This is a genomic window from Roseinatronobacter sp. (assembly GCF_051859525.1).
In the GTDB taxonomy this organism is placed as follows: Bacteria; Pseudomonadota; Alphaproteobacteria; order Rhodobacterales; family Rhodobacteraceae; genus Roseinatronobacter.
In genome coordinates this window covers 60,812-174,048 of the sequence record NZ_JBHYFM010000001.1, presented here as the reverse complement: position 1 = coordinate 174,048, position 113,237 = coordinate 60,812, and the positions used below count along the sequence as shown (strand labels likewise).

109 protein-coding genes, 1 other RNA gene and 1 pseudogene (2 of these 111 running past the window's edge) are annotated in these 113,237 nt (G+C 60.1%); 39 read left to right on the top strand and 72 right to left on the bottom strand.

Annotated elements, in window-relative coordinates; genetic code table 11:
- The 4 genes from ACTIE1_RS00860 to folK all read right to left on the bottom strand — a co-directional run.
- Positions 1 to 519, bottom strand: partial view of a DUF2062 domain-containing protein gene (locus ACTIE1_RS00860; RefSeq protein ID WP_439560266.1) — the 5' portion only. The gene continues 108 nt to the left of window position 1, outside the view; the window shows 519 of its 627 coding nt (coding positions 1-519); the start codon lies at positions 517 to 519; its stop codon lies off the left edge, out of view.
- A gap of 40 nt (positions 520 to 559) precedes the next feature.
- The gene (locus ACTIE1_RS00855; RefSeq protein WP_439560267.1) at positions 560 to 2,677 is read right to left on the bottom strand and encodes a RelA/SpoT family protein; all 2,118 of its coding nucleotides are present in this window, start codon (positions 2,675 to 2,677) and stop codon (positions 560 to 562) included.
- An 80-nt stretch (positions 2,678 to 2,757) separates the two neighbouring features.
- The gene (gene rpoZ / locus ACTIE1_RS00850; protein WP_274350399.1) at positions 2,758 to 3,117 is read right to left on the bottom strand and encodes a DNA-directed RNA polymerase subunit omega; all 360 of its coding nucleotides are present in this window, start codon (positions 3,115 to 3,117) and stop codon (positions 2,758 to 2,760) included.
- A 97-nt stretch (positions 3,118 to 3,214) separates the two neighbouring features.
- Complete coding sequence (gene folK / locus ACTIE1_RS00845; RefSeq protein WP_439563223.1) at positions 3,215 to 3,805, bottom strand: 2-amino-4-hydroxy-6-hydroxymethyldihydropteridine diphosphokinase; 591 nt, start codon at positions 3,803 to 3,805, stop codon at positions 3,215 to 3,217.
- Between the two features lie 101 nt (positions 3,806 to 3,906).
- Here folK and ACTIE1_RS00840 point away from each other — a divergent pair, with 101 nt between their 5' ends.
- Complete coding sequence (locus ACTIE1_RS00840; protein ID WP_439560269.1) at positions 3,907 to 4,479, top strand: LabA-like NYN domain-containing protein; 573 nt, start codon at positions 3,907 to 3,909, stop codon at positions 4,477 to 4,479.
- A 61-nt stretch (positions 4,480 to 4,540) separates the two neighbouring features.
- Here ACTIE1_RS00840 and ACTIE1_RS00835 read toward each other — a convergent pair whose 3' ends face one another.
- From ACTIE1_RS00835 to ACTIE1_RS00810, 6 genes are read right to left on the bottom strand one after another with little or no spacing between them, the layout of a single operon-like run.
- A complete protein-coding gene (locus tag ACTIE1_RS00835; protein ID WP_439560270.1) occupies positions 4,541 to 4,810 on the bottom strand; it encodes an HPr family phosphocarrier protein in 270 nt (89 codons plus the stop codon).
- Between the two features lie 37 nt (positions 4,811 to 4,847).
- Complete coding sequence (locus ACTIE1_RS00830; protein ID WP_439560271.1) at positions 4,848 to 5,252, bottom strand: PTS sugar transporter subunit IIA; 405 nt, start codon at positions 5,250 to 5,252, stop codon at positions 4,848 to 4,850.
- Positions 5,253 to 5,261: 9 nt separating this feature from the next.
- Positions 5,262 to 6,164, bottom strand: a complete 903-nt coding sequence (rapZ, locus tag ACTIE1_RS00825; protein ID WP_439560272.1) for an RNase adapter RapZ — start codon at positions 6,162 to 6,164, stop codon at positions 5,262 to 5,264.
- A 23-nt stretch (positions 6,165 to 6,187) separates the two neighbouring features.
- A complete protein-coding gene (locus tag ACTIE1_RS00820; protein ID WP_439560273.1) occupies positions 6,188 to 6,646 on the bottom strand; it encodes an HPr kinase/phosphorylase in 459 nt (152 codons plus the stop codon).
- Positions 6,643 to 8,304: a sensor histidine kinase gene (locus ACTIE1_RS00815; RefSeq protein WP_439560274.1), complete on the bottom strand. Its 1,662-nt coding sequence runs from the start codon at positions 8,302 to 8,304 to the stop codon at positions 6,643 to 6,645. Before ACTIE1_RS00815 ends, ACTIE1_RS00820 begins: the two co-directional genes overlap by 4 nt.
- A 42-nt stretch (positions 8,305 to 8,346) precedes the next feature.
- Positions 8,347 to 9,045, bottom strand: coding sequence for a response regulator transcription factor (locus ACTIE1_RS00810; protein ID WP_439563222.1), 699 nt, complete (start codon positions 9,043 to 9,045; stop codon positions 8,347 to 8,349).
- 346 nt (positions 9,046 to 9,391) lie between these two features.
- On the opposite strand from ACTIE1_RS00810, the gene ACTIE1_RS00805 reads away from it, so the two are divergent.
- Positions 9,392 to 10,990 (top strand): phosphoenolpyruvate carboxykinase, encoded by a 1,599-nt coding sequence (locus ACTIE1_RS00805; RefSeq protein WP_439560276.1) that lies wholly within the window; start codon positions 9,392 to 9,394, stop codon positions 10,988 to 10,990.
- A 147-nt stretch (positions 10,991 to 11,137) separates the two neighbouring features.
- Here the strand turns inward: ACTIE1_RS00805 and ACTIE1_RS00800 are convergent, their stop codons facing one another.
- Positions 11,138 to 12,367, bottom strand: a complete 1,230-nt coding sequence (locus tag ACTIE1_RS00800) for a urate hydroxylase PuuD (RefSeq protein WP_439560277.1) — start codon at positions 12,365 to 12,367, stop codon at positions 11,138 to 11,140.
- A 105-nt stretch (positions 12,368 to 12,472) separates the two neighbouring features.
- Here ACTIE1_RS00800 and ACTIE1_RS00795 point away from each other — a divergent pair, with 105 nt between their 5' ends.
- The gene (locus tag ACTIE1_RS00795) at positions 12,473 to 13,390 is read left to right on the top strand and encodes a LysR substrate-binding domain-containing protein (RefSeq protein WP_439560278.1); all 918 of its coding nucleotides are present in this window, start codon (positions 12,473 to 12,475) and stop codon (positions 13,388 to 13,390) included.
- Positions 13,391 to 13,395: 5 nt separating this feature from the next.
- Here ACTIE1_RS00795 and ACTIE1_RS00790 read toward each other — a convergent pair whose 3' ends face one another.
- Entirely contained in the window at positions 13,396 to 13,776 is a 381-nt protein-coding gene (locus tag ACTIE1_RS00790) for a DUF1294 domain-containing protein (protein WP_439560279.1), read from the bottom strand.
- A gap of 67 nt (positions 13,777 to 13,843) precedes the next feature.
- Entirely contained in the window at positions 13,844 to 14,200 is a 357-nt protein-coding gene (uraH, locus tag ACTIE1_RS00785; RefSeq protein ID WP_439560280.1) for a hydroxyisourate hydrolase, read from the bottom strand.
- A gap of 167 nt (positions 14,201 to 14,367) precedes the next feature.
- Here uraH and puuE point away from each other — a divergent pair, with 167 nt between their 5' ends.
- Both puuE and ACTIE1_RS00775 read left to right on the top strand, forming a co-directional pair.
- Complete coding sequence (gene puuE, locus ACTIE1_RS00780; protein WP_439560281.1) at positions 14,368 to 15,792, top strand: allantoinase PuuE; 1,425 nt, start codon at positions 14,368 to 14,370, stop codon at positions 15,790 to 15,792.
- 43 nt (positions 15,793 to 15,835) lie between these two features.
- Positions 15,836 to 16,330 carry an ureidoglycolate lyase gene (locus ACTIE1_RS00775; RefSeq protein WP_439560282.1) on the top strand — a complete coding sequence of 165 codons (495 nt, stop codon included), beginning with the start codon at positions 15,836 to 15,838 and terminating at the stop codon, positions 16,328 to 16,330.
- A gap of 66 nt (positions 16,331 to 16,396) precedes the next feature.
- Here the strand turns inward: ACTIE1_RS00775 and ACTIE1_RS00770 are convergent, their stop codons facing one another.
- On the bottom strand, positions 16,397 to 17,440 hold the full coding sequence (locus ACTIE1_RS00770) for a hypothetical protein (protein ID WP_439563221.1): 1,044 nt from the start codon (positions 17,438 to 17,440) through the stop codon (positions 16,397 to 16,399).
- A 64-nt stretch (positions 17,441 to 17,504) separates the two neighbouring features.
- Positions 17,505 to 19,130 carry an AMP-binding protein gene (locus ACTIE1_RS00765; protein ID WP_439560284.1) on the bottom strand — a complete coding sequence of 542 codons (1,626 nt, stop codon included), beginning with the start codon at positions 19,128 to 19,130 and terminating at the stop codon, positions 17,505 to 17,507.
- 219 nt (positions 19,131 to 19,349) lie between these two features.
- Between ACTIE1_RS00765 and ACTIE1_RS00760 the strand changes: the two genes are divergently transcribed.
- On the top strand, positions 19,350 to 20,072 hold the full coding sequence (locus ACTIE1_RS00760; RefSeq protein ID WP_439560285.1) for a Hint domain-containing protein: 723 nt from the start codon (positions 19,350 to 19,352) through the stop codon (positions 20,070 to 20,072).
- Here ACTIE1_RS00760 and ACTIE1_RS00755 read toward each other — a convergent pair.
- From ACTIE1_RS00755 to ACTIE1_RS00730, 6 genes are all read right to left on the bottom strand, one after another.
- On the bottom strand, positions 20,042 to 22,237 hold the full coding sequence (locus ACTIE1_RS00755) for a 3-hydroxyacyl-CoA dehydrogenase NAD-binding domain-containing protein (RefSeq protein ID WP_439563220.1): 2,196 nt from the start codon (positions 22,235 to 22,237) through the stop codon (positions 20,042 to 20,044). The genes ACTIE1_RS00760 and ACTIE1_RS00755 overlap by 31 nt on opposite strands.
- Positions 22,238 to 22,251: 14 nt before the next feature.
- Entirely contained in the window at positions 22,252 to 23,463 is a 1,212-nt protein-coding gene (locus ACTIE1_RS00750) for an acetyl-CoA C-acetyltransferase (protein ID WP_439560287.1), read from the bottom strand.
- Between the two features lie 331 nt (positions 23,464 to 23,794).
- A complete protein-coding gene (locus ACTIE1_RS00745; RefSeq protein WP_274350255.1) occupies positions 23,795 to 24,007 on the bottom strand; it encodes a hypothetical protein in 213 nt (70 codons plus the stop codon).
- Between the two features lie 57 nt (positions 24,008 to 24,064).
- Entirely contained in the window at positions 24,065 to 25,840 is a 1,776-nt protein-coding gene (locus tag ACTIE1_RS00740) for an acyl-CoA dehydrogenase C-terminal domain-containing protein (protein ID WP_439560288.1), read from the bottom strand.
- A gap of 57 nt (positions 25,841 to 25,897) precedes the next feature.
- Positions 25,898 to 26,296, bottom strand: a complete 399-nt coding sequence (locus tag ACTIE1_RS00735) for a MerR family transcriptional regulator (protein WP_439560289.1) — start codon at positions 26,294 to 26,296, stop codon at positions 25,898 to 25,900.
- A gap of 111 nt (positions 26,297 to 26,407) precedes the next feature.
- Positions 26,408 to 26,788: a MerR family transcriptional regulator gene (locus ACTIE1_RS00730; protein WP_439560290.1), complete on the bottom strand. Its 381-nt coding sequence runs from the start codon at positions 26,786 to 26,788 to the stop codon at positions 26,408 to 26,410.
- A gap of 128 nt (positions 26,789 to 26,916) precedes the next feature.
- Here ACTIE1_RS00730 and ACTIE1_RS00725 point away from each other — a divergent pair, with 128 nt between their 5' ends.
- From ACTIE1_RS00725 to ACTIE1_RS00715, 3 genes are read left to right on the top strand one after another with little or no spacing between them, the layout of a single operon-like run.
- Entirely contained in the window at positions 26,917 to 27,342 is a 426-nt protein-coding gene (locus tag ACTIE1_RS00725) for a PaaI family thioesterase (protein WP_439560291.1), read from the top strand.
- Positions 27,339 to 27,857: a PaaI family thioesterase gene (locus ACTIE1_RS00720; RefSeq protein WP_439560292.1), complete on the top strand. Its 519-nt coding sequence runs from the start codon at positions 27,339 to 27,341 to the stop codon at positions 27,855 to 27,857. The genes ACTIE1_RS00725 and ACTIE1_RS00720 overlap by 4 nt, the downstream gene beginning before the upstream one ends.
- 1 nt (position 27,858) lies before the next feature.
- The gene (locus ACTIE1_RS00715; RefSeq protein WP_439560293.1) at positions 27,859 to 29,193 is read left to right on the top strand and encodes an MATE family efflux transporter; all 1,335 of its coding nucleotides are present in this window, start codon (positions 27,859 to 27,861) and stop codon (positions 29,191 to 29,193) included.
- 20 nt (positions 29,194 to 29,213) lie between these two features.
- On the opposite strand, the gene ACTIE1_RS00710 is transcribed toward ACTIE1_RS00715, so the two are convergent.
- From ACTIE1_RS00710 to ACTIE1_RS00695, 4 genes are all read right to left on the bottom strand, one after another.
- Complete coding sequence (locus ACTIE1_RS00710) at positions 29,214 to 30,272, bottom strand: quinone-dependent dihydroorotate dehydrogenase (RefSeq protein ID WP_439560294.1); 1,059 nt, start codon at positions 30,270 to 30,272, stop codon at positions 29,214 to 29,216.
- Positions 30,269 to 30,607 (bottom strand): DUF952 domain-containing protein, encoded by a 339-nt coding sequence (locus ACTIE1_RS00705; protein ID WP_439560295.1) that lies wholly within the window; start codon positions 30,605 to 30,607, stop codon positions 30,269 to 30,271. Before ACTIE1_RS00705 ends, ACTIE1_RS00710 begins: the two co-directional genes overlap by 4 nt.
- Before the next feature lie 39 nt (positions 30,608 to 30,646).
- On the bottom strand, positions 30,647 to 31,102 hold the full coding sequence (locus ACTIE1_RS00700; RefSeq protein WP_439560296.1) for an Lrp/AsnC family transcriptional regulator: 456 nt from the start codon (positions 31,100 to 31,102) through the stop codon (positions 30,647 to 30,649).
- An 82-nt stretch (positions 31,103 to 31,184) separates the two neighbouring features.
- Positions 31,185 to 31,643 (bottom strand): Lrp/AsnC family transcriptional regulator, encoded by a 459-nt coding sequence (locus ACTIE1_RS00695; RefSeq protein ID WP_439560297.1) that lies wholly within the window; start codon positions 31,641 to 31,643, stop codon positions 31,185 to 31,187.
- A gap of 140 nt (positions 31,644 to 31,783) precedes the next feature.
- On the opposite strand from ACTIE1_RS00695, the gene ilvC reads away from it, so the two are divergent.
- Entirely contained in the window at positions 31,784 to 32,806 is a 1,023-nt protein-coding gene (ilvC, locus tag ACTIE1_RS00690) for a ketol-acid reductoisomerase (RefSeq protein WP_439560298.1), read from the top strand.
- A 56-nt stretch (positions 32,807 to 32,862) separates the two neighbouring features.
- On the opposite strand, the gene ACTIE1_RS00685 is transcribed toward ilvC, so the two are convergent.
- Positions 32,863 to 33,363, bottom strand: coding sequence for a hypothetical protein (locus tag ACTIE1_RS00685; protein ID WP_439560299.1), 501 nt, complete (start codon positions 33,361 to 33,363; stop codon positions 32,863 to 32,865).
- Between the two features lie 197 nt (positions 33,364 to 33,560).
- Here ACTIE1_RS00685 and ACTIE1_RS00680 point away from each other — a divergent pair, with 197 nt between their 5' ends.
- Positions 33,561 to 34,463, top strand: a complete 903-nt coding sequence (locus ACTIE1_RS00680; RefSeq protein WP_439560300.1) for a DMT family transporter — start codon at positions 33,561 to 33,563, stop codon at positions 34,461 to 34,463.
- A 177-nt stretch (positions 34,464 to 34,640) separates the two neighbouring features.
- On the opposite strand, the gene ACTIE1_RS00675 is transcribed toward ACTIE1_RS00680, so the two are convergent.
- From ACTIE1_RS00675 to ACTIE1_RS00655, 5 genes are all read right to left on the bottom strand, one after another.
- A complete protein-coding gene (locus ACTIE1_RS00675; RefSeq protein WP_439560301.1) occupies positions 34,641 to 35,456 on the bottom strand; it encodes an SPOR domain-containing protein in 816 nt (271 codons plus the stop codon).
- Positions 35,457 to 35,532: 76 nt separating this feature from the next.
- Positions 35,533 to 36,168 carry a uracil phosphoribosyltransferase gene (gene upp, locus ACTIE1_RS00670; RefSeq protein WP_439560302.1) on the bottom strand — a complete coding sequence of 212 codons (636 nt, stop codon included), beginning with the start codon at positions 36,166 to 36,168 and terminating at the stop codon, positions 35,533 to 35,535.
- A complete protein-coding gene (locus tag ACTIE1_RS00665; RefSeq protein ID WP_439560303.1) occupies positions 36,150 to 37,163 on the bottom strand; it encodes an adenosine deaminase in 1,014 nt (337 codons plus the stop codon). Before ACTIE1_RS00665 ends, upp begins: the two co-directional genes overlap by 19 nt.
- Positions 37,160 to 38,362: a phosphopentomutase gene (locus ACTIE1_RS00660; protein ID WP_439560304.1), complete on the bottom strand. Its 1,203-nt coding sequence runs from the start codon at positions 38,360 to 38,362 to the stop codon at positions 37,160 to 37,162. Before ACTIE1_RS00660 ends, ACTIE1_RS00665 begins: the two co-directional genes overlap by 4 nt.
- On the bottom strand, positions 38,362 to 38,814 hold the full coding sequence (locus ACTIE1_RS00655; RefSeq protein ID WP_439560305.1) for a cytidine deaminase: 453 nt from the start codon (positions 38,812 to 38,814) through the stop codon (positions 38,362 to 38,364). The genes ACTIE1_RS00660 and ACTIE1_RS00655 overlap by 1 nt, the downstream gene beginning before the upstream one ends.
- 119 nt (positions 38,815 to 38,933) lie before the next feature.
- Between ACTIE1_RS00655 and ACTIE1_RS00650 the strand changes: the two genes are divergently transcribed.
- The 9 genes from ACTIE1_RS00650 to ACTIE1_RS00610 all read left to right on the top strand — a co-directional run bounded on the left by ACTIE1_RS00650 (position 38,934) and on the right by ACTIE1_RS00610 (position 48,939).
- Positions 38,934 to 41,213 (top strand): NADP-dependent malic enzyme, encoded by a 2,280-nt coding sequence (locus ACTIE1_RS00650; RefSeq protein ID WP_439560306.1) that lies wholly within the window; start codon positions 38,934 to 38,936, stop codon positions 41,211 to 41,213.
- Positions 41,214 to 41,414: 201 nt separating this feature from the next.
- Positions 41,415 to 43,307: a propionate-CoA ligase PrpE gene (gene prpE, locus ACTIE1_RS00645; protein ID WP_439560307.1), complete on the top strand. Its 1,893-nt coding sequence runs from the start codon at positions 41,415 to 41,417 to the stop codon at positions 43,305 to 43,307.
- Between the two features lie 341 nt (positions 43,308 to 43,648).
- On the top strand, positions 43,649 to 44,008 hold the full coding sequence (locus ACTIE1_RS00640) for an Hpt domain-containing protein (RefSeq protein ID WP_439560308.1): 360 nt from the start codon (positions 43,649 to 43,651) through the stop codon (positions 44,006 to 44,008).
- 12 nt (positions 44,009 to 44,020) lie between these two features.
- Entirely contained in the window at positions 44,021 to 45,418 is a 1,398-nt protein-coding gene (locus tag ACTIE1_RS00635) for a sigma-54-dependent transcriptional regulator (protein WP_439563219.1), read from the top strand.
- Between the two features lie 31 nt (positions 45,419 to 45,449).
- On the top strand, positions 45,450 to 46,274 hold the full coding sequence (locus tag ACTIE1_RS00630; RefSeq protein ID WP_439560310.1) for an SDR family NAD(P)-dependent oxidoreductase: 825 nt from the start codon (positions 45,450 to 45,452) through the stop codon (positions 46,272 to 46,274).
- Between the two features lie 77 nt (positions 46,275 to 46,351).
- Entirely contained in the window at positions 46,352 to 46,558 is a 207-nt protein-coding gene (locus ACTIE1_RS00625) for a twin transmembrane helix small protein (protein WP_439560562.1), read from the top strand.
- Positions 46,559 to 46,561: 3 nt separating this feature from the next.
- The gene (locus ACTIE1_RS00620; RefSeq protein ID WP_439560311.1) at positions 46,562 to 47,134 is read left to right on the top strand and encodes a cob(I)yrinic acid a,c-diamide adenosyltransferase; all 573 of its coding nucleotides are present in this window, start codon (positions 46,562 to 46,564) and stop codon (positions 47,132 to 47,134) included.
- Positions 47,135 to 47,251: 117 nt separating this feature from the next.
- Complete coding sequence (locus tag ACTIE1_RS00615) at positions 47,252 to 48,013, top strand: electron transfer flavoprotein subunit beta/FixA family protein (protein WP_439560312.1); 762 nt, start codon at positions 47,252 to 47,254, stop codon at positions 48,011 to 48,013.
- Positions 48,013 to 48,939: an electron transfer flavoprotein subunit alpha/FixB family protein gene (locus ACTIE1_RS00610; RefSeq protein WP_439560313.1), complete on the top strand. Its 927-nt coding sequence runs from the start codon at positions 48,013 to 48,015 to the stop codon at positions 48,937 to 48,939. The genes ACTIE1_RS00615 and ACTIE1_RS00610 overlap by 1 nt, the downstream gene beginning before the upstream one ends.
- Positions 48,940 to 49,089: 150 nt before the next feature.
- Here ACTIE1_RS00610 and ACTIE1_RS00605 read toward each other — a convergent pair whose 3' ends face one another.
- The 8 genes from ACTIE1_RS00605 to acs all read right to left on the bottom strand — a co-directional run bounded on the left by ACTIE1_RS00605 (position 49,090) and on the right by acs (position 58,868).
- Positions 49,090 to 51,180, bottom strand: coding sequence for an exonuclease domain-containing protein (locus ACTIE1_RS00605; protein WP_439560314.1), 2,091 nt, complete (start codon positions 51,178 to 51,180; stop codon positions 49,090 to 49,092).
- Positions 51,173 to 51,589 carry a response regulator transcription factor gene (locus ACTIE1_RS00600; protein WP_439560315.1) on the bottom strand — a complete coding sequence of 139 codons (417 nt, stop codon included), beginning with the start codon at positions 51,587 to 51,589 and terminating at the stop codon, positions 51,173 to 51,175. The genes ACTIE1_RS00605 and ACTIE1_RS00600 overlap by 8 nt, the downstream gene beginning before the upstream one ends.
- Positions 51,543 to 52,115: a hypothetical protein gene (locus ACTIE1_RS00595; protein ID WP_439560316.1), complete on the bottom strand. Its 573-nt coding sequence runs from the start codon at positions 52,113 to 52,115 to the stop codon at positions 51,543 to 51,545. Before ACTIE1_RS00595 ends, ACTIE1_RS00600 begins: the two co-directional genes overlap by 47 nt.
- Positions 52,116 to 52,129: 14 nt before the next feature.
- The gene (locus tag ACTIE1_RS00590) at positions 52,130 to 53,962 is read right to left on the bottom strand and encodes a DUF294 nucleotidyltransferase-like domain-containing protein (protein WP_439560317.1); all 1,833 of its coding nucleotides are present in this window, start codon (positions 53,960 to 53,962) and stop codon (positions 52,130 to 52,132) included.
- 84 nt (positions 53,963 to 54,046) lie between these two features.
- A complete protein-coding gene (locus ACTIE1_RS00585; RefSeq protein ID WP_439560318.1) occupies positions 54,047 to 55,813 on the bottom strand; it encodes a sodium:solute symporter family protein in 1,767 nt (588 codons plus the stop codon).
- 13 nt (positions 55,814 to 55,826) lie between these two features.
- On the bottom strand, positions 55,827 to 56,081 hold the full coding sequence (locus tag ACTIE1_RS00580) for a DUF4212 domain-containing protein (protein WP_439560319.1): 255 nt from the start codon (positions 56,079 to 56,081) through the stop codon (positions 55,827 to 55,829).
- A gap of 154 nt (positions 56,082 to 56,235) precedes the next feature.
- Positions 56,236 to 56,916 (bottom strand): adenylate kinase, encoded by a 681-nt coding sequence (locus tag ACTIE1_RS00575; protein ID WP_439563218.1) that lies wholly within the window; start codon positions 56,914 to 56,916, stop codon positions 56,236 to 56,238.
- A gap of 5 nt (positions 56,917 to 56,921) precedes the next feature.
- Positions 56,922 to 58,868, bottom strand: coding sequence for an acetate--CoA ligase (gene acs, locus ACTIE1_RS00570; RefSeq protein WP_439560321.1), 1,947 nt, complete (start codon positions 58,866 to 58,868; stop codon positions 56,922 to 56,924).
- 489 nt (positions 58,869 to 59,357) lie between these two features.
- Here acs and murD point away from each other — a divergent pair, with 489 nt between their 5' ends.
- Genes murD through ACTIE1_RS00550 form a run of 4 tightly spaced genes read left to right on the top strand, consistent with a single transcriptional unit; the run spans position 59,358 to position 63,156 of the window.
- On the top strand, positions 59,358 to 60,779 hold the full coding sequence (murD, locus tag ACTIE1_RS00565) for a UDP-N-acetylmuramoyl-L-alanine--D-glutamate ligase (RefSeq protein WP_439563217.1): 1,422 nt from the start codon (positions 59,358 to 59,360) through the stop codon (positions 60,777 to 60,779).
- On the top strand, positions 60,769 to 61,659 hold the full coding sequence (gene rarD, locus ACTIE1_RS00560) for an EamA family transporter RarD (RefSeq protein WP_439560323.1): 891 nt from the start codon (positions 60,769 to 60,771) through the stop codon (positions 61,657 to 61,659). Before murD ends, rarD begins: the two co-directional genes overlap by 11 nt.
- A gap of 40 nt (positions 61,660 to 61,699) precedes the next feature.
- Positions 61,700 to 62,149 (top strand): gamma-glutamylcyclotransferase family protein, encoded by a 450-nt coding sequence (locus tag ACTIE1_RS00555; RefSeq protein WP_439563216.1) that lies wholly within the window; start codon positions 61,700 to 61,702, stop codon positions 62,147 to 62,149.
- Between the two features lie 32 nt (positions 62,150 to 62,181).
- The gene (locus ACTIE1_RS00550) at positions 62,182 to 63,156 is read left to right on the top strand and encodes an amidoligase family protein (RefSeq protein WP_439560325.1); all 975 of its coding nucleotides are present in this window, start codon (positions 62,182 to 62,184) and stop codon (positions 63,154 to 63,156) included.
- Positions 63,157 to 63,237: 81 nt separating this feature from the next.
- Here the strand turns inward: ACTIE1_RS00550 and mraY are convergent, their stop codons facing one another.
- The 16 genes from mraY to ACTIE1_RS00470 all read right to left on the bottom strand — a co-directional run bounded on the left by mraY (position 63,238) and on the right by ACTIE1_RS00470 (position 79,621).
- Positions 63,238 to 64,323, bottom strand: coding sequence for a phospho-N-acetylmuramoyl-pentapeptide-transferase (mraY, locus tag ACTIE1_RS00545; protein WP_439560326.1), 1,086 nt, complete (start codon positions 64,321 to 64,323; stop codon positions 63,238 to 63,240).
- A 10-nt stretch (positions 64,324 to 64,333) separates the two neighbouring features.
- The gene (locus tag ACTIE1_RS00540; protein WP_439560327.1) at positions 64,334 to 65,773 is read right to left on the bottom strand and encodes a UDP-N-acetylmuramoyl-tripeptide--D-alanyl-D-alanine ligase; all 1,440 of its coding nucleotides are present in this window, start codon (positions 65,771 to 65,773) and stop codon (positions 64,334 to 64,336) included.
- Positions 65,770 to 67,257: a UDP-N-acetylmuramoyl-L-alanyl-D-glutamate--2,6-diaminopimelate ligase gene (locus ACTIE1_RS00535; RefSeq protein WP_439560328.1), complete on the bottom strand. Its 1,488-nt coding sequence runs from the start codon at positions 67,255 to 67,257 to the stop codon at positions 65,770 to 65,772. The genes ACTIE1_RS00540 and ACTIE1_RS00535 overlap by 4 nt, the downstream gene beginning before the upstream one ends.
- 59 nt (positions 67,258 to 67,316) lie before the next feature.
- Positions 67,317 to 69,113, bottom strand: a complete 1,797-nt coding sequence (locus ACTIE1_RS00530) for a peptidoglycan D,D-transpeptidase FtsI family protein (RefSeq protein ID WP_439560329.1) — start codon at positions 69,111 to 69,113, stop codon at positions 67,317 to 67,319.
- Positions 69,110 to 69,481, bottom strand: coding sequence for a cell division protein FtsL (gene ftsL / locus ACTIE1_RS00525; protein WP_439560330.1), 372 nt, complete (start codon positions 69,479 to 69,481; stop codon positions 69,110 to 69,112). Before ftsL ends, ACTIE1_RS00530 begins: the two co-directional genes overlap by 4 nt.
- 6 nt (positions 69,482 to 69,487) lie before the next feature.
- Positions 69,488 to 70,477, bottom strand: a complete 990-nt coding sequence (rsmH, locus tag ACTIE1_RS00520; RefSeq protein WP_439560331.1) for a 16S rRNA (cytosine(1402)-N(4))-methyltransferase RsmH — start codon at positions 70,475 to 70,477, stop codon at positions 69,488 to 69,490.
- Positions 70,474 to 70,986 (bottom strand): division/cell wall cluster transcriptional repressor MraZ, encoded by a 513-nt coding sequence (gene mraZ / locus ACTIE1_RS00515; protein WP_439560332.1) that lies wholly within the window; start codon positions 70,984 to 70,986, stop codon positions 70,474 to 70,476. The genes rsmH and mraZ overlap by 4 nt, the downstream gene beginning before the upstream one ends.
- 680 nt (positions 70,987 to 71,666) lie before the next feature.
- Positions 71,667 to 72,347: a DUF2848 domain-containing protein gene (locus ACTIE1_RS00510; protein WP_439560333.1), complete on the bottom strand. Its 681-nt coding sequence runs from the start codon at positions 72,345 to 72,347 to the stop codon at positions 71,667 to 71,669.
- A gap of 12 nt (positions 72,348 to 72,359) precedes the next feature.
- Positions 72,360 to 73,640 carry a TRAP transporter large permease gene (locus tag ACTIE1_RS00505; RefSeq protein ID WP_439560334.1) on the bottom strand — a complete coding sequence of 427 codons (1,281 nt, stop codon included), beginning with the start codon at positions 73,638 to 73,640 and terminating at the stop codon, positions 72,360 to 72,362.
- Positions 73,637 to 74,197: a TRAP transporter small permease subunit gene (locus ACTIE1_RS00500; protein WP_439560335.1), complete on the bottom strand. Its 561-nt coding sequence runs from the start codon at positions 74,195 to 74,197 to the stop codon at positions 73,637 to 73,639. The genes ACTIE1_RS00505 and ACTIE1_RS00500 overlap by 4 nt, the downstream gene beginning before the upstream one ends.
- A 23-nt stretch (positions 74,198 to 74,220) precedes the next feature.
- The gene (locus ACTIE1_RS00495; RefSeq protein ID WP_439560336.1) at positions 74,221 to 75,261 is read right to left on the bottom strand and encodes a TRAP transporter substrate-binding protein; all 1,041 of its coding nucleotides are present in this window, start codon (positions 75,259 to 75,261) and stop codon (positions 74,221 to 74,223) included.
- A gap of 37 nt (positions 75,262 to 75,298) precedes the next feature.
- Positions 75,299 to 76,132 carry a putative hydro-lyase gene (locus tag ACTIE1_RS00490; protein ID WP_439560337.1) on the bottom strand — a complete coding sequence of 278 codons (834 nt, stop codon included), beginning with the start codon at positions 76,130 to 76,132 and terminating at the stop codon, positions 75,299 to 75,301.
- Positions 76,133 to 76,213: 81 nt separating this feature from the next.
- Positions 76,214 to 77,074 carry a LysR family transcriptional regulator gene (locus tag ACTIE1_RS00485; protein WP_439560338.1) on the bottom strand — a complete coding sequence of 287 codons (861 nt, stop codon included), beginning with the start codon at positions 77,072 to 77,074 and terminating at the stop codon, positions 76,214 to 76,216.
- A complete protein-coding gene (locus ACTIE1_RS00480) occupies positions 77,071 to 77,847 on the bottom strand; it encodes a LamB/YcsF family protein (RefSeq protein ID WP_439560339.1) in 777 nt (258 codons plus the stop codon). The genes ACTIE1_RS00485 and ACTIE1_RS00480 overlap by 4 nt, the downstream gene beginning before the upstream one ends.
- The gene (locus tag ACTIE1_RS00475) at positions 77,847 to 78,863 is read right to left on the bottom strand and encodes a biotin-dependent carboxyltransferase family protein (RefSeq protein ID WP_439560340.1); all 1,017 of its coding nucleotides are present in this window, start codon (positions 78,861 to 78,863) and stop codon (positions 77,847 to 77,849) included. Before ACTIE1_RS00475 ends, ACTIE1_RS00480 begins: the two co-directional genes overlap by 1 nt.
- A complete protein-coding gene (locus tag ACTIE1_RS00470) occupies positions 78,863 to 79,621 on the bottom strand; it encodes a 5-oxoprolinase subunit B family protein (protein ID WP_439560563.1) in 759 nt (252 codons plus the stop codon). Before ACTIE1_RS00470 ends, ACTIE1_RS00475 begins: the two co-directional genes overlap by 1 nt.
- A 109-nt stretch (positions 79,622 to 79,730) precedes the next feature.
- On the opposite strand from ACTIE1_RS00470, the gene ACTIE1_RS00465 reads away from it, so the two are divergent.
- The 4 genes from ACTIE1_RS00465 (at position 79,731) to fumC (ending at position 83,219) form a co-directional block, all read left to right on the top strand.
- The gene (locus ACTIE1_RS00465; protein WP_439560341.1) at positions 79,731 to 80,282 is read left to right on the top strand and encodes a winged helix DNA-binding protein; all 552 of its coding nucleotides are present in this window, start codon (positions 79,731 to 79,733) and stop codon (positions 80,280 to 80,282) included.
- 62 nt (positions 80,283 to 80,344) lie between these two features.
- Positions 80,345 to 80,694, top strand: a transfer-messenger RNA (tmRNA) gene (gene ssrA, locus ACTIE1_RS00460).
- Between the two features lie 186 nt (positions 80,695 to 80,880).
- Complete coding sequence (locus tag ACTIE1_RS00455) at positions 80,881 to 81,348, top strand: SspB family protein (RefSeq protein ID WP_439560564.1); 468 nt, start codon at positions 80,881 to 80,883, stop codon at positions 81,346 to 81,348.
- Positions 81,349 to 81,824: 476 nt separating this feature from the next.
- Positions 81,825 to 83,219 carry a class II fumarate hydratase gene (fumC, locus tag ACTIE1_RS00450; RefSeq protein ID WP_439560342.1) on the top strand — a complete coding sequence of 465 codons (1,395 nt, stop codon included), beginning with the start codon at positions 81,825 to 81,827 and terminating at the stop codon, positions 83,217 to 83,219.
- 55 nt (positions 83,220 to 83,274) lie between these two features.
- Here fumC and ACTIE1_RS00445 read toward each other — a convergent pair whose 3' ends face one another.
- A complete protein-coding gene (locus tag ACTIE1_RS00445; protein ID WP_439560343.1) occupies positions 83,275 to 83,598 on the bottom strand; it encodes a DMT family transporter in 324 nt (107 codons plus the stop codon).
- 162 nt (positions 83,599 to 83,760) lie between these two features.
- Between ACTIE1_RS00445 and ACTIE1_RS00440 the strand changes: the two genes are divergently transcribed.
- The gene (locus ACTIE1_RS00440; RefSeq protein ID WP_439560344.1) at positions 83,761 to 83,943 is read left to right on the top strand and encodes a DUF4169 family protein; all 183 of its coding nucleotides are present in this window, start codon (positions 83,761 to 83,763) and stop codon (positions 83,941 to 83,943) included.
- Positions 83,940 to 84,182 carry a ribbon-helix-helix domain-containing protein gene (locus tag ACTIE1_RS00435; RefSeq protein ID WP_439560345.1) on the top strand — a complete coding sequence of 81 codons (243 nt, stop codon included), beginning with the start codon at positions 83,940 to 83,942 and terminating at the stop codon, positions 84,180 to 84,182. The genes ACTIE1_RS00440 and ACTIE1_RS00435 overlap by 4 nt, the downstream gene beginning before the upstream one ends.
- Positions 84,183 to 84,189: 7 nt before the next feature.
- Here the strand turns inward: ACTIE1_RS00435 and ACTIE1_RS00430 are convergent, their stop codons facing one another.
- From ACTIE1_RS00430 to ACTIE1_RS00405, 6 genes are all read right to left on the bottom strand, one after another.
- Positions 84,190 to 86,070: a bifunctional sugar phosphate isomerase/epimerase/4-hydroxyphenylpyruvate dioxygenase family protein gene (locus ACTIE1_RS00430; RefSeq protein ID WP_439560346.1), complete on the bottom strand. Its 1,881-nt coding sequence runs from the start codon at positions 86,068 to 86,070 to the stop codon at positions 84,190 to 84,192.
- Positions 86,067 to 86,918, bottom strand: coding sequence for a shikimate dehydrogenase family protein (locus ACTIE1_RS00425; protein WP_439560347.1), 852 nt, complete (start codon positions 86,916 to 86,918; stop codon positions 86,067 to 86,069). The genes ACTIE1_RS00430 and ACTIE1_RS00425 overlap by 4 nt, the downstream gene beginning before the upstream one ends.
- A 3-nt stretch (positions 86,919 to 86,921) precedes the next feature.
- Positions 86,922 to 88,436 (bottom strand): tripartite tricarboxylate transporter permease, encoded by a 1,515-nt coding sequence (locus tag ACTIE1_RS00420; RefSeq protein WP_439560348.1) that lies wholly within the window; start codon positions 88,434 to 88,436, stop codon positions 86,922 to 86,924.
- A complete protein-coding gene (locus ACTIE1_RS00415; RefSeq protein ID WP_439560349.1) occupies positions 88,436 to 89,005 on the bottom strand; it encodes a tripartite tricarboxylate transporter TctB family protein in 570 nt (189 codons plus the stop codon). The genes ACTIE1_RS00420 and ACTIE1_RS00415 overlap by 1 nt, the downstream gene beginning before the upstream one ends.
- A 296-nt stretch (positions 89,006 to 89,301) precedes the next feature.
- Positions 89,302 to 90,300: a Bug family tripartite tricarboxylate transporter substrate binding protein gene (locus ACTIE1_RS00410; RefSeq protein WP_439560350.1), complete on the bottom strand. Its 999-nt coding sequence runs from the start codon at positions 90,298 to 90,300 to the stop codon at positions 89,302 to 89,304.
- Between the two features lie 102 nt (positions 90,301 to 90,402).
- Positions 90,403 to 91,332, bottom strand: a complete 930-nt coding sequence (locus ACTIE1_RS00405) for a LysR family transcriptional regulator (RefSeq protein ID WP_439560351.1) — start codon at positions 91,330 to 91,332, stop codon at positions 90,403 to 90,405.
- Positions 91,333 to 91,439: 107 nt separating this feature from the next.
- On the opposite strand from ACTIE1_RS00405, the gene ACTIE1_RS00400 reads away from it, so the two are divergent.
- The 3 genes from ACTIE1_RS00400 (at position 91,440) to ACTIE1_RS00390 (ending at position 94,319) form a co-directional block, all read left to right on the top strand.
- The gene (locus ACTIE1_RS00400; RefSeq protein ID WP_439560352.1) at positions 91,440 to 93,119 is read left to right on the top strand and encodes an FAD-dependent oxidoreductase; all 1,680 of its coding nucleotides are present in this window, start codon (positions 91,440 to 91,442) and stop codon (positions 93,117 to 93,119) included.
- Positions 93,116 to 93,901, top strand: coding sequence for a sugar phosphate isomerase/epimerase family protein (locus ACTIE1_RS00395; protein ID WP_439560353.1), 786 nt, complete (start codon positions 93,116 to 93,118; stop codon positions 93,899 to 93,901). Before ACTIE1_RS00400 ends, ACTIE1_RS00395 begins: the two co-directional genes overlap by 4 nt.
- A gap of 211 nt (positions 93,902 to 94,112) precedes the next feature.
- Entirely contained in the window at positions 94,113 to 94,319 is a 207-nt protein-coding gene (locus ACTIE1_RS00390; protein ID WP_228686443.1) for a cold-shock protein, read from the top strand.
- A gap of 210 nt (positions 94,320 to 94,529) precedes the next feature.
- Here ACTIE1_RS00390 and ACTIE1_RS00385 read toward each other — a convergent pair whose 3' ends face one another.
- The 8 genes from ACTIE1_RS00385 to ACTIE1_RS00350 all read right to left on the bottom strand — a co-directional run bounded on the left by ACTIE1_RS00385 (position 94,530) and on the right by ACTIE1_RS00350 (position 103,096).
- Positions 94,530 to 96,017, bottom strand: coding sequence for a mannitol dehydrogenase family protein (locus ACTIE1_RS00385; protein WP_439560354.1), 1,488 nt, complete (start codon positions 96,015 to 96,017; stop codon positions 94,530 to 94,532).
- Positions 96,005 to 96,778 carry an L-iditol 2-dehydrogenase gene (locus tag ACTIE1_RS00380; protein WP_439560355.1) on the bottom strand — a complete coding sequence of 258 codons (774 nt, stop codon included), beginning with the start codon at positions 96,776 to 96,778 and terminating at the stop codon, positions 96,005 to 96,007. Before ACTIE1_RS00380 ends, ACTIE1_RS00385 begins: the two co-directional genes overlap by 13 nt.
- Positions 96,775 to 97,779, bottom strand: a complete 1,005-nt coding sequence (locus ACTIE1_RS00375) for an ABC transporter ATP-binding protein (protein WP_439560356.1) — start codon at positions 97,777 to 97,779, stop codon at positions 96,775 to 96,777. The genes ACTIE1_RS00380 and ACTIE1_RS00375 overlap by 4 nt, the downstream gene beginning before the upstream one ends.
- A gap of 11 nt (positions 97,780 to 97,790) precedes the next feature.
- Positions 97,791 to 98,621 (bottom strand): carbohydrate ABC transporter permease, encoded by an 831-nt coding sequence (locus tag ACTIE1_RS00370; protein WP_439560357.1) that lies wholly within the window; start codon positions 98,619 to 98,621, stop codon positions 97,791 to 97,793.
- 10 nt (positions 98,622 to 98,631) lie between these two features.
- Positions 98,632 to 99,498 (bottom strand): carbohydrate ABC transporter permease, encoded by an 867-nt coding sequence (locus ACTIE1_RS00365; RefSeq protein ID WP_439560358.1) that lies wholly within the window; start codon positions 99,496 to 99,498, stop codon positions 98,632 to 98,634.
- Positions 99,499 to 99,625: 127 nt separating this feature from the next.
- A complete protein-coding gene (locus ACTIE1_RS00360) occupies positions 99,626 to 100,939 on the bottom strand; it encodes an ABC transporter substrate-binding protein (RefSeq protein ID WP_439560359.1) in 1,314 nt (437 codons plus the stop codon).
- Between the two features lie 91 nt (positions 100,940 to 101,030).
- The gene (locus tag ACTIE1_RS00355) at positions 101,031 to 102,053 is read right to left on the bottom strand and encodes a LacI family DNA-binding transcriptional regulator (RefSeq protein ID WP_439560360.1); all 1,023 of its coding nucleotides are present in this window, start codon (positions 102,051 to 102,053) and stop codon (positions 101,031 to 101,033) included.
- 119 nt (positions 102,054 to 102,172) lie between these two features.
- Positions 102,173 to 103,096, bottom strand: coding sequence for a LysR family transcriptional regulator (locus ACTIE1_RS00350; RefSeq protein ID WP_439563215.1), 924 nt, complete (start codon positions 103,094 to 103,096; stop codon positions 102,173 to 102,175).
- A gap of 100 nt (positions 103,097 to 103,196) precedes the next feature.
- Here ACTIE1_RS00350 and ACTIE1_RS00345 point away from each other — a divergent pair, with 100 nt between their 5' ends.
- The 6 genes and pseudogenes from ACTIE1_RS00345 to ACTIE1_RS00320 all read left to right on the top strand — a co-directional run bounded on the left by ACTIE1_RS00345 (position 103,197) and on the right by ACTIE1_RS00320 (position 111,378).
- Entirely contained in the window at positions 103,197 to 104,762 is a 1,566-nt protein-coding gene (locus tag ACTIE1_RS00345) for a proton-conducting transporter transmembrane domain-containing protein (RefSeq protein WP_439563214.1), read from the top strand.
- Positions 104,763 to 104,795: 33 nt separating this feature from the next.
- Positions 104,796 to 107,165, top strand: a complete 2,370-nt coding sequence (locus tag ACTIE1_RS00340; RefSeq protein ID WP_439560363.1) for a YbcC family protein — start codon at positions 104,796 to 104,798, stop codon at positions 107,163 to 107,165.
- Between the two features lie 71 nt (positions 107,166 to 107,236).
- Entirely contained in the window at positions 107,237 to 109,048 is a 1,812-nt protein-coding gene (locus ACTIE1_RS00335) for an aminopeptidase P family protein (RefSeq protein WP_439560364.1), read from the top strand.
- Positions 109,049 to 109,141: 93 nt separating this feature from the next.
- Complete coding sequence (locus ACTIE1_RS00330; protein WP_439560365.1) at positions 109,142 to 109,483, top strand: DUF427 domain-containing protein; 342 nt, start codon at positions 109,142 to 109,144, stop codon at positions 109,481 to 109,483.
- A gap of 5 nt (positions 109,484 to 109,488) precedes the next feature.
- A pseudogene (locus ACTIE1_RS00325) lies at positions 109,489 to 110,857 on the top strand (FAD-binding oxidoreductase).
- A gap of 65 nt (positions 110,858 to 110,922) precedes the next feature.
- Positions 110,923 to 111,378 carry a YcgN family cysteine cluster protein gene (locus ACTIE1_RS00320; RefSeq protein WP_439560366.1) on the top strand — a complete coding sequence of 152 codons (456 nt, stop codon included), beginning with the start codon at positions 110,923 to 110,925 and terminating at the stop codon, positions 111,376 to 111,378.
- A 316-nt stretch (positions 111,379 to 111,694) separates the two neighbouring features.
- Here the strand turns inward: ACTIE1_RS00320 and ACTIE1_RS00315 are convergent, their stop codons facing one another.
- Entirely contained in the window at positions 111,695 to 112,432 is a 738-nt protein-coding gene (locus tag ACTIE1_RS00315; RefSeq protein WP_439563213.1) for a hypothetical protein, read from the bottom strand.
- A gap of 155 nt (positions 112,433 to 112,587) precedes the next feature.
- Positions 112,588 to 113,237, bottom strand: partial view of a helix-turn-helix transcriptional regulator gene (locus ACTIE1_RS00310; protein WP_439563212.1) — the 3' portion only. The gene runs 301 nt beyond the window's last position; only the last 650 of its 951 coding nucleotides appear in the window; its start codon lies off the right edge, out of view; its stop codon occupies positions 112,588 to 112,590.

Below are 113,237 nucleotides of genomic sequence, written 5' to 3'. Positions count from 1 at the left end.
CACGCCGCATACAATTCCGATCAATGTGCCGCCCAGCATATAGGGGGCAAAAACATCCCAGCCGAAATGCGCCATGTTCTGCCAGCTTACGGGTTCGGACGTGAACACCGAAATGCTGTTGCGCCACAATTCCTGCCACACGGCCCCAAACGCACGGATGGCATGTTTGCCTTTCAATGTGTTTTCCACCCCCAGAAGGAAGCTGCCCAATTCCAGAGCGGACACGGCAATCACCGGAAATGTGAACGGGTTTCCAAAGAAGGTCGCCAGCAGCGACGCGAAAATATTGCCGCGCAACGCCCACGCCACAAGCGCAGACGCAACAAAATGCATTCCGAACAGGGGTGTACAACTGACGGCCACCCCCGCCGCGATTCCCCGTGCAATCCGTTCCGGGCTGTCGGGCAACCTGCGCAACCGATGCATGACATAGCTTGCCGACCGGCCCCATCCCCCGCCGGGGATAAAGAAATTCACCAAGCGCTGGCGAAAGTTTCTTGGATTGCGTCGTTTGAACACCAAGGGCAGACCTTCATTAAACCTGACCCGAACAGGCCAGTCATGGGCGCAGGGACGGGTCGCGCGTGCGGATAATTCGCGCCACCGATGTTTCAGCTTCAAGGGCGGTCATCACCTCATGCAGATGCGAGACACCGCGTATTTCCGCTTCGACCATCAAACGATAGAAATCCGGCTTCCGGTCCACAAAGCGCAAATCCGAGATATTCGCCTTATGCTCGCCAATCAAGCTGCATACGCGCCCCAACACGCCAGAGTCATTTGAAATCGTCAGGTCCAGCGTGACGGCATAGACTGGCGGATGCGTGCCATCTTGCCAACGCAGATCGATCCAGCGATCCGGCTGGTCCTCGAATTCGGCAAGGGCGTCACAATCCATGGCATGGGCCACAACCCCCTTGCCGCGGTAGGTGATGCCCACAATCCGTTCACCCGGCAGGGGCTGGCAGCAGGCCGCGCGGCGGAAGGACTGGTCCGCATTCAAGCCAAGGACGGGGCGCGATGCATCCACCTGCGGCGTGTCGGACACCCCGTCAGGATACAGGACGCCCACAACCCGGCGCGCACTGATCTCGGCGGCACCCACACGCGCGCGCAACTCTGCCGCGTCTGATATGCCCATGATCTTGGCCGCGGTCGCAAGTGCCTTATTGCTCATCTCGCGGCCCGCATTCTCGAAGGCGGCGCGCAGCAATTCGGCACCAAGGCGCATGAACCTTGCGCGGTCCTCATCGCGCAACGACCGGCGAATGGCGGCCTTGGCGCGGCCCGTGGCGGCAATATCGATCCAGCTGGCCTGCGGGCGCTGCCCCTCGGCGGTGATAATTTCAACCGATTGCCCGTTGCGCAGCCGCGTCCACAGGGGCACGCGCAACCCGTCCACCTTCGCGGAAACGCAGCTATTGCCGATACGCGTGTGAATTGCATACGCAAAGTCCAGCGGTGTTGCGCCACGCGGCAACTGGATCACATCCCCTTTCGGCGTGAAACAGAACGCCTGATCGGAATACATTTCCAGCTTCACATGCTCAAGAAACGCATCGTGATCTTCTTCTGATTCAAGCCCTTCGGTCAGGGTCGCAATCCATTTCGCAGGATCAACAGCAAAAGGGTTCACACTGCGCTGGCCATCGCGATAGGCCCAATGCGCCGCAACGCCCGCTTCTGCGACCTCGTGCATTTCGCGGGTGCGTATCTGGATTTCCACGCGCTTGCCGTCACGGCCGGACACGGTGGTATGAATGGACCGGTAGCCGTTTGATTTCGGCTGGCTGATGTAATCCTTGAACCGCCCCGGAACCGCACGCCAGCGGCCATGCATAAGCCCCAGAATGGTATAACATTCCTCAACTGTGTTGGTGATGATGCGGAAGCCGTAAATATCGGACAGACGCGAAAAGGCCAGTTCCTTTTCCTGCATCTTGCGCCAGATCGAATAGGGCTTCTTGGCGCGCCCGAACACCACAGCATCAATACCCGAACGTTCAAGTTCGGTGCGAATATCGCCGCTGATGCGGTGCAGCACATCCCCCGCTTCGCGCTGCAAAGTGATAAAGCGGCGCAGGATGGAATTTCGCGCTTCAGGGTTCAGGACACGAAACGCAAGATCTTCCAGTTCCTCGCGCATCCATTGCATACCCATACGCCCCGCAAGCGGCGCATAGATATCCATGGTTTCGCGGGCTTTCTGCGCCTGCTTTTCGGCCTTCATCGACCGGATTGTGCGCATATTATGCAAACGGTCGGCAAGCTTCACCAAGATGACGCGCAAATCCCGCGACATGGCAATCAGCAGCTTGCGAATATTCTCGGCCTGCTTCGCTTCGGATGACGAAATTTGCAGGTTGGTCAGCTTGGTCACACCATCGACCAGTTCGGCAATTTCTTCACCGAATATTTGCGCAACCTCGGAATAGGTTGATTTGGTGTCCTCGATCGTGTCGTGCAGAAGTGCCGTGATGATTGTTGCATCATCAAGGCGCATTTCTGTCAGCAGCGCCGCAACGGCGACCGGATGCGTGAAATACGGCTCTCCCGAATGGCGGAACTGCCCTTCATGCATCGCCTCGCCATACTCCCAGGCGCGACGAATAAGATCCTCATCCGTTTTGGGGTTATAATTGCGCACCAATGCGATCAGATCAGCGAATGTGATCACGCGCGTAGAACCTTCCCCGAGAAACCTAACATTTCATATTGACCATACTGGCGGCGCTGCGCCAGTTGGCCGGATAAGACTTAGCCAGCCTGACCTTGCGCTTCCATCAGCGCGCGCAACATTTGCTCTTCGCTCATGCTGTCTTCTTCAGGCTTGTCCTGTTCTGCGCGCCCCATAAGCAGGGCCATGTTATCATCTTCCGGCAGGTCAACCTCGATCTGCGTTTGCAGGCTTTCGATCAGCCGCTCGCGCAATTCATCTGCCGACTGTGTTTCATCCGCGATTTCACGCAAGGACACGACAGGGTTTTTGTCATTGTCACGGTCCACCGTAATTGGCGCACCGGCCGCGATTTCACGCGCACGATGTGCAGCAAGGGCGACCAGTTCGAAGCGGTTGGGAACTTTATCAACGCAATCTTCTACTGTTACGCGGGCCATAGGCAGACTCCAATTCAGACATAGGTGGGCCAGAACCTGCTGCATACTGCGCGAATCATCCCAGCGCAAGCGCCAGCAGGTCACAATTCCATGCGTTCTAGCTGGAAATCGGTGTGATTTTTGCCAATTCCTGCGGATCAAGCGCCGCATGCATGGACCGGACAGTTTGACCTGTGACAGGATGAACCCAATCAGGCGCAATGTCCATAAGCGGATGCAGAACAAATGCACGGTCCTGCATGCGGGGATGTGGCAAGATAAGTTCGGGCGGCACTTCACGCATCTGACGTTCCAGCGACAACCCCGCCCAATGGCTGTAGGTGGGCATATCCGGCAAGACACAATCCCCCATTGCCAGCAAGTCAAGATCAAGGACACGCGCCTGCCAGCGCGCATGACGCGTGCGCCCAGCATCCTGTTCGATTTTGTGCAAGATCGTCAGAATTGCATGGGCGGGAAGTTCACAGTCGCACACAATCGCGCTATTAATGAAATCAGGCCCTGCCCCCGCCGGAAAGCAGGGCGTGCGGAAAAACCGGCTTCGCGCGACGACACGTATTGAATTCATTGAAATTTCTTCGATAGCACTATCCAGTTGGGTAGCCGGACTATCCGAATGCCCCGCCAGGTTGGACCCCAACGCAATCAGGATCGGATTGAACTTAGGTGTGTTTGCGATATTTAACATGCATGTATGGTCCTTAATGGACTGCTTTTTATTTGGCATAGCCGTCATACGTATTCCACGAAGTCATGGTGTGATAGGTTAAAACTAAAAAAGGTAAAACCATGTTTTACAAAGATGAGCGCTTGGCGCTCTTCATAGACGGATCAAACCTGTATGCGGCCGGCAAGGCACTTGGGTTTGACATCGACTACAAACTGCTTCGTCAGGAATTCATGCGCCGCGGTAAATTGTTGCGTGCCTTCTACTACACCGCCCTGCTTGAAAATGACGAATACTCGCCCATTCGCCCGCTGGTGGACTGGCTGAACTATAACGGTTACAGCATGGTGACGAAGGCCGCGAAAGAATACACCGACTCCATGGGTCGCCGCAAAGTTAAAGGCAACATGGATATCGAACTGGCGGTGGATGCCATGGAACTTGCGCCGCGTCTGGATCATGCGGTTCTGTTTTCCGGTGATGGCGATTTTCGTCCGCTGGTCGAAAGCCTGCAACGTCAGGGCGTGCGGGTCTCGGTTGTCTCGACAATCCGCAGCCACCCGCCGATGATTGCGGATGAACTGCGGCGGCAGGCTGACAACTTCATCGAACTGGATGAACTGCGCGATGTTGTGGGCCGCCCGCCACGCGAACCGCGCTTTGACCAGCAAGACGCACAAGAGTCGGTAGAATAATACGAAAACAAGCCGGGCATTCAGAAATTGCCCGGCTTAATTTTTTCGGAACGATGAAGGGCTACATACCTTCGCCGAAACGGTCCAGAACAAGGGCGCGCAGCGCATCTGCAAGATCCTGAGCCTGCGATCCACTTGTACGAACAAGGATAGATGTGCCGCGCGATGCAGCCAGCATCAGCAAACCCATGATGGAATCGCCCGGCACACTCATCCCGTCCTTGCTGACCTCGGCAGTGGCATCATGACGTTCCACAACTTCAACGAACTTGGCCGATGCCCTTGCATGCAGGCCTTTTTCGTTGATGATCTCCAATTCCAGTTCAACCATCGTGTCAGGTATTTCCTTGTTTTTGCCCGATTGCGGCTTATACGCCCTGCCCCTGGCCACCGATTTCCAACGAATTAATGTATTTTCTGCCAGCATCCAGTGCGGCAGTCGTTGCATCCTGCATGGGCATGTCGCGGGATTTCGCAAGTTTGATCAACATGGGCAAATTCGCGCCATATAAAATCCGGCGGTTGGGCGATGCGCATGCAGGCAGCGACAGGTTCGAGGGCGAACCGCCAAACATGTCAGTCACGACAATGACGCCCTGCCCGGCATCTACTGCGGCAGCAGCGTTCAGAATCTCAAGCTTCTTGGCATCGCGGTCATGATCATATTCGATCGCGATGGCCCGAATGCCGCTTTGCTTGCCGATCACATGTTCAATTGCCGCAAGGTACTCGCGTGCAAGTCCCCCATGTGCGACGATCACGATTCCGATCACGCCCGAACCTTACTCATCTTTGCCAGTTTTCGGCAGTTCTGCCGAAACACGTTCCAATTCTCTATGACGTATAGACACCCGCCACATTGTCTGCGCAAGAGCCTCGGCCAGTTTTTCTGCAGTTGCAACTGATCTGTGACGCCCGCCCGTGCAGCCGAATGCGATTGTCAGATGGGATTTCCCCTCTTGCGCGAACTCTGGCAGCAAACTTTCAACCAGGTCACGAACACGCCCGAAAAATGCGCCGAACCGCGGATCGCGCGCCACGAATTCCGCAACGCGCGTATCCCGCCCGTCAAACGCTCGCAAGTCTATTTCCCAATGCGGATTGTTCAGAAAGCGACAGTCAAAGACCATATCCACCGACGTCGGCAAGCCCCGCTTGAACGAGAAGGACTGCACTTGCACATGCATCCTGCCCTGCCCGTTGCGGTCAAACAAATCGTGCATCTGCGCACGCAGATCATGCGGCGTCATGGAACTTGTCTCGACCAGCACATCCGCACGCTGGCGCAAGGGGGCCAGCAAACGCTGTTCCAGCGCAATCCCTTCACTGACCGGCGCATCCGGACGCAACGGGTGGCGCCGGCGTGTTTCTGAAAAGCGCCGGTTCAGCGTTTCATCAGAACAATCCAGATACACCAGTTCAAAATCAAGGCTTGGCAATCCAGCCAGCATTTCCACCAATGCCAGAATGGCATTCATGGAAAAGTCGCGGTTGCGGGTGTCAATTCCCAACGCCAGCGGGGCCCGCAAAGGTGACTTCACCAGACGTGGCACCAGTGACGACGGCATGTTGTCAATCGCCTCGAAGCCGACATCTTCCAATGCCTTCAGGGCCGTGCTGCGCCCAGACCCCGCCGGCCCCGTTATCAGGATCAATCGCTCGGTATCTGGCGGAAAGCTAGACATCACTTTTGCCCTTTGTTGTGTCATCACCCCGTTGCATGTGGACTGATCCAGGATTGCCCAAGAACATATTGCCGCAAAGCGGCAGCGAAAGCCCTACTCTCGACCTTGTGTAATGTCGGAACATCCAGTCCCAGAATGCGGGTCGACCGCGCATCGGGCAGACGCGCGCCCTCGGTCTGGTCCAGATCCACCAGCACCGAGACGCGGACCCTCGATAACGGGGCCGCGCCAAGCAAGCCTATACCGCGCATTTCAATCACACCCCGAATGGGGGCTGGCGCATCTGCCAGAAGGGTCGTGCCATCGCGCATGATGCGAGTTTGGTCATCGGCGACCAGCCGCGCGCCAATCGCCATAAGTTCAAGCGCCAGTTCCGACTTTCCCGCGCGCGAGCGACCTTTCAGAACCAGCGCATGCCATCCTCCGGGGGTTTCGAACGCCACTGTGCTGGCATGCAGCAGGGTGTCCCCCCCGCCGGTCACACCGGCAACCCCACAACAAAGCGCGCGCCAAGGGGGGCGCTGCCCGCAGGCGCATCGGGCAGGCGGATATTCTCTGCCCAGATGACGCCCTGATGGGCCTCGACAATCTGTTTCGATATCGCCAGCCCAAGGCCGGAATGGTTGCCGAACTGTTTGACCGGACGTTCGGAATAGAACCGCTTGAATACCTTTTGCAGCGCATTTTCGGGAATCCCGGGGCCAGTATCCTCGACCACGATCAACACACGTTCATTGCGCTTGCGCGCCCATATCCGCACCGCGTCGCCGTCTTCGCAAAATGAAATCGCATTCGTAATCAGATTGACGAATACTTGCGCAAGCCGCCCCTCCAGTCCGGTGACAAGAATGGGATCAGGCGGCAATAGCTTGATAAATTCCACACCTTTGGTCTGGGCTTCCTGACTCAGATGCTCGCACAGGTTGTTCAGCAAATTGATCAGGTCGAATTCTTCTTCTTCTTCCTTGACCAGTTCTGCGTCCAGTCGGGATGCATTCGACGTGTCCGACACCAGCCTGTCCAGCCTGCGCACATCATGTTCGATCACGTCCAGCAAACGCTGGATCTGATCTTCGCGCTTGGCCATGCGCAATGACCCGACCGCCGAGCGAAGCGACGCCAGCGGATTCTTGATTTCATGCGCGACATCAGCCGCAAACTGCTCATTCGCCTCGACCCGGTCATAAAGCGCACTGACCATCCCGCGCATTGCGCGCGACAGATCCCCGATTTCATCGGGCCGCCCTGTCAGGTCGGGAATGCGCACCCGCCCTGCATGTGTGCGCCGACCGTCACGACGTTTGCCAAGTTCCGCCGCCATTGCCAGATCAGCCAGCGGGTTCGCGATTGTCGAGGCGAGCACGAAACTCAGGCCAATGGAAACCAGAAGCGCGATCAGGAAGAACTGCAAGACCTGTTCACGGTCATGGCGCATCAGCGCGGCAGTATCGCGCGCATCACGCCGCAAGATGACGGCCCCCGTGAACACATCATTACTTAGCACCGGCGCGCTTGCCGCGATCCACATATCATCACTGGCACCGCGATGGGTATAACTGTCGCGCAACCCCTGCTGGTTCTGAACGAACAGTTCCTGCGCAATATCAGCGAAATCCGGCGCGCGCTGTTCGACCAGCCTTGCACCTGTTACATAGGTCATGCCCGACCAGATCCGCGTCAGCATATCGCTGATCAGGGTGGTTCGTTCGGGCAGCACCTCCTCATCGGGGCGGGCCACGCCGTTCAACTGCGCGGCGACAGTGCCATCTTGCGCAACAAGGACAATCGCAAAGCGTTCATCCAGCGTCAGGCGACGGGCAAGCACATCTTTTGATGCGTCGATCCCGCCCGCAGCCGCCACGATGTCAGCGACAATTTGGGCAGTCTGGCGCAATGTCTGTTCCTGCTGGCGCAACAAGCTGTCGCGAAACGGGTTTGTAAACAAGACGCTGACGACTAGAATGACCAATGCAACAAGATTGAACAACACAATCTTGCGCGCAAGCGGAGAACTGGAAATACTAAGAAACCCGCGTTTTGCACGGGTTGCACGCACCTCGGATTCGACGGCGTCACCTGGGCCAACCCAGTCATCACCAAGAACAACGTCAGCTCTGGACGCTGTAACCTCTGTTTTCACACCAGCACCTGTTGCAGCACCAAAAGGGCTACCCCTGTTTTATCAGGCTTCGTTATACTTGTACCCAATTCCGTAGAGGGTTTCTATCGATGAAAACTCTTCATCGACGCTGCGCATTTTCTTGCGCAAGCGTTTGATATGGCTGTCAATCGTCCGGTCATCGACATAGACCTGATCATCATAGGCCACATCCATTAGCTGGTCGCGCGACTTCACCACACCGGGCCGTTGCGCCAAGGCCTGAAGCAACAGGAATTCCGTCACCGTCAGCGTGACATCCTTGCCTTTCCACTTCACGGAATGGCGCAGCGGGTCCATTTCCAGATTCCCGCGCACGATGGTCTTGGCTTCCTCGCCGCCTTCCTCGCCGCTTTCAATCGCCTGTTTGCGCCGCAGCAAGGCGCGGATGCGTTCCACCAGCAACCGCTGGGAAAAGGGCTTTTTGACATAGTCGTCCGCGCCCATGCGCAGCCCCAGCACCTCATCAATCTCGTCATCCTTGGAGGTCAGGAAGATGATCGGCATCTGCGTTTTCTGGCGCAACCGCTGCAACAGCTCCATCCCGTCCATGCGCGGCATCTTCATGTCCAGAACAGCCATATCGGGCAGTTTCCTGTTGAACGCCTCCAGCGCGGATTGACCGTCATTATAGGTTTCAACCTCGAAGCCTTCGGCTTCCAGACATATCGAAACGGATGTCAGAATATTCCGATCATCATCGACAAGTGCGATTCTCGACATGTGCCTGTCCTTTTCACTGCTGTACGTGGCGCGGCTGCCTTATTTTTGCCACATATTCACCCAGACGAAGGTGAGACGCAATAAAATACTTGTCAGGCATGGCTGGCAAGTATGCGATTCGTCCCGGATTGTGCTAATTCGCAACACATTCATCCCCTCTCGGTATTAATATTGCGCTAACGCATGGATGGTTGCGCTAACTGCGCCAAACACGCCTATCAATCGCCGTATTGCCGGTGTTATAGCAACCCTCATGGCGGCTTCCGCAACTGCGGTGTCGTTGTCCCCTTGTCGGTCATGACCGGCCTTGACCCGAATTGTTCTAGCGCCAGACGGAGCAGGCATAATGAAAAATTTCCGCGTCAACCCAAACAAACGCTTGGAAGATCAAGGCATTACAGGCGCGTCTGCCGTATATTACAACCTGCTTGAACCAGCACTTGTGGAAGCAGCGGTAAAGCGCAATGAAGGCAAGATCGGCTTGGGCGGGGCGCTGCTGGCCTCGACCGGTACGCATACCGGCCGTTCGCCCAAGGACAAGTTCGTGGTCCGCACACCATCGGTCGAAAACACGATCTGGTGGGACAATAACGCCCCCATGGCGTCCGATGCGTTCGACCGGCTGTATGACGACATGCTGGCGCATATCAAAGGGCGTGAACTGTTCGTACAAGACCTGTATGGCGGCGCGGACCCGACGCACCGGCTGGATGTTCGCGTTGTCACCGAACTGGCATGGCACGGGCTGTTCATTCGCCACATGCTGCGCCGTCCCGAGGCGTCGGAACTGGAACAGTTCATCCCTGAATTCACCATCATCAACTGCCCCAGCTTCAAGGCGGACCCTGCGCGCCACGGCTGCCGGTCCGAAACCGTGATCGCACTGAACTTCGACCGGAAGCTGATCCTGATTGCGAACACGGCCTATGCGGGCGAAAACAAGAAATCCGTGTTCACATTGCTGAACTACCTGCTGCCGGAAAAAGGCATCATGCCGATGCATTGCTCGGCCAATCACGGCATTGACGACCCTGATGACGCAGCGGTTTTCTTCGGGCTGTCGGGCACAGGCAAAACCACCCTGTCGGCAGACCCTTCGCGTATTCTGATCGGCGATGACGAGCATGGCTGGTCCGAGCAAGGCATCTTCAATTTCGAGGGCGGATGCTACGCCAAAACCATCAATCTGGACGCCGAAGCAGAACCCGAGATCTATGCGACCACGCACCGCTTTGCCAGTGTCGTGGAAAACATGGTCTTTGACCCCGACACTCTGGAACTGGATTTCACCGATGACAGCCTGACGGCAAATACCCGTGTCGCCTATCCGCTGGACGCGATTTCAAACGCTTCGGAAACATCACTGGGCGGGGTGCCGAAAAACATCATCATGCTGACCTGCGACGCATTCGGCGTGCTGCCCCCGATTGCACGGCTGACACCGGCGCAGGCCATGTATCACTTCCTGTCGGGCTTCACCTCCAAGGTGGCGGGGACCGAGCAAGGCGTGACAGAGCCACAACCCACATTCTCGACCTGTTTCGGTGCGCCATTCATGCCGCGCAGGCCCGAAGTTTATGGTAAGTTGCTGCAAGAAAAAATCGCACGCTTCGGGTCGGAATGCTGGCTGGTCAACACCGGCTGGACGGGCGGGGCCTATGGCACGGGTTCACGCATGCCGATCAAGGCAACACGCGCCCTTCTGAGTGCGGCACTGGACGGATCATTAAGCACAGCGGAATTCAGACGCGACCCCAATTTCGGTTTTGATGTGCCTGTGTCCGTGCCAGGCGTTGCCGATGTGCTGCTGGACCCGCGCCGGACATGGGAAGACGCGGCGGCCTATGACGCGCAAGCCGCCAAACTGGTGGCAATGTTTGCCGAGAATTTCGCGCAATACGTGCCCTTCATTGATGACGAGATCAGACAAGCCGCGATCGGCTGAATGCCGCTCCGCTTCGGTTGCGCCTGACCAACAGGAAACGCCCGCCGGTCCCCGGCGGGCGTTAACGCATTCTGAAACAAGGGGGCTTTGCCCCCCGCCGTCTGCGACGCCGTCCCCCAGAGTATTTTTGGCAAGATGAAGATCGTATTATGACCCGCTGGCACGGCGATACCACTGTGCAATCTGATTGCGTGCGGTCGCATCCATAAGCACTGTGTTTCCGGGTGGCATGGCATGGCTTATCCCTGATTGCAGGTAAATGCTTTGCGCGGCACGCGCGACTTGTGCTTCGGTTTCAAGCACGACCCCTTTTGGTGCCCAATACAAGCCCGGCCAAACCGGATCCTGCGCATGGCACATCGAGCAATGACCAACGACCGTCCAGTATATATCATCAAAATGCGGATCATCGGCAAAGCGCGCCGCCGCAGGAGGCAGGCCGGCCAATGAGGGGTCGTCGTCACCGGGCTGGCCCAATGTCGACAGCCAGATGATTGCAAGGAACAACACAGTGGTTGCCGCCCATGTCCACCATTTATAGCCGCCGCCCATATGCATGGTGTTGAAGAAATGCCGGATCGTTACCCCCATCAGGAACACCAGCCCTGCAATCAGCCAGTTATACTCGGATGCGAAAGCCAGCGGATAATGATTTGACAGCATCAGGAAAATGACCGGCAACGTCAGATAGTTGTTATGGGTGGAGCGCTGCTTGGCGATCCGGCCATATTTGGCGTCCGGCGTCCGGCCCGCGCGCAGATCGGCGACGACGATTTTCTGGTTGGGGATGATGATCATGAAGACATTCGCACTCATGATCGTGGCGGTAAACGCCCCCAGATGCAGCAAGGCCGCGCGGCCCGTAAAGACCTGCGTATAGCCCCATGCCATGATGACCAGAAGCACGAACAGAAGCGCCATCAGGCGGTCGTTATTGTCGCCCAGGCGGGATTTGCACAACAGGTCATAGATAACCCAGCCAACGGCAAGCGAGGCTATGGAGATTGCGATTGCCTGCCAGACGGCCAGATCCATGACATTGGCATCAATCAGGTAGAATTCAGCCCCGACGTAATACACCAGCGCCAGCAATGCGAAGCCCGACAGCCATGTCACATAGCTTTGCCATTTGTGCCAGATCAGATGGTCGGGCAAGCGGTCCGGCGCCACCAGATATTTCTGGATGTGATAGAACCCGCCACCATGGACCTGCCATTCCTCGCCATAGGCGCCTGCGGGCAAGTCCGGCGATTTGCGCAAACCCAGATCAAGCGCGATGAAATAGAAACTGGACCCGATCCAGGCAATTGCCGTAATCACATGCAGCCAGCGCACCGCAAATTCCGCCCATGCGCCGATGACAGCCAGTTCCAGCATCTCTTGCCCTCCGGTTATCTGGTGTTGCACAGGCTATACCGCCCTGTGGCTTTCTGTTAACCCAATAAAACCACGAACACTTTCAAACGCAGCCTGAAAATACCAATGGCCTATATCAACAACATCAAGATGTTTGTGCGTGTCTATGAATTAGGCAGCATGTCTGCTGCGGCCCGCGACCAGCGCACGTCACCGGCGGTCGCCTCGGCGCGCATCGGCGAATTGGAGAAGCACCTGGGCGTGCGGCTGTTCAATCGTACGACGCGGACATTGAAACCCACATCGAACGGCATGCTGTTTTATGACGGCGCGCTGAAAATTCTTGATGCGATCGCCGAGGCAGAGGCCACCCTGACCCACGCCACCGCGCAACCCCGCGGAACCTTGTTTGTCGCCGCCCCCCTTGGCATTGGCCGGCGGTTGATCGCGCCCCATGTGCCTGCCTTCAAGGATGAGAACCCTGAAATAGAGCTGCGCCTGCGCCTTTCCGACAGGGGTATCGATGTGACGGCCGAGGGGCTGGATCTTGCCTTCCACCTTGGTCCGCTGGAAGATTCTGCCCTGAAAATGCGTGTCATAGCCGAGTGCCCGCGCATTCTGTGTGCTGCACCCGCCTATATTGCAAAACGTGGCATGCCCGTGGACGGTGCGGAACTGCTGTCGCAGCGGCATGATTGCCTGAACTTGCGATTTCCGGGCGCGCTGGAATTCCAGTGGACATTGCAAACACCCAGCGGCCCCCAACGGTTCAAGATAAGCGGGCCGTTTGAATCGGATGACGGCGATGTTCTGACAGGCTGGGCGCTGGACGGGCATGGTATTGTCCTCAAGCCAATCTTCGAGGTTGCGGACCACCTGCGCAGCGGCGCCTTGGTGCCGGTCGCCGAAGCAACGCCGCCCCTGCCTGTTACGCTGGCGGCACTGACCCCCCACAAACGCCTGCGCGACCCCAAAGTGTCGTTATTCACCGATTTCATCGCAGGCAAGATCAGGGCTGAATTAGCGGTCATGACCGCAGCTTGAGGCTGTCAAATACTGGCACGCAATGTGTGCAAAAGCGTGACGACCTGCTTGCCCGTCCAACTGGCAAGCTCCGGTTGTGTCCACAACACAACGAGCGCACAGACAAGAACAATCTGAAACGACACGATACCCTGAAGATGGGTGCAAAACGGTTCCTTGCGTGTCTTATGGCGCAGCGCGCGCCGCGCCCACAGCCCCCCAATCGAACCACCCCAGAACATCACGCCCAGCAACTGCCGTTCCGGTATACGCCAGTCCCCGCTTTGGGCGCGGCGCTTGTCCATCCAGAACAGGAACACAGCCAACAGATTGATACCAACAAAATAAGCGCCACCCAACATCAGCAAGCGCAGTGTTATATCGTTAGAAAAGGCTATGGATTCCATATGGCTGCACCCCGTGTCGCGTCATCCCGCCACGAATTAACCAATCATTCTGACGGAATTTGGGCGCTTAACTGCCGCGATATGTCGAAAACCCGTATGGCGACAGTAACAGCGGCACATGATAATGGCTTTGCGCATCGTTGATCCCGAAACGAATGGGGATTTCGTCCAGAAACAGCGGCTCGCCCCCTGCCTGTCCGGTCGCGCGCAAATACGCGCCTGCTGCAAAAACCAGCTCATACCGGCCAGCGCCAAATTCGGTCTTTGGCAAAATCGGGCTGTCGGTGCGCCCGTCCGCATTCGTGTGCATGCGCGCCAGTTCCAAACGCGATGCCCCTTCCAGCCTGAAAAGCGTGATCTGCAAGCCCTGCGCGGGCAGTCCGCGGGCCGTATCCAGAACATGGGTGGTCAGAAAACCGGACATTGCGTGTCTCCGTTTTGAGCAAAGATAGCGACAAGCCTAGACCACCAGCGCAGTTGCGCGCCAGCCTCTTGCCTTGACGCTGCATTTCAGGTCTTTCAAAAAATGACTGAAAGCGGAAGTGGTAATCTTGTTTTATCACAATACTCGTCTGATAATCGGAGGCCACAGTGCAACGCTATCCCCGCAACCTGACCGGATATGGTGCAACCCCCCCGAATGCCGCGTGGCCGGACGGGGCGAGAATAGCAATCTCTCTGGTCCTGAATTACGAGGAGGGCGGCGAGAATTGCCTGCTGCATGGCGATGCCGCGTCCGAGGGGTTCTTGTCCGACATTCCGGGTGCTGCACCATGGCAGGGGCAACGGCACTGGAACATGGAATCAATCTATGATTACGGCGCGCGCGCCGGTTTCTGGCGGCTGCACCGGCTGTTCACCGCGCGCGGCCTGCCCGTCACGATATATGGCGTGGCCACTGCCCTTGCGCGCAACCCCGAACAAGTGGCGGCCATGAAGGCGGCTGATTGGGAAATTGCCAGCCATGGCCTGAAATGGGTCGAGCACCGCGACATGCCCGAAGATCAGGAACGTGCCGCCATCGAGGACGCGATCCGCCTGCATACCGAAACAGTCGGCACCCCGCCGCGCGGCTGGTATACGGGGCGTTGTTCGGTCAACACGGTGCGGCTGGCGGCGGAAACAGGACAGTTCGACTGGATTTCAGACACCTATGATGATGATTTGCCGCATTGGATGGAATTCGGGGACCACGACCAGCTTATCCTGCCCTACACGCTGGAAGCCAATGACATGCGCTTTGCCACAGCACCGGGCTGGGTGACGGGCAGTGATTTTGAATCCTATCTGAAGGACGCCTTCGATGTCCTGTATGCCGAAGGGGAGTCCGGCGCGCCCAAGATGCTGTCCATCGGACTGCATTGCCGCCTGATCGGGCGGCCGGGCAAGATTGCAGGGCTTATGCGGTTTCTGGATCATGTGCAGGCGCATCAGGGCGTGTGGTTCGCGCGGCGCATGGATATTGCGCAACACTGGGCGGCGGCGCACCCGCACACGCGCAGGACCCGTCCCAGCATGCTGGGCCGCGCGGATTTCGTGGCGCGGTTTGGCGGCATTTATGAACATTCACCCTGGGTTGCCGAACGTGCCCATGCGTTGGAACTGGGGCCTGCCCATGACACCGCGACCGGCCTTGCCAATGCCTTCGCGCGCGCTTTTCGCGCGGCAGGCGATGACGAACGCCTGCAGGTCCTGCGCGCCCATCCCGATCTTGCCGGAAAACTGGCCGCCGCCAAACGCCTGACGGCCGAATCAACGCAGGAACAAACCAGCGCGGGGCTGGACGCCCTGACAGATCACGAACGCGAAACATTCCAGACGCTGAACACCGCCTATGTCGAAAAACACGGCTTTCCCTTCATCATCGCCGTGCGTGACAATACCAAGGCGTCGATTCTTGCAGCCTTCCAGACACGCATTCAGCAGGACACCGCAACCGAATTCGCCACCGCCTGCCAGCAGGTCGAACGCATTGCCGAATTGCGGCTGAACGACCTTCTGGCTTCATCTTGCTAAAAATACTCAAATCCAGCCCCATCACCGGATCACCCTGCCCGATATGACGCACAGCCTGGCGACACACTCCCTAAACCCGCGTGCCTTCGCCCCGTTCGGCGATGTTCTTGAAATTCAGGGCACGCCCGACAAACTTATCAATCAGGGCCTGTGCGGGCGTTTCCATGACCGCGCAAGACTGGATTTCGGCGCTGGCGGGCGGGCCGGAATTTCGTTGTTCGACGCCCAGCCGCGCGCCCTGCCCTACTGTCTGGAGATGATGGAGCGCCACCCCGATGGCAGTCAGGCGTTTATCCCCATGCATTGCGAAGCCTTCCTCGTGATCGTCGCGCAAGATGATGGCGGACGTCCGGCTACCCCGCTGGCCTTCGTGACAAACGGGGCGCAAGGGATAAATTTCCATCGCAATATCTGGCATGGTGTGCTGACGCCGCTGGCCCGGCCCGGCAGGTTTGCCGTCATCGACCGGATCGGGGACACACCGAACCTTCAGGAATACTGGTTTGAAACACCATGGCAGGTGCAGCCCCCTGCCTGAGGGCAGGCGCACCCGATAGCAAGATTGGCAAGACGGGACTGCCAGTTCAACACGGCTGCAAGACCCTTACCCGTCGCAGATATTCAGCAGGCTTACCCATTGACCATCGGTCAAAAGCGCCGCGTGCGGCGGTTGGCTTTGCATGTCCATTTCGGCACGCAAGGCTTCAACCACCCCTGCCGCAGCCGGGTCCAGTGTCACCGGATTTTCGGCAAACGCACGCAGCGACAGTTCCAGACGGTCGAAACGCAGTTGCACCGCGTCCGCGTCGGGTTCGGTCAACGGCGCTGTCAGGACCGAGCGCGCGTATCCGCGTGCAGCGCCTGCGCGCAACTCCCCCGATGTCAGCAGCCGGAACGTGGTAAATACCCCGACATGACGCAAAAGCGGGCGCAAGGGATCATCTGCCGCTGCGCGCACCCCTGCCAGCGCAAACGCCCCTGCCAGGGCTTCGGCACTTTCCGCCTGATCCAGAAGCCGCGCATCCACCACGAACAGTCGCCCCGGGAAATGCTGGATTCGGGGCGCCTGTTGCGGCAGGTTGCGCATAATAACCAGACGCGCGGGCGCATCAAAAAGACGGCGTTGCAGCACCCCCAAAGCGCTGGTTCCAAGACTGCTTTGGCACGTTGCGGCCCCCGTCTGAACCAGATCGGCCAACAGACGGTCCGCGATTTCCACCCGCTTGGCCATTGGCACAACCGACGCTGTATGATCGACCAAGGCGGGCGGCAGCAGGACCGCGCCCGCGCCCAGAACCGCCAGACTAAGCCCCGCCATGATCCGTGTGCGCAGCCGGTCGAACAGACTGCGCGGCGGGGCAAGCGCAACCTGCAATTCTTTCAATGCATCAATCAGCAGGTCTTCATCCAGTTCAAGGACTTCACTGGCATCACCATCAGGGCTGAACAACGCAGGCCGTTTTCCCGGATTCAACCGTTCAATAGCGGCCAGCGACCAATGCGACAACACATGCATGCTGCGGCTGTCCATAATCACAAGCGTCGCATCCCCGAAGGAAACAACCACTTCGCGGCGCTGGTCCTCGACCCCGCCCGACCAAAGGCCCATGCCTTCAAGCTTATGATATTTCTTAAGCGCGGTCGTCATGCCGCTTGCCTGCTCTGTCGTTTTGCGGGCACTTTAGCGTAACTTCGCACGCAAGGCCAGCATGTCACAACGCGCGCACCAACGCACGCAAATCGGCCTTCTGAATCTTGCCGGTCGCCGTTTTCGGCAGTTCCATGAAGACCACCTGCTTGGGCGTCTTGAACCCTGCCAGACGTTCGCGGCAAAATGCGATAAGGTCCTGCTCGCTGACGGTCGCATCCGGCTTGACCTCGATGCAGGCACAGGGAATCTCGCCCCATTTGTCATCGGGCTTGGCGACAACGGCGGCCAGCCCGACCGCGGGGTGTTTCATCAACACGCCCTCCACCTCGACCGAGCTTACATTCTCGCCCCCGGAGATGATGATATCCTTGGCGCGATCCGCAATCTTGATATAGCCGTCATCGTGCCAGAATGCGATGTCACCGGAATGGAAATACCCGTTGCGAAAGGCGTCCGCAGTGGCTTGCGGGTTCTTGTAATACCCTTTCATCACCCCATTGCCACGATGCATGATTTCGCCCAAGGCAACCCCGTCACGCGCCACAGGTGTCATCGTGTCGGGCTGCATGACGGGCACATCCTCCATGAATGGCATAAGAATGCCGGTGCGGGCTTTCACATCGGCGCGGTCGTCACCGCGCAGCGTGTCGAACCCCTCATGCCACAGGCATTCGGTTGCTGGGCCATAGGTTTCGGTCAATCCGTAAACCTGCGTCACATTGAACCCCAGCGGCTCAATCGCGGCCAGAACGGCAGCAGGCGGCGGTGCACCTGCGGTAAACACCTCGACCGTATGATCGAACGGCAGGCGGTCTTCGGGGCGCGCATTGATGATGGTTTGCAATACAATCGGCGCACCGCCGAAATGGGTCGCCCTTTCCACGCTTATGGCGTGATAGACACCTGCGGCGGTCACATCGCGCAGGCAAATGATACAACCGCCCAGCGCCGGAATCATCCAAGGGTGGCACCATGCATTGCAATGGAACATCGGCACAATCGTCAGATACCTTGGGAACAAGGTCATACGCCACGAGATCGGCTGGCTTAGCGTCGACAGATACGCGCCGCGATGGTGATAGACCACGCCTTTGGGGCGTCCGGTTGTGCCGGATGTGTAATTCAGCGCGATGCTCTCCCACTCCTCACGCGGCATGATCCAGTCGAATTGCGAATCCCCTGCATTCAGAAAATCCTCATAGTTGATATGCCGCCCTGTCGGGTGAAACCCTGCTTCCGTGTCTGCAACCTCGATCACATCGGGCGGCTGATCCAGCGTTGCGCAGGCGGCTTCGGCAAGCGGCAGAAACGCGGTGTCCACCAACACGACCTTTGCCCCGCCATGGTCCAGAATATAGGCAACAGTGTCCACATCCAGCCGCGTATTGATGGCATTCAGCACCCCCCCACAGGCCGGCACAGCAAAATGCGCTTCGGCATGGGCAGGTATGTTCGGCAAAAGCGTTGCCACCACGTCACCAGACCGGAGTCCATGTGCCGCAAGACTGGCAGCAAGCCGCGTCACCCTTTGGGCATAGTCGGCATAGCTGCGGCGCGTACTCCCGTACACAAGCGCCTCGCGCCGCGCAAACACATCCGCGGCGCGGCGCAGATGTGACAAGGGCGTCAGGGCAACATAATTCGCAGCGTTTCGTTCCAGTCCGGTTTCATCTGCAAGCCAGCCCATCGCGCCCCCTTTGCCTTGCTATCTGCCAACGCCTGACGCTGCCAAACAGACATCTGCGCGCAATATTATAAAACTAGCCAGTCTTGTATTGAAATGAAACAAAATTCCTTGCCTTGAAAAGGTCCGGTTCTTTCCCTGATTTTGTCCTTAACGCTGGGTTAACCTATAAAGCGGTCACTCTCTCATCAGTGTTCGGGCAGATAAAAAAAGGGTTACAGAATGATGAATTCACAGACCAATGCACATGCACATATTGGCAGCTTGTCAGCCTTCGCCCCCGCAATCGCTGCGGCCATGCATAAGGATGCCGGACTTTATGATGTCGCGCTGCGCGAAGACGGGTTGTTGCCCGGCACATTGATCGGGACGGATTCGGGCTGGCGCGGGGTCGAGACCATTCTTCCCGGCGATCTGGTTCTGACTTTTGACAACGGCATGCAACGGGTTGAGGGCAATCACAGGATCACCATCGCACAAGCAAGCCTGCCCGCACATAAGGCATTCATGATGATCGTTCCCGCCGGAGTGCTGGGCAATCGCAAGCAAATCTCGTTGCTGCCCTGTCAGGAAGTCATCGTCGAATCCGACATGGCCGAAATCGACTTCGGCGAACCGTTCGTGCTGATTCAGGCCCTGATGCTTGAAGGCTATGGCGGCATTCACCGCGCGCCAATCAATGATGATCTGTGCATCCACATGCTGACCTTCGCATCAGAGCAGGTGATACACTGCGCCGGCGCGGCATTGGTCAGTGCCCGTGCCGAAAGCGATTTTTCGCCCCTGCATGCGGCAGCAGCCGTTGGCACGCTTGACACACCGCGCCTAAGCCCGTCGCAACTGCAACGGGTCGCAAATGCGCTGAAACAGGATGCAGCTTGCACGGCACTGACCGCGCAAGCTGCGTGTTTTACTTATGCCGCGGCAGAAGTGCGGCCTGCATAAAAGCTGCGGCCCTTATCTGCCATCTCGCGCAACAAATCAGGTGCCTTGAAGCGCGGCCCAAGGCGCGCCTCAAGGTCGTCGCACACGGATACAGCGAATTCCGCGCCCAGCATGTCCAGCCATGAAAACGGGCCGCCCGACCATGGCGCGAAGCCCCAGCCCAGAATTGCGCCAACATCCCCTTCGCGGATATCTTCCAGCACGCCGTCTTCAAGTGCGCGCACCGCTTCCAGCGCTTGGGCAAACATCAGACGGTGCTGCACCTCGATAACATCGGGTTGGGCGTCCGATGGGGGGAATTGCCCGCCCATCCCCTGCCACAATCCCTGCCGCTTGCCCTTGTCGTCATACTCGTAAAAGCCAGCGGCGGATTTGCGGCCCAAACGGCCCTGTTCCACCATCCAGAACACCACCTCGTCCACATCACCATCGGCGTAAGCATCGCCCATGGCCGCGCGCGTGGCCTTGGCAATCTTCGCCCCCAGATCAAGCGATGTTTCATCAACCAGTTGCAGCGGCCCCAATGGCATGCCCATCAGCTTGGCCGCATTTTCCACCAGCGCAGGTGCTACCCCTTCGCGCACCATGCGCATCCCTTCATTAAGGTAGGGGATGATGCAGCGATTGGCATAGAAGAACCGCGCGTCATTCACGACAATGGGCGTCTTGCGGATCTGGCGGACGAAATCCAGCGCCTTGGCGACTGCGCGGTCCCCCGTCCCTGCGCCCTTGATGATTTCGACCAGCAGCATCTTGTCCACGGGACTGAAGAAATGGATGCCGATGAACTGATCGCGCCGCGCGCTGGCCTTGGCCAGATCAGTGATCGGCAGGGTGGATGTGTTGGTCGCGAAAATCGCGTCATCGGGCAGCACGGCTTCGGCCCTGGCTGTCACCTCGGCCTTGACTTTGGGGTCTTCAAACACCGCCTCGATGACCAGATCGCAGCCCGCAAGCGCGTCATACTCGATCGTGGCAAGAATGCGCGCCAGCACTTCGGCCTTTTTGGCCTCGGTGACCTTGCCGCGCTTCATGCCCTTGTCCAGAATCCCCTCGGCATGGGCCTTGCCTTTGTCTGCTGCCGCCTGCTGCGCATCAATCAAAACCACATCAATACCGGCATTGGCGGCAACATAGGCAATGCCTGCCCCCATCATGCCTGCACCCAGAACCCCCAGTTTGCGAACTTTCTCATCCTCGACCTTGGGGCGGTTCGCGCCTTTTTCCAGCGCTTCCTTGTTGATGAACAGCGACCGGATCATCGCGCTTGAACTGGGGTTCATCAGCACATGCACAAACCAGCGCGCCTCAACCCTCAGGGCGGTGTCAAAGGGCACCTGCGCCCCTTCATACACGGCCGACAAAAGCGCCTTTGCCGCCGGATAGACCCCTTGGGTCTTGCCATTGATCATGGCGGATGCACCCACGAAGGTCATGAACCCCGCCGGATGATAGGGCGCGCCGCCGGGCATTTTATAGCCCTTGGCGTCCCATGGCTTGACCAGATCCGCGTCTTTCGCGCCCAGCACCCATTCCTTCGCGCGGGCCATCAGGTCATCTGCGGGGACAACCTCGTCAATCAAGCCCGCCGACTTGGCTTTCTTCGGGTCCGACAGCTTGCCTTCCAGCAAAAACGGTGCCGCGCCCATTGCGCCCAGTTTCCGCGCCAGCCGCGTTGTGCCGCCTGCGCCGGGGAATATACCCACCATAATTTCAGGCAAGCCGATCTTGGCCTTGGGATTATCCGCCGCGATGATGCGGTGACAGGCCAGCGGGATTTCCAGACCAATGCCCAAAGCCGTGCCCGGCAGGGCCGCCACAACCGGCTTGCCCCCCTTCAGGGTCTTGGGGTCCATGCCCGCGCGTTCAATCTTGCGCAGGCAACGATGCAACGACATGATGCCATCGAACAGGCCCTTTTCTGGCTGGTCGCCCGCCATGTCCTTCATCTTGGCAATAACATTCAGGTCCATCCCGCCCGCAAAATCCGCCTTGGCCGAGGTGATGATAACGCCCTTCACCGCGTCATCCGCAATCGCGGTATCGATCTGCGCTTCCAGTTCGGCCAGCCCCTCAAGCGACAGCACATTCATGGATTTGCCCTGAATGTCCCATGTGATGATCGCAACGCCATCACTGTCTACGCTATAGTTAAAGTCAGTCATGTTCCTTGCCCCCCTTACACGCGTTCGATGATCGTGGCCGCCCCCATGCCGGATGCAACGCACAGCGTTGCAAGGCCCGTGCCCTTGCCTGTGCGTTCCAACTCATCCAGCAGCGTGCCGATGATCATGGCCCCTGTTGCGCCCAACGGGTGGCCCATGGCAATCGCACCCCCGTTAACATTGACGCGGTCACTGCCCACGTCAAAGGCCTGCATGAAGCGCAGTACAACTGCGGCAAAAGCCTCGTTGACCTCGAACAGGTCAATGTCGGAAATCTGCATGCCAGCATCGCGCAGGATTTTTTCGGTCACAGGCACGGGGCCTGTCAGCATGATGGTGGGGTCCGTGCCGATTTTCGCAGTGGCACGAATGCGCGCGCGCGGCTTCAGGCCATATTTTTCACCAAATTCCTTGTTGCCGATCAAAACACCCGCCGCCCCGTCAACAATGCCTGATGAATTGCCAGCATGGTGAACATGCTCGATCCGTTCCAGATGCGGGTATTTCATCAAGGCCACCTTGTCGAAGCCAGGCATCACCTCGCCCATATCCTTGAACGCGGGTTTCAGCGCGGACAGGCTGTCCATGTCCGTTGCGGGGCGCATGTATTCGTCGCGCTCCAGTATGGTCAGGCCGTTGATATCGGTGACAGGGACAACAGATCGGGAAAACCGCCCGTCCTGCCATGCGGTGGCTGCGCGCTTCTGGCTTTCAACGGCCAGTTCATCGGCCATCTGGCGGGTGAAGCCGTATTGCGTGGCGATGATATCTGCCGCAATGCCTTGCGGGACGAAATGCCGCTCCATCGCGACAGACGGGTCCACGGCCACAGCCGCCCCGTCAGACCCCATGGCAACACGGCTCATCATCTCGACCCCGCCTGCAACATAGGCCATACCCGAGCCGCCACGCACCTGATTTGCGGCAATATTCACTGCCTCCATGCCGGATGCACAAAAGCGGTTGATTGCCAGTCCGGGCACTTGTTCGTCGAAATCCGATGCAAGGATTGCCGTGCGCGCCAGACAGCCCCCCTGTTCACCCACTTGCGTAACATTGCCCCAGATCAGATCCTCGATCGCGCGGGTGTCCAGATCATTGCGGGATTTCAGATGGTTCAGAACCAAGGCAGAAAGTCGCACGGCGGTCACTTCGTGCAGGCTGCCATCAGCGCGCCCCTTACCCCTTGGCGTGCGGATGGTGTCATAGATATAAGCGTCGCTCATGTGATCCTCCGTATTCTATTATCGTCACTGTATTTCGTTAAATCTGCCCCTTGAACGCCCTGTCGGTTCTGCACCGGCCTTTCGGGTCCAACCGGCATATCGCGTGGGCAGCGGCGTTTTTGAGTATTTTTTGCAAGATGAAGGCGTGCCGCGCTCAGGCTTTGTTAACCTTAATGATGCATTCTTGGTGTCGCGGTACAGGCTGGAGAGCCGATGACCGCGCAAGGTGAAGCCGCCCCGTTCTGATGATGCCACAAGCGGAGGGACGGGGCGCATCATCCTGTCCGCGCTTTCATCTTGCCCAAAATACTCTCGCCGAAGGCGTCATCACTCATCGTTTGCGCGCCTCCAGTTCCGAATTGAACATCCGCAGCCGGTGGCCCAGATTTTCGGCATGCGTCACCGACTCAAAATTCTCGAACAGGAAAGACAGCGCCTCGCCCTCCTCCAGTCCGGCCTCCTGGGCGAAGCGGCGCAACCGCCGGTAGCCATCTTCGGTCATGGCCATGTTGAACCGGCGTGTCAGACGAAACCGTTTGGGCATGCTACCTCCACATCAAAAACAGGGCACCGTGTGGCAGGCGGTGCCCCCGTGTCTGGTCTAGAACTGATCGGGGTCCAGTGCCATCATGGCGTCAGACCCGCTGCGAATACGTGCCAGATGCAAGGCTGTCGCAGGCAGATGGCGCGTCATGTAATAGCGCCCCGTGACCAGTTTCGCATTCAGGAATGCCTGATCTGTTGCGCCGTTGTCCAGTGCGGCAAACGCGGCTTTTGCCATTTGCGCCCAAGCCAGACCAAGGCAGACATGGCCGAACATATGCATGAAATCATTGGACCCCGCCAAAGCATCATTGGGGTTTTTCATACCGTTTTCCATGAAATACAGCGCCGCCGCCTGCAAATCCTTGGAGGCTGATTTCAACGGGGTCACAAATTCCTCAAGGCGGAATTCCCCTTCGCATTCCTTGATGAAATCCTTGACCAGCGCAAAGAACGCCATGACGTGTTTGCCGCCATCCTGCGCCAGCTTACGGCCGACCAGATCCAGCGCCTGAATGCCGTTCGCGCCTTCATAGATCATCGCGATCCGCGCATCACGGGCATATTGGGACACGCCCCATTCCTCAATATAGCCATGACCGCCATAGACCTGCTGGGCCTGAATGCACATGTCAAAGCCCTTATCGGTCAGGAACCCCTTGATCACGGGTGTCAGCAGCGAAATCAGGCCATCGGCCTGCGGGTCATTCATGCGGTGGGCGCGGTCAATCTGGCCGGCCCCCCAGATGGTGAAGGCGCGCGCGCCTTCAACGAAACTTTTCTGATCCATCAGCATGCGGCGCACATCGGGGTGCACGATCAGGGGGTCGGCAGGACCGTCCGGGTTTTTGGTGCCAGTCACATCACGCCCTTGCAGCCGGTCAATCGCATAGGCGCGCGCGTTCTGATAGGCGATTTCGGCCTGCGCATAGCCTTGCAGCCCCACGCCAAGACGCGCTTCGTTCATCATTGTGAACATGGCGCGCATGCCCTTGTGCAGATCACCCACCAGATAGCCGGTCGCGCCATCGTAATTCATGACGCAGGTTGCATTGCCGTGAATGCCCATCTTCTCTTCGATCTTGCCGACCGAGACCGCGTTGGGGGAACCAAGGCTGCCGTCATCATGGACCATGATCTTGGGGACGATGAACAGTGATATCCCTTTTGTTCCCGCGCCCCCGCCCGGGGCCTTGGCCAGAACCAGATGAATAATGTTTTCCGCCATGTCGTGATCACCGGCCGAGATGAAAATCTTCTGACCGGTAATCTTGTAGCTGCCGTCATCCTGCGGTTCGGCCTTGGTGCGGATCATGCCCAGATCAGTGCCGCAATGCGGTTCTGTCAGGTTCATGGTGCCGGTCCAGTCAAGGCTGATCATCTTCGGCAGAAAGCGCGCTTTCTGCTGGTCCGATCCATGCGCGATGATGGCAGAAATCGCGCCATGTGTCAGACCCTGATACATGTTGAAGGCCATGTTGGCGGCTGAAAACACTTCACCCACTGCGGTTTGCAACACATAAGGCAGGTTCTGTCCGCCATATTCTTCGGGCAGGTCCAGCCCGTTCCAGCCACCCGCCTTGACCTGATCGAATGCGGCCTTGAACCCGTCGGGGGTACGCACCACCCCGTTTTCCAGCCGGCACCCCTGCTGGTCGCCCACCCCGTTCAGGGGGGCCAGCGCACCTTCTGCCAGTTTCGCGGCTTCGTCCAGAATTGCCGAGGTGAATTCGCGGTCCAGATCGGCATAGCCCGGAATTTCCGACCTGCTGATGTTCAGAAAATCGTGCAAGACAAAGTCAATATCCTTGGTCGGCGCAGCGTAGATGGGCATTCACGTCTCTCCCTGATGTCGTCGGTGTTTCAGGCGCATGCACTGAAACCATGTAGATTATTCGGCAGCGGCAGGCTTGTCGGACTGGCGCAGGACAGATTCGCCCCATGCCAGCTCTTTCTTCAAATCAATGATGGCTTCTGTCAGTTCATCGCGCTGGCGCTCCATATCGGCCAGCCGCTCCAGCGCGATTTCATAGGTTTTGCGCAACTGCTTCAATTCGCTGTCGTCGCGTTCATACATATTCAGAAGCTGGCGGATATCTTCCAGACTGAACCCGAACCGCTTGCCACGCAGTATCAGCTTCAGGCGGGCCTGATCGCGGCGCGTGAACAGCCGGTGCTGCCCGTCGCGCCGGGGATATAACAGTTCTTTCGCTTCATAAAAACGAAGTGTGCGCGGTGTTACACCGAACGCATCGCACATCTGTCTGATTGTTTTCACGTCTTCCGACATGATTACCCCCTTTCGAAAACTGCGCGCCTTGCGACCCGCGGCCATACAGGGGAAGATATGCAGGTTGACGTGAAGGTAAAGTTAAACGCAACGTCAGAAAGTCAGGTTACGTCACGTTCCGTCACGTTCCAGCAGTCGGGCGGCATCTGCACGCAGCTTTTGCAAATCGCTGATCGTTTGTTCCAACTCGACCGCTTGATCGTGCAGCGCGACAAGTTGGCGGTCCGCCATTTTCAACCAGGCCAGCAACTGGGTTTCAGTTCCTGATTCTTCATAAATTTCCAGCCATTGGCGAATTTCTTCCAGGCTGAACCCGAACCGCCGCCCGCGCATGATAAGTGTCATTCTGGCGACTTCGCGCGGGGTATAAAACCGGTTGCGCCCTTCTTTTTCCGGGGACAGAAGTTCGATATATTCGTAATATCGCAGGGTGCGCGGTGTGACGTCGAACTTCGCACACATCTGCTTGAACCCCAGTCTGGTCTCGGTCAATTTGCATGCTCCCCCTGAATCAAGCACCATGCTACGCGGAGCCTCGCATTGATGCAATTCCCCACAGCCCCTTGCCATTTATGCAATATAGGGCACAGATAGAATTCCCATAATCGCCAGAGGTTCCCATGTCGTCACCAGATCCGCAAAGTTTTATCTCGGCCCTGCCCTTTGCGCGCGCGCTGGGAATGCAACTGGAAGCCATCGACGCGGGTGAGGCGCAGATATCCATGGGCTGGGATGCCCGTTTCGTGGGCGATCCCGCCACAGGGGTCATTCATGGCGGGGCAGTATCGGCGTTGATGGATACATGCGGGGGGGCCGCGGTCATGTCCTATCCGGGCGCGACCACAACCGCGACCATTGACCTGCGCATTGACTACATGCGCGCGGCAACACCGGGACAACGCATAACGGCGCGCGCCATTTGCTACCATGTGACGCGCAATGTGGCCTTTGTGCGCGCCACCGCCCATGACGAGGACGACCTGAACCCTGTCGCCACAGCCGCAGGCGCATTCACATTCGATCGCGCGCAGAAGGTGCCGGAATGAAGCGCCCCGAACCCGTACAACAGATAAAATACCGCCGTGACACCGCGCTTCAGACCTTGGTGGGGGCGATTCCCTATGCGCAATTCCTTGGCATCCGGTTTGAACGCCACGGCGACGAACTGACTGCGGTGCTGCCCTATGATGACAGCCTGATCGGCAACCCCATCCTGCCCGCGCTGCATGGCGGTGTCATCGCGTCATTTCTGGAAATGGCCGCCATTGTCGAATTAAGCTGGGCCATGCTGTGGGAGGAGCTGGAATCAGGCCGCCTGAGCGCGGAAAGCATGGCGCAAGACATGCCACGCCTGCCAAAAACCATTGATTTCACAATAGATTACCTCCGTACGGGCCTGCCGCGCGATGCCTATGCGCGCGCACGCGTGAACCGTTCGGGGCGGCGCTATGCCAGTGTCCATGTCGAGGCGTGGCAGGACAACCGCGCAAGGCTGTTTGCGCAGGCGACCGGCCATTTCCTGATGCCGCAACCGCCGCAAGGCGCAGCCGGCAGGGGATAACATGTCCACCCCGATGACCGCGCCGCAGGCTGTGACGAACAGGCGCGTTCTGCGCATTGCCGTGCCGATTGTTCTGGCCAATATCTCGGTCCCGCTGCTGGGCGCGGTGGATACCGGCGTGGTGGGCCAGATGGGCGCGGCCGCACCCATTGGCGCCGTCGGGCTGGGGGCCGTTATTCTGGCGTCGATCTTCTGGATTTTCGGTTTTCTGCGCATGGGAACCACGGGCCTTGTCGCGCAGGCCAGCGGGGCGGGCGATCTGGCCGAAAGCGGCGCAGTGCTAACGCGCGGCATCATGCTGGGGCTTGCCGCCGGTGTGGCAATGGTTGCAGCGCAGGCGCTGATTATGGCCGCCGCCTTTCGCATTGCGCCCGCAAGCGACGCGGTCGAGGCGCTGGCGCGGGATTATCTGGCAATCCGTATCTGGGGGGCGCCGGCGACAATCGCACTTTTTGCCGTGAATGGCTGGTTGATCGGTACGGAACGAACTCGCTCGGTGCTGGTGCTGCAATTATGGATGAACGGGCTGAACATCGCGCTGGATCTGTGGTTCGTTCTGGGGCTTGGCTGGGGGGTGCAGGGTGTGGCCATTGCCACATTGATTGCCGAAGCCACATCACTGGTGCTGGGCCTGTACCTGTGTCGTGCGGCGTTTTCGGGCGCGCAATGGCGGGATTGGGCACGGGTATTCAACCGCGTGCGCCTGAAACGTATGTGGGCGGTCAATTCAGACATCATGGTACGCACCATTGCCTTGCAAGGCGCGATGACCGGATTCATGTTCATGTCGGCCGGGTTCGGGGATGTCGAACTGGCTGCAAATCAGGTTTTGTGGCAGTTCCTGATGCTGACGGCATTCGCGCTGGACGGGTTTGCCTTCGCGGCAGAAGCGATGGTTGGCCACGCGGCGGGGGCGCGGTCCGTCACCGTCATGCGACAGGCTGCGCTGCGCGCGTCCGTCTGGGCGGTCGGGGCCGCGCTTGTGCTGGCCTTGGGGTTCTGGGTGCTGGGACCGTTTGCGATTGACCTGATGGCCAAGGACGCAGGCGTTCAGGCCACCGCGCGCATATTCCTGCCCTATGTTGTCGCCCTTTGCGTGCTGGGGGTCGGGGCCTATATGATGGATGGCATTTTCATTGGCGCAACCGGCACCCGCGAGATGCGCAATACGGTCGTTCTGGCCGTTGCAGTCTATGCCGTCATAATCTGGTGGGCCGTGCCGGTCTGGGGCAATCACGCGCTTTGGGTGGCCCTGATGGTGCTGAATATTCTGCGAGGTGTGCTTCTGGCCGCGCTATACCCAAGGCTGGAGCAGCGCCTGAGAGCGGATGCTTGAGTATTTTTGGCAAGATGAAATCACAGCCATTTGTCCCGATCAGTGCCCACAGCATCTGCCAGATTTGCGAAACCGTCACGTTCCAGCAACCCGATCAGGCCGTGATTGATCCGCGACACCAGTGACAGACCTTCATAGACAAGCGCCGAATACAGTTGCACGGCGCTGGCCCCGGCCCTGATTTTCGCATAGGCCTGCTGCGCCGAGGACACACCGCCCACGCCAATCAATGGCAGTTTTCCATCCGTCAGCTGCGACAGCCGCGCCAGAACGCGCGTGGATTTTTCAAACAGCGGCGCGCCGGACAAGCCGCCGGCTTCCTGCGCCTGCGCACTGCGCAACCCGTCACGCGACAGGGTGGTGTTGGTGGCAATGATCCCGTCAATTCCGGCCGACATCGCGACCTGTGCAATATCAGCCAGATCCTGCCCCGACAGGTCCGGCGCGATCTTCAGGAAAACCGGAATCGGGCGCGGCAACTCCGCGCGCGCGGCCATGACGCCCGCCAGAAGTGCCGTCAACGCATCTGCACCCTGCAAATCCCGCAGCCTTTCGGTATTGGGCGAGGAGACATTGACCGTGGCGAAATCGATATGCGCCCCCGTCACGCGCAACACAGTCGCGAAATCTTCTGCGCGGTCGCTGCTGTCCTTGTTCGCCCCGAGGTTCAACCCCAGAACCATGCCATCTGGTCGCTGCGCCAGTCGCGCGGCGATGGCCTGTGCCCCCTCATTGTTGAACCCGAAGCGGTTGATCACGGCGCGGTCCTGCGTCAGGCGGAACAAGCGCGGGCGGGCGTTGCCCTGTTGCGCACGCGGCGTCGCGGCCCCCACCTCCAGAAAGCCGAAGCCCGCGCGCGACAGCCCCTTTAGTGCGGTCGCGTTCTTGTCGAACCCTGCCGCCAGCCCGACAGGATTGGGCAGGTCCAGCCCCGCAACCTGCGTTTGCAATATGGGCGACACCACAGCGCGCGGCATCGGCACAAGCCCAGACTGAAGCGCGCGGATCGCCAGACCATGCGCCGTTTCGGGGTCAAACCCGCGCAAAAGCGCCAGACCCGCAGGTTCAAGGATGTTCATACTAACCCTTTCGGAAAAATATGACCGGCGGCGCCAAGCGGCAGGGACGTGTCCCAAAGCACGTCTGTGCTGCGCAATTTCCGGTACAGATGTGGAAACAGATCCCCACCGCGTGAAGGTTCCCATTTCAGGTCCGCGCCCAGATCCTGATCATCGACCGCGATCAGGACCAGATCACTTTCCTGCGCGAAATGCTTCGCAGCCGTTTCCATGACCTGCGCAGCCGTCGAGAAATGGATATAGCCATCATTCAGGTCCACGGGGGCACCCGATGTATAGCCCTGTGCAACCATGTCATCCCATTCCGGGCGGCGGAATATTTTATAAATCAGCATAGGCCGGTCTTGCCCAATACGCGCGCCAAGGTCAATTCCCTACAGCGGACCGGGCAGCCGTTCTTCGCTAAGCAGCACATTGGCGTCCACGGCCCCGATGCCCGGAAGGGTCATGACACGGCGGCGCAGGATGCGTTCAAAATCCGACAGGTCGCGCGCGACCACGCGCAACCGGTAATCATAAAGGCCAAGCACATGCTGCACGGTCTGCACTTCGGGGATGGCGGCGACTGCGCGTTCAAAATCCGCGAGTGAGACACGCCCCTTGGCGGCCAGACTGATACCCAGAAATACCGTCACCCCGAACCCCAGCGCAGCCACATCCAGATCAAGGCGCTGGCGTGCGATCGCGCCCGCATCGCGCAACCGCTTTTGCCGGCGCCATGTTGCAGGCTGGCTTAGACCCAGTTTTTGCCCAAGCGCACCCGCGCTTTGGGTGCTGTCCAACGCCATGGCGCGCAGCAGGGCGCGGTCTGTGTCGTCAAGTTCGATCATGGTGCAATGCGGGCAAAAGGGGCGCTGCCCCTCTGGGCCCTGCGGCCCCATTCACCCCGGAGTATTTGGTGCAAGATGAAGATCATATCGGCACGCTTTCGTCAGATTTGATGTCGGACAGATGCATCAGCGCCTCCAGGTCGGAAATATGCGGCAGGGTCAGAATCCGGTCACGGTAGATTTCCTGATAATGCACCATGTCGCGGGCAATGACATTCAGCCGCACATCGACACGGCCAAGAAAACTCTGGATTTCGAGCACTTCGGGGACGTGGCGTGCGGCAGCAATGAATTCATCGAAAGCGCGCGGGTTGGTCTTGTCCAGCGTGATGCGCAAGCTGACCTCGACCTGCCAGCCCAGCGCGCGCCAGTCGATAACCGCCTGCTGCCCGCGCAAAATGCCTGCATTGCGCAGCTTGTCCAGCCTGCGCCAGCAGGTGGCTTCTGTCATCCCCGCGCGTGCCGCAAGTTGTGCGGTGCTGGCATCGGGGGCGGCCATAAGATGGCGCAGCAGGCGGCGGTCACTGTCATCTATGCGCATAATTATTTCACTATTTCTGCATTTACGAATTATTACTGCCATATAATGCAGTTATACGCGAGATATGAAACGCATTTTGTGGCAAAACCCTTATGATCCGCGCAGAGAAGACACACACATACCCAAACGGAGGAAGTATCATGCGCGTCTATTATGATCGCGATTGCGATGTGAACCTGATCAAGGACAAGAAAGTCGCCATTCTGGGCTATGGCAGCCAGGGCCATGCGCATGCGCTGAACCTGCGCGACAGCGGCGCGAAAAACATTGTTGTGGCCCTGCGCGAAGGGTCCGCCAGCGCCAAGAAATGCGAAGCCGAAGGGCTGAAGGTGATGGGCATTGCCGAAGCTGCCGCCTGGTGTGATGTGATCATGTTCACCATGCCTGACGAGTTGCAGGCCGAAACCTACAAGAAATATGTGCATGACAACCTGCGCGACGGGGCGGCGATCGCCTTTGCGCATGGTCTGAACGTGCATTTCGGCCTGATCGAGCCGAAACCCGGTGTCGATGTCATCATGATGGCGCCCAAAGGCCCCGGCCACACAGTCCGCGGCGAATACACCAAAGGCGGCGGCGTGCCCTGCCTTGTGGCGGTGCATCAGGATGCAACCGGCAAGGCAATGGAAATCGGCCTGTCCTATTGCTCGGCCATTGGTGGCGGGCGTTCGGGCATTATTGAAACGAATTTCCGTCAGGAATGCGAAACCGACCTGTTCGGCGAACAAGCCGTTCTGTGTGGTGGTCTGGTCGAGCTGATCCGCATGGGCTTCGAGACGCTGGTCGAGGCAGGCTATGAGCCAGAGATGGCGTATTTCGAATGCCTGCACGAAGTGAAGCTGATTGTGGACCTGATCTATGAAGGCGGTATCGCCAACATGAACTATTCGATCAGCAACACGGCCGAGTATGGCGAATATGTCAGCGGCCCGCGCATTCTGCCTTATGAGGAAACGAAAGCCCGCATGAAGGCCGTTCTGACTGACATCCAGCAAGGCAAATTCGTGCGCGACTTCATGGCAGAAAACGCCGTTGGCCAGCCCTTCTTCAAGGCCACACGCCGGATCAATGACGAACACCAGATCGAACAGGTCGGTGCGAAACTGCGCGCCATGATGCCCTGGATCGGCGCGTCCAAAATGGTCGACAAGGACCGCAACTAAGCACTGTCTGACAGCTCATTCCTGCCCCCGCCCTGTTCAGGATGGGGGCACATTATTCAACTGCGCGCGTCGTTATACATATCGAACAGGGTTTGCGCCGCAGGCATATCATCGGGGCGCGGCAACGAACGTGACGCCAGTTCCTGTTCGATGATGTGGTAGTAATCGATGCGTTGCAGGGCCTGCGACCATTGCTGCGCCTGCAGATGGGTGGTGAACTGGTCGTAGCGCAAGTGAACGGAGGCTAGAAGCTGTGCCTCTGTCTGGTTGGCGTAGGTCGTGGTCCATTGCGCCAGCTGATCTGCCGAGAGGCGCTGGAGGGCGTAACCCGACCCGTCTGTTTCAGGGGCGTCTGTTTCAGAATCCTGCGAGAGGAAGAACCGCAGGCTGCCTTGGGTGGCGTTGGCCAGATCAACGCTGCCTTGCCCGATCTGGCCCACGGAAAAGGCACCCAAACCCAGAACTGCCGCCGACAGAACCACCCATTCCACCGACACAGCGCCGGCGTCGCTGGCCCAGAACCCCTTGGTATCAGCAGGCTTTTTGCGGATATGCATAGTGTCGAACGCCCCCACCCTGACCATTACAATCGTATCGCACCCTGATACAGGCTTGGTCCTAAACAGAAATTCAGGCAATTTTGCGACTTCTGCGCAGTTTGAATGCAGGTATTTACCATGTTCGAGACTGGACATCCTTGTAACTGCGGCGCATCACTACACATGTTCAAGACCCTGCATCCAAAGGCCCCGACATGCCCAGCACCCCGACCTTGTCCAACTGGATATCCCTGATCACCCTTGGCCTGATCTGGGGGGCTTCATTTCTGGGAATCGCCATCGCACTTGAGGGGTTTGCGCCGCTTTGGGTGGCTGCGGGGCGCATTGTGATCGGCGCGCTGACACTGACCGCGACCGCTGCGATTCTGGGCATCCGCATCCCGTTTCAGCGCGATATCCTGCTCTTTGCGGCCGCGATGGGGGTGTTTTCAAGCGCGCTGCCGTTCTTTTTGCTAAGCTGGTCACAGCAGCATGTGACATCGGGGTTCGCGGGTATCAGCATGGCGGCCATTCCACTTTTTGTGCTTGGGTTTGCGCATTTTCTGGTGCCCGGTGAACAATTAAGCAATGCCAAAGCTGGCGGCTTCATTCTGGGCCTGCTGGGGGTCGGGGTGCTGATCGGCCCCGGTGTTCTGGCCTTTACCGGATCGGAACTGGAAACACTGGCGCGGCTGGGCTGTCTTGCTGCGGCACTAAGTTATGCGGTGGGGTCGATCGTGACGCGCCGCTGTCCGGATGTGCACCCAATGGCATTCGGCGTGCTGGCCCTTTGGGTGGCCAGTGCCATCATGCTGCCCGCCGCGTTTGCGCAGGAAGGCATGCCTGCCACGACTGGCGCGCGCCCCGCTCTTGCGCTTCTGTTTCTGGGGCTGTTGCCGACTGGTCTGGCAACATTGCTGAAAATCAGCATCATCCGCAGTGCGGGTCCAAGCTTTCTGGCGCAGGTCAATTATCATGTGCCTGTATGGTCGGTGCTGCTGGGGGTTATGATCCTGTCGGAAAACTTGTCGCTGCGCATTCTGCTGGCACTTGGGATCATCATTTCCGGACTGATGGTCAGCCGCAGCAGGTTCGGCCAACGCAAACAGGCCATCTGACAAACCGCGCTGCGCCCACGTTGCATTGCGGGCGGGCCTGTCGCGTGGCGCGGTCAATGCCTTGGCTGTCCGCGCTAGAGTGTGTCGCGCTCATTCGCATTCACGCGGCATGCTCTAACTTATTGGCTTTGCATGTTCGAGAAGCTCAAACCGGTTCCCACTTTTGGGCAACATGCCCTAGCGGCGAAAAAACGCGTCGTGAAAGCCCATGCCGCGCACAAGCTGCAATGCATGACGCGCCTGATCCGCTTGTGCAAACGGGCCAACAGTCACAACATTCAAACCCGATGCATGATGAATACCGGCTGGCAGACCATGCGCCTGCAAGCGCGCGCGCAAACGTGTCGCATTTTGCGGGACACGAAAACTGCCGACCTGCAAATGGGTGCCATGCTGGCGCGCCACTGGCTGCGCAGGGGCCGGGATGACAGTGTTGGGTGGCAGCGCAACAGGGCCGTGATGGACGGTATTCAGGCCCAAGCCTTCGGGGAACTGGTCCGGCTGGGCAACGCACAGGACCATCAGGCGCGCATCACTGGTGCGCACAACCTGTCCGAAGGGCGCATTCAGCGGGCAATCGGGGTGGCGTCCGGACGCATCGGCCTGACGGGGCATTGCGACACGGCGCGGCGCGGCGCGGCGCGGGGCCGCAACACTGCGCGCTGGCTCTTTGCCTGCTGCGACAGCGGCTGCGCTTGGCAACGGACCGGATGGCTGCTGCACAGGCTGGATACTGGGGGTGGGCTGGGCGGCCACGACGGTCGGGGTTGCGTCACATACGGGCTGGCGGTCCGCACCGAAACGCGGCACCCAGGTCACGGCCCCGCCAAAAGTGGACCGCAAGAACGCACAACCACGACTGTCCACAAACTCGCGCGCGTCATAATCCGCTGGTGGCATTTCTGCCGGACCGGACCCGTTGGTCTGCGCGACCACACCGGATATCAGGGACATGGAAAATAAGGTCGTAAATGCAAATGTTCTTACAGACATGAAACCCCCGCTTCAACCCTTTGACCATGCCCCTTAACTTATTTGAAAGTAAACCCGATTCGGGCCATGGCATGGCTTATGATGTGCCGAATATGCGGTCACCCGCATCCCCTAGTCCCGGCACGATATATCCATGCTCATTCAGGCATTCATCCAGCGCAGCAGTGACGATGCGCACATCGGGGTGCGCGCGCGCCATACATTCCACACCTTCGGGGGCGGCCAGCAGGCATTGAAAGACGACATCCGTGGCCCCTGCGGCCTTGATCAGGTCAATCGCGGCGGCGGCCGAATGGCCTGTTGCCAACATGGGATCGACAACAATAACACGCCGCCCCGCCAGTTCGGGGGGCAGTTTGCAGTAGTATTGCACCGGCCGCAGCGTTGCCTCGTCGCGATACAGGCCAATATAGCCCACGCGCGCGGTCGGCAACACTTCCAGCATGCCGTCCAGAAGCCCGTTCCCCGCCCGCAGAATGGACACCAGAACCGGATCGGGACAATCCAGAACGGGGGCCTGCATTTCGGTGACGGGGGTGGTAATGGTCTGCAGGCGCAGCGGCAGGTCGCGCGTGACCTCATAGGCCAGAAACTGGCTGATTTCGCGCAGCAGGCTGCGAAAATCGCGGCTGGACAATGATTTTTCGCGCATCATCGACAGTTTATGCACGACCAGAGGGTGCTCGATTATGGTCAGGTCGGGGTGGGACATGCTTCCTCCAGTCGGTTTTGTAGCACTGCGCGCGCTGGCGCATCAATAAAGGCCGCATCCAGCGCGATGCGCGCGATGTCGGCAAAATCATCCCTGCCCCAGCCGAAGCAATCTGCAAGCGCGCTATATTCCTGCGTCATGCCGGTGCCGAAGAAGGGCGGGTCATCCGTGGACACTGTGACCTTTACGCCCGCATCGCGCAACTTGGCAACCGGATGATCGTGCAATTTCGGGTAAAGACCCTGTGCGATATTGGAGCGCGGACAGATTTCCAGCACCACACCGCGTTCTGCCAACAGATCCTGCACTGCCCGATCTTCGATCGCGCGCACGCCGTGGCCAATGCGCGACACCCGCAAATCCCGCAATGTGGCGCGTATGGCTTCCGGTCCGGCCCATTCACCTGCATGCGCGGTCAGCCCCAGACCGGCCTCGCGCGCCGCATCATAGGACCAGATGAAATCCTTGGGCTGAAACCGCGCCTCATCCCCCGCCATTCCGAAGCCCGTCACGAACTGGCCCGCCGTTTCCTGTGCACAAATGGCAACCTTGCGCGCCTGTTCGGGGCCATGATGGCGTATGCAGGTCACAATGGCGCGCATGACAATACCGGATTGCGCCTGCGCAGTCTGTGCCGCAGCGTCAATCGCGGCCAGATGGTCGCGCCATGCATTCAAATCGCCGCCGCCACAGAAATCGGGCGACAGGAAACATTCGGTGTAGATGACACCGTGACTGGCGGAATTGTCCAGCACCGCCAATGTCAGGTCGTGAAAATCCTGCGGGGTTTTCAGGGCCGTGCAAACCGCATCATAGGTGGACAGAAAGCCGGCAAAACCCTGCCAGCGATACTGCCCCTGTTCATCGAACACGCGCGACAGGTCGATATGATTGCGTTTCGCGCGGTCGCGGATAAAGGCAGGCGGCGCTGCCCCTTCCAGATGCAGATGCAGTTCCAGCTTCGGGATGGCCGCAAGCGCGTCATGGTCGGTCATGGCAAAAAACTCCGCCCCGGGCCATGGGCGGGCACACCCAGATGCGCGGCAATGCTGGCCGCAACATCAGCAAAGGCACAATGCCCGATCCGGCGCGCCCCATATCCCGCCACCAGCACCGGAACGCGTTCGCGCGTGTGGTCGGTGCCCGGCGCAGTCGGGTCATTTCCGTGATCGGCGGTAATCACCAGCATGTCATCCGCGCGCAGTCGCGCCAGCGCCTGCCCCGCAACCTTGTCGAAGCGTTCCAGCGCCCGCGCATAGCCCGAAACGTCGCGCGTGTGGCCATACAGGGTATCAAATTCCACAAAGTTGCAAAAAGTTAAGGAACCGACTTCTGAACTGTCAATCAATCGCAAAAAATGTTCGAAAAGTGCAATATCCCCGTCGCCCTTATACTTATGCGTTATACCCTGTCCCGAAAAGATATCGTTGATTTTACCCACCGCATGCACCTGCCCGCCTGCGGCCTGAACCCAGTCGCATAGCGTTGGTGCGGGCGGGCGCATGGCAAAATCGCGCCTGTTGGCCGTGCGCGTGAATCCGCCCCGCGGCGTGCCGACAAACGGCCGCGCAATCACGCGCCCCACGCGCATGGCATGCAGCGCCGGGGCCAGATCGGCGCATAACCTGTACAACCGTTCCAGACCGAAACCTGTTTCATGCGCGGCAATCTGGACCACAGAATCGGCAGAGGTGTAGCAGATGGGCCAGCCCGTGCGCAGATGTTCGCCCCCAAGTTCCTGCACAATCGGAATTCCTGCCGCGTGGCAATTGCCCAATATTCCGTCAGTGCCCGCAAACGCGCAAATCTGCGCTACCAGTTCCGGCGGAAAGGCGGGCACATTGCGCGGAAAATACGTCCATGCCCATGGAACCGGAACGCCAGCCAGTTCCCAATGACCGGATGGTGTGTCCTTGCCCAGCGACACTTCTGTCGCGGCACCCCACATTCCCTGCGGGGTGGCGGACAATCCCGGCGTTGCGATACCCGACGCCAGCCGCACCGCAGCCCCCAGCCCCATCGCATCCATCACCGGCACCTGAAGCGCGCCACTGCGCCCCCCCTCGGCCCGCCCTTCGGCGCAGGCGGCAATGACATGTCCCAACGTATTCGCGCCCGCATCGCCGAAATCGGCCGCATCCGGTGCGCCACCGCACCCCACCGAATCCAGCACCACCAGAAAAGCGCGCGCCATCAGGACCTATCCATATGTTGCGGGCCAAATGCGCCGGGCAACAGTTCCGACAGGCGCATGCTGACACACTGCCCGTCCAGTGTCGCCATGGTGACCAGCGTTTGCGCCGTGGCAAATTCTGCAATCTTCTGGCGGCAACCGCCACAAGGGGGCACGGGTGCGGGACTGTCTGCAATGACCAGAATTTCCGCAATTTCCCGCGCGCCGCCTGCAACCATCGCGGCGATTGCACCGGCTTCGGCACACAGCCCTTCGGGATATGCGGCATTTTCAACATTACAGCCCGCGAAAATTCTTCCGTCACCGCTGCGCAACGCCGCACCGACCTGAAAACCGGAATACGGCGCATGGGCCATGTCGCGCAACCTGCGTGCTTCCGCCAAAAGCGTCATATGCCCCCTGAAACGAATAAAATTTGTATCTTTTCGATTTTGCGCCAGCACGCAGCGCATTGCAAGCGACCGATGGCAGCATGATCCCAAACAATGCCACCGCGGCGAAGCGGAAAGCAGAACTTGCCCTTGCTGCAATTTGGTTTAATACTAAACAAAACAATACTCAGGGGACCAACATGACCGACCTGCCATCGGATGACAGCCGCCATCCTGCCCTGATCTATCATGAATATCCGCGCCCGGGTAAGCTGGAAGTGCGCCCGACGAAACCGCTGGCCAACGGGTATGACCTGTCGCGCGCCTATTCCCCCGGCGTGGCCGAGGCCTGTCTGGAAATCAAGGCAAACCCCGAAGATGCCGCCCGCTACACCGCGCGCGGCAATCTGGTGGCAGTGGTCACCAACGGCACGGCCGTTCTGGGCCTTGGCAATATCGGCGCGCTGGCTTCAAAACCCGTGATGGAGGGCAAGGCCGTCCTGTTCAAGAAATTCGCCAATATCGACTGTTTCGATATTGAACTGAACGAGCCGGACCCCGAACGGCTGGCCGATATTGTTTGCGCGCTGGAACCCACCTTCGGCGCGATCAATCTGGAAGATATCAAGGCGCCCGATTGTTTCATCGTGGAACGGATCTGCCGCGAACGTATGGGCATTCCGGTGTTCCATGACGACCAGCACGGCACGGCCATTGTTGTGGGGGCTGCGGCCACAAATGCGTTGCGCGTGGCAGGCAAGGCGTTTGAAGATATCAAGATCGTCAGCACCGGCGGCGGGGCGGCGGGCATTGCCTGCCTGAACATGCTGGTCAAACTGGGCGTGCGGCGCGAAAACATATGGCTGTGCGACATTCACGGGCTGGTCCATGAAGGCCGCGAGCAGGACATGAACCCGCAAAAATCCGCCTTCGCACAAGCCACTGACAAGCGCACGCTGGATGATGTGATTGACGGTGCCGACCTGTTTCTGGGCCTGTCCGGTCCGGGCGCACTGACGCCCGCCCATGTCGCGCGCATGGCCAAACGCCCGATCATTTTCGCACTGGCAAACCCGACACCGGAGATCCTGCCCGATCAGGTGCGCGAAGTGGCACCCGATGCGATTATCGCGACTGGCCGGTCCGACTTTCCCAATCAGGTCAATAACGTGTTGTGCTTTCCGTTCATCTTTCGTGGTGCGCTGGATGTGGGCGCGACGGAAATCAACGATGCCATGCAAATCGGCTGTGTCGAAGGGATTGCCGCGCTTGCACGCGCCACCACCAGCGCCGAAGCGGCAGCCGCCTATAAGGGCGAACAGTTAAGTTTCGGGCCGGATTACCTGATTCCGAAACCGTTTGACCCACGCCTGATGGGCGTTGTGGCCAGTGCGGTGGCCAAGGCGGCGATGGAATCAGGTGTCGCAAAACGCCCGCTGGACGATCTGACCGCCTATAAGGCCACACTTGATGCGTCCGTCTTCCGCTCGGCCATGATCATGCGGCCGGTGTTTGAAGCCGCGCAGGCCGCATCACGGCGCATCGTCTTTGCCGAAGGCGAGGATGAACGCGTCTTGCGTGCCGCATCTGCCATGCTGGAAGAAACCACCGAAGTGCCCATCCTGATCGGGCGGCCAGAGGTGGTGAACATGCGGCTGGAACGCGCGGGCCTGTCCATCAAGCCCGGGCGGGATTTCGAACTGGTCAACCCGCAAGATGACCCGCGCTACCGCGATTACTGGCAAAGCTATCACAGCTTGATGGAACGCAGCGGGGTCACGCCTGATCTGGCGCGCGCCATCTTGCGCACCAACACCACCGCCATCGGGGCGATCATGGTGCACAGGGGGGATGCCGACAGCCTGATTTGCGGGACATTCGGCCAGTTCCTGTGGCATTTGAACTATGTCACCCAGATTCTGGGCAACAAGGACCGCCACCCTGTCGGCGCGCTTAGCCTGATGATCCAGCAAGAAGGCAACCTGTTTATTGCCGACACGCAGGTTCACCCCAACCCGACCCCGCAACAGATTGCAGAAACCGCGATAGGCGCGGCCCGCCATGTGCGCCGCTTCGGGCTGGACCCCAAGATCGCGCTTTGCTCGCACAGCCAGTTCGGCAATCTGGACACGCCTTCGGGGCGCAATATGCGCGCCGCGCTGGACATACTGGACGCGGCCGGTCTGGATTTCGACTATGAAGGGGAAATGCATGTTGACGCGGCGCTGGACCCCGCATTGCGCGCGCGCATGCTGCCAAGCGCACGGTTTTCCGAACCGGCGAATGTTCTGATATTTGCCAATACGGACGCGGCAAGCGGGGTGCGCAATATCCTGAAAATGCGGGGCGGCGCGCTGGAAGTCGGGCCAATCCTGATGGGTATGGGCAACACCGCGCATATTGTCACGCCCTCCATTACACCCCGCGGCCTGCTGAACATGTCGGCGCTGGCAGGCACGCCTGTTTCCATCTACGGATAGGGCCAAAACCGCATCACGGTTTGCAAACCCGCCCCGGAAACCCCGAAAGACGCCCGCAAAGCATCGGATTTGCAAAAATTTGCAAAGCTGACATGCAAATTCTTTCAGGTACACCCGCTATGTTCCCGTTAACAGGATTGCGCGCGCGCAGTCCTGTCGTCTATCTGATGGTCAGTGTTCAGGTTCACGGGAGGGACAGTCATGCGTTACGCCGATTTGCACCAATGGTCGATTTCGGACCCCAACGGGTTCTGGATGGAACAAGCGCAGAAAATCGACTGGGTGCGCCCCCCGTCCAAGGCTTTGTTCGACGACAACGCCCCGCTGTATGAATGGTTCAGGGACGGTTTGGTCAATACCTGCTGGAACGCACTGGACCGCCATGTCGATGCCGGACGCGGTGATCAGATCGCGGTAATCCATGACAGCCCCGTCACCCATTCCAAACGCGAGCTGACATACCGCGAAATGCGCGACCGCGTGGCCAACCTTGCGGGCGCGCTGCGCGCCAAAGGTGTGCAAAAGGGTGACCGCGTCATCATCTATATGCCCATGATCCCCGAAGCGCTGGAGGCAATGCTGGCCTGTGCACGCCTTGGGGCGGTGCATTCGGTTGTGTTTGGCGGGTTTGCGGCCAATGAACTGGCCGTGCGGATCAATGATGCCCAGCCCAAATGCATTATCGCCGCAAGCTGCGGTCTGGAACCCGGGCGTGTGATCCATTACAAACCGCTTCTGGACGGGGCGATTGAACTGGCCACGCACAAGCCCGATTTCTGCGTCATATTCCAGCGTGAACAGGAAGTGGCCAAGCTGACCGACGGGCAGGATTATGACTGGCACGCGTTTCAATATGGCATAGACCCTGCGGCCTGTGTGCCGGTTGAAGGGAACCACCCCGCCTATGTGTTGTATACGTCCGGCACCACCGGCCAGCCCAAAGGGGTTGTGCGCCCGACTGCGGGCCATCTGGTCGCCCTGCAATGGACGATGAAGAATATCTATAATGTCGATCCCGGTGACGTGTTCTGGGCGGCAAGCGATGTGGGTTGGGTCGTGGGGCACAGCTATATCTGCTATGCGCCGCTGATCGCTGGCAACACCACCATCGTGTTTGAAGGCAAGCCTGTCGGCACTCCGGATGCAGGGACATTCTGGCGCGTGATTTCCGAACACAAGGTCAAAAGCTTCTTCACCGCACCAACGGCGTTCCGCGCTGTCAAACGTGAAGACCCCAAGGGCGAATTCATCCGCAAATATGACCTGAGCTGCCTGAAAACTGTTTATCTGGCAGGCGAGCGCGCGGACCCCGACACGATTGAATGGGCACAAGACCAGTTGAAGGTGCCCGTCATCGACCATTGGTGGCAAACCGAATCCGGCTGGCCGATTGCGGCGAACCCGATGGGGGTAGAACCCTTGCCCGTCAAGCTCGGCTCGCCCGCCGTTGCCATGCCGGGATATGACATTCATGTTCTGGATGAGGGGGGGCAGAAGCTTGGTCCCGACACATTGGGCGCAATCGCCATCAAGCTGCCCCTGCCCCCCGGCACATTGCCCACACTGTGGAACGCCGCAGAACGGTTCCGCAAAAGCTATCTGGACCAGTTTCCCGGCTATTATGCCACAGGGGATGCGGGGTATATGGATGCCGATGGCTATGTCTACATCATGGCGCGCACGGATGATGTCATCAATGTCGCCGGACACCGCCTGTCAACCGGCGGCATGGAAGAAGTGCTGTCCAGCCACCCCGATGTTGCAGAATGCGCCGTGATCGGCGTCGCGGATGAATTAAAGGGGCAGTTGCCGCTGGGGTTCCTGTGCCTGAATTCCGGCACAACCCGCGCAAATGCGGATATTGTCGCCGAATGTGTGAAGCTGGTCCGTGACAAGATTGGTCCGGTTGCGGCGTTCAAACTTGCAGTTGTCGTGGATCGACTGCCCAAGACACGGTCAGGCAAGATCTTGCGCGCAACCATGGTCAGCATTGCGGATGGCAAGGAATACAAGATGCCCGCCACGATTGATGATCCCGCGATCCTGCCGGAAATTGCGAACGCGCTGCAAGGTCTGGGCTATCCGAAGGGCTGAACTGTGTCATGCGCGGCCTTGTTGCCGCGCATGATCCACGGCCACCGGAATGAAACCAGCAAGGGAACGCGGCCCACGATCCGCAAGCCCGCCCCCGAATCACGGGGGCGTTGTCATGTGAATTCACGGCGACGCCTTGGCTGAACCGTTTGACGGGCTGTGTGATTTCACAACGCAACAACCCGCTTTTCTGCTGTCGGGGTCAAATTTTATTAATCAATAGGCCATATGCCCTCAAACTTGTATGCTCTCCGTAAGGTTGCAATATGCTGGCTATACTCTAGTAAAGGGATGGGATAAAATTAAAGCAGCGAAAGTTATTTAGCAATTTGGGCAAAATTATGACATCCGAAGTGCTCGACCAAAAAACGTTCCTCGACTTGCTAGAAACTGGTGGCAGTGATGTTGCAGCCGCATTGGCTGAACAGCTTGAACAGGACTTCACGCGCTTGCACAGCGACTTGCAAGCACATCTTCCCTTGGGCACAGCGGTGAACTTTCGTGCTATTCACCTTATCGCGCATGAAATGAAGGGGCTGGCACTGACAGTCGGTGCGCATGTTCTACCGGAAATATCTTTGCGCGCGGAAAAATTGGCGCAAAGTAAGGACAGCGCGGCACTTGCCGCTACATTACCCGATATGGTCGCTGAATGTGATCGTGTTCGAACCGCCTTGTCGCAATGTATCGAGAATATGTAAATGAATGTAAACATGAGTACCCAGTCCACAATGTCCTCGCTTCTGCTTGTCGAAGACACGCCATCCTTGCAGATGCTTTACCGGACAATCCTGCGCAAAGCGGGGTATAACGCCATATGCGCCTCGAATGGTCAGGAGGCGCTGTCGAAATTTACGGAATCAAAACCCGATGTCGTTTTGCTGGACCTTATGCTGCCGGATTCCGATGGCATGGTCGTCATGCGCGAAATGCTGGCCCTTCACCCCAGCACGCGCATTATTGTCATTACCGCAAACGGGTCGGTCAATGCCGCAGTCGAGGCGACGCGCGCAGGCGCACATGACTTTCTGGTCAAGCCCTTGGGTGATATCCGCCTGATAAGTGCTGTCGCCAACGCGCATGCGGAGTGCCAGCGTGATTTGCCCGCTGATGTTTCCAGCAACAGCCAGACCACCGAAGTCATCGACTCGACCTTCCTTGGCCAGTCCGAGGTGATGCAGCACCTGTATGAAAAGATCAGCGCGGTCGCAACGTCCATGGCGCCGGTATTCGTGCTGGGCGAAAGTGGCACCGGCAAGGAACTTTGCGCCCGCGCGGTGCACCTGAAATCGGCGCGATCCAAGAACCGGTTTGTCACATTCAACTGTAGCGCCATCCCGCATGACGCACAGGAAGCGGAACTGTTCGGACAGGCGCAACGCGGTAACGCCCCGTCATCGGGCATCAAGGCAGGCGCATTGGTCAAGGCTGATGCGGGCACCCTGTTTTTGGAAAACATCCATGACATGGCGCCGTCGGTTCAGGCGCGGTTGCTGCATTTCCTGCAAAACGGCACGGCCGCACCCACTGGCGGCGGTGAAGCGGTCAGGGTTGATGTCCGCGTCATTTGCGCTGCAACCCGTGATCCGGCAGAAGAAATGCGCAGTGGCAAGCTGCGCGAGGATCTGTATTACAGGCTGTTCGTCATTCCCATGCATGTCCCGCCCCTGCGCGACCGTGGCGAGGATGTGAACATTCTTGCCCGTCACCTGCTGGTCCAGATCGCACAGGAAGAAGGCAAAACCTTTACCGGCCTGTCCAGCGACACTGCTGCAATCTTCCGCAAGGCACCATGGCGGGGGAATCTGCGTGAACTGGTGAATGTCCTGCGTCTGGCCGTGGTCTTGCATGACGGCCCGACCATTACCCCGCAAATGCTGCCGCCCGAGCTTGTCAGTCATGCCGGTGCTGAAACAGCCATCGCGCAAACCGGCCTGACATCCGGGGCGACCCCCGCTGATGTCCTAAGCGGTATGACCATGGCCGAGATCGAGGAATTGGTCATCACCTCTGCGATCCGGCGCAATGCGGGATCTGCGCCAAAGGCCGCGCGTGAACTGGACATTGCGCCTTCGACGATCTATCGCAAGCGGGAAGCGTGGTCGAATTAACACCTGCCAGCCCCGACGCGCAAGGGACATAATGCCTTCTATCTTGATTACGGGCTGTTCATCAGGAATAGGCCACAATGCGGCGCACACCCTGTCCAGACGCGGCTGGCAGGTGTTTGCGACATGCCGCAACCCCGAAGACTGCGACAGGTTGCGCAGTGAAGGGCTGGACAGCTTTGTTCTGGATTATACGGATAAGGCAACCATCCATGACGCCTTGGCCCGCACGCTTGAGGTGACAGGCGGCACGCTGGATGCGGTGTTCAATAATGGCGCGTTTGCAATTCCCGGCGCGACGGAAGACCTGCCCACTGACGCGCTGCGCAGCATATTCGAGACGAACCTGTTTGGCTGGCACGAACTGACACGCGCAGTCCTGCCTGTCATGCGTGCACAGGGTCACGGGCGCATTGTGCAGAACTCATCTGTTCTGGGACTGGCGGGGCTGAAATGGCGCGGGGCCTATGTCGCGACGAAATTCGCGCTTGAAGGGCTGTCGGATGTACTGCGTCTGGAACTGGCAGACACCGGAATTCATGTCATACTTATTGAACCGGGACCGGTGACATCGCGCATACGGCAGAATTCCATCCCGCATTTCGAACGCTGGATCGACTGGGAAAACAGCCCCCGCGCGCAGCAGTATCGCGACACGCTGCGGGCACGTCTTTATGACAAATCAGAACCCGATTTCTTTGAACTGCCCCCCGATGCGGTGACCCGCCGACTGATTGCCGCGCTTGAAAGCCGCCGCCCGCGTCCGCGCTATTATGTCACAACGCCAACCTATATTCTGGGGGGCTTGCGGCGTGTTCTGCCGACGCGCGTGCTGGATTATGTTTTGGGCAAATTGTAGCAAGGGCCGGTTTTGCCCTCGCAATTGGCGCGGGGACGATTAAGTTGCAGCCAAATCGATAAGGAGTTCCCGACATGTTGCTGCAAGACCCGATGTTCCTGATCGCGGCGTTTGCGTCGCTGGTGGTTCTGGCGGTGCTGCTGATCGGTATCGGCGGGTTCGCCAAAGGCGGCGAGTTCAACCGCAAACACGGCAACAGGATGATGCGCTACCGGCTGTATGCACAGTTCATTGCGGTGGTCCTGATTGTCGCTTTTGCCTATTTCCGTTCCAAAGGAGCCTGACCCATGGTTGTGCTGAACAAGATCTACACCCGCACCGGCGATTCCGGCGAAACCGCACTGGGAAACGGGGCGCGCGTGGCCAAGCATTCGCAACGTGTCACGGCCTATGGCACGGTTGACGAACTGAACGCGACGCTGGGTCTGGCCCGCTTGCATGCCAGCGACGATATGGTGCAGGCGCTGTCACGCATCCAGAACGATCTGTTTGATCTGGGCGCGGACCTGTGCCGCCCCGACATGGAGCGCGACAAGGATGCGGAATATACCCCCCTTCGCATGATCCCCTCTCAGGTGGACCGGCTGGAACGCGAAATCGACGCCATGAACGCCGATCTGGAACCATTGCGCAGTTTTATCCTGCCCGGCGGGTCGGCCTTGGCGGCACATTTCCACCTGTGCCGCACAGTGGCGCGGCGCGCGGAACGCGAAACGGTTGCCCTGTCCACGATCGAGGGGGTCAACGAATCGGCCGTGAAATACCTGAACCGTCTGTCGGACTGGCTGTTCGTTGCCGGACGCATTGCCAATAACAACGGTGCAGATGACATCCTTTGGGTTCCGGGCGCAAACCGTTAGCGCAGACATATGCTGTAACGCGGCGTCGGGCTTCGCCATCATGTCGTTTTTGCATTGTTTTCTGCAAGTGCAACTCGGTAGAACCAATCAAGCTTTGCTAAAGGGAGATACACGCCAATGAAGGTTCTGGTGCCAGTCAAGCGCGTGATCGACTATAACGTGAAAGTCCGTGTGAAGGCGGATGGCAGCGGGGTCGATCTGGCGAATGTCAAAATGTCGATGAATCCGTTTGACGAAATCGCAGTCGAGGAAGCGATCCGCCTGAAGGAAAAAGGTGTTGTGACAGAAATCGTCGCGGTGTCCATTGGTGTAAAGCAGGCGCAGGAAACCCTGCGCACCGCTTTGGCGATGGGGGCGGACCGTGCAATTCTAATCAATGCCGCTGATGATGTGCATACCGATATCGAACCACTGGCAGTGGCGAAACTGCTGAAGGCCGTGATCGACGAAGAACAGCCGCAAATCGTGTTGTGCGGCAAACAGGCCATCGATAACGATATGAACGCAACCGGCCAGATGCTGGGCGCGCTGACCGGCTGGGCGCAAGCAACCTTCGCATCCGAAGTGTCGGTTGAAGGGGAACACGCGACCGTAACACGCGAAGTGGACGGCGGCTTGCAAACCATCAAGGTCAAACTGCCCGCGATTATCAGCGTCGACCTGCGCCTGAATGAACCGCGCTACGCATCGCTGCCCAACATCATGAAGGCCAAGAAAAAGCCGCTGGATGAAAAGATACCCGCCGATTACGGCGTGGATGTCAGCCCGCGTCTGGAAATCGTGAAAACGACGGAACCTGCCGCGCGCTCTGCGGGGGTCAAGGTCGGCTCGGTCGATGAATTGCTGGCGAAACTGAAAGATGAAGCGGGGGTAATCTGATGGCAGTTCTTCTTCTGGCCGAAGTCACCGATGGTGCATTGAACATGGACGCAACCGCCAAGGCCGTGACGGCTGCGGCGCAACTTGGCGATGTGACAGTGCTATGCGCAGGCGCCAGCGCCGCCGAGGCGGCAGCAAACGCCGCAAAGATCGACGGTGTGGCCAAGGTTCTGTGCGCCGAGGATGCAAGTCTGGGCCACCGGCTGGCCGAACCCACCGCCGCGCTGATTGTCAGCCTTGCGGGCGATTACAGCCATATCGCAGCCCCCGCCACGACGGATGCAAAAAACATCATGCCGCGCGTCGCCGCCCTTCTGGATGTGATGGTGCTGTCTGATGTGTCGGGCATTGTGGATGCTGACACATTCGAGCGGCCGGTCTATGCAGGCAATGCCATCCAGACTGTCAAATCCGGCGATGCAACCAAGGTTCTGACGATCCGCACATCCACCTTTGATGCGGCGGGACAAGGCGGATCCGCCAGTGTTGAAACCATTTCAGCCGCTGACACCCCTGCCCTGTCCGAATGGATCGAGGACAAGGTCGCCGCCAGCGACCGGCCCGAATTGACATCGGCCAAGGTCGTCGTCTCCGGCGGGCGCGGTGTGGGGTCGGAAGACGACTTCAAACTGATCGAGGGGCTGGCCGACAAACTGGGCGCGGCGGTCGGTGCATCGCGCGCGGCGGTCGATTCCGGTTATGCGCCCAATGACTGGCAGGTGGGCCAGACCGGCAAGGTCGTGGCACCTGATCTGTATATCGCCGTAGGCATTTCCGGCGCGATCCAGCACCTGGCCGGCATGAAGGACAGCAAGATCATCGTCGCCATCAACAAGGACGAAGAAGCCCCCATTTTCCAGGTGGCCGATTACGGGCTTGTGGGCGATCTGTTCACCATGGTCCCCGAACTGACAGAAAAGCTGTAAGCAGCAGCGCAAGGCATTGGAAAAGGCAGTCCGGCAAGGGCTGCCTTTTTCGTTGGCGCGGTGCCAAAACCGCAGGCCGACGCGTCATCGGTGGGCCGTTCTGCGGCCCACCGATGACGCGGGCTTTGTCCAGAGCCGCACACGCAAGGCTCAGTTCAGGTCTTTCAGCAACCGTCCGTGGCGGCGCACTTCGCCCAGCACATCGCCGAATGTCAGCAACCCACGCGCTTTCAGCATTGGTATCAGCTTCAGAAATGCATCGGCGGTGGCCACAGTGTCCCCTATGGCTGTGTGGCGGGCCTCTTCGGGGATGGTGATCCCCAATCGCGCAGTCAGCGCATCCAGCGAATGCTGTTCCAACTGGCCATACACCACCGCCGACAACAGCACTGTATCCAGCACCGGATGATCAAAACGCACGCCCATGGATTTTTCATGCCTGCGCAGAAATTCCATGTCAAAAGGCGCATTATGGGCGACCAGCACCGCGCCGCGCGCGAAATCGTGAAACCGCTTGCCCGCTTCGGTCATGCCGGGGGCACCCTTGACCATATCATCGGTAATGCCATGCACCTCGGTCGAGGATGGCGGGATGGCGCGGGCGGGGTCGACCAATGTGTCGAACACCTCGCGCTTCACGCGGCGGCCATTGACCACGCGCACAGCCGCGATCTGCACAATTTCATCGCTGGACGGTGTCAGGCCAGTGGTTTCGGTATCGAACACCACATAGGTCAGATCTTCCAGCTTGCTTTCCAGAACGCCTGCATTGCGCGCCTTTGACAGCAACTCGAAATCATAGACAACCTCGCGCTGGATCGGTGCAGGGCGGGTTGTGGCGCGGCGCGCGTTGGGAATGGGCAGGCGCACAGCGCCCCCGCTATCGCCGCGGGTTTCGGTCCAGGCTTCGGTCGCATGGGCATTCAGCACCGCGCGCGCTGTCAGGTCGGGCGTGTCGGGGTCCAGCGGTTCCGTCAGCCACGAATCGAACACGCCCACTGGCAATGGCGGGCCCTGCCAGACCAGATCCAGCACCGCGCCCGGCCCGTCCTCTTCGGCAAGAACCAGCCGGAAGCTGCGGGCATGCCCTGCCTGCGCCAGTCTGTGCCCCATCCAGCGCAGCAACAGCGCCAGTTCAAACCCGTCACAGGTCAGCATCAGTTCCGGCCCGTCAGTCTGCAAATCCAGATCAAGGCTTTCGAACTGTGCGCGCACCCCGTCCATCAGATCGCGCGAGCGTATTTGCGACAGCGGGCGCCAGTCATTGCGCCCCGCGTCATAGCGTTGGCCCAACTCGGTGATGGCGGCGGTCAGCCCCTGCACTTCGGACAGCATTGCCGCTGTCAGATCCGCCGCTTGCGCCATTTCACTGTCTTCGGAAATAACCCCGATGACAGTCTGCAAATTCGCCGCCGGCCTGCGCACGCGGTCGAACACTTCGGCCAGCAGGGCCTCGCGGGCGGCATGGGCGGCCAGATCGGCAGTGACATCGCGCAAGGTCAGCACGAAACCGGGACGTTGTGTATGCTCGGTCCGCCGCAACACCCGCATGCGCCCCGACAACAACCGTCCGCTGCTGGTGGTGGCGCAAATCAGGTCGGATGCCGCTTCTGGGTCGTTCAGCTTGGCCAGACGTTCATAGGCATGGCGCACCGGCCCTTCGCGCAGGTAATCCAGCAAATTGCGGTCCAGCCCCGGCGCGTCGCCCGCCTCCAGAATGGTGACGGCCTGCCCGTTGTAAAAGGCCAGCTGATAATCGGCGGTGCATAGCAACACGGCCACCGGCACATCCGCCAGCAGTTTTTCCAGACGCGCCTTTTCCGATGACAGGCGCGATGTTTCGCGCGCAACGGATTCCGCCAGCGCGGACCGGGTCTGCGCCAGAGATTGCGATATCTCGGCAGCGGCTGGCGCAAGGTCACCAAGATAGCGCGCGCGGTCCCTGTCGCGGCCCAGATCGCCCTGCACATCCGCATGCGCGCGGGCACGAATGGCATTGGCCAACCCGTCAATCGCGCGTGCCACATTCATGTCGAACAGATACCAGACGCCAGTTACCAGAAACAGGATCAGGAACCCCGCCAGAATGCCCGCCTGTGCCATAGGCGCAAGCAGATCAGCACCGCCATCAACCCGCGACAAAACCAGCCAGCTGGCCAATGCGACCGCGCCAATCGCGCCCACTGCCAATAAGGCAAAAAACAGCAAAATCCGGATACGCAAACCAAGCTTTTCAAGCATCAGTGCTGTCCGATGTCTGCGCAGTTTCCCCGGCCAGAATCTTGCGGACTTCCTCGCGCAGTTCTTTCAACTCGAATGGTTTTGAAATGAACCCGTCCGCCCCCATGGCCAACCCCTTGCGCCGCTCCATGGCAGAACCGCGCGCGGTCATCATCAGGATACGCACAGCAGCGCAGTCAGGATCGGCGCGCACTGTCTGGCAAATCTCATATCCGGACACTTCGGGCAACATGACATCCAGCAGCACCAGATCCGGCTTGGTGTCGCGAATAAGGTTCACGGCCCCTGCCCCGGTCGCAAGCCGGGTCTGCGCATAGCCTTCGCGGGTCAGAAGATAGTCCAGCGCTATCGCAATGTTGTCCTCATCCTCGACCACCAGAATCTGAACCTTCTTCGCGCGGTCCTCCATATGCGGTTCCTCCTCCACATGCGACGATAAGATACGGGTCTTCTGGCGACAGCTGATACCATTCCGCAGCCAGCGGGATTCCCTGTTCATTCAACCGCGTGCCTTCTGTCAGGTCGGCACGTCGCGCCGTGGCGCAATCGAACAGCGACTGGAAACCGAAGGTCAGCGCCCAGCGTTCCTTCAGTATGATGCCTGTCAGCACCAGATCAGGGTTGATATTGTTTGTCTGGCGCACACGGTTGTCGACGGCGGCAATACGCGTCGTCAATGGCACCATATAGGTCCAGGGGCGATACCAGATACGTTGTTCGTTTTTGCTGACGACAGTCACATCATCCGGCAGGCCCGCCTGAAACCGTCCGGCCCATGTGTATTCCAGCCAGATGACCATGCATAACATGCCAGTGGCCGCGCCGACGGGCACAATCCAGTCAGGCAGCGTCCGCTTGCTGAGCCGGTGCAGAAGGTGGGTCACGCCAAAGCCGCCAAAACCTGCGACGATAACTGCCAGAAATTCCAAGATCATTCGGGGTGGTCCTTTTAACCAAGTGTTCCGGCAATCTGGCCAACGGCTGATTGCATTGTGCGCACAACGACGAACGCATCGCGCAAGTGGCTACGCTCGAAATCCGACAGGTCGGAGGGCGCAAGAAAATTGTCGGGCTTGCGCCCCATACGAACCAGCGTTGCCTGATTTTCAAGTCGCAAATCGGCAATAAGATCATAGGCTTCAATCAGGTCGCGCGCCCCCGACACCGAGATGATGCCCTGCTCCTCGGCGGCCAGCAGGCGCGCGCGGGTGTTGACGGCGGTGATTCGTCCGCGCAACGCATACACGCGCGCCAGATCGGTCACGGGAACCACACCGCCCAGCTTCATATCGACATGGTTCTTATGCTCGCCCGAACGAATGGTGGCAAACCCCCGCAGCAGCCCAAGGGGCGGGGAATGCTTGATGGAATTCGAGATCATGTGAACAACAAAGATCGAGTTCTTGCTGGCAGCAGCCAGTGTTTCATCCTGCAAATCCCGAAACAGGCTGGCTTGTCCACCAATCGGACGCAGATCGAACATGACCGACGCCAGCATCTGCGCCTCTGGCGAGGGGGAATTGATCCAGCCTTGAAAATACCGCCGCCAGACGCGCGCAGGCTGGCACCAGCGCGGATTGGTCGCCATCATGTCACCGGGGCAGTAAAAATAACCTGCCGCATCCAGCCCGTCCGACACAAACCGCGCCAGATCCGCAAAATACGACATGTCGTCAGGCGTTACGCTGTCATCAATAATGATGCAGTTATCCTGATCGCTGACGCCTGTCTGTTCCTGCCGGCCCTGACTGCCGCAAGCCGCCCAAAGATAGGGCACAGGGGGCGGACCCAGCTTTTCCTCGGCCAGTTTCAGCAAACGCCGCGTAACTGTGTCGGCAATATCGGTAATCAGTCGCGTCACCACATCATGGGCGTTATGTGCACCCACCAGTTGCAGCAGCAATTGCGGAATACGTTCGGTAACATGGGCCAGATCGCTGTAGGTTTCGGCGACAGCTGCGTCGCGCACCAACTGCGCCGAACTGATCGCCTGAAACCGTGTCAGGTCGGTCTGGGTAATCATGCCCACCAGCTTGTCATCCCGCACGACAGGCAAATGACCGATACGGTGCTCCAGCATCATATGCAGAATATCAGACCCCAGCGAATTGGGCGACAGGGCCAACGGGTCCGGCGTCATGACATCGGCCAGCGGCGTATCCAGCCCGCGTCCTTCTGCCAGCACGCGGCCAGACAGATCGCGCGTTGTCACGATGCCCGCCAACCTGTCACCATCAACCACGGCCACACAGGAAATGCGGTTGTCGCGCATCATTTTCGCGGCTTCCTGCGCGCTCATTTGCGGGGTTGCCGTGATGGGCTTGCGCGCCATCAGGTCTGCGACTTTCAGCGTGGCAAGGTCGTTCTGTCGCCCCAGTTTTCCGCCTGACGGCACGCCACGACTGAAGAACCGTTCAAATGCGGGAAAATTCGCGATCAGATATCGAAGTTCGCTTGCGGGCAGGCATAGCAGGACAGAAGCTGCTGTGGTTGTCGCGGTCGTGACTGCGCGCCCGTCCCGCAACAACCCCCGTTCCCCGAAGGAATTGCGCGGGGCCAGAATGGACACCAGCGCGCCATGCGTGTCGGTCACCTCGATCGCGCCGGACTTGACCAGATAGACCCCCTCTATCGGATCGCCTTCTGTATATATGGTGGTGCCTGCGGGCACCTCGCTGCGGCTGAAGCAATTGGCGACACGCGCCAACTCGTCCTGCGGCAGTGAATCATACGGGTGCACGGATTGCAGGAATTCCAGAACCTTCGGGGCGCTTTGGGTCATGTTCGTTGTCCTGTTTGCACCGGCCCGGATTTGGGTCGACCTGCCCCCGATATCACGGGGACAGGCCTGTGTCTTTGCGTCAGATCAGTGATCGACAGCCGCGCCAGCGCCTTTGGGCACGCGGATACCTTCGACCAATTCCTGAATTTCTGCAGGCGCATCGCCGGTCATCTTGTTGACGACATAGGCGGCTGCAAAGTTCAGCATCGCACCAACCGCACCGAAGCTAAGCGGCGAAATGCCGAACAGCCAGTTGTCGGGGGTGTTGGCCAGCATGTTGGTGCCGGGGATGAAGAACCAACCCAGATAGGTGAAGATATACAGAACCGTCGAACCGAGGCCAACGATCATACCTGCAATCGCCCCCGAGGAGTTCATCTTCTTCGAGAAGATGCCCATCATGATGGCCGGGAACAGCGACGACGCCGCCAGACCGAAGGCCAACGCCACAACCTGCGCCGCAAAGCCCGGCGGGTTGAGACCCAGATAGGTCGCCAGCGCAATCGCAAACGCCATCGAGATCCGGGCGGCAAGCAGTTCACCCTTCTCCGAGATACCAGGATTGATCATCGACTTGATCAGGTCGTGACTGACCGCTGACGAAATCGCCAGCAACAGACCTGCCGCCGTGGACAACGCCGCTGCCAGACCACCCGCCGCAATCAGGCCGATAACCCAACCGGGAAGCTGTGCAATTTCAGGGTTTGCCAGAACAAGGATGTCGTTGTTGAACAACACCATCTCGTTGCCTTCCCAGCCTTCTTCAATGGCACGGGCGGGCGGATTGGCTTCGTTATAGTACTGGATCAGGCCATCGCCGTTCTTGTCCTCGAAGCGCAGCAAACCTGTGCGTTCCCAGTTCAGCATCCAGTCCGGCTTTGCATCAAATGCCAGCGGTTCACCCTGTACACCTTCAGGATAAAGCGTGGTGATGATGTTCAGACGCGCCATTGCACCCACAGCCGGAGCAACCGTGTACAGCAGTGCGATGAAAACCAGCGCCCAGCCTGCTGATGTGCGCGCATCGGCCACTTTCGGAACCGTGAAGAAGCGGATGATGACGTGTGGCAGACCAGCAGTACCGATCATCAGCGACAGGGTGAAGAGCACCATGTTGAAGGTTGATCCGTGGTTGCCGGTATAGTCATTGAAGCCCAATTCCATCAGCACTTCGTTCAGCGTCTGCAACAATGGCTGGCCGGATTCCGTATGGGTTGAGAACAGGCCAAGCTGCGGCAGCGGGTTGCCGGTTAGCTGCAACGAGATGAAGACCGCCGGAATGGTGTAGGCGATGATCAGCACGACATATTGTGCCAGCTGCGTGTAGGTGATGCCCTTCATGCCGCCCAGAACCGCGTAGCAGAAAACAACTGCCGATGCGATGAACAGGCCCGTGGTGCTGTCCACTTCCAGAAAGCGCGAGAATGCCACCGCAGCACCAGTCATCTGACCGATCACATAGGTGATCGACATAACCAGAAGCGAAATCACAGCCACAAGGCGCGCTGTCTGGCTATAGAAACGGTCACCAATGAAATCGGGCACTGTGAAGCGGCCGAATTTGCGCAGATAGGGGGCCAGAAGCAGCGCCAGGATAACATAACCGCCCGTCCAGCCCATAAGGTAGGTCGAGTTGCCATAGCCAACGGCCGCAATCAAACCGGCCATCGAGATGAAGGACGCCGCCGACATCCAGTCAGCAGCCGTTGCCGCACCGTTGACAACAGGGTTGACGCCACGCGATGCCGCGTAAAAGTCAGCAGTCGAGCCGGCACGCGCCCAGATCGCGATCCCGATATAGAGCGCGAAAGAGCCGCCGACGAAGATAAGGTTGATTACAAACTGATCCATTACTCAGCCTCCCTTATTCTTCCACGCCAAACTCTTTATCGAGTTTGTTCATGTAAGAGCGGTAATAAAAGACCAGCGCGATGAAGGTCAGCATGGACCCCTGCTGTGCGAACCAGAACCCCAGATCGGTGCCACCGACCGGAATACCCGCGATAAGCGGGCGTAGAACGATGCCGAACCCGAAGGACACAAGCGCCCAGATCACCATGCAGATGGTGATGATGCGCACATTGGCCTTCCAGTAGGCGTCTGTCGATTTGTCTGACATTGTGACGTCTCCCAGTTTCCTCCTGCGCCTGCTTCGGTATGAAGCAGGCATCCTCTCTTTGTCCCAAGGCAAAGCTTGGGTGTTTGCAGGCGCGCCAATTCAGAAAGCGCCTGCATGCGGGCACCAGTTGGTGCCGAACCGGTTGCCCGGAAGTCTACGACGTCACATCGGTGACGATCGCTGCCAGATCGCCCGCAATACGGTCAATCTGGCCCATAGCATCAACCCGCTTCAACGCGCCCTGCCCTTCATAATAGGCAATCAGGGGGGCGGTCTGCGCATGATAGGCGTCCAGCCGCGCGCTGACTGTTTCGGCATTGTCATCTGCGCGGCGCTTGAACTCGGTGCTGCCACATTTGTCGCAGACACCTGCAACCGCGGGGGTCTTGAAACTGTCATGGTAGCCTTCGCCGCATTTGGCGCAGGTGTAGCGCCCTGAAACGCGTTCAACCATCGCGGCGTCGTCCACATCCAGCGAAATTGCCGCGCCCAGCGTCATGCCCTGATCCGCAAGCAGCGCATCCAGCGCTTCGGCCTGTTTGGCTGTGCGGGGGAAGCCGTCCAGAATAACACCTTTTGCCGTGTCAGGTTCGGCCATACGGTCACGCAGGATCGCCAGAACAATCTCGTCGCTGACAAGGCCGCCTGCGGCCATCACCGCTTGCGCCTGCTTGCCTGCATCCGTGCCTGCCGCGACTGCGGCACGCAGCAGATCACCCGTCGACAACTGGACCAGCCCAAACCGCTCCTCCAGCATGCGGGCCTGCGTTCCCTTGCCCGCACCCGGGGGGCCAAGCAGGATAAGGACAGCGGATTTTGTCATTGTCTCGTTCATCCCTGTCACGCCCTGTTCATGCGGTTTTCGATCAGATCATCCACCACCGCCGGTTCGGCCAGCGTCGATGTATCACCCAATGCGCCATAATCGTTTTCTGCAATCTTGCGCAGAATACGGCGCATGATCTTGCCCGAACGGGTCTTGGGCAGGCCAGGCGCCCACTGGATCAGATCGGGCGAGGCGATCGGGCCAATCTCGGCGCGCACCCATTTTACCAGTTCCTTGCGCAGATCATCTGTCGGCTCTACGCCATTCATCAGGGTGACATAGGCGTAAATGCCCTGCCCCTTGATATCATGCGGGTAGCCCACGACCGCGGCCTCGGCCACAGCTTCATGCGCGACAAGTGCGGATTCCACCTCGGCGGTGCCCATGCGGTGGCCGGATACGTTGATCACATCATCAACGCGGCCCGTGATCCAGTAATAGCCATCCTCGTCGCGGCGGCAGCCGTCACCAGTGAAATAATAGCCCTTATACTGGCTGAAATACGCCTCCTCGAAGCGGGCGTGATCTTCCCAAAGCGTGCGCATCTGTCCGGGCCAGCTGTCCTTGATGCACAACACACCTTCCGCAACAGTGCTGGTCTGCACTTCTGCGGTTGCGGCATCCAGCACCTCTGGCTGGACGCCGAAAAACGGTTTGGTGGCTGATCCGGGCTTGTTCGGGATCGCGCCGGGCAGCGATGTGATCATATGCCCGCCAGTTTCGGTCTGCCAGAATGTATCTACAATCGGGCAGCGGCCCTTGCCGACATGGGTGTTATACCAGTTCCACGCTTCGGGGTTAATCGGCTCACCCACGGACCCCAGCAATTTCAGCGATGACAGGTCGTGCTTTTCCACCCATTCGGTGCCCTGCCCCATCAGCGCACGAATGGCGGTAGGCGCGGTGTAGAACTGGTTGACCTTGTGCTTGGCGCAAACTTCCCAGAACCGGCCTGCATCAGGATAGGTTGGCACGCCTTCAAACATGATCGTCGTTGCGCCATTGGCCAGCGGGCCATAAACGATATAGCTGTGGCCGGTAACCCAACCCACATCGGCGGTGCACCAGAACACATCGCCATCATGGTAATCGAAGGTCATCTGCTGCGTCATCGACGCATAGACCAGATACCCGCCCGATGTATGCACCACGCCCTTGGGCTTGCCGGTCGAGCCGGACGTATACAGGATGAACAGCGGATCTTCCGCGCCCACCTCGACAGGGGCGCAGTCCGCGCTTGCAGCGGCCATTTCGGCGCGCAGGTCAACTTCGCGCCCGTCAATCCATGTCGTCTGGTCGCCAGTGTGTTTGACAACAAGGCATTTCACCTTGTCCGAGCAGTGCTGCAACGCCTTGTCGGTATTGGTCTTCAACGGTGTGCGGCGACCACCGCGCGGCGCACTGTCGGCGGTGATCACAGCCTTCGCGCCGCAACCATTGATCCGGTCGGCCAGCGCATCGGGCGAGAAGCCTGCAAATACGATGGAATGAATGGCCCCGATACGCGCACAAGCCAGCATTGCATAAGCAGCTTCGGGGATCATCGGCAAATAGATGACAACGCGGTCACCTTTGCCCACGCCCTGCGCCTTCAGCACATTGGCCATACGCGAAGTCTGTTCCAGCAGTTGTTTGTAGGTGATGTGCTGGGCGGGGGTCGTCACCTCGTCGGGTTCCCAGATAATCGCGGTCTGGTCGCCGCGTGTCGCGATATGGCGGTCGATGCAGTTTGCGGACACATTCAGCGTGCCATCTTCAAACCACTTGATATCTACCTTGCCATATTCGAATGTCGTGTTCTTGACCTTGGTGAAGGGCTTGATCCAGTCAATGCGCTTGCCATGCTCGGCCCAGAAACTGTCCGGGTCTTTGATCGACGCGGCATACATCTGATCATACCTGGCCGCATCAATATGCGCATTGGCCACGAAATCATCAGAAGCGGGATAGATATTTGACATGAATCGTCCTCCAGTCGTCAGGGGGACCGATGCGCCGCAAAATGCGGCAACTCCCCCCATGAATTTCCGGCGCGTCACACTGGACAGCGCCCTTCCCCAACGCCTGTATAACGCATTCGTCAAAGATTGTGTAACTTTTTTTAACTAAACGATTTTTTTGTAAATTAATTAACAGATAATCTGTCAATACAGTCAATAATTTTCGCTGCACCGCAGGAAACCGTTGTTTTCATATTATTTTCTACACATAGTTGTTACCGCGTTTCTGCCACATTCCTGACACAGGTTTGATCGGACAGCTCATGTCAGCGCAAACACAGGGCGCGCAATAAGTGCAAAGCTTTGTGGCCAAATTCGTACATAAGTGATTCGACACAGCCCCGCATATGCGCCAATCATGCGCGGGCACAAAGCTGTCCTTGCAAGCCCCGTCCACATGGCCCAAAACGCCAGATATGTCGCATGCGCCAGCAAGGAAGGGCCACAACCATGATCCCGATCCAAGGATATAAAGGGGTGCGCGTCGCCGTGCTGGGGCTGGGGCGTTCGGGCATGGCAACCTGCGCGGCGCTGGACGCCGGCGGCGCCATTCCGCTGGCTTGGGATGAAAGCCCCGATACCCGCGCCACGGCCGAGGCCAAGGGCATTCCCCTGCATGACCTGTCCAGGGTGGACTGGTCCGGCGTTGCCGCACTAATCGTCAGTCCGGGCATTCCGCATCTCTATCCGGCCCCCAACCGTATCATTGCCAGCGCCATCACAGCCGGTGTGCCGGTTGATAACGACATCGGGCTGTTTTTCCGCAGCTTCGCCACAGTGCAGACCATGGAATTCGACCAGCCGCCCAAGGTTGTCGCCATCACCGGATCAAACGGGAAGTCCACGACAACGGCCCTGCTGCATCACATTCTGGAACAGGCAGGACGCCCCACGCAGATGGCAGGCAATATCGGCAAAGGGGTCTTGTCCATCGACCCGCCACAGGACGGAGAGGTGGTGGTTCTGGAACTGTCCAGCTACCAGACCGATCTGGCCCGCGCCCTGACGCCCGATATTGCTGTATTCACCAACCTGTCTGCGGACCATCTGGACCGGCACAACGGAATGGGCGGGTATTTTGCAGCCAAACGCAGGCTGTTTGCCGAAGGCGGGCCAGACAGGGCCGTGATTGGCGTTGATGAATTCGAGGGGCGTTTTCTGGCGGGACAACTGGCGCAAAACCCCGAAGATATGCGCGTGATCCGCATCTCCTCGGGTCAGAAACTGGCGGGGCCGGGCTGGAACGTATTTGCACGCAAGGGGTTCTTGTCCGAATACAGGCGCGGCAAGCAGGTTGCCTCCATCGACCTGCGCATGATCAAGGGCTTGCCGGGCGCGCATAACCACCAGAATGCCTGCGCGGCCTATGCGGTGGCGCGCAGCCTTGGCCTTGCGCCGCGCATGGTCGAGGATGCGATGCACAGTTTCACCGGCCTGCCCCATCGCAGCCAGCTTGTCGCAGAAGCGCGCGGCGTCCGCTACATCAATGACAGCAAGGCCACCAATGCCGAAAGCGCGGCACAGGCCCTTCAGGCATTTGACAATATTCGCTGGATCGCAGGGGGCTTGGGCAAGGATGGCGGCATCACATCGCTTGCGCCATATCTTGGGCGTGTGACCAAGGCCTATCTGATCGGTCATTCCGCACGCGACTTCGCCCTGCAACTGGGCGATACCGAGCATGCGATTTGTGAAACCATGGACCGCGCGGTCGCCAGCGCCATGGCCGATGCGCAACCGGGCGATGTGGTCCTTCTCGCGCCTGCGGCCGCAAGTTTCGACCAGTTCGCCGATTTTGAAAGCCGCGGTCAGGCCTTCATCGATGCAGTGCGCACAAGACTGACGGATGAAGGCACCGGCCATGAACAATGATGACAGCCTGCGCGGCTTCGCCTTCGCGGGGGCAGCCTTCGCCATCTGGGGGATGTTGCCGTTTTATTTCAAGGCACTGGATCATGTCCCAACCGTCGAGGTGATCGCGCATCGCGTCATCTGGGCCGTGCCCTTCGCACTGGTGGCGCTTGTTTTGCTGGGCCGCACAGATGATCTGCGCACGGCCATCCGCACACCGCGCATGCTGGGCATGGCGCTGGTCACGGCGGCGCTGATCTCTGTCAACTGGGGCACTTATGTCTGGCTTATACAATCCGGTCAGGCAATGGATGCCGCGCTTGGCTACTACATAAATCCCATTTTCAATGTGTTTCTGGGCGCAACATTGCTGGGCGAGAAACTGAGTGCGCGGCAATGGGGGGCGGTTGCGCTGGCCATGGCCGCCGTCATCGTGCTGACAATGGAAGCGGGTGCGCTGCCGGTCGGCACCTTGCTGATTGTGTTCAGCTGGGGAAGCTACGCCTATTTCAAGCGCGCCCTGCCCATCGGCCCCAATCAGGGTTTCGCGCTGGAGGCGTTGATCCTGCTGCCCTTCGCCCTTGTCTATATGGCGTGGGCGCAGCTTCAGGGAACGACGTTCAGCGCACAGGCTGGCGCGCTGGACTGGGCGCTGCTTGTCGGTTGCGGACTGGTCACGGCGGCCCCGCTGATGCTGTATGCCAACGGGGCAAAAGCATTGCGACTGTCAACCATCGCCATTGCGGGGTATTCAATTCCCACAATGATTTTCCTGATTTCGGTGTTCATCTTCCGTGAACCGTTTGAGGGGGCACGCGTTATTGCCTTTCCCATGATATGGGCCGCAATGGCCCTGTATATTCTGGAAATCCTGCGCAAACGGCGGGCCGGTTTGCAGTAATGCGCTTTGACAGGGCGGGAAACGAAGATACATAAGACCGATGACATTTTTGATCAGCCGCCCGATTGTCACGATTGTTATTATCGCAGTTCTTCTGGCGGGCATGTGGCTTCTGGTCACGCGCGCGCCTGTCTATCTGCCGCGTCTGGATGACAATGCCCCGCCGCCGCTGCAAGATGACGCGCGGGTTTTCGGGTTTGCCACCCTGACCAACCCGCTGGTGCGGTTGGTGGTGCTGGGGCGGGTGGTGCCCGCTGAACCTGCAACCCTTCGCGGCTGGGACCGCAACCGCCGCGACTTGCGCGCCACGCAGGATTTCATGTTGCAAGGCGTGGTCTTCACCGTAACACCCGAGGAGATGACACGCCTTGACCGCTATGAACAAACCGGACGAAAATACCGGCGTGATCTGATGACACTGGAAGATGGGAATGCCGCATGGGTTTACCGCCTGATCGGCACCACCGGACCAGAGGCATTGGCAGACTAACCCTTTCAGCCCCCCATTCAACGGATCGCCCAATGGACAGCCTGCACGACACCCTGCCCCGCGACCATTTCTGGCCCCTGCCTGCGCATTCCAGCGCATCACACGCGCCGCGCCGCGTGGGCTTGGAAATAGAATTTGCGGAAGTCAGCGTGGATGACGCCGCCGAACTGGTGCGCGCGCTGTGGGGTGGGAAAATCTGCCCGCAGGGACCGCGCGACACATTGGTAGAAGACGGGCGCTTCGGCGATGTGAAAATCGAGCTGGACATCGCGCTGAAAACCAGATGGGCCGAAGATATCGCCGCCAAGGCGCTTGGCGATCTGGTCCCCGTCGAAATTGTCACTGCACCGCTTATGCAATCAGACCTGCCCCATGCCCAGCATCTGGTCGATCAACTGCGCAAGGCAGGTGCAAAAGGCAGCCGTGCCGCACTGGCCTATAGTTTTGGCCTGCACCTGAACCCCGAACTGCCTGCCGCCGATGGCGGCGGCCTTGTTGCCGTTGCCCGCGCCTATGCCCTTCTGGAGGACTGGTTGCGCGCCGCCGACCCGATTGATCCGGCGCGCAACATCATGCCCTTTGTGGACCGCTGGCCCGATGCACTGGTCGGCGCGCTTGTTGCGGGCCGTGACTGGGGTATTGATGATCTGGCCACATCCTATGCGCGCCTTGCACCGTCACGGCAATACGGGCTGGACCTGCTGCCCGCGCTGGAACATTTGTGCGCCCGCCTGCTGACGGATGTGCCGGATGCACAACTGAAGGGGGGGCGACCAACCTTTCATTACCGGCTGGCCGATGCCCGCGTGGACGAACACGACTGGAGCATTGCCTATGAATGGAACCGCTGGGTTCTGATTGAACGGGTTGCCACCACGCCCGATTTGCTGGACGCGCTGGCCAGCGACTGGACGCAGCACCATGCAAGCCTGACAGCCACGCGCGGCGGCTGGGTTTCACAGGTAGAACACAGGCTGGGACAATTCCCCGACCTGTTGCGCCATTGATACCGGCCCGATCCTTCAGGGATCCGTCCTAGAGCATGTTGCTTAAAAGTGGGAACCGGTTTTGAGCTTCTCGAACATGCTCTAACGCACTTTCAGTGTGGCCAGCCCGATCAGTGCCAGCACAAGCGCGATGATCCAGAACCGGATGACAATCTGCGGTTCGGCCCAGCCCTTCTTCTCGAAATGGTGGTGAATTGGCGCCATCAGGAAAACCCGCTTTCCGGTGCGCTTGTAATACAGCACCTGAATGATGACCGACAGGGTCTCGACCACAAAGATACCGCCCACAATCGCCAGAACGATTTCATGCTTGATCGACACCGCGATGGCCCCCAGCGCACCACCCAGCGACAACGACCCCGTATCGCCCATAAACACCGCGGCAGGGGGCGCATTATACCATAAGAACCCAAGCCCACCGCCCGCCAGTGCCGCCGTAAAGACCAGCAATTCGCCCACACCGGGGACATAATGCACATCCAGATAGGCCGTGAAATCCACCCGACCGACCGCATAGGCAATAACCCCCAGCGTGGTTGCCGCAATCATCACCGGCATGATGGCAAGCCCGTCAAGCCCGTCAGTCAGGTTGACGGAATTGGCCGCCCCCACAATGACAAACGCCCCGAACGGAATAAAGAACCACCCCATCGACAGCAGCACTTCCTTGAACACGGGAACCGCAAGCTGGCCCTGCAATTCGTCAGGATGGACATACATCGCCGCCGCACTGGCCAGCAGCCCGATCAGAATGCCAAGCCCCAGCCGCACCCGTCCGGGCACACCCTTGACATTGCCCTTGGACACTTTCGCAAGGTCATCTGCGAACCCGATCGCGCCAAAGGCAACAGTGACCAGAAGCACAATCCACACATAGGGATTGTCCAGCCGCGCCCATAGCAGGGTTGACACCGTCAGCGCCGACAGGATCAGCAACCCCCCCATCGTGGGCGTTCCGGTTTTGGTCAGCAAATGGCTTTCGGGGCCATCTTCGCGAATGGGTTGCCCGTTGGATTGCCGGCGCTTCAGCATGTTGATCAGCGGTTTGCCAAAGACAAAGCCGAAAATCAGCGCCGTAAAGAAGGCCGCACCCGCGCGCACCGTGATAAACCGGAACAGATTGAACCCCGGCACCGTGCCCGCAAATTCGGTTAGAAAATAGAACATCGTGCTTCCTTCAGCTTCTTCGGCGGTCGCGGTTGCCATGCGTTGGCGCATCCAGATCGCGCAGCGCATCAACGATGCGCGACACCAGACTGCCCTTGGACCCTTTTACCAGAACAACATCCCCCGGCGCGACCAGCAGATGGGCCACCGCTGCCAGATCAGTCGCGTTTGCGACATGCCGCCCGCGCTGGCGCAACGGCAATTTCCGCGACAGCGCTTCCATGCGCGGCCCAACGCAATGCACCAGATCGACATTGGCCAATGCGGGATATTGCGCCACAGCTTCATGCAGCGCCTGTTCCTGCGGGCCCAGTTCCAGCATATCGCCCAGAATGGCAATGCGCCGCCCGCGCCGACCTTTCTGCGTCTGTGCAGGGGTAATCTTTGCCAGCATGTCCAGCGCTGCCTCAAGCGAGGCGGGATTGGCATTGAAGGCATCATCAATCAAGGTGAAGCTCAGTTCCTCGACGGTGTCGAGCATGATGGTCTGGCGCAACCCGCGCCCTGCAGGCGGCTGCCAGCGCCCCAGCCCAAGCGCTGCGCGCGCCGCATCCAGCCCCAGCGCCTGCGCCACCGCCAGACAGCCCAGCCCGTTCATGCCGAAATGCGCCCCTGCATTGGCCAGCCTGACCGAAACGCGCGTTCCGCCCACATTGGCACGCAGTACCAGCGCGGCTTCGGTCTGGGTCATATCTTCGGGGGTAATATCATCAGCGCCGTGGCCAAACGGCCAAAGCGTTGCGCCCGACCGCGCCGCCGCATCGCGCAGGATCGGGCTTGTCGGCAGGTCGCAGGGGAATACCGCATGGCCGTCATGGCCCAGTGACCCGAAAATACTGGCCTTTTCATGCGCAATGCCGTCGATACTGTCAAACGCTTCCAGATGCGCAGGCGCGATTGTGGTGATCATGGCCACATGCGGGCGCGCCAGTTGCGCAAGGGGCGCAATCTCGCCCGGTTGGTTCATGCCGATCTCGATTATGGCAAAATCGGCATCGGGCGCCATGCGTGCCAGCGTTACGGGAACGCCCCAATGATTGTTGAAACTGGCCTCGGCGGCATGGGTTTTGCCAAAGCCCGACAACATGTCGCGCAGCATTTCCTTGGTTGAGGTCTTGCCAACAGATCCGGTCACGGCAATGACCCGCGCCTTGCTGCGCGCGCGCCCCGCCGCACCCAAAGCGGCAAGCGCGTCCATCACATCGGGCACGACCAGCAAGGGCGCGTCAGGCGAAACCCCTTCGGGAACATGGTCCACCATGGCCGCCGCAGCACCACGTTCCAGCGCTTGTGCAACAAAATCATGCCCGTCACGCGCAGCTTTCAACGCGATGAACAGATCACCCGCCTGCAGGCTGCGCGTGTCAATGGAAATTCCGCCCGCCTGCCAGTCGGTCGTCGACCGGCCACCTGTCGCCTTCACGGCATCGGCCGCTGTCCAAAGGGTCATGCGCGGGCCTCCAATGCAGCGATGGCAACGCTTGCCTGCTCGACATCATCAAAAGGATACACAGTGTCGCCAACGATCTGGCCTGTTTCATGACCCTTGCCCGCAACCAGAAGCGCGTCACCCGGACCAAGGGTATCAACGGCGCGCAAGATCGCCTCGGCACGGTCCGCGACCTCATGGGCATCCCTGCATCCTTGCAGTATTTCAACACGGATCTGGGCAGCATCTTCGGTTCTGGGGTTATCGTCTGTCACATATACGATATCCGCGTGATCTGTGGCAGCTTTGCCCATCATCGGGCGTTTGCCCTTGTCGCGGTCGCCACCTGCACCAAACACGACGACCAGACGCCCCATGACATGCGGGCGCAGCGCCTTCAGCGCAACCTCCAGCGCGGCGGGGGTATGGGCATAATCCACGAAGACCGGCGCGCCATTCGCGCGCGCGCCCGCAAGCTGCATGCGTCCGCGCACCCCCTCCAGCAGGGACAGGCGCAGGGCTGTGTCGTCGGGGTCTGCCCCACATGCCAGAACCAGCCCGACAGCGGCCAGAACATTCTCGGCCTGAAACCCGCCGATCAGCGGCAGATACTCCTGATAGGTCTTGCCGGCATAGCTGTAGCGCAGCGTCTGGCCTGCCGTGTCGAACCGCTGGCCAAGGATGCACAGATCCGCATCCCTGTTGCGCCCGATGGTCAGGCAGCCCTGCCCGCGCGCTTCCGCAATGGCCAGAATATCCGCGCCGCGCGGGTCATCCATATTGATGACGGCCACACCGTCATCGGGCAGCAGCCTGTCGAAAAGCTGCGCCTTGGCCGCAAAATAGGCGTCCATCGTGGCGTGATAATCCAGATGGTCCTGCGACAGGTTGGTGAATGCGGCCGCGCGCAGGCGCACCCCGTCAAGGCGGCGCTGGTCCAACCCGTGCGAAGACGCCTCCATCGCGGCATGTGTCACACCTGCCCGCGCCATTTCGGCCAGCAGGCGGTGCAGGGTAATCGGGTCTGGCGTGGTATGCGCAAGCGGGGCCGAATACGCCCCTTCTACGCCTGTTGTGCCCAGATTGACGGCGTCATGGCCAAGGAAGGACCAGATCTGGCGGGCGAAACTGGCGACCGAGGTTTTGCCATTCGTGCCCGTCACCGCAACCATGTGTTCCGGCTGGGCCTCGAACCACAAGGCGCAGGCCGAGGCGAAGGCCGCGCGCGGGTCTTCGGCCAGCACCAATGCAGCATCTGATGCGGCAAGCGCGTCTTGCGCGATTTCGGCCCCTGCGCGGTCGGTCAGGATTGCCCCTGCCCCCATGCGCAGCGCATAGGTGATGAACTCGCCGCCATGCACACGACTGCCGGGCAGGGCTGCGAACAATGCCCCCTTGCGCACCTGCCGGCTGTCCAGCGCCAGCCCGGTGACGGACACATTGCCCCCGCGTGTCGGGCTAAGGCCAAGCGCGGAAAGCGGGCGGGGGGGCGGCTGGTCGGTCACGCGCGTTGGCTCCTTGCGGGGTGGGTGTGCTGCCTGTTAGCCCGAAACGGAACCGCTGTTCAATGGCCGACGGGTGATTGATGTGCCGCATCGAATGACGCGTTGGCGGCTTCCAGCCGAATGGGCCGGATATCCAGCAATGGCGCAATGCGGCGCGTAATTTCGGCCGACACGGGAACCGCGGTCCAACCGGCGGTGCGGCGCGGTTCCGGTCCGGTGGTGTCTGCCCCTTCGTCCAGCGTGACGATCAGCACATAGCGCGGGTCATGCGACGGGAAGACACTGGCAAATGTGGCAAGTACCGCGTCCTTCATATATCCGCCGCGCGGTCCCGGCTTGTCCGCCGATCCGGTCTTGCCCCCCACAGGGTAACCCGCGATACGCGCGAATGATGCCGTGCCTTCCTGCACGACCTGATGCAACATCAGGCGCATCTGCTGCGATGTCCGTGCCGAAATAATCTGCTCTCCGGCCTGAACAGTGTCGCGGCGCAGCAAAGTGGGCGTGATCTTGCGCCCGCCATTGACCAGACTTGCATAGCCTGCGGCAAGTGCCAGCGGGCTTGTGGACATGCCATGCCCGTAAGAAATGGTCATCACCGACAAATCCGACCAGCGCTCAGGCAAAAGCGGGCGGGAACGCGCGGCTTCGGCAAGTTCGATCTGCGCAGGGTCCAGAAATCCGAACTTGCGCAAGAACTCCTGCTGGGCCTCGGCACCCAGGTCCTGCATGATGCGCGCTGTCCCGATATTCGAGGATTTGACCATCACATCCTTGACCGACAATTGCGGGCCGTAATTGCGGAAGTCGTTGATGCGGAACCGCCCCCATGTCAGCGGGCCGCGCGTGTCGATCATGGTTTGCGGGGTCACGGAACCGGACTCCAGCCCTTGTGCCACCGCGAAGCTTTTCATAACGGAACCAAGTTCATAATAGCCCTGCACAGCGCGGTTGAACAACGGGCTGTCGGCGGGTTCGCCTTCTGTCGGCGGGGCCGGACGCAGGTTCGGGTCAAAATCCGGCAGGGACACAAGGCTGATAACCTCGCCGGTGTAGACATCCATCAACACGGCGGATGCGCCCTTGGCATTCAGCATGCGCATGCCCCCTTCCAGCACTTCCGTCACTGTGGCCTGAACAGTCAGGTCAAGCGACAGGTGCAGGGGCATGTTCACCTGTTCAGGGTCACGCAGGCGATTGTCAAAAAACAGCTCGGTTCCTGCAACGCCCAGCAATTCGGCTGCGCGAACCCCTTGCTGCCCATAGCGCGCCCCGCCCAGAACATGCGCGGCCATGCGCCCGTTGGGATAGACGCGCATGTCCCGCGGTCCAAACAGCAGGCCCGGTTCGCCGATATCATGCACCGCCTGCTGTTGTTCTGGCGAAAGCTGGGTGCGAATCCAGATAAAACGGCGTTGCGGGTCGGTGAAGCGCGCAGCCATGCGGTCGGCGTCGATATCGGGGAAAATGCGCGCCAATTCGCGGGCCGCGCGCAGCGGGTCCACCATGCGGCGGGTTTCTGCATAAAGGGCATGGGTGGGCAGGTTGGTCGCCAGAACGCGCCCCTCGCGGTCAAGAATGTCGGCACGCGCGCTGGAAATCTCCTCGACCATGCCGACGCTTAGTTCAAGCGGGGCCGTCGCGGCCAGCAGGCCCATTCTGGCCCCCAGCAGCACAAACCCGCACAAGAACAGCAGGGCCAGCGTCAGCAAACGCCCTTCCGCCTGATTGCGCGCGGCATCGCGCATGTTTTCCAGACGCAGGCGGCGGTTCTCATGCTCGATATGATCGGGATTCTCGCCGGTTTCGCGCGCCTTCAGGACGCGTGCAAGCGGGCGCAGGGGCGTTCGGATCATGGGGCGTCCTCCTCTTGATCAGAGAGGTTCTGAAACTCGCCGGACACTTCAACCACGCTGGAATAATCACCGCGCAGAACCGGTAGCGGATAGGCAACCTGCCCGATTTCACCGAAATGATCGGCTGTCATGGGCACCAGCCGCAAGCGTCCAAAATTCACATCCACCAAGTCGCGCAGACGGTCGGGCCGGTTCAAATAGGCCCATTCCGTGCGCTGGATGGTGATTGCATTGCCAAGGCTTGCGACTTCGCGTTCCAGCGCGCGCCGTTCATTCATGGCCTGCTGGGTCAGGTGGTTTTCGCGGTAGGCCCAGGCGGCAAGGCCAATCACAGCCAAAGCGGTCAGGAAATACAGAAAACTACGCATGGCGTCCTATTCCAGATTATCAAGGGCAAGACCGGGCAACCCGAGGGCCGCGCGGTCGGCTTTTGCGGCGGGGGCGTTGGTGCGCAAGGCCATCCGCAACCGCGCAGAGCGCGCGCGCGGGTTTTGCGCAAGTTCCTCGGCATCGGCACTGACGCCGCGTTTCTCGATCAGGGTGAAGCGCGGCGCATCAGCGGGGGCTTCGGGGGCATACCGGTTGGCCCGTCCGCCCTGCCCCGCACGCAACTGCAAGAAGCGCTTGACGATGCGGTCTTCCAGCGAATGAAAGCTGACCACCGCCAGCTTGCCCCCCGGACGCAGCGCACGTTCAGCGGCCTCAAGCCCCTGAACAAGCGATTCAAATTCGGTATTCACGGCAATACGAAGCGCTTGGAAACTGCGTGTGGCAGGATGGCTTTGGCCGGGTTTCGGGCGCGGCAGGCAACTTGCCACAATCTCGGACAGATGCAGGGTTGTGGTGATCGCCCCCTCGGCACGCGCACGACCGATGGCGCGTGCAATCCGGCGCGACGCGCGTTCTTCGCCATAATGATACAGGATATCTGCCAGAACCTCTTCGGGGGCCGAATTCACCAGATCGGCCGCACTTGGCCCCGATTGTGACATGCGCATGTCCAATGGCCCGTCCTTGCCAAAGGAAAACCCGCGTTCTGCCTGATCAAGCTGCATGGACGACACGCCCAGATCCAGAACGATCCCATCCACAGGCCCGCCTGCATGCTGGTCAAGTTGCGCGAAATTCCCCTGAACCAGCCGCAGCCTGTCGCCATAACCTGCCGACCATTCGCGCGCCATGTCCAGTGCGGTCGGGTCACGGTCCACACCGATCACCTGATCCGCGCCCGCATCCAGAAGCGCACGCGCATACCCGCCCGCGCCGAATGTCCCGTCCAGCCAGACCCCTGAAACAGGGGCCAGATGGGCCAGAATGGGACGTATCAGAACCGGAATATGGGGGGCTTTGTCCTGCGGCATCATGTCGAACTGGGGCGTGGGGGCAATTTTGTCAGCGGGTTGAAGCGCGGTCCCTGATCGGCCATGTAGGCGCGGGTCGCCGCAGTTTTGGTCGCTTCAAACGTATCCTCGCGCCAGATCTGGAAACGGTCCCCCAATGCGATAAACAGCGCCTTTTCATCGCCATCCAGCCCGATTTTGTCGCGCAGCTTTTGCGGCAGGACAATGCGGCCATCCTCATCAATCTGGATGTCCTGCGCCAGGCCATGGAACAGCAGTTCCAGCGCTTCGCGATCATCACTGCCGGGCTGCATCTGGTCAATGCGTTCTTCAATATCCTCGATCGCATTGACAGTGTAGCAGTCCAGCCAGTTCTGGTCGTCGAGTCCGTAAACAATAACAAGATTGGGGCGCAGGCCGTCTGTCCAGTCGGGATCACCCGTTTCGACAACACGCCGGAATGAGGCCGGGATTGATACCCTTCCCTTGCTGTCCACCTTCTGGTGGAAGGAGCCTCTGAACCTGCGTGCCACTGCGCGGCGGTCCCTTTTTGCCAGTGACCCTGCAAAACAGGGTCTGAAAACGGAAACGGCGGATCGAGCTGCTGCCACTGCCCGATCCGCCGACTGTCCCATCGCTGGGTGCCCGGTTTGCGCCTGCGTCCTTGGGGGAGGGGATGCTGCCTGCAAGCGCGCCGGATCTGTTTTGTTTCAAGATAAGCGGGTGCCTGTATGAAACTGTCTGCCTCTGTCGGGGTCTTTGTTGCCCCTTTACTGCCCGTCTATCTTGCTAAAAGGGATGACATGGGAATGCATGGTAATCAACTGGAAAATACGGTCAGCGCATGACTGGACGCCACAGCAGCCATACTGTATTCAGTGAGATACCCCCAATAAATTACTATATGTGGTGTGAACATTCCAAGAACCGCCCCAAATGCCGCGCGCCCACGCGATCCCATTCAGCGTTTCACCGGCATGAAGAAAGTTCAGAACATTTTTATACAAATGCCCCAGCGTTGCGCATTCGCAACAGTGAAATGCCTGATCAACGTCTGAATTTTCCGGATTCTTGCGGGAATCACCAAAAATCACACCGAATCACGGCACGTTGATTCGTTTGAAACCTGCACCCAGTCCCTTGCGGTGACATTTCCGACCCGACAGGAACGTAATTCCCATCAAATACCATGCGTGTCACACGCGCCCGTCAGTCACGCCACGACGGGCAATTCCGTGACGCCATAGCGATGCACAATGCGCCGGCCTGTCACCGGATCATGCAGCGACATACGAAAACCCGCCGCCGGACGGATGCCCCCCAGCGCGGGCAAGGTCCCGCACAAAAGCGCGGCACCGGGCGCAAGCCTGCCATCCGGCAGCGCGGCTATAAGCGCTGGCAACGGCCGGATTGCCGCCAACGGCCCGCGTTGATACGACACCCAGTCGGATGCACCGGTTTCGCGAATATCGGAGTGCAGCACCAGATCATCCAGATAGGGTGTGACACTGTCCAGCCGCCATAATTGCGGCGCAACGGGTTTCATACACATCTGTTTCGACTTCGCGACAGACAGGGCTTCCAGCGCGCGGTCCGTATGATCGGACGCCAGCCCCAACCACAGCGTCCCGTCGGCGTCGGCCACCACAAACGGCTCCACCTCGCCCGATGTGTCGGGGCCAAGTGCCGTGATGGTCGCAGCCTGCGTCAGCAGTTCCGGCCCGACCTGATAATACAGCGGCACCGCCGAGGGGGCAGGAACGCCCAGTGCGGCCAGTTCGTCGATATGGTGTTGAACGGCCAGCGCATCGCGCCCTGTCCAGCCCGCCACCACCAGCTTGGTTATCACTATGTCAAGCGCCCCCTGATCGGTCTGAAAGCGAAGTTCAGGCATGGCACACGCCCCCTACAGGTTCGCAGGCAGCCACAGCGCCAGCCCCGGCACTGCGATCAGCAAAAAGGCCATCAGCAGCATAAGCACCGCGTAGGGAATCGCGCCGACCATGACTTCAGACAGGGTGCCGCCCCGCCGTGCCCCTTGCACCACATACAGGTTCAACCCCACTGGCGGCGTGATCAGCGCCATTTCCACCAGCACGATCATCAATATCCCGAACCAGATCGGATCATAGCCCAACCCCACAACAATCGGCACCATGATCGGAATGGTGATGACCATCAGCGACAGCGTTTCAATGAAAAAGCCCAGCACGATGTAGATGGCAACAATCACCATCAGCGTCATGAAGGGGGTAAATCCCAGCCCTTCCATGAAGGCGCGCAATTCGCGGCCAAGTCCAGCGCTGGACAAGGTGAAGTTCAGGAAGGCCGCGCCCAGCACCACCAGCATGATCATCGCCGTGATGCGCATTGTGCCATAAAGGGACTCCTTCAGCATTGACCAGTTAAGTCCGCCCGAGAACCCCGCGATCACGAAGGCCATGCCAACACCCACCGCCGCCGCCTCGGTCGGGGTGGCCCAGCCGCGATAGATGGACCCGACAATGGCCGCGAACAGCAGGAAAATCGGGATCAGATGCACCAGCACGGACAGCATTTCGGCGAAGGGGTAGCGGCGGGATTCGCCGCCAAGTTCCGGACGGATCAGGCAGATGATGGCGGTCATGACACTGAAGCCCACTGCCAGCATCAGCCCCGGAACAAGGCCCGCCACAAACAGTTGCGGGATAGAGGTTTCGGTCAGAAAACCATAGACGATCAGGTTGATCGAGGGCGGGATCATGATGCCCAGTGTCCCCCCCGCCGCGATTGCGCCGGAAAACAGGCGCGGGTCATAGCCAAGGCGTTCGGCCTGCGGCATGGCCACTGTGGCCACGGTCGCGGCTGTGGCGACCGATGACCCCGATGTGGCCGAAAACAGCGTGGCCGTGCCGATATTGGCATGGATCAGCCCACCGGGCAGCCAGCTTAACCAGCGGTCCAGCGCCGCATAGGTTTTCGCCGCGACCCCGCCGCGCACCAGCACTTCGCCCAACAGCACGAAAAACGGAATGGCGATCAGGGTCGAGGAATTGGAGGACGACCACACAAACTGCCCAAGCCCGCGGATCAGCGGGAAGGGTGTAAAGAACTGGTCGATGCCGAAGCCCAGCAGAAACAGAACAATGCCCACGGGAATGGTCAGCGCCATCAACCCCAGAAGCCCGCTGAAGATATACAGGATCATCTTGCTTGCTCCAGTTCATCCTCGATCTCGTTGCGGATGCCTATGCGGCGTTCCACGACCCCCAGCCTGCCCTGCAAGACCAGAATGATGCACAGCAGCGTGACCGCGCTGCACATAAGCGCGAACCACACCCAGCCCGCGAACCACAGGCTTTGCGGAATCCACAGCGGCGTTTCCAGCACTGTATTCGCCCGCGAATTGTTGTTGATGGACCGCGCAAGAACCGGCCATGCCCGAACGGCGATGATGACCACAGTGGCCGACATGGCCAGCATCGCCAAAAGGTCCAGAAACACGCGGCCCCAGCTTGCCAGTCGCGTGCGCAACACCTCGATGCGGATATGCGACAGTTCAAGAAGCGCAAATCCCATGCCCCATGCGGTTGTGACTGCCATCACATAGCCGGTGATTTCCGTTGTCCCGCCAAGCGATGTCCCAAAGCGGCGCAGGGTGATTTCAAGCAGCACATAGCCCACGCAGACCAGCAGACCCAAGCCCGCCACCAGCGCGATCACGCGGTTAATCTGGCGCAGAAGATCGAAAATCCGCAAGACCATGTGCTGCCCTTTCCTGTTCAGGTTCAGTCCAGCGGAACTGTCACGCCGACAACCGCGCCCACGCTGTCATTCCAGCGCTGCGCCCAGTCATTGCCCGCGCGCGCCGCCCAATCCGGCAGGACTTCCCCGATCAGAATAGCCCGCGCGGCATCAAAATCGGCGTCTGACGCCTCGACCAGCACCATATCACGCGCATCGCCGTAAGGGCAGTCGCCATTGCCGGTCAGGCAGGCCACATCATTAACCAGCGCATCCTGCGCTGTAGCCCATGCGGGGGCTTCAAATTCAGTGGCGATGGTGGATTCAATCAACGACTGCATTTCTGCATCAAGGCTGTTCCAGCGGTCCAGATTGATGGCCGTGACAACCGGATCCCAGCCGCCCAGCGGCAGCGTGACCAGATGGGTGGATACTTCCCACCAGCCCGCATTATAGCCCGACCCCGCCCCCGTCACCGCGCAGTCAATCGCGCCGCGCTGAAGCGCGCCCGGCACCTCGCCGAAATCGACATTCACGCCCTCAGACCCCAGCGCTTCCAGCAGTTTCGCTGTCATCCGGCCAGACCCGCGCACCTTCAGCCCGCGCATGTCATCCAGCCCCGACACTTCGGCGTTGCAGAACACGATCTGCGGCGGATAGGGCGCAATGGCCAGAACATGGCTGTTGAACCGGTCACGGAAAATGTCATCCACCATCGGGCGCGCGGCGTTTACCATCGCCAGCGCCGTGTCGGCATCCAGTGCCACCAGCGGCACGTCCAGCCCTTCCAGCTCTGGCGCGTCAGCCACAGCGTAATCACCGACAGTCATGGCGACATCATAGACGCCATCCCCCAACAGATTGAACACATCGCCCACGCCAAGGCCCATTTCATTATGCGTGGTCAAGGCGACCTCCAGCGCGCCATCTGATGCGGCGGGCAGTGTTTCATTCCAGAACGGCGCTTCAAACTGCTGGTGCAGGGGCAGGTTCGACCAACTGCCGACCACAGACAACATCTCGGCACTGGCCGGAATGGCCAGCGCGGTGGACAACATAAGCGTTGATGCAAGTTTCAGTTTCATAGCTCTCTCCACTGTGGGTTGGGGTTATTATTATTTGTTATGGCTTCGGGACAGGTTGCGCCGCGTCCTCATCAATATCGCTGATCAGCATATGTCCGGGCGCGTGGGTGATGACCAAGGGAATACCTGCCGACAACAGCGCGTTTTGCGATGTCACGCCACAGGCCCAGAAAACCGGCACCTCGTCGGGGCGCATGTGAACGGCCTGCCCCCAATCCGGCATATCCAGATCGGTGACACCAATCGCTGCGGGGTCGCCGACATGCACAGGCGCGCCATGCGCATGCGGATATTTCGCGCAGATTTCGACGGCGCGGGGCACATCGCCACCGCGCAGCGGACGCATCGACACCACCATGGTGCCGCCGAACATATTGCCCCGCACCAGCGGCAGCGATGTGCGATACATGGGCACGGTCAGGTTCTGCTCGACATGGCGCATGGGAATGCCCGCCGCCATCAGCGCGCGCTCGAACGTAAACGAACAGCCAAGCGCGACAGTCACCATATCCTTGCGCCAATGCGCTGAAATGTCTGTCACTTCGCCCGCGAACTGCCCGTCCTGATACAGCCGGTAGCGCGGCAGATCATTGCAAATGTCGATATCCGGCCCCAATGTCGGCAAGGCGGGATCGCCCGTTTCACCAATCCCCACAATCGGGCAGGGTTTGGGGTTGCGCAGACAAAAGCGCAGAAAATCCAGCGCATAGGCTTCTGGCAGAATGGCGATATTGCATTGCAGCTTGCCTGGTGCAAGCCCGGCAGTATGGCCGGAGAACGCACCCGAACGGATTGCAGCACGCAAACCGGCAAGCGTTGACCAACTGCCCATATCCTGATCTGTCACATCCGCCCCCTGTGCGCCGTCCATGTCTTTCTGTCAGGGATGGTTGCGGAAGCTGCCTATCAAATCAAATCGTAATTTATGATAGGAATTGATCGAAATTTGTTATCACCAAGCCTGCGCCACCTCGGCCGCGAAACGGGCGCAGCGTTCTGCAAGCGAATTCCGCGGCTCTGCCATCCAGGATGCGGTGAAATCCAGCGATGACGGGGTCCAGCCGGGGTCGAACCGGCACAGCTGGCCAGCCGCAACGCGATCCTTTGCCAAAGCATTCGGAATCGGGCCGATCCCGATACCCGACGCGATCATCTGGATACTGGCCGACAGCGACGCACAGCTGAACACCCGAACGCCCGGCCCGTGGCGTTTGCCCAACTCCTCGACCAGTTCGCGATAGGGGCGTGTGTTGCGCGCATAGCTGATGACAGGGGTTTTCAGAAAATCCGGCAGCGCGGCACCAGTCGCCCGATACCAGCCAAGCTCGAAACTGGGCAGTGCGACATTATTGACCGAATAGGCGGATACCGGCCCCATAAGAAGGGCAAGATCCAGCTGGCGTGCCAGCAGCGCCTCTCGCAGGTTGTAGGATATATCAACGGTCAGTTCCAGATTCAGGCGCGGGTATTGCTGGCTAAGCCCTTCCAGAAAACGCGGCAGCCATGTCTCGGCTATCGTCTCCGAGGCACCGACGCGAAACAACCCCTCCAGTCCGGTGGGGTCACTGACGCGCTGGCGGATTTCTTCCTGAACAAACCCGATCTGTTCGGCATAGCCGCGCAGCAACTCGCCTTCGCGTGTCAACACCACCCCGCGGGTTGTGCGTTCAAACAGCTTGACCTGAAGCGTATCCTCAAGGGCTTGCAAGCGTGCGGTCACAGCGGGCTGCGAAATGTTCATCTGTTCGGCGGCACGGCGCACGCCCTGCAACCGCGCAACCCAAAGAAAGGTCTGTAACTGATCCAGCGTCACGGCGCGCGCGAACCGTCGAATTGTTGCACATTGATGCCCGCCGCCCTTAACCCCGCATGCAGGGCATTGGCCAGCGCGACAGCCCCCTGCGTGTCCCCATGCAGGCAGATCGTGTCAATTTGTGCGGGCAAATGCGTGCCCTGCGCGGTGATGATCGCACCGGCCTGCAACATGGCCAGAATACGCGCGCAGACCTGATCGGCATCGTGGATCACAGCGCCCGACAACCGGCGGTCCATCAACAACCCGTCTTCGGTATAGGCGCGGTCGGCAAAAATCTCGCACGCCATGCGCGCGCCAAGGGCACGGGCCGCAACCGCCTGCGCGGTGCCGGAAATGACCATCAGGATAATCTGCGGATCAACCGCCAGCGCCCCTTCATAGCAGGCGCGCGCAAGGGCCTCATCCTCGGCGGCCATATTGGCCAGCGCGCCATGCAGTTTCAGATGACGCACCTGCCCGCCTGCCTGACGCGCCATCGCCTGCGCCGCGCCCAGCTGATAGGCCACCAGATTGCGCGCCTCGACAGGGGCGATCTGCATGCGCCGCCGCCCGAAACCTTGCAGGTCCGGCAGACCGGGATGCGCGCCGATCCCCACACCGTTTTCCACCGCCAGCCCCATCGCCTGCGCCATCACATCAGGATCGCCTGCATGAAACCCGCATGCGATATTCGCCGATGTGATGATTTTCAGCAGGTCCGCATCCGCGCCCATTGGCCAGGGCCCGAAACTTTCGCCCATATCGGCATTCAGGTCTATGCGTGTGATCATCAGGTGCCCCTTTCCAGATCGTCGCCGCGCGTGACGCCGCTGATCAATTGATAGGCCAAAAGGTCGGCAATGTCATGTGGGTCGCGGATCAACGGGCGCAACCCGCCGCGCAATCCGGCAAGGCGCGCCCCCTCTGCGCGTTCCAGCGCCACCGCCTGTTCCAGACTGACAAAGGTGAATTTCAGCACAGCGCCCTGCGGGGCCTGCACCAGTCGCGGCAGATCACAGGGCAACACGGTCCCGATGCGCGGATAGCCCCCCGTAGTCTGGCATTCGGCCAATAAGACAAACGGCGCACCGTCACCCGTGATCTGCACATCCCCCGGCACAATGGTTTCCGACAGGATATTCAACCCCGAATCCAGCCCGAAGCCTGCACTGTCCGACACCAAGCGCTGGCCCATGCGGTTTCCGCGTGCATCCTTGCAAAAGGCGGTGTTCTGAAATCGCGTCAGTTCCGCCTGCGGGAAAAGCCGCGTTTGCGGGGTTTCCACCAGACGCAGGGTGCCCCCGTCCAGACGGGGCAAGGGCGTGAATGTCTGGCCCGTGCGCGTGCCTGTATCGGCACCGGTCGTCAGGCGATCACCTTGCGCCAGCATGCGCCCCACCCCCGCCGCAAGATGGGCCGAGCGCGCGCCAAGTGTCACATCCGCGTCAATCCCGCCGCCGAAATGCACATAGCTGTAGCCGCCCGCACTGCCGGCCACATCCAGCGTGGCCCCAGCCGGCAGCATATGGCTGGCATTCCATGCCAGCGCTGCCCCGTCGCATTGCGCGCGCATGGGCGCCCCTGTCAGCGCAATACGCACCGGTTCGGACACCAGAAGCGTTATGAAACTTCCCGCCACCTCTATCGCTGCGCATGAATCGTCCTGCGCCAGCAAGGCCGCCCCTTCGGCAAGCGCCAGCAGATCAGCAGCACCGCCGCGTGACAGCCCCTGCGCCAGATAGCCCGCACGACCGCGATCCTGAAGCGTGACCCCCGGCCCCGCACGTTGCAAGGTGATCCGCTCCATTAGCCCAACGCCTCTGAAACGGCCCCGCCAACGTCATCTAACCGGCAGATGTTTTCATATTCTTCGCGGGTGACGGGCTTGAACACCACCTCGTCACCGGGGCGCAGCAAAAAGGGGTCGGGCTGGTCAGGCCGGAACAGACGCAGCGCCGTCTGGCCGACATGACGCCAGCCTGTGGGCGTGCTGACCGAAAACAGCACCATCTGGCGAATGGCAACCGCCAGCGCCCCTTCCGGCACGCGCGGGGTCAGATTTGTCTGGCGCGGAATGTCCCATTCGGGCGGCAATTCCCCCAAGTAAGGCTGGCCCGGCGCGAAACCGATGGTCTGCACCCGCAAGGGGGCCGCGCAGATAGACGCTATTGCATCACTGGCCGACAGGCCCGCCAGTTCGGCAGCATCATCAAGCTGCGGCGCAAGATCGGTGCCGAACACCGCGGGCACATGCCATAACCTGCGCCCTTGCGGCAGCGGGGCCTGATACCAGTCGCGGCGGGCCAGCATGGCGGCAAGTTTGTCACGCAGTTGCGCATGATCCGCGCCATCCAGATCGAAGCGCAAGTAAGTTGACGTCAGCGAAGTTGCCGTTTCCACAACCGCTGTCAGGTTTTCTGCCTCGATTGCAGCGCGAAAGGCCAGCGCTGCACGGTTTGCGGCCTCGCTAAGCTGCGTGCCAAAACTGACCAACAGCCCGTCCACGCCAATCGCCCTGATCGATGGCAGGTCCGCGGCGGCATCGCCAGTGTCCGTAATCTCCATCGTATCGGCCACGCAAACCCCTTCCCTGTATCGCCAGCATTTACATTGACAATTTATCATCAAATTGTCAATGTCTGTTTCAACCATCGCCCTGACAGGATACCACCCCATGACACGCCCGTCCGACAGCCCGCCCCTGAATGACAGCCTGCCCGCAGATATCGGGCCGGTCGTCAGTTCGGCGCATCTGGCCAATTCCTCGCTGCCGGCATTGTCCGAACTGGAATTTGCCCTGACCATGGCCAACAATGCCTTCCATCGCTGGATGGTGCGCTGCATGACCGCTGCCGGAATGCCGGGCCTCTCACCGCTGGAGGTGCTGATCGTGCATCTGGTCAACCACCGCGACCGCACCAAGACACTGGCCGATATCTGCCTTGTGCTGAATATCGAGGACACGCATCTGGCCAATTACGCGATCCGCAAACTGGTGCAACACGGGCTGGTCGCGACAGGGCGCGCGGGCAAGGAAAAGACCGTGGCCATCACCGAGGAAGGCCAGTCGCTGTGCACACGCTATGCCGAGATCCGCGAAGCGCTGGTCGTGCGCGCCGCACGCCAGATGGGCCATGACCCCGCCGATATCAGTCGCATGGCGGCCATGCTGCGCACATTGTCGGGCGCCTATGATCAGGCCGCGCGCGCGGCAGCGGCAATGTAGCCGGTGCATAAGGCGCATGCCCCCCACCGGACCGTTCTATACGTACAGATACAGACGCGCGGCCCCTTGCATCCCGTTCGGTCGCCCACTACATTAGGGATGTTCCGCAAGGGACTATGGACATAAACGCGCTCGTAATAAGCGGATCGGACCCGGGGGCGGTACCCGGCGGCTCCACCATATATCCTTCATTTGGGGATCATGGGGCCGAAACAGGATCGACGAACGTCTAAAGGGGTTAGCTTTGTCCCGGTGAGCCACCACCGTTATCGGTGCAAATCGTACAGTTGCAAATGACAACCGTGCTCCGGTAGCTGTTGCTGCGTAAGCAGTAACGAAACCGAAACTTAAGTCCTTGCGCTTAGCCGCGTAAGGCGGGGTTCGCAGGCACCTGGCAACAGAAGCCTGCATTTTCATGCACATAGACGGTGGTTGGCGCAGCTTTGTGCAGGACCGCATTGTCACGGAAAAAGTAGCAAAAAGCGCGCGCCCCCTCTTTCAATCGGGGATGATTTGCTTATGCTGCACAGGCAAGGCGCATGGGCGCGGCCGACAGGCGCGTTGCATGGCAAAGAACAAGGCGAAGGTTGTAGCTGACATGACACGCGGCATAGATTACGGCAATTTGATGCATGACGCCATGCGCGGCCTGATCCGCAGCGTTATGGAAGATGTTGCGCAAAACGGCCTGCCCGGCGCGCATCACTTCTTCATCACGGTCGATACCGGCCATCCTGACATGCAGATGGCCGACTGGCTGCGCGATCGCTATCCGGAAGAAATCACGCTTGTGGTGCAGAACTGGTTCGACAATCTTGCTGTTGATCCTGACGGCTTCGCGATCACGCTGAATTTCGGCAACTCGCCGGAACCACTGTATATTCCCTTCGATGCAATTTCGACATTTGTGGACCCTTCCGTGGAATTCGGCCTGCGATTCGAGTTGCAGGGCGACGAGGATGAGGATGAGGACGACGACAGCTTCGACGAGGCCCCGATGATGGAAGACGCCCCGTCCGAGGAGAAAAGTGGCGAAGTCGTCAGTCTGGACAAATTCCGGAAATAACGGCTGCGGGAAGTCCCCCGCAATGTCGCGGGACCGCGCGAAACGGGTCTGCGGCGCGCCAATCTATGGGCGGGATTTCGGCAGGTGAAATCGACAAATTTGGCGGAAACTGGCCTGTTGCGGTCATTGGGTATTGCCCCAAGGTGCGGAATCAAGGCCGCAGGCCGCCGCGCCATCGGCGGGCCGTCCCGCGGCCTGCCGATTTGGCTGATGGCAATTCAAGCCTTTGAAGTCAGGAGTATGCAGCCGGCATAAACTGCGTTCCTTGAGCGTCGGATCGGCAGACCCCGGCCCACCGATGGCGCGGGCTTTATCCAAGTGCGAAGGGCCGCAACAAGCCAAAACCGCGCCTCGTCCCCCAATCTTCCCCTCGCAGGACATGCGGCACACTTAGTATGCCATCGCATACTGATTGATTTCCCCCCGCCAAGCCGCTAAGCACTGGGCAAATCCTGTCCAAGACAATGGAGCCTGCCATGACCACCACCCGCACTGAAACCGACAGCTTCGGCCCGCTGGACGTTCCCGCAGACAAGTATTGGGGCGCGCAGACGCAGCGTTCCATCATCAATTTCCCCATCGGCTGGGAACGCCAGCCCGTGCCCATCATCCGCGCGCTTGGCGCTGTCAAATGGGCCTGCGCATTGGTCAACCGCGAACAGGGCACGCTGGACGCGGATCTGGCGGATGCCATTACAACCGCCGCGCAGGAAGTGTTTGAAGGCAAGTTTGACGACAATTTCCCGCTGGTCGTGTGGCAAACAGGGTCAGGCACCCAGTCCAACATGAACGCGAATGAGGTGATCTCGAACCGCGCGATTGAAATTCTGGGCGGCGAAATGGGATCGAAAAAGCCTGTTCACCCCAATGATCATTGCAATATGGGCCAGTCCAGCAACGACACATTCCCCACTGCCATGCATGTGGCCATCGGCATGCTGGCGCGTGATGTTCTGTTGCCGGGGTTGCATAAACTGCATGCAGCGCTGGCGGCAAAGTCGGAAGAGTTCAAGGACATCATCAAAATCGGGCGCACCCATACACAGGACGCCACCCCCCTGACACTGGGGCAGGAATTTGGCGGCTATGCGCATCAGGTGAAGATGGGCATCGCGCGCGTGGAAATGTGCCTGCCCCATATCTATGAACTGGCGCAGGGTGGCACGGCTGTGGGCACCGGACTGAACACACGCAAGGGCTGGGATGTGAATGTTGCAACCCATATTGCCAAAATCACCGGCCTGCCTTTTGTCACCGCCCCCAATAAATTCGAGGCACTGGCCGCGCATGATGCCATGGTCATGTTTTCAGGAGCGCTGAAAACCGTGGCGGGGTCGCTGTTCAAGATTGCCAATGACATGCGGCTTCTGGGGTCCGGCCCGCGTTCGGGGCTGGGCGAGTTGATCCTGCCCGAGAACGAGCCGGGCAGCTCCATCATGCCCGGCAAGGTCAACCCCACTCAGGCCGAAGCGCTGACCATGGTCTGCGCCCATGTCATGGGCAATGACGCGGCCGTGGGCTTTGCAGGGTCACAGGGGCATTTCGAGTTGAATGTCTATAACCCGATGATGAGCTATAATGTCCTGCAATCCATGCAGCTTCTGGGCGACGCGGCGTCCAGCTTCACCGACAACATGGTCGTGGGCACCCGCGCCAATGTGGAACGTATCGACCGCCTGATGAAGGAATCGCTGATGCTGGTCACGGCACTGGCCCCCACAATCGGCTATGACAACGCGACCAAAGTGGCCAAGACCGCGCATAAAAACGGCACCACATTGAAGGAAGAAGCCATTGCGCTGGGATTTGTGGACGCAGAAACATTTGACCGCGTGGTGCGGCCCGAAGACATGATCGGGCCGAAGGACTGACGGCATCCATTCAAGCTGGCGCGCGTTCCGCAACGCGCGCCAGCCTGCGACACGCTCAGGTGTCCAGACTGGACAGTTTCATCAACGCAATGCCCGCAACAATCAGCAACGCCGCAACAATCCGCATGGGCGATGCAGCTTCGCCCATGGCAATGATCCCCACACTGAACGCCCCCACAGCGCCTATGCCTGTCCAAACGGCATAAGCGGTGCCAAGTGGCAGCGACCGCATTGCCGTGGCCAGAAGGCCAAAGCTGAGCACCATTGTAAAAATTGTAATGACTGTCGGCACCAACAACGTGAAGCCCACAGATTTCTTCATGAAAAACGCCCAGACGATTTCCAGAAATCCGGCAATCACAAGATAGACCCAAGCCATATTTCAGCCCCTATGCTTTCAAGGTCGGGTCGTCCCGGAAACGGATACACAGCGCAGGTCGTCCTGCACACTGAACACGTTAACCGATCGTCTGTGCGCAAGTCAATAATTGCCACCAATGTCCGGATTGCCCTGAACCGGCGTCTTGGCTAGACTGAGTGCATGACCCAGATCATCAACCTTCGCACCGCCCGCAAACAGACCGCCCGCGCCAAGGGGCGGACGCTGGCCGATGCCAATGCCGCCAAACATGGCCGCAGCAAGGCCGAACGCAGCCTGCAAGACGCCCGCACCGCCAAGGCACGCGCAGAACTTGACGCCCATAAACGCGAGCCCCAAGCATGAGCGGGCGGCCCGTCAAACATTCGCTGACATTGCGCGGACATCGTACTTCCGTGTCGCTGGAACATATCTTCTGGCAGGAATTCCGCCGCATCGCGCGCGAACGCGGGCTGGCACTGAACCTGCTGGCCGCCCAAATCGACGCCACCCGCGGCGATATCGGGCTGGCATCCGCGATCAGGGTGTTTGTTCTGGAAACCGCGCTGCAACGCGACCAGCACGACCCGACGCAAACCCCATAACCAGCGTTCAGCGCATCGGCATCCCCTGCCCCCGCGTCACGCGGCGCTGTGCGGCAATGCGGTAGGGGGCGTTTGCCGCGCCATAACCGTCATGGCGGCCATCACGCTGGACAATCTCGAAAAACAACCCGTCCGCGCGCGGCATGCTGAACAACTGGAAGAAACTGCCACCCTCATCCTCGTCATACAGGATGCTTTCGTGTTCCAGCCGGTCCACAAGGTCCTGTGGCAGTCCGAAACGCGCCTTCAGGTCCGCATAGTAGTTTTCGCCCAGCCGCAGCCGTTCAAACCCGCATGTCGCCAGCCTGGCAGAGCTGGCAAATATATCATCCGTGGCGAAGGCCACATGCTGCACAGATGCACCCAGACTGTCCTGAATGAACCGCCCCGCGAAAGTGCGGTGTGTGTCCGCGCCGTTCAATGTCAGGCGCAGCCCGCCGCTTTTGATGGCCTGTGACCGCACCACGCCGCCGGGGTCAATGACATCGACAATCGGGGATTTCTGCGCGTCGAACAAAGTGGTGTAATACAGTGACCAACTCAGCATTTCATCATAGGCCATGGTCTGGCCCACATGGTCGATACGCGTCAGCCCTGCGCCTTCTGCGGCCGAACGCACATTGAAATCACGCACCCAGATCCGCCCCAGTTCCGGCCCGTCATCCAGCAAGCGCAGCAACCCGCCGCCCAAAGATTGCAGCGCCGGAATAGACAATTCCCCAGGCCCGTGTTCGGTCGCGTCATCGGCCAGCGCCCCCAACGCGCGCGCGCGCGCCTGCGCGGCGGCAGCGTCGGGAACATGAAGGGCAATTTCACTGATGCTGGTGCCATGATTGACCCATGTCATATGGGCATGACCGCGGGTTTCAGTGTTGATCAGAATGTTGATATTGCCCTGCCGCCACAGGGTCACAGCCTTGGACACATGATCGCCCGCATGTTCGAACCCCGCCCGTGACAGGAACGCGGCCAGATCCTGCTCCTCCTCAACAGAGGTGGCGAATTCCAGAAAGGCCACGTCGTGAACCTGTTGGGGCGCGGGCATGACTGGCAGGTGGGCGGGCAAATCCGGCTCTGCGCGGCGCGCCGCGTCCAGCAGGGCTTTTAACGACCGCAGGCCATCACGCGCGATCACGCCAGCAACGCCCCCGCGAAACTGGTCATTGAAGATTTCGGGGCTGAACACATGGTCATAGCCGGTGGCCAAAACCGCCCGCGCAAAGCCCGTGACATCCATTTCCCCTTCCAGCGGCATGCAGCGGAAATGGCGCGAAAGATACAGCAGGTCCATATCGATGCGCGGCGCATCGGCCAGATGGACATAGAAAATGCGGTCCCCCGGTATCTGGCGGATGGTGTCCACATCAATGCCGCGCGCCAGCGTATGAAAACTGTCCAGCACCAGCCCCAGCGCCGGATGATCGGCACGGCGCACAATTTCCCATGCATCGCGGTGGTCATTCACATGACGGCCCCACGCAAGCGCTTCATAGCCCACACGCAAACCACGGCGGGCGGCGCGTTCGCCCAACGCGCGCAGATCAGCGGCGCAGCGGTCCACCCCCCCGCGCGCCGCCGGATGCAGGTTGGAACACACCAGCATCAGCTCGCAGCCCAACTCCTCCATCAGGTCGAACTTGTGCTCGGCCCGTGCGAATGCGCGACTGCGCAGCGGTTCGGGCAACCCTTCAAAATCGCGGAAGGGCTGGAACAGCGTGATCTCCAGCCCATGGTCGCGCACCATCTGCCCGATTTCGCGGGGGCTGGCGTCTGATGCGATCAGGTCCTGTTCGAATATCTCGACCCCGTCGAAACCGGCTGCGGCAATGGCCGCCAGCTTCTGGCGCAGATCACCCGCAATGGACACAGTGGCAAGCGACAGTTTCATACAACACCCTCCGCAGGGGCAAGCAGGTCCGCGCGCAGCCGCGCCAGATCCAGCCCCAACCCGTTCGAGAACAGCGCCCATGCATGCACGCCCTGCCAGAAAAACAGTTCCCACCCCGACACCACTTGCGCCCCCTGCGCGCGGGCATCACGCAGGAACTGCGTCTCAACAGGGGTGTAGACGGCGTCAAAGACCCAAGCCGCGCCTGCCAGCGCATCGCGCGCAAGCGGCGTGCCCTCATAGCCGACCATACCCACAGGCGTGCAGTTGACCACACCCTGCGCACCCGCTGCCGCTGTTTCGGCACATTGCGCGACCTGCACCGCCAGTGCTGGCGCAGCGCGTTGCAAATCAGCGGCCAGTGCGCTGGCCTTGGTGTGGTCGCGGTCCACAAGGCGCAAGTCCCGCACCCCCAACGCAACCAGCCCGAAGGCCACCGCACGCCCTACCCCGCCCGCGCCGAGCATCAGCACCGCGCCGACGGGTGCATCCCCGCGCAGCCCGCGATAGGCCGCGATGAAACCGGAATAATCCGTATTATGCCCCGTTGGCCCGTCTGCACCGAAAATCACGGTATTGACCGCCCCCACGGCACGCACCAGCGGGTCCGGCACCGAAACATGCGCGACAACCTGTTCCTTATAGGGGTAGGTGACATTGACACCATGATACCCCCCCGCTGCCGCATCCGCGAACACATCGGTAAATTCCTTGCCCAGAACGGGCGGAACCAGCCGGTCATATTGCACGCGCAACCCGTTCTGCCGGCCCGCCAGAACATGCAGGAACGGTGAACGCGATGCAGCAATATTGTCACCAATAAGGCCAAGCAGCAGATCAGGGGTCATAGGTCACTCTTTTGGTTTGGCACGGGCCAGAAGCCGCGCTTTCGCCCATTTCCAGGGCGGCGTGTGGGACAGGAAAATAAAGACAATCGCGGCCAGCAGCACCGATGACAGCGCACTGGAAAACACACCATCAAAGAAGCGGCCCCAATCCTCGCGCGCGGTGATGATGGCACGTCGCCAGTTGTCATCCAGCAGGCGCGACAGGATCACCCCCAGAATGACAGGCCCCAGCGGATAGCCGTAATGGCGCATGAAATAGCCCAGCACGCCAAAGCCCAGCATCCAGTACACATCGGTAATGGCGTTATTGACCGCATAGGCCCCCACGATCGACAGGATCAGGATCAGCGGGATCAGCACAGAGCGCGGCATTTCCACCAGCTTGGTGAACAGCCGTATCCCCGTCAGGCCGAAAATCAGCAGGAAGATATTGGCAAATGTCAGCGCACCCACGATGAACCAGAACATTTCGGGGCGATCAATCATCAGCATCGGGCCGGGGTTCAAGCCGTGGATGAACAGCGCACCGATCATGATGGCGGTCACCGCATCACCGGGAATACCCAGTGTCATCATCGGCACAAACGCACCACCGACCGCCGCGTTATTCGCGGCCTCGGGCGCAACCAGCCCTTCCATGGCCCCGTCACCGAAGGGGCGTTCAGGGTTCTTGGTCACACGTTTCGCATGGTCATAGGCCATCAGCGCGGCAATATCGCCACCTGTGCCCGGCAAGGCCCCAATCGTCACGCCGATGCTGGATGTCTGCATCGACAAGGGCAGGTGTTTCCGCACCACCTTCCATGACGGGATGATGCGGCCCACCTTCTGGCGAATGGCCTTCTTGTCGACATGGTGCAGTTGCAACAGCGCCTCGGACACGCCGAACATGCCAATCATGACCGCGATGAAGGAAATCCCCCCGTTCAGCAGCGACAGATCAAAGGTAAAGCGCGGCGTGAACGTCAGCGGGTCGCGCCCGACCGCGCCAATGGCAATGCCCAGCGCACCGGCAAAGATACCCTTGACCAGCGATCCGGTGGACAGCGAGCCAACCAGCAGAATACCCAGCACGGCCAGAAACATGTAGTCACGCGGCTGGAACCGCAGCGCAAAATCCGACACCAGCGGCGCGGCCACGGCCAGAACCGCGATACCTACAAAACCGCCAATCACGGACATGACCGTGCTGACGCCGATGGCCTGTCCCGCCTCGCCGCGTTTGGCCATGGGATAGCCGTCCAGCGCCGTGGCAATGGCCGAAGGTGCGCCGGGTATGTTCAGCAAGATCGCTGTGCGCGCGCCACCATACACGCCCCCCATATAGATGCCCACCATCAGCGCCAGCGCTGGATAGACCGACCATGAGAAGGTGAAGGAAATCAGGATGGACACTGCCATCGTTACCGACAGGCCCGGAATGGCCCCGATATAGATGCCCGCGAATGTGCCCAGCGCCACCAGCGCCAGAAGCTGGGGTTGGGCCAGAACCGTTACAAATGCTGAAAGCGCTTCCATCACCGGACCCCGCTGAACAGGTTGCGGATGATCTGCACAAGTTCCGCCTCTGGCACGATACCGGGCGGCATAAGCACCGTGAACACGATACGGAACACAATCCATATGCCCACCAGCGCCCCCAGCCCCACGCCTACGGAAAACAGCCAGCCGCGCCCCAGAATACGGATGCCAAGCACAAGAAACAGCGCCGTGGTGGGCAGGAAGCCAAGCGGGCGCACAGCCAGCGCATAGGCGATCAGGAACCCGACAAAGGCCAGCACCCGCCATGGCAATATGTCGCGCGCAATGCTTTCGCCGGTGACTTTGGGCAGGCGGATGGTCTGGAAAAAGATGATCGCCATGCACAAGACCATAATGGCCGCAGTCACAACCGGCACGGTGCCGGGTGCCGATAACTGGCCAAACCCTGATATGCCGAAGGCTTCATTCAGCAAGACCGCGCTTGCGACCAGCAAGAAGCAGGTAAAGAAAACCTCGCCGGGGCGGCGTTGTTTCGAATACCCCCCCGGTGTCGCATCAGAGGTTCCGTCATGATGATCGTCGTCACCGCGAAAATTGGGGTCCATTGCATCCTCCCTGCATCGGGCGACCCTGAAACCATCGCACACCCTGCGCCACAAAAATACCTTTTGCGGCACAACACATGTCCGGCTACGGATCAGATCTTGTCGTTGCGATTATGCGCCTGCGCAATACGGGCATAAAGCAGTTTCAGGCAATCCGCCAAGGATCAGCTTACCGGAATTGCGCATCATCCAATATCAAGACTGTGCCGGTATCATCACGCGCAGCACCCCCTTTGGTGCACACCGCCCGTCACAAAAGACGCCGGACCCGCATCACGCAGGTCCGGCGCAGGCCGTCAGGGGCGTTCGATCCCGAAATCTTCGGGCGAATTTTGTGTCACACCCGCATCATGCAACAGCCATGTGGTGTTTTGCTGCCAGCGGTTCATGAAATCAGCGGCTTCATCACCCGCAATGTTCATCATGGTGAACCCGCGATTGTCGATCATCTCGACAAAATCGGCATTTTGCGCGGCTTCGGAATAGGCCGCCTGAAGCGCGCCGACCACATCATCAGGTGTGCCGTTTTTCACGAAAATCCCGAAGAACGGCCCCCATGGCAGCAGATCGTTATAGGCGTCATTGAACGATGTCACCGTCGGCACATCTGGCAGGCGTTCATTGCTGTCCACATCGAACACGGCCAGCGGTTTCATTGTACCTGCGCGGATGCCTTCGATCGCGGCCCCCAGAACGGCGGGCATCACATCAATCGCGCCGCCTTGCAGCGCGGTCAGCGCGGGGCCATCGCCGTCAAAGGGCACGGAAATCACGTCCAGATCGCCCTCGACCGCGTTCATCATCGCGGTAATAACCGATGGCAGACCGCCCGGACCGGTTGCCCCAAAGCGCACTTCGCCCGGATTTTCCGCAATGAACTCCATCAGTTCAGCGTAGTCGTTATAGGGTGTGTCCTGACCGGACACCAGAATAGGCGTGCCACGTGCCAGCAGGTTGATCGCGATGAAGTCGCTGTAATCCTTGTCGCCAAGGCCCATGACCTTGTAAAGCAGCGGGTTTTCCGCGCCCATCAGCAATGTGTAGCCATCCGCCGCCTGATCGGCCACATGGTTCAGGCCAATCGCACCCACGCCGCCGGTCATGTTCTGCATGACAACCGTGCCGCCCAGCACGGCCTCTGCGTGGGGGGTCACTGACCGCATCACCACATCGGTTGACCCGCCGGCACCCCATTGGATGATGCCTTGAATTTCCTTGGTCGGAAAATCCTGCGCCATTGCGCCGCCTGTTCCGATAAGTGCGGCAGAAACTGCACCAAATACAGTATATTTCATAATATCCTCCCTAGAACGGCGCGACCACCGCGCCTTGCCATCGTTATTGCGATTCAGGCAAATAACGTCAAATATCAAATATGATCCAATGTGAACATGATGTTAATTTATATCTTTTGCAGGATCACTCCATCGGTCGGTGGCCAGCCGCAATTCACGCCGGAACCGTTCAATTGTATATTCTGCAAAATTCGACAGGTTCCGCCCCTTTTTGCGCACCACATTCACATGCACGGTCGCTTCCTCCTGCAAGGGGCGGCACACCAGCCCCGGCAAATAGACTTCTGCCACCGAAAATTCGTCAATCAATGCAACCCCCAGCCCATGGCGCACCAGACTGACCACAGTTTGAGCAAAACGTCCGCGCATGCTTTGTTCAAGCGGCATGCCCGCATCCTTGAACGGTTTGGCCAGAATCGCGCCGTAAGGGTCAGACGGGTCCACACCGATCAACGGCTCGCCCGCCAGATCGCGCACCGACAAAACCGCCCGACCGGCCAGACGGTGACCTTCGGGCAGGACCACCACAATACGCCCGCGCGCCAGTTCAGTATTTTCCACGCCGGGGTTCTGGATCGCAGATGACATGATCACGAACTCCCCCCGTTCCAGCAGCAGGTAATCGACGGTTTCTTCTATTTTCAGGATGTTCAGATCAATAAACAGATCGGGATAGCGCCCGCGCACCGACCGCAAAACCCGCGCCGCGATGAACTGCGCAACCGACGGTGCCGACGCAAAGGCCAGATCGGCCCCGTCGCCCTTTTGCAGATTGAACAGCGCATGATGCAGGTTTTCAACGCCGCGATACACCTCGCGCACCTGATCGAATACTGCACCGGCTTCGACTGCCGGAATAAACAGCCCTTCTCGGCGTTCAAACAGACGCAGGCCAAGGGTTTCTTCGGTATGTTTGACAAGGCGGCTAATGCCGGGCGGCGATACGCCCAAAAACTCTGCCGCCCCGCTGATGGTCCCGCGCAGCATGACTGCGCGAATAACCTCGATCTGGCGCAGGGTAAGTTCTTTCATCACATCCTCCCGCGCGCAGATTAACATAGCGTTACGCATCACGCAAAAACGATAATTGACGTTAACCCGCTTTCTTCTGAATGCTAGCTCCAACACAGGAGAGGCGCGTGAGTCCAAACTCGTTTGACATCATAGTTCTGGGGTCAGGGGCCGCAGGGCTTGCCGCAGCGGTCACGGCGGCATGGCACGGCGCGAAGGTGCTTGTTCTGGAATCCGCCGACGTCCTGGGCGGCACAACCGCGTGGTCAGGCGGCTGGATCTGGGCGCCCGGCACGGCGCTGGCACAGGCCGCAGGCTTTGACACGGCACGGGACGCGCCACGCCGCTATTTGCAACAGGTCATGGGCAACCATTTCAACGCCGAACGGGTGGACGCCTTTTTGGGCGCAGCGCCCGCAATGGTGGATTTCTTTCACAATCATACATCCGTGCAATTCGACCTTGGCGGCGGCATTCCGGACACCTACAGCCATGTCTCGGGGGCTGGTATGGGCGGTCGCTCCGTCATTGCGCGCGCTTATGACGGGCGCGGACTGAAGCGCGATATCCGCCTGCTGCGCCTGCCCTTGCGCGAAACCACCTTTCACGGGATGACCATTCAGGCAGGGGCGGACCTGCGCAGTTTCCTGACCATGACACGCAACACAAGCTCGTTTCTTCACGCCACCAAGCGGGTTTTGCACCACACCCGCGATCTGGCCCTGCACGGGCGCGGAATGGACCTGCGCAATGGCGCGGCGCTGGCCGCACGGCTGATGCGATCCGCGCTTGATCTGGGCGTTGCGTGGCATGTGAATACCACTGTGACAGCATTGCTGCGCCACGCAAACGGCGTGGATGGCGTGCAACTGGCCTGCGGTCGGATACTACGCGCGCGCAAAGGCGTTATTCTGGCGACCGGCGGCTATGGCCATGATGCCGCACGGCGCGCAACAAGCTTTCCGCGCGATGACGAACACCGCAGCCTTAGTGTTCCAACGGCCCAAGGGACAGGCGCAGCGCTGGCCACCGCGATCGGGGCGCAGTTTGACCAAAGCGCGGCAGCGCCCGCCGCCTACTGCCCCGTCTCGGTCGTGCCGTATCCGGGCGGGTCAAGCGGCGTGTTCCCCCATATCATTGACCGGGGCAAACCGGGGCTTGTCGGGGTTCTTGCCAATGGCAGGCGCTTTTGCAACGAAGGGCTTGGCTATCATGATTACGTCACCGCCCTGCTGGACGCCACGCCGCACGGGCAGCCCGCCCAATCTTGGCTGGTCTGTGACCACCGTTTCTTGCGCCGCTACGGATTGGGCATCGTGCGCCCTGCCCCCGTGCCATGGCGGCATTGGCAAAGGCGCGGTTATCTGACCACCGCCAACACCCTGCACCAGCTTGCCCGCGCCTGCGGCATTGACGCGGACGGGCTGGCGCGGACCATTGCGGATTGGAACACCCGTGCAGCGGACGGGCATGACCCGGAATTCGGCAGGGGAACCACCGCCTATATGCGCCTGCAAGGGGACCCCGATCAAGGCCCGAACCCCTGCGTGGCCCCGATTGTCACGCCGCCCTTCCATGCCGTCAGGGTCACGCCCGGCAGTTTCGGAACATTCGCGGGCCTTGCCTGTGACGGCGCGGCGCGGGTTCTGGACGCGACAGGCGCCCCCATCGCGCGGCTGTATTGTGCAGGCGCAGACGCCGCCAGCCCCTTCGGCGGGTTCTACCCGGCAGGGGGCATCAATCTTGGCCCTGCCATGACTTTCGGCTTTGTCGCAGGCCGTCATGCTGTCACAGGAAAACGCCCATGACCCGCCGCCTGTCGCTGGCCCATCTCAGCGCAATCTTCCTGTCCCCGCCCGAACTGGTGCATGCAGCAGCAGCTGCGGGGTTCGATGCCGTGGGCCTGCGCCTGTTGCGCGTCACCGATGACAGCCCCGGCTACCCGCTGATGGACGACCCAGCATTGATGCGCCAAACCCGCGATGCACTGGCCCGCACCGGATTGGCAGTGTCCGATATCGAATTCGTCCGCATCACGCCGGATCTGGACCCCGCCAGCTTGCGCCCCTTGCTGGATGCCGGCGCGGAGCTGGGCGCGCGCCACCTGATCTGCGCCCCCTATGATGATGATCTGGCGCGGCTGGGTGACAAACTGGACCGGATCGGCACGCATTGCGCCGCGCGCGGCCTGTCGCCGGTGCTGGAATTCTTCCCATGGACGCCCGTGCCCGACCTTGCCACCTGCTGGGATGTGGTGCGCGACACTGCCCCCGATGTGGGCATATTGCTGGATGTCCTGCATTTCGACCGGTCCGCCAGCACATTGGACCAGATCGCGCAAATCCCCCCCGCGCGCCTGCCCTTCATTCATATCTGCGACGCAATGTGCCACCCGCCCTACACAACGCAGCAGTTGCTGCACACCGCCCGCGAGGACCGCCTGCCGCCGGGCGCAGGGCAGATAGATATCGCAGCCATACTGGCGGCCCTGCCCCCGGACACCCCGTTGGGAACAGAAGTTCCCATGCCACGACACCAGCCGCTGGACCGGCATCTGCGAACTCTCTACCAAAGCGTATCCGCGTTTTAACGCTGCCCGCCACCGGCCGCCATCTTGAACGGCACCGGAATATCCCGCGTCCCTCCTGCCCCCTTGCAATCATACGAACAAACAGTCATAAGGACGGTGCAAAGCTTCTTCATTCGATCTTCTGTCTCCTTTCGGCTTCAGTTGCGACTCTGACGACACTGGGCCGGACCACCGCGATCATGCGGGTGGTATATAATAAGGGGATAACACGATGGCCAATGGCACCGTGAAATGGTTCAACGCAACAAAAGGTTTCGGCTTCATCGCGCCCGAGCATGGCTCCAAGGACGTCTTCGTCCATGTGACCGCTCTGGAACGCGCGGGCATCCGCCAGCTTGATGACGGTCAGGCCGTCACATTCGATCTGGAAAGCGACCGCAACGGCCGTGAATCCGCGACGAACCTCGCACTGGCCTGAACCGCGTTCAGCCAGTCATGCGATCAGGACGGGGGTGACGTTGGTCACCCCCGTTTTGCGTTTCAGTCAGCAGCACTGAAAACACCCGCAGCCTGTACCTGCTTGGTTCATTCTGGCCCAAATATCCGCAGGGGGTGAATTGGGCCGACCGGCCCAAGAGGGGGGCAGCCGCCCCCCTGCACTGCCGGCAATCCTGTCAAACCCTGCGCGCTATGCGGCAACATGGTCCAGATAATGCGCCAGCGTGGCATCCACCCCGTCAGCCCCGATCATGCGCATCCAGTCGCAAAACGCATCTGCGAAACGCGGCGCCTGGGCCAGATCCCCGTAATACTGGCGCTGCTCCAACCACAGGACCGGTGCCTGCCGTGCGGCCCATGCGACTGTTTGCAGCGCGTCCCAGTTCGGGTCATTGGCCTCAATGACGCTGCCATCCTCGCGGATGCCGGTGCAATAGCGCGCCCAAAGCGCGCAGACCAGCGCAAGGCCTTTAACCGGCGTGCCCGCGCGCAACCCGTCGCGAACCGACGGGACAATGAAACCCGGCTGGCGGCTGGACCCGTCAAAGGCCACACGGCGCGTGGTGTCGGCAATTTCAGGGTTGGCAAAACGCTGCTCGATCCGGGCCAGATAGTCCAGCGGCGCAACCCCCGGAACGGGGGCGACATGTGGCGCGATCTCGTCACGGACAACGCGGTGCAGAAACGCGCTGATCCCCGCATGTGCCATGGTTTGCGCGATCGTCGTCAGACCCAGCAAGTCCCCGATGTTGGAAATCACCTGATGGCCGCCATTCAGAATGCGGATTTTCATCAGTTCATACGCATGGACATCCGCTGTGAATGTCGCGCCCGCGCGGTCCCAGTCGGGGCGACCGGCACAGAAATCATCCTCGATCACCCATTGACGAAAATTCTCATGGGTGACGGGGGCTGCATCATCGATCCCGAAGCCCTGAACCAGTGCGATTTCACGCGGCCCTGTGGCGGGAACAATACAATCCACCATCGAATTCGGGAAACTGCACTGCGTGTCAATCCACGCGGCCAGCACCGGATCGGACAGCCGCGCCAGCGACACCACGCACTGGCGCAGCACTGCGCCATTGCCTTGCAGGTTGTCGCAACACAGCCCCGTAAACGGCCCAAGCCCGCGATCACGCCGCAACCGCAGCGCCGCCACCATCGCCCCAAAGGCCGTGCGCGGGCGCGCGGGGTTTGCCGCGTCGTGCATTATATCGGGGTGACGGCTGTGAAAACCGCCGCTGGCGGGGTCGATAAAATACCCCCCTTCGGTGACAGTCAGGGCCACAATACGGATTGCGGGGTCGGCCATTCGGGCAATCAGCGCCGCATTGTCGGCCTGCACCGGCAAAAAGCCGATCATCGCGCCGGTCACCTCTGCCGTGATGCCGGACGGGTCCAGTTCGATCAACGTGCTCAGGCAATCCTGCGCCAGAAGCCTGTCGCGCATGGCCGCATCGCCCGCGCGCACACCTGCGCCAATGATGGCCCAGTCGTGGTTCATGCCCTGATCGAACAGCCTGTGCAGATACCACGCCTGATGCGCGCGATGAAAATTGCCCAAGCCGATATGCACGATCCCCGCCGACAGGTCCGCGCGCGCATAGCGCGGCACCCGAATTTGCGCAGGCAGGCGGTCCAGTGTTGCAAGGGACAGGGGTGTCAGCTCATCCATTGGCCACCATCGACGTTATAGGTTTGCGCCACGATATAATCGGCATCCCGCGAGGCCAGAAAAACGGCCATACCCGTCAGGTCATCGGGCACGCCCATCCGGCCATAAGGCACCGATGCGCCCACTTCGCGCTTTTTCTGGCCCGGTGCCTTGCCTTCATATTTGGCGAAAAACGCATCCACGCCGTCCCAGTGTTCGCCATCCACAACACCGGGGGCTATGGCATTGACGTTGATCCCGTGGCTTATCAGGTTCAGCCCCGCCGATTGCGTCAGGCTGATGATCGCGGCCTTGCTGGCGCAATAGACCCCCACCAGCGCTTCACCACGCCGACCCGCCTGCGACGCCATATTGATGATCTTGCCGCCCTGCCCGCGTTCGATCATGTGGCGCGCCACAGCCTGCAATGTGAACAGCGTGCCCGCCACATTGATGTCAAAGCAGCGCGCATAATCGTCGCGCGTAATTTCGGCGATCGGGGCGGCGGTGAAGATGGCGGCATTATTGACCAATATGTCAATCTGCCCGAAATGCGCGATTCCCGCATGCACAGCGTTATCAATGCTGGCCTGCTGCGTGACATCCATTTCCAATGCCAGCGCGCTTTCGCCTAGACGCGCGGCCTCTGCCCGGGCGCGGTCCATGTCGATATCGCCAATCAGCACGCGCGCCCCTTCGCGGATATAGGCCTGCGCAAAGGCCAGCCCGATGCCGCGCGCGGCCCCTGTAATCAGCGCGGTTTTTCCTGCAAGTCGTGTCATGCGATACGAAGCCCCTGTTCGTCGAAACGGTGAATGACATCCGCGCGCGGGGTCATGTGAATGCGGTCACCATGGCGCAACCCCACCTCTCCGTCGGCGCGCACGGTAATCGTGTCGGCCAGTCCGGTATCATGCACATGGAAAAACGTGTCCGATCCCAGATGCTCTGACACTGCGACCACGCCCGACCACAACCCTTCGGTGGGGTGAACGCTGATATGTTCGGGCCGGATGCCGATTGTATGGGCGTCATGTCTGGCCGCTTCAGGGCCGGAAATCAGGTTCATCTTCGGCGAACCGATGAAGCCTGCCACAAACAGGTTGCGCGGCGCGCGATACAGGTCCAGCGGACTGCCCACTTGCTCGATATGGCCCGCGCGCAACACGACGATCTTGTCGGCCATGGTCATGGCTTCCACCTGATCATGGGTCACATAGATCATTGTGGTTTCCAGCCGCTTGTGCAGTTCCGAAATCTCCAGCCGCATGCCCACGCGCAACGCCGCATCAAGGTTGGACAGCGGTTCGTCAAACAGGAATGCCGCCGGTTCGCGCACAATGGCACGGCCAATTGCCACGCGCTGGCGCTGCCCGCCTGACAACTGGCCGGGGCGGCGGTCCAGATAATCGGTCAGGTTCAGAACGGCCGCCGCCTGTTCCACGCGGCGGTCCTGTTCAGCCTTGTCCAGCCCTGCCATGCGCAGCGGAAAGGCGATATTCTTGCGCACCGACATATGCGGATAAAGCGCATAGGACTGGAACACCATCGCCAACCCGCGTTTGGCGGGGGAAATGCTGGTGGCGTCCTGCCCGTCAATGCGGATCACCCCCGAGGTCACATCCTCCAACCCTGCAATAAGGCGCAAAAGCGTGGATTTACCGCAACCCGACGGGCCGACAAACACCGCGAATTCGCCATCTTCAATGGTCAGGTCCAGCGGCGGAATGACCGTGACATCGCCGAAACTTTTGGTCACCTGTTCAAGAACGATACGTCCCATCTTCTATATCCTTATTTCACTGCGCCAAAGGTCAGGCCGCGCACAAGTTGCTTCTGGCTGAACCAGCCAAGGATCAGGATCGGCGCAATGGCCATGGTCGATGCCGCCGACAATTTGGCGTAAAACAACCCTTCGGGGCTGGAATAACTGGCAATGAACGCGGTCAGGGGCGCGGCCTTGGCAGCGGTCAGGTTCAGCGTCCAGAACGCCTCGTTCCAGGCAAGGATCACGTTCAGCAGCACCGTGGACGCAATGCCCGGAATGGCCATGGGTGTCAGCACATACAGGATTTCCTCGCGCAGGCCTGCCCCGTCCATGCGCGCGGCTTCCAGAATTTCGCCGGGGATTTCCTTGAAATAGGTATACAGCATCCAGACCATGATCGGCAGATTGATGAACATCAACACCACAGTCAGTCCTATGCGCGTGTCCAGCAGGCCAAACTTGATGAAAATCAGATAGATCGGATACAGCACCCCCACCGCAGGCAGCATCTTGGTGGACAGCATCCACAGCAGAATATCCTTGGTCCGTTTGGACGGAACAAAAGCCATGGACCATGCGGCGGGAATGGCAATCAACAACCCCAGAAACGTGGACCCGCCCGCAATGATGATCGAATTCCACAAGAAGCGGCTGTAATCTGATCGCGCCTGCACAACGCGGTAATTGTCCAGTGTCCAGTCAAAGAAGAACCACACAGGCGGGTCGGCAATGGCGGTCGCTTCGGTTTTGAAACTGGTCAGAATGGTCCACAGGATGGGAAAGAAGATCAGCAGACCGACAATCCATGCGACGGTTGTGTTTATGATCTTGCGTTGGGGTGTGACGGCGCGGGCCATGGTTTCCTCCTCACCTGTCCAGATTTTTGCCAACGATGCGCATCAGAAACAGCGCAAGGATATTGGCCAGAATGATTGCATAGACCCCGCCTGCGGACCCAAGCCCCACATTCTGGCTTTCCAGCACGCGCTGGAAAATCAGATAGGTCAGCGTGCGGGTGCCAAACGCGCCTTGGGTGGTCACGAATATCTCGGCGAAAATGGCCAGCAGGAAAATGGTCTGGATCAGCACGACAATCGTGATCGCGCGCGCCAGATGCGGCAATGTAATGAAGAAGAAACGCGACAAGGGCGGCGCGCCATCCATTTCGGCCGCTTCCAGTTGTTCGCTGTCCAGCGACTGGATGGCCGTCAGCAAGATCAGCGTGGCAAATGGCAGCCATTGCCATGACACAATCAAAATGATCGACGGCATCGACGCTTCCGACAGCCATGACACCGGCGTGGCCCCGAAGAACCGCCATAAATGCGCAAACAGCCCGTTCACAGGGTCCATGAACATGTTTTTCCACACCAGCGCGGACACTGTGGGCATAACGAAAAACGGCGCGATGACCAGAATGCGGACAATCCCCTGCCCCCACATCGGCTGATCCAGCAATATGGCCAGCAGCACGCCCAGCACCACCGTAATGAGCAACACACCGCCCACAATCATCAACGTGGCCTGCACCGACGGCCAGAAGGCACTGGAATTCACGAACCGGACATAGTTTTCAAAGCCCACCCAGCCCAGATCGCCGCCACGCATGGGCAGATAGCGCTTGAAGGAAAAGATCACTGTCATCGTCAGCGGCACCAGCATCCAGCCCAGAAGCAGGATGACTGCAGGGGCCAGCATCAGGCGCGCGGCGGCTCTGGAAGCCTTGGTTGCCATGGTCATATCTCCGCCATGGGCGGCAAGGTGCCGCCGAGGGAATGGTCCGGGGTGGGAAGGTCACATCAAGAAAGAAAAAAGCCAGGGGATGGCGCGAAGGCCACCCCCTGACCCAGGGAGGAAAGCATCAGTAACCGGCGGCTTCCATTGCGTCGGTCGTCAATGCCTGCGCACGTTCCAGCGCCACTTCGACCGATTGCTGGCCCGCCAGTGCGTTGGCGAATTCCTGACCGACTTCGGTTGCGAAACCGGCAAATTCGGGAATGGCCACAAACTGCACACCGGTATAGGGGACCGGATCAACCGTTGGCTGCGTCGGGTCTGCCGAATTGATGGACCGCAGCGTCATTTCCGCGAAACTGGCCGCTTCCAGATAGTCGGCATTTTCATAAAGCGATGTGCGCGTTCCCGGCGGGACGTTGGCCCAGCCTTCGTTTTCGGCGACAAGCGCGGTGTAGTCCTTGCTGGTGGCCCATGCGATGAACGCTTTTGCCGCATCCGTCTGTTGCGACCCTGCGGGAACGGCCAGCGACCACGCCCACAACCAGTTGCCCCGCTTGCCAAGCCCGTTATCGGGGGCCAGTGCAAAACCAACCTGATCGGCCACGGTGGAATCGTTGGGGTTGGTCACGAAACTGGCGGCAACAGTGGCGTCAATCCACATGCCACAGCGGCCCTGCTGGAACAGCGACAGGTTTTCGTTGAACCCGTTATTTGCTGCCCCGGGGGGGCCATATTCGCCCATCAGGTCCATGTAGAAATTCAGCGTATTCGCCCATTCCTCGCTGTCGAACTGGGCGTTCCAGTCCTCATCGAACCAGCGCGCGCCGAAGCTGTTGGCCATGGCCGACAAGAAGGCCATATTCTCGCCCCAGCCGGCCTTGCCACGCAGACAAATGCCATACACGTCACCATCGGTCATGGCGCTTGCGGCTTCGCGAATAAACTCCCAGGTCGGGGCTTCGGGCATTTCCAGACCGGCCGCTTCCATCAGGTCGGTGCGATACATCACCATGGAGCTTTCGCCATAGAACGGCGCGGCATACAATTCGCCATCAACGGTCAGGCCGTCACGGATGGCAGGCAGCAGATCATCTGCATCCCAGTCGTCAGGCAGGTCATTCAGGGACACCAGCCAGCCATTCGCGCCCCAGATGGGCACTTCATAAGTGCCGATCGTCATGACATCAAACTGGCCGCCGCGCGTGGCAATGTCCTGTGTAACACGCTGGCGCAGCACATTTTCTTCCAGTGTCACCCATTCAAGGGTGATATCGGGATATTGCGCATTGAAATCGGCAGTCAGGCCCTGCATGCGGATCATGTCGCCGTTATTGACAGTGGCGATTGTCACGGTGCCGGACAATTCCTGCGCATGCCCCGCAGTTGCCGCAGCAATGGCCAGCGCACTCGCGATACCGAGTGACGTTCTGATAGACATCCCTTCTCCTCCCTTGATTGATTGGATGATGGGATGCAGCCTAGGTCGAATCGCATCGCGCAGTCAATAATTATTTTACGCGCGCAAACTTTTAAGCAGACGCCCGCATCACCAAGCGCCCCTCAAACAAAGTTTCGGATCGCGCCTGACCTGATCTGCCGCCCTCGATCAGGTCGAACAATATACGGGTGCTGCGGTTTGACACCGCCTCGTAATCCTGCGCCACTGTCGTCAGCGGCGGACAGGTGAAGCGCGAAAAGGGGTGGTCGTCAATGCCCGCCACACGCAGCGCACAATCAGGGCCGTGCCCGATGCGCAGCCCGCGTTCATAACAGCCCGTCAAAAACCCGATGGCCAAACGGTCATTGCTGCATAAGACTGTGTTCGTGACCAGTTGCCTGTTGTCAATGACATGCAACGCGCCTTCATAGCCAACTTTCTCGAACTCCCACCCCTCGCCTGCGACGCGCAAAACCGTGGGCGCATGGCCAAGCCGTTCCATAACCGAGATATAGGCATTGCGGCGCTTGTTGGCGTTGGGATTCACCGGCTGCATTTCCAGAAAACAAGGCGCCTCGCCCGTGCGGCACAAATACTCTACGATCTGGTCCACGAACTGGGCATTGTCAGACCCCACAAACGCCTCGCCCACCCCTTCGATATAGCTGTCAAACAGCACCGTGGGCACGTCCTTGCAGAATTTTTCAATTCTGGCCCTATCAGACCGCCGCCCCAGCGGCGCAAGCAAGACCCCTGCGGGCTTCAGGGATCGCAGACTATCAAGGATACTGTTTTCCAGCGCCTGATCCCCGTGAGAGCTGAACAGGATAGGCCAGAAACCGGAATCAATGCAGCGCCGTTCAATGCAGCGCGCAATCTCGGCGAAAAACGGATCGGCCAGATACGGCACGACGATGCCGATATTCTTGGTCAGCTTGCGGTTCTGGTTTACGGCAAAAATATTCGGACGGTAATCATACTGCGCCAACGCCTGCTCGATGCGGTCGCGGGTGGTTTTGCGGACGCTTTCGGGGTCATTGAAATATTTGGACACGGTCGGCCGCGAAATGCCCGTCAAGCGGGCGAATTCTTCCATGTTTCTGATCTTGGTCATTGGTCCATCAACATTCTTCCTACCCCATCCTCATCCCGTGCCTGTCGGTCGGCAATGCATCAATGCAAAGAAAAATCTTTACACGCGACAACATCATATCTTTACAGTAGGCTTTTTCGTCAAGACGGGTCAACAGATACTGCCGCCAGCTGCCCCACATCACCAGTTTGCGCAATTTCCAGAACCTGCGCCAGCAGCGGGTTGGGGAAACGCCGCTTTCGGGTCACGGCCAGAAAATACTCGCGCATTCCCTCAAGGCGCGCGGCTTCGCGCAACAGCCCGGATTGCAATTCATCCGCAACGACAATCGGCGGAATCACCGCAAGGCCCGCATTCTCGCGTGCAAGAAGTCGCAGCATGGCCATGTCATCTGCTTCTGCCGCAATGGCGGGAATAACGCCCAGCCGCGCACTCAGCGCATCGAACCCCGCGCGCAAGGCCGTGTCAGGTGCAGGCAGGATCAATGGTTCGCTGGCAAGCAGGTCGCGTATTGTGCGCGGTTGCCTGCCAACACGCGCCGCTGTGCCAATCAGGCTGACAGGTTGTTCCGCCAGCGATGTCACCATCCAGGGGCTGTGCGCATCATGCACGGGCGGCGCGTTGGTCAGAACAACGTCCAGCGCCAGTGTTTCCAACCCGCGCAGCAATTCCACCTGCGAGCCGGACCGCACCACCACCTCCACATCGGCACGGCCCAGAACCGGACGCAGGAACTGCATCTGGAAATTGCGCGACAGCGTGGCCAATGCCCCCACACGCAACGCCCGCCGCGCCGTGCCGGTCTGATGCAAGGTCGCCGTCAAATCCTCGGCGGTGCGAAAAATCGCTTCGGCATGGTCCAGCGCGATCTGGCCCGCCTCTGTCAGGTGCAAGCCGCGCCCCCGCCGTTCAAACAACGCATGCCCAAGCGATGCTTCCAGGGCGCGCAGTTGCGTGGACAGCGCCGATTGCGACAGGTTCAGGACACGCGCGGCGCCCGTCAGCGTGCCATCAAGGGCAACAGCGCGAAACAGGCGCAGGTGATGCAGGTTGATTGCAGCCATAGTTCCACCAGACAGAATAATTAATGCTAAAATATGTAATTTCATAGAAGCACTGCAAGCAGTATCTGGCGCAAAACCATCACTGCACAGGAATTCGCCAATGACAACGCTCCCCCCTCTGACGCTGGTCGCCCCCGTGCTGCTGTTGGCCGTTGCGGCCTTCGGGCTGCGCAATTCGGGTCGCAGGCCGGGACACCTGCCACATCTGGCCGAAGCGGCGGCCTTTGGCGGGCTGGTGCTGGCCATGTGCGGCGCGGTGCAACTGTGGGGAAACGGCCCTGTGACATGGGGGGCGGGCGCGGAACCCGCGATATTTGTGTTCCGGCTTGACGCCCTTAGCGTGACAATGGTGGGTCTTGTTTCCTTCATCGGCTGGATTGTCACCCGCTATGCACGCAGCTATCTGGACGGAGAGGCCCGCGAAGGCGCATTTCACACATTGATGCTGGTCACACTGGCGTCTGTGCTGGTGCTGGTGCAATCGGGCAGCCTGTGGGTGCTGGTGCTGGCGTCACTTGCGATCGGCCAAGGCCTGCGGCGCCTGTTGCTGTTTTACGCAGACCGCCCCGAGGCGCGGCGCGCGGCGACAAAATTCGCGATATGCTGGGGCGCAGGCGATGCGGCACTGATTGCAGCGGCGGCCCTGCTATGGGGCGCATATGGGACCACTGAAATCACGGCACTGACCGCAGCCGCAACAGATGCGCGCCTGCCGATGGGCGTGCAACTCTCGGTTGGCCTGCTGGTTCTGGCGGCCGCGTTGAAAACAGCACTGTTTCCCCTGCATGGCTGGCTGACCGAGGTGATGGAGGCGCCCACCCCTGTTTCCGCCCTGCTGCATGCCGGAATGATCAACGCGGGCGGGTTCATATTGATCCGGCTGGCGGATCTGATACAGGCCACCCCCACTGCCATGGCGGCGCTGGTCATGCTGGGCGGGTTTACCGCCTTGTTCGGGGCTGTGGTCATGCTGACGCAAAGTGCGGTCAAAACCGCACTTGCATGGTCAACTGTGTCACAGATGGGGTTCTTGCTGCTGCAATGCGGTTTGGGCCTGTGGCCGCTGGCGCTGCTGCACATCGTGGCGCATTCACTGTATAAGGCGCATGCATTTCTGGCATCCGGCAACGCCATCGCCCATGTTGCGCAGCTTCGCAAACCCGGCCCTGTCGCGGTGCCGGGGGCGGGTGCGGTATTGCGGGCCTTTGCGGCGGCACTGGTGCTGTATGCGGGGGTTGCGGCGGGCTATGCATTCCTGTCTGGGCCAAAGTCACCACAAGCACTGGCGCTGGGGGCCATCCTGATTTTTGGTGTGGCCTATCTGATTGCACAAGGGCTTGCAGACAGCGCCCCCAAGGCATTGACACTTCGCACAACCATTGCCGCATTCGGGGCGGCCATCGCGTATTTCGGCTTCCATCTTGGTGCCTTTGCACTGTGGGGGGCGCATGTGCCCGCGCCGCCCGTGGCTGGCCCGCTGGAATGGGCGTTGATCACGCTGGCGATCATGTCTTTCGGGGTGGTGGCGATTGCACAGGCGCTGTTTCCGATCTGGGCGCATCATCCGGCAGCCGCCGGTTTGCGGGTCCATCTTGCCAATGGCCTGTATCTGAATGCGGTGCTTGATCGCATGATCGGCGGCTTGCGGCTTCCGCAGCGTCATTGATTTTTCAACATTATGCCCATGGAAAGTAACAAAATGTTCCTGAAACATGCAGAAATCAAACCTGCGCGCATTTCCGCCCTGCTGGGTGCCGCAGAACGGGCCGCGCGCGCCATCCCGCCCGCCTTCCCCCTGACAGCCACTGTTGCGGTCAACCCGTTCATGGGACAGGCCAATCTTGACCTTGCCAATACCCAAGCGCGTCTGGCACGGGTGGCCGGTGTCCGGCTGACACAGACGCGGGCGCAATATGGCGCGCTGCTGGACGCTGGCACCATCACCAACACGGATTTGCATGACGCCTTGCTGGCCAGTGACAGCCCGCGAAAACCCGCCAGCCTGACGGCCCTGCTGGCCCATCTGTCCAGCCCCGGACATCAGCCAGCGGCCCTGCCCACCTTGGCGGATCATGCTGCACAAGCCAGTGGCACGGACTGGCCTGCGATCATTGCGCGCAGTTTCGGCTTGTGGGCCGCAGGACATTTCGAAACCGGACAGGCCCTGTGGACGCCCGCGCCGGGCAAGGGGGCCTTCAGCGCATGGCGCGACTGGGCCAGCCACGACCTGACCCCCGAGATATCGGGCCTGACGGGGTTTTGCGCCCATGTCGCAGCGGCCCCCGACACCGCCGAACGCGCGATCCTGCACGTCTGTGACGCGCTGGACATTCCCGATGCCGCCGCTGAGTCCGTCTTTCACCGCTTGCTGATGGATCTGGGCGGCTGGACACAACATGCGCGCTGGCTGCTGTGGCAGGCCGAACTTGAAGGCGGCACGGACAGCACGGTAACCGACCTTCTGGCCATCCGCCTGATCTGGGAAACGGCGCTGCTGGCGCATGCGCCTGCCCTTGCGACACCATGGGCGCAAACCTGCGCGGCACATGCCGAACCTGTCGCGGCGACAGCGGATCACTGCATTGACGCCATCCTGCAAGATGCCAGCGAACGCGCCTACCAGCGCAAGCTGGCCGCTGCGCTGAGTGGACGGCAGCCCCATGAGGGGCGCGCGACGCTACAGGCCGCGTTCTGTATCGATGTCCGCTCCGAGGTGTTCCGGCGGCAGTTTGAAAGCCTGAACAACGGGATTGAAACACTTGGATTTGTTGGCTTCTTCGGCTTGCCGCTTGCCCATAAGCCGCATGGCACGGATATGGCCCAATCACATTTGCCCGTGTTGTTGCACCCCACGGTGACGTCATGCAACCACGCCACACCTGCGCGCGAACACAGCGCCCGCATCGCGGCACGCGCCGTGCGGGCGTGGGGCCGGTTCCGGCAGGCGGCGGTTTCGTCCTTCGCCTTTGTCGAGGCCGCTGGCCCCCTTTATGGCTGGAAGCTGGTGAAATCGGCGCTTGCCCGCACACCACAGGCCGGACCGACGACACCCGCGCCCCGTTTTGAAACCGCGCTTTCGGCACAGGACAAGGCCGAAACCGCCGCAAAGATCCTGCGCGCCATGAGCCTGCAATCAGGGCATGCGCGGCTGGTTCTGCTGTTGGGCCATGGCGCAACCATACCCAACTCCCCCCATGCCAGCGCGTATCAATGCGGGGCCTGCGGCGGGCAGTCCGGAGAGGTGTCTGCACGCCTTCTGGCACAGTTGCTGAACGATCCCGAAACCCGTGCCGGATTGCCCGCGCAAGGTATCACCCTGCCCGATGACACGCTGTTTCTGGCCGGTCTGCATGACACGACCACGGATAAGGTCACTGTGTTCCCCGACACCCCTGCCCCCGATCACAAGCGCGATATCGCGCAGGCTGTGGACTGGCTGGATCGCGCGGGCGCGCTGACGCGGGCAGTGCGGGCTGCGCGCCTGCCGCGTGCGCGGACCGACAAGATAATCGCGCGTGCGGCAAACTGGGCCGAAACGCGCCCCGAATGGGGGCTGGCGGGCTGTGCGGCCTTCATCGCCGCGCCGCGCACCACCACAGCGGGCGCTGATCTGGGCGGGCGGGCCTTCTTGCACAGTTATGACTGGCAGACCGATGAGGGGTTTTCCACGCTGGAATTGATCCTGACCGCGCCGGTGGTCGTGGCCAGCTGGATAAGTCTGCAATATTATGCGTCCAGTGTCGCACCGGTTGCATTCGGCGGGGGCAACAAACTGATTCATAACGTGGTGGGCGGCATCGGGGTGGTACAGGGAAATGGCGGCATATTGCGGCCGGGTCTGCCATGGCAGGCCGTCCATGACGGGCAGCGTCTTGTCCACACGCCCCTGCGCCTGTCCGTCCTGATCGAGGCCCCGCAGCACGCCATTGCCGATGTGCTGGCCCGCCATGACGGGTTGCGCGCCCTGTTCGACAACACATGGCTACACCTGCTTGCGCTGCAAGACGGGCAGGTTCGGGCACGCTACCGGCCGGGCCTGAACTGGCAGGCTGTGGAACAGCTAGCATGACAACGCCCCATTGACCGCCCTGCCCCCCGTCATTACCACTGGCCAACCGCATATTCAGGAGCGCGCGCGCCATGTTCCAAAGCTACACCGCCACCACCCGCCCGGAAGATGGCCCGCCCCGCCTGCGCGCCTTGCGCAATGCCCTGCAAAATCAGGGCGTTGACGGGTTCATCATTCCGCGCGCCGATGCCCATCAGGGCGAATATGTGGCCGCGTGTGATGAACGGCTGGCATGGCTGACGGGGTTCACCGGCTCGGCTGGGTTCTGCATTGTGCTGCCGGACCGCGCAGGCCTGTTCGTGGACGGGCGCTACCGTGTGCAGGCGCGCCTGCAATGCGCGCCTGATTTCACCCCCGTCAACTGGCCCGAAACCAGACCCGCCGCATGGCTGCAGGATGCACTGCCTGCGGGCGGGACCATCGGGTTTGACCCCTGGCTGCACACCCCTGATGAAATTGACACCCTGGAACAGGGGCTGCAAGGCAGCGGCATTTCCGTGCAACGCATGGACAACCAGATTGATGCGCTATGGACCGACCGCCCTGCCGCCCCCGCGTCCCCTGTCCGGACCTATCCGGAAAATCTGGCGGGTGTATCTGCCGCATCCAAGCAACACAGCATTGCCGCAACCCTTCAGGCCAAAGGCCAGCGCGCGACCATCCTGACGCAGCCCGACAGCATTTGCTGGCTGCTGAACATTCGCGGTGGCGACCTGCCGCGCCTGCCCGTGATGCAGGGATTTGCCATTGTCCATGATGACGGCCGTGTGGACCTGTTTGCGCCGCCCGAAAAGCTGGTCGGGGTGGATCTGGGCAGCCATGTGCAAACCCGCCCCGTTGAGGCGTTTGAACCTGCCTTGCGCACATTGTCCGGCCCTGTGCGTCTGGACAAGGCAACCGTGCCGCTGCGGGTGCTGGACATTCTGCGCGATAACAGTATTTCGACCAGCTTCATGCAAGACCCCTGCCTGCTGCCCAAGGCCTGCAAGTCACAGGCGGAACTGGCGGGCGCGCGTGCAGCCCATCTGCGTGACGGGGCGGCCATGGTGGAATTTCTGTGCTGGCTGGACGCGCAGACCGCCAAACTCGTTGCCGAGCGCAACCATGTTCTGACCGAAATCGATATTGCGCAACATCTGGAAGCATGCCGCCACGCCACTGGCGCGCTGCAAGACCTGAGTTTTGATACAATCGCAGGCTCCGGCCCGAATGGCGCGATTGTGCATTACCGCGTGACCGAGGACAGCAACCGCCGCCTGATTCCGGGGGACCTGATGCTGGTGGATTCGGGCGGGCAGTATCTGGACGGGACAACCGATATTACCCGCACGATCGCCATCGGCCCTGTCGGCCGGCTGGAGGCCGAATGTTTCACCCGCGTTCTGCAAGGCATGATCGCCCTGTCGCGCGCGCGCTTTCCGCGCGGCGTTGCAGGCGGGCATCTGGATGCGCTTGCACGCTATCCGCTGTGGCTGGCGGGGCTGGATTATGACCATGGCACCGGCCACGGTGTCGGGGCGTTCCTGTCGGTGCATGAAGGGCCGCAACGCCTGTCACGCATTTCACAAGTGCCCCTGCGCGAAGGAATGATCCTGTCAAACGAACCCGGATATTACCGCGAAGGGGCCTTTGGCATACGCATAGAAAACCTTGTTGCCGTGCGCATGGACCCCAGCCCCGAGGGGGGCGACCTGCGCGACTGGCTGGCATTCGAGACGCTGACACTGGCACCAATCGACACCCGCCTTGTCATGCCCGAGATGTTGACCAGTGACGAACGGTCATGGTTGAACACCTACCATGAACGGGTTGCTACATTGCTGTCTCCATTGCTGGACGCGCCTGCGCGCGACTGGCTGGCCGATGCGTGCAAACCTGTCTGAAACGAATATCCTTGGACAAATTGCGCACTTTGCCTTCGGGGCAAACCCTGCAATAGTGCGCGCGACAGGGAAATCAGCAAGGACACCAACATTATGATGCGGCATTTGAAGATATATCCCGCCGAAGGAACCTGGGTTGTGCGCGCCAATGGCGCGGTGATCGGGGAAAGCAACGCAGCACTGGAACTGATTCAACGCGACTACCCGTTCGTCATCTTTTTCCCGCGCGATGATATTGCCGCAGCGGTTCTGGAACCCTCGGACCGCACCCTGATCTGTGACGACCGCGGCGCGGGTGAATTCTATCATATTTCAAGCCCTGAAGGGCTGTTGCAGAACGCCGCCTACAGCCTGACCGCCCCCAGCGAAGAAGCGGCAGCCGTGCAGGGGTATCTGGCTTTTGACGCAGGCAAAGTCACTGTCGAACGGGTTTGACGCGCATGCAGGCCGCCTTTGACGCCCTGAATGCGCTGCTGGGCGACAGGTTCACCACCGGCGCATCAGACAGGGCGCTGCACGGACAATCGGAATCGCATTTTACCGACATGCCCCCCGATGGCGTGGCCTATCCCGAAACCACGGCCGAGGTTTCGGGCATCGTCGCCATATGCGCCGAGCATGGCATGGCCGTGACCGGCTGGGGGGCGGGCACATCGCTGGAAGGGCATGCGCTGGCCCCACAGGGCGGAATTACCGTTGATTTCAGCCGCATGAACGCTGTGCTGCATATCAGCGCTGACGATATGCTGGCCGTGGTCCAGCCCGGTGTCACACGCGAACAGTTGAACACCGAACTGCGCGCAACGGGGCTGTTCTTTCCTGTGGACCCCGGTGCCAATGCCTCGATCGGGGGGATGGCGTCGACGCGGGCATCGGGCACGACCGCCGTGCGCTATGGCACGATGCGCGACAATGTTCTGGCGCTGGAGGCTGTGCTGGCCGATGGCCGGACGCTGCGCACAGGCACACGCGCGCCCAAATCCTCGACCGGATATGACCTGACAGGGTTGTTTGTGGGCGCCGAAGGCACGCTTGGGCTGATCACCGAACTGACCTTGCGACTGCAAGGGCAGCCGGACGCCATATCTGCGGCGGTCTGTGCCTTCGACGATTTGAATGCGGCAACGCAGACTGTGATTGCGACCATCCAGTCCGGCATTCCAATGGCGCGCATTGAATTCATCGATGCGACATTCGTGCGGCTGTTCAATACCCAGAACGGCACGGATATGCCGGAAAAAACCGCATCTGATGGTCGAATTCCACGGCACGCCCCAAGGGACCAGCGAACAGGCAGAGAACTTCGGGGAAATTGTTGCCGATATGGGCGGCAGTGCCTTTCAATGGGCGGACCGGCTTGAGGACCGCAACCGCCTGTGGAAAATGCGCCACAACGCCTATTACACCGCGCGTGCGGCATGGCCCAATGCCCATGCCATCACCACCGATGTCTGCGTTCCAATTTCGCAACTGGCCCAAGCGGTGAACGAAACCGCCGATGATATTGCAACGTCCGGCATTCCGGGGCCAATTCTGGGCCATGTCGGCGATGGCAATTTTCACGTCCTGTTGCTGCCCGACCGTGATGACCCCGCACAGATTGCCAAGGCCCATGCGCTGGCCCACAGGATGGCCGAACGCGCCTTGCGGCTGGGTGGCACCGTCAGCGGGGAACATGGTATCGGACTGGGCAAACTGAAATACATGCAGGCCGAACATGGGACTGGCTGGGACGTGATGACCAGTGTAAAGGCGGCGCTGGACCCGCAAGGCATCATGAATCCCGGAAAACTGCTACGCCAGACCTAACGAATTCATCCCCGCGCGGGAATTTCACCTTTCCCTTGGCGTGCCTGCGACTTACATGCCCTTCCATGAATGATGAATTGCGCCCCCGTTTCTGGGACATTGTGCCCCTGAACAAGATGACCCCACAAGAATGGGAAGCCCTGTGCGACGGCTGCGGCAGGTGCTGCCTGAACAAGCTGGAAGATATTGACACAGAAGAACTGGTATTCACCCGCGTGGCCTGCCGGTTGTTTGACGACAGCACATGTCGTTGCGGAAATTACGAGATCCGCAAGCAGATCGTGCCGGAATGCGTTGTGCTGACGCCAGACACCTTGGGCGACATTGCCTATTGGATGCCCGAAACCTGCGCCTATCGCCGCCTGCACGAAGGGCGCAAGCTGCCGCAATGGCACCCGCTGATTACGGGTGACGCCAATTCGGTGCATAGCGCAGGCATTTCCATGCAGGGCCGCACTGTGTCAGAGGTCCAGATCCCGCTGGACGACTGGGAAGATCATCTGCTGGAAGATGACGCCTGACAAAACTGATGGGCGTGGCTGCGTTGGTTCGGCTGAAACATCCGGTTTGCGGGTGGTTCGTGGTCTGAAGCGGTCGCTGGGTATCGTCCCAAGGCGCGGAGCCAAGGCCGCAGGTGGCCCGCGCCATCGGCGGGCCGTCCCGCGGCCTGCCGATTTGGCTGATGACACGCCAAGCCTTTGAAGTCAGGCGTATGCAGCCAGCATAAAGTGAACTTCACCAACCTTGGATCGGCAGCCCCCGGCCCACCGATGGCGCGGACTTTATTCAGGTGCGAAGGGCCGCCTAAGGCCATATTCGCCGTCCGGCAACCTGCTCTCAGGACTTGCGCAGTTGCAATTCACGCGCCACTTCGGCCCGAACCAGTTTGCGGATATTGCGCGTGATCCGTTCACCCAACTCGCCTTGCAATTCCTGCCGGACGATATTTGCGACGATCTGATACAGCATCGCTTCATCGATGACCGGTTCATCCGGCGACAAGGCGCTGCGCTGGTGCTCGGGCACGGCTGGTGCAGTGCCCTCACCATCGGGCAACGGGATTTGCGCTGCGCTATCCGGCGCGGTCCGCGTTTCGGGTTGCGACGTTTCGGGTTGCGACAATGCTTGTTCAAGCCGTGCAAGCGTCGCCTCCAGCGCCAGATCGCGATCATCATCTGTGCCACCCTGCGCGCTGGTGGGTGCCGCATCATCATCCGCCCGCGCTGCGGCCGCGTCCTGCACACCTGCCGCCCGATGGTCTGAAACGCGCTGGTTCATCGCGCGCAACATGTGAATTGCGCTTGGGGTTTGGGCCGCCTGCGCGGGCGTATCAGGTTCCGCATCCGCTGCGGCCGGCATTTCCGCTGGCGTTTCGGGGTCTGCGTCCACGGGCGCCGGGCTGTCCGGTGCGGGCTGAACCGGCCCATCGGCCACGCGCAATTCGGATGTCAAAATCAACTTGCTAGGCGCAGCTTCAGCACCATTTTCCGGCGCTGACTGCTCTTGTCGGGGGGGGTCCTGTGCGACCAACCTGCGGATAGAGGACAACACATCCTCGATTTCGCGCCGTGACATTGCTTCTGTCATTTCCGAACTGCCCTATTCCTTGCCCGCCCAAACTGTCCATGTGCCTTCTTCTGGGGCACTCAGGGCTGATGAAACATGTTATAGCACAAGTCTTAACGCCTCGTGGGGGATGGCACAATCTTTCTGTTGGGCATCGGGTCTGATCAGCGCGCAAGCAACAGGGCGCTGCACCACAGGTAGCGCACCAATGCCGCCTGCCCGCGCAGGCCGCTGCGTGCATAGATCCGTTTGGAATAATTCCGTGCAGTTTCCACGCTCAGGCCCAGACGGGCTGCGGCAGCGTTCAGCGACGCCCCCTCGCCCAGCGCGCGGGCCAACCGCGCCTCGGCGCGCGAAATGCCAAGCGCGGCGGCAATACGGGCGGCATCGGGCAAGGGCGCATCGGTCTGGCGCAAATAGGCCATCACCTGACCGGCGGCGACCTCATCCGCCAGAACCAGCATTTCAAGGCCCGACCCCAAGGCAACCACAGCGGGCGCGGCATGTGTTCTGGCGCTGTCCAGCACTGCACGCGCCTCCAGCCCGTTTTCAAGCAACAGGCGGGCGGCGGTCTGGTCCACATCCAGTATCACGGATCTGGCGACATCCAGCGCGACACCGCCCACCCCGACCCTGCGCGCCATGTCATGCAGCCGGTTCAGTTGCAAAGCCGCAGCCTGCGTGGCGTGCCACTGGTCCAGTGCCTGCGCGATATGCGGCGCGAACGCGGCCAGCCGCGCTGTATCGGCGCCACGAAACGCCAGTTTGTCACGGCGCAACACCAGACAGGCGGGGCCATGGGCCACAGGCAAAC

Excerpts from the sequence above, each read along its gene's own strand:
- ACTIE1_RS00750 (WP_439560287.1), bottom strand. The coding sequence starts at position 23,463 with ATGAGCGACGCTTATATCTATGACACCATCCGCACGCCAAGGGGTAAG.
- ACTIE1_RS00345 (WP_439563214.1), top strand. The coding sequence starts at position 103,197 with ATGACAACGCTCCCCCCTCTGACGCTGGTCGCCCCCGTGCTGCTGTTG.
- ACTIE1_RS00760 (WP_439560285.1), top strand. The coding sequence starts at position 19,350 with ATGATGAATTCACAGACCAATGCACATGCACATATTGGCAGCTTGTCA.
- ACTIE1_RS00365 (WP_439560358.1), bottom strand. The coding sequence starts at position 99,498 with ATGGCAACCAAGGCTTCCAGAGCCGCCGCGCGCCTGATGCTGGCCCCT.
- ACTIE1_RS00615 (WP_439560312.1), top strand. The coding sequence starts at position 47,252 with ATGAAGGTTCTGGTGCCAGTCAAGCGCGTGATCGACTATAACGTGAAA.
- ACTIE1_RS00620 (WP_439560311.1), top strand. The coding sequence starts at position 46,562 with ATGGTTGTGCTGAACAAGATCTACACCCGCACCGGCGATTCCGGCGAA.
- ACTIE1_RS00380 (WP_439560355.1), bottom strand. The coding sequence starts at position 96,778 with ATGACACGACTTGCAGGAAAAACCGCGCTGATTACAGGGGCCGCGCGC.
- ACTIE1_RS00405 (WP_439560351.1), bottom strand. The coding sequence starts at position 91,332 with ATGAAAGAACTTACCCTGCGCCAGATCGAGGTTATTCGCGCAGTCATG.
- ftsL (WP_439560330.1), bottom strand. The coding sequence starts at position 69,481 with ATGCGTAGTTTTCTGTATTTCCTGACCGCTTTGGCTGTGATTGGCCTT.
- ACTIE1_RS00595 (WP_439560316.1), bottom strand. The coding sequence starts at position 52,115 with ATGATCTTGGAATTTCTGGCAGTTATCGTCGCAGGTTTTGGCGGCTTT.
- ACTIE1_RS00600 (WP_439560315.1), bottom strand. The coding sequence starts at position 51,589 with ATGGAGGACCGCGCGAAGAAGGTTCAGATTCTGGTGGTCGAGGATGAG.
- ACTIE1_RS00440 (WP_439560344.1), top strand. The coding sequence starts at position 83,761 with ATGACCCAGATCATCAACCTTCGCACCGCCCGCAAACAGACCGCCCGC.
- ACTIE1_RS00740 (WP_439560288.1), bottom strand. The coding sequence starts at position 25,840 with ATGCCCATCTACGCTGCGCCGACCAAGGATATTGACTTTGTCTTGCAC.
- ACTIE1_RS00385 (WP_439560354.1), bottom strand. The coding sequence starts at position 96,017 with ATGGATGAGCTGACACCCCTGTCCCTTGCAACACTGGACCGCCTGCCT.
- ACTIE1_RS00465 (WP_439560341.1), top strand. The coding sequence starts at position 79,731 with ATGACACGCCCGTCCGACAGCCCGCCCCTGAATGACAGCCTGCCCGCA.
- ACTIE1_RS00635 (WP_439563219.1), top strand. The coding sequence starts at position 44,021 with ATGAGTACCCAGTCCACAATGTCCTCGCTTCTGCTTGTCGAAGACACG.
- acs (WP_439560321.1), bottom strand. The coding sequence starts at position 58,868 with ATGTCAAATATCTATCCCGCTTCTGATGATTTCGTGGCCAATGCGCAT.
- ACTIE1_RS00650 (WP_439560306.1), top strand. The coding sequence starts at position 38,934 with ATGACCGACCTGCCATCGGATGACAGCCGCCATCCTGCCCTGATCTAT.
- ACTIE1_RS00610 (WP_439560313.1), top strand. The coding sequence starts at position 48,013 with ATGGCAGTTCTTCTTCTGGCCGAAGTCACCGATGGTGCATTGAACATG.
- ACTIE1_RS00420 (WP_439560348.1), bottom strand. The coding sequence starts at position 88,436 with ATGGAAGCGCTTTCAGCATTTGTAACGGTTCTGGCCCAACCCCAGCTT.
- ACTIE1_RS00470 (WP_439560563.1), bottom strand. The coding sequence starts at position 79,621 with ATGGAGATTACGGACACTGGCGATGCCGCCGCGGACCTGCCATCGATC.
- ACTIE1_RS00415 (WP_439560349.1), bottom strand. The coding sequence starts at position 89,005 with ATGGACCCCAATTTTCGCGGTGACGACGATCATCATGACGGAACCTCT.
- ACTIE1_RS00675 (WP_439560301.1), bottom strand. The coding sequence starts at position 35,456 with ATGTCTGTAAGAACATTTGCATTTACGACCTTATTTTCCATGTCCCTG.
- prpE (WP_439560307.1), top strand. The coding sequence starts at position 41,415 with ATGCGTTACGCCGATTTGCACCAATGGTCGATTTCGGACCCCAACGGG.
- ACTIE1_RS00705 (WP_439560295.1), bottom strand. The coding sequence starts at position 30,607 with ATGCTGATTTATAAAATATTCCGCCGCCCGGAATGGGATGACATGGTT.
- ACTIE1_RS00810 (WP_439563222.1), bottom strand. The coding sequence starts at position 9,045 with ATGTCGAGAATCGCACTTGTCGATGATGATCGGAATATTCTGACATCC.
- ACTIE1_RS00790 (WP_439560279.1), bottom strand. The coding sequence starts at position 13,776 with ATGGAATCCATAGCCTTTTCTAACGATATAACACTGCGCTTGCTGATG.
- ACTIE1_RS00580 (WP_439560319.1), bottom strand. The coding sequence starts at position 56,081 with ATGTCAGACAAATCGACAGACGCCTACTGGAAGGCCAATGTGCGCATC.
- ACTIE1_RS00500 (WP_439560335.1), bottom strand. The coding sequence starts at position 74,197 with ATGGTCTTGCGGATTTTCGATCTTCTGCGCCAGATTAACCGCGTGATC.
- ACTIE1_RS00315 (WP_439563213.1), bottom strand. The coding sequence starts at position 112,432 with ATGTCACGGCGCGAAATCGAGGATGTGTTGTCCTCTATCCGCAGGTTG.
- ACTIE1_RS00355 (WP_439560360.1), bottom strand. The coding sequence starts at position 102,053 with ATGACCAAGATCAGAAACATGGAAGAATTCGCCCGCTTGACGGGCATT.
- ACTIE1_RS00555 (WP_439563216.1), top strand. The coding sequence starts at position 61,700 with ATGACATTTTTGATCAGCCGCCCGATTGTCACGATTGTTATTATCGCA.
- ACTIE1_RS00715 (WP_439560293.1), top strand. The coding sequence starts at position 27,859 with ATGTCCACCCCGATGACCGCGCCGCAGGCTGTGACGAACAGGCGCGTT.
- upp (WP_439560302.1), bottom strand. The coding sequence starts at position 36,168 with ATGTCCCACCCCGACCTGACCATAATCGAGCACCCTCTGGTCGTGCAT.
- rapZ (WP_439560272.1), bottom strand. The coding sequence starts at position 6,164 with ATGTCTAGCTTTCCGCCAGATACCGAGCGATTGATCCTGATAACGGGG.
- murD (WP_439563217.1), top strand. The coding sequence starts at position 59,358 with ATGATCCCGATCCAAGGATATAAAGGGGTGCGCGTCGCCGTGCTGGGG.
- ACTIE1_RS00435 (WP_439560345.1), top strand. The coding sequence starts at position 83,940 with ATGAGCGGGCGGCCCGTCAAACATTCGCTGACATTGCGCGGACATCGT.
- ACTIE1_RS00660 (WP_439560304.1), bottom strand. The coding sequence starts at position 38,362 with ATGGCGCGCGCTTTTCTGGTGGTGCTGGATTCGGTGGGGTGCGGTGGC.
- rpoZ (WP_274350399.1), bottom strand. The coding sequence starts at position 3,117 with ATGGCCCGCGTAACAGTAGAAGATTGCGTTGATAAAGTTCCCAACCGC.
- ACTIE1_RS00495 (WP_439560336.1), bottom strand. The coding sequence starts at position 75,261 with ATGAAACTGAAACTTGCATCAACGCTTATGTTGTCCACCGCGCTGGCC.
- ACTIE1_RS00795 (WP_439560278.1), top strand. The coding sequence starts at position 12,473 with ATGGCCTATATCAACAACATCAAGATGTTTGTGCGTGTCTATGAATTA.
- ACTIE1_RS00490 (WP_439560337.1), bottom strand. The coding sequence starts at position 76,132 with ATGGACGGCGCACAGGGGGCGGATGTGACAGATCAGGATATGGGCAGT.
- folK (WP_439563223.1), bottom strand. The coding sequence starts at position 3,805 with ATGTTAAATATCGCAAACACACCTAAGTTCAATCCGATCCTGATTGCG.
- ACTIE1_RS00835 (WP_439560270.1), bottom strand. The coding sequence starts at position 4,810 with ATGGTTGAACTGGAATTGGAGATCATCAACGAAAAAGGCCTGCATGCA.
- ACTIE1_RS00370 (WP_439560357.1), bottom strand. The coding sequence starts at position 98,621 with ATGGCCCGCGCCGTCACACCCCAACGCAAGATCATAAACACAACCGTC.
- ACTIE1_RS00475 (WP_439560340.1), bottom strand. The coding sequence starts at position 78,863 with ATGGAGCGGATCACCTTGCAACGTGCGGGGCCGGGGGTCACGCTTCAG.
- ACTIE1_RS00335 (WP_439560364.1), top strand. The coding sequence starts at position 107,237 with ATGTTCCAAAGCTACACCGCCACCACCCGCCCGGAAGATGGCCCGCCC.
- ACTIE1_RS00585 (WP_439560318.1), bottom strand. The coding sequence starts at position 55,813 with ATGGATCAGTTTGTAATCAACCTTATCTTCGTCGGCGGCTCTTTCGCG.
- ACTIE1_RS00425 (WP_439560347.1), bottom strand. The coding sequence starts at position 86,918 with ATGACCCCTGATCTGCTGCTTGGCCTTATTGGTGACAATATTGCTGCA.
- ACTIE1_RS00480 (WP_439560339.1), bottom strand. The coding sequence starts at position 77,847 with ATGATCACACGCATAGACCTGAATGCCGATATGGGCGAAAGTTTCGGG.
- ACTIE1_RS00430 (WP_439560346.1), bottom strand. The coding sequence starts at position 86,070 with ATGAAACTGTCGCTTGCCACTGTGTCCATTGCGGGTGATCTGCGCCAG.
- ACTIE1_RS00700 (WP_439560296.1), bottom strand. The coding sequence starts at position 31,102 with ATGATCGAACTTGACGACACAGACCGCGCCCTGCTGCGCGCCATGGCG.
- ACTIE1_RS00320 (WP_439560366.1), top strand. The coding sequence starts at position 110,923 with ATGAATGATGAATTGCGCCCCCGTTTCTGGGACATTGTGCCCCTGAAC.
- rarD (WP_439560323.1), top strand. The coding sequence starts at position 60,769 with ATGAACAATGATGACAGCCTGCGCGGCTTCGCCTTCGCGGGGGCAGCC.
- ACTIE1_RS00395 (WP_439560353.1), top strand. The coding sequence starts at position 93,116 with ATGACCCGCCGCCTGTCGCTGGCCCATCTCAGCGCAATCTTCCTGTCC.
- ACTIE1_RS00350 (WP_439563215.1), bottom strand. The coding sequence starts at position 103,096 with ATGGCTGCAATCAACCTGCATCACCTGCGCCTGTTTCGCGCTGTTGCC.
- ACTIE1_RS00590 (WP_439560317.1), bottom strand. The coding sequence starts at position 53,962 with ATGACCCAAAGCGCCCCGAAGGTTCTGGAATTCCTGCAATCCGTGCAC.
- ACTIE1_RS00640 (WP_439560308.1), top strand. The coding sequence starts at position 43,649 with ATGACATCCGAAGTGCTCGACCAAAAAACGTTCCTCGACTTGCTAGAA.
- ACTIE1_RS00505 (WP_439560334.1), bottom strand. The coding sequence starts at position 73,640 with ATGATCCTGTATATCTTCAGCGGGCTTCTGGGGTTGATGGCGCTGACC.
- fumC (WP_439560342.1), top strand. The coding sequence starts at position 81,825 with ATGACCACCACCCGCACTGAAACCGACAGCTTCGGCCCGCTGGACGTT.
- mraY (WP_439560326.1), bottom strand. The coding sequence starts at position 64,323 with ATGTTCTATTTTCTAACCGAATTTGCGGGCACGGTGCCGGGGTTCAAT.
- ACTIE1_RS00805 (WP_439560276.1), top strand. The coding sequence starts at position 9,392 with ATGAAAAATTTCCGCGTCAACCCAAACAAACGCTTGGAAGATCAAGGC.
- ACTIE1_RS00735 (WP_439560289.1), bottom strand. The coding sequence starts at position 26,296 with ATGTCGGAAGACGTGAAAACAATCAGACAGATGTGCGATGCGTTCGGT.
- ACTIE1_RS00575 (WP_439563218.1), bottom strand. The coding sequence starts at position 56,916 with ATGAACGAGACAATGACAAAATCCGCTGTCCTTATCCTGCTTGGCCCC.
- ACTIE1_RS00840 (WP_439560269.1), top strand. The coding sequence starts at position 3,907 with ATGTTTTACAAAGATGAGCGCTTGGCGCTCTTCATAGACGGATCAAAC.
- ACTIE1_RS00695 (WP_439560297.1), bottom strand. The coding sequence starts at position 31,643 with ATGCGCATAGATGACAGTGACCGCCGCCTGCTGCGCCATCTTATGGCC.
- ACTIE1_RS00340 (WP_439560363.1), top strand. The coding sequence starts at position 104,796 with ATGTTCCTGAAACATGCAGAAATCAAACCTGCGCGCATTTCCGCCCTG.
- ACTIE1_RS00800 (WP_439560277.1), bottom strand. The coding sequence starts at position 12,367 with ATGCTGGAACTGGCTGTCATCGGCGCATGGGCGGAATTTGCGGTGCGC.
- ACTIE1_RS00765 (WP_439560284.1), bottom strand. The coding sequence starts at position 19,130 with ATGGGCTGGCTTGCAGATGAAACCGGACTGGAACGAAACGCTGCGAAT.
- ACTIE1_RS00360 (WP_439560359.1), bottom strand. The coding sequence starts at position 100,939 with ATGTCTATCAGAACGTCACTCGGTATCGCGAGTGCGCTGGCCATTGCT.
- ACTIE1_RS00720 (WP_439560292.1), top strand. The coding sequence starts at position 27,339 with ATGAAGCGCCCCGAACCCGTACAACAGATAAAATACCGCCGTGACACC.
- ACTIE1_RS00755 (WP_439563220.1), bottom strand. The coding sequence starts at position 22,237 with ATGACTGACTTTAACTATAGCGTAGACAGTGATGGCGTTGCGATCATC.
- ACTIE1_RS00550 (WP_439560325.1), top strand. The coding sequence starts at position 62,182 with ATGGACAGCCTGCACGACACCCTGCCCCGCGACCATTTCTGGCCCCTG.
- ACTIE1_RS00330 (WP_439560365.1), top strand. The coding sequence starts at position 109,142 with ATGATGCGGCATTTGAAGATATATCCCGCCGAAGGAACCTGGGTTGTG.
- ACTIE1_RS00745 (WP_274350255.1), bottom strand. The coding sequence starts at position 24,007 with ATGCCCAAACGGTTTCGTCTGACACGCCGGTTCAACATGGCCATGACC.
- ACTIE1_RS00630 (WP_439560310.1), top strand. The coding sequence starts at position 45,450 with ATGCCTTCTATCTTGATTACGGGCTGTTCATCAGGAATAGGCCACAAT.
- ACTIE1_RS00775 (WP_439560282.1), top strand. The coding sequence starts at position 15,836 with ATGACGCACAGCCTGGCGACACACTCCCTAAACCCGCGTGCCTTCGCC.
- ACTIE1_RS00510 (WP_439560333.1), bottom strand. The coding sequence starts at position 72,347 with ATGCCTGAACTTCGCTTTCAGACCGATCAGGGGGCGCTTGACATAGTG.
- ACTIE1_RS00445 (WP_439560343.1), bottom strand. The coding sequence starts at position 83,598 with ATGGCTTGGGTCTATCTTGTGATTGCCGGATTTCTGGAAATCGTCTGG.
- ACTIE1_RS00605 (WP_439560314.1), bottom strand. The coding sequence starts at position 51,180 with ATGCTTGAAAAGCTTGGTTTGCGTATCCGGATTTTGCTGTTTTTTGCC.
- ACTIE1_RS00375 (WP_439560356.1), bottom strand. The coding sequence starts at position 97,779 with ATGGGACGTATCGTTCTTGAACAGGTGACCAAAAGTTTCGGCGATGTC.
- ACTIE1_RS00390 (WP_228686443.1), top strand. The coding sequence starts at position 94,113 with ATGGCCAATGGCACCGTGAAATGGTTCAACGCAACAAAAGGTTTCGGC.
- ACTIE1_RS00710 (WP_439560294.1), bottom strand. The coding sequence starts at position 30,272 with ATGAACATCCTTGAACCTGCGGGTCTGGCGCTTTTGCGCGGGTTTGAC.
- ACTIE1_RS00770 (WP_439563221.1), bottom strand. The coding sequence starts at position 17,440 with ATGACGACCGCGCTTAAGAAATATCATAAGCTTGAAGGCATGGGCCTT.
- ilvC (WP_439560298.1), top strand. The coding sequence starts at position 31,784 with ATGCGCGTCTATTATGATCGCGATTGCGATGTGAACCTGATCAAGGAC.
- ACTIE1_RS00530 (WP_439560329.1), bottom strand. The coding sequence starts at position 69,113 with ATGATCCGAACGCCCCTGCGCCCGCTTGCACGCGTCCTGAAGGCGCGC.
- ACTIE1_RS00725 (WP_439560291.1), top strand. The coding sequence starts at position 26,917 with ATGTCGTCACCAGATCCGCAAAGTTTTATCTCGGCCCTGCCCTTTGCG.
- ACTIE1_RS00685 (WP_439560299.1), bottom strand. The coding sequence starts at position 33,363 with ATGCATATCCGCAAAAAGCCTGCTGATACCAAGGGGTTCTGGGCCAGC.
- ACTIE1_RS00410 (WP_439560350.1), bottom strand. The coding sequence starts at position 90,300 with ATGAAATATACTGTATTTGGTGCAGTTTCTGCCGCACTTATCGGAACA.
- rsmH (WP_439560331.1), bottom strand. The coding sequence starts at position 70,477 with ATGATGCCGCAGGACAAAGCCCCCCATATTCCGGTTCTGATACGTCCC.
- ACTIE1_RS00455 (WP_439560564.1), top strand. The coding sequence starts at position 80,881 with ATGACACGCGGCATAGATTACGGCAATTTGATGCATGACGCCATGCGC.
- ACTIE1_RS00655 (WP_439560305.1), bottom strand. The coding sequence starts at position 38,814 with ATGCGCTGCGTGCTGGCGCAAAATCGAAAAGATACAAATTTTATTCGT.
- ACTIE1_RS00540 (WP_439560327.1), bottom strand. The coding sequence starts at position 65,773 with ATGACCCTTTGGACAGCGGCCGATGCCGTGAAGGCGACAGGTGGCCGG.
- ACTIE1_RS00680 (WP_439560300.1), top strand. The coding sequence starts at position 33,561 with ATGCCCAGCACCCCGACCTTGTCCAACTGGATATCCCTGATCACCCTT.
- ACTIE1_RS00665 (WP_439560303.1), bottom strand. The coding sequence starts at position 37,163 with ATGACCGACCATGACGCGCTTGCGGCCATCCCGAAGCTGGAACTGCAT.
- uraH (WP_439560280.1), bottom strand. The coding sequence starts at position 14,200 with ATGTCCGGTTTTCTGACCACCCATGTTCTGGATACGGCCCGCGGACTG.